81 protein-coding genes and 1 pseudogene are annotated in these 88,252 nt (G+C 41.9%); 39 read left to right on the top strand and 43 right to left on the bottom strand.

The annotated features are described in order from the left end of the window. Window positions 1–143: 143 nt before the first annotated feature. Window positions 144–581, bottom strand: coding sequence for a DUF202 domain-containing protein (locus HWQ36_RS09545; RefSeq protein ID WP_292701150.1), 438 nt, complete (start codon window positions 579–581; stop codon window positions 144–146). Window positions 582–675: 94 nt separating this feature from the next. On the opposite strand from HWQ36_RS09545, the gene HWQ36_RS09550 reads away from it, so the two are divergent. Beyond that, complete coding sequence (locus HWQ36_RS09550) at window positions 676–798, top strand: hypothetical protein (protein WP_292701358.1); 123 nt, start codon at window positions 676–678, stop codon at window positions 796–798. After that, window positions 752–1,420, top strand: coding sequence for a peptide-methionine (S)-S-oxide reductase MsrA (gene msrA / locus HWQ36_RS09555; protein ID WP_292701152.1), 669 nt, complete (start codon window positions 752–754; stop codon window positions 1,418–1,420). The genes HWQ36_RS09550 and msrA overlap by 47 nt, the downstream gene beginning before the upstream one ends. A 187-nt stretch (window positions 1,421–1,607) precedes the next feature. On the opposite strand, the gene HWQ36_RS09560 is transcribed toward msrA, so the two are convergent. The 7 genes from HWQ36_RS09560 to HWQ36_RS09590 form a co-directional block, all read right to left on the bottom strand. After that, entirely contained in the window at window positions 1,608–1,943 is a 336-nt protein-coding gene (locus HWQ36_RS09560; RefSeq protein ID WP_292701154.1) for a hypothetical protein, read from the bottom strand. Window positions 1,944–2,146: 203 nt separating this feature from the next. Beyond that, on the bottom strand, window positions 2,147–2,548 hold the full coding sequence (locus HWQ36_RS09565; RefSeq protein WP_292701157.1) for a fasciclin domain-containing protein: 402 nt from the start codon (window positions 2,546–2,548) through the stop codon (window positions 2,147–2,149). A 249-nt stretch (window positions 2,549–2,797) separates the two neighbouring features. Then, on the bottom strand, window positions 2,798–4,114 hold the full coding sequence (gene trmFO, locus HWQ36_RS09570) for an FADH(2)-oxidizing methylenetetrahydrofolate--tRNA-(uracil(54)-C(5))-methyltransferase TrmFO (protein ID WP_292701161.1): 1,317 nt from the start codon (window positions 4,112–4,114) through the stop codon (window positions 2,798–2,800). A 123-nt stretch (window positions 4,115–4,237) separates the two neighbouring features. After that, window positions 4,238–5,059: a Uma2 family endonuclease gene (locus tag HWQ36_RS09575; protein WP_292701164.1), complete on the bottom strand. Its 822-nt coding sequence runs from the start codon at window positions 5,057–5,059 to the stop codon at window positions 4,238–4,240. Between the two features lie 104 nt (window positions 5,060–5,163). Further along, window positions 5,164–5,991 carry an Rpn family recombination-promoting nuclease/putative transposase gene (locus tag HWQ36_RS09580; RefSeq protein ID WP_292701166.1) on the bottom strand — a complete coding sequence of 276 codons (828 nt, stop codon included), beginning with the start codon at window positions 5,989–5,991 and terminating at the stop codon, window positions 5,164–5,166. Window positions 5,992–6,122: 131 nt separating this feature from the next. Beyond that, the gene (gene panB, locus HWQ36_RS09585; RefSeq protein WP_292701169.1) at window positions 6,123–6,893 is read right to left on the bottom strand and encodes a 3-methyl-2-oxobutanoate hydroxymethyltransferase; all 771 of its coding nucleotides are present in this window, start codon (window positions 6,891–6,893) and stop codon (window positions 6,123–6,125) included. A gap of 101 nt (window positions 6,894–6,994) precedes the next feature. Further along, entirely contained in the window at window positions 6,995–8,107 is a 1,113-nt protein-coding gene (locus HWQ36_RS09590) for a two-component regulator propeller domain-containing protein (protein ID WP_292701172.1), read from the bottom strand. A gap of 898 nt (window positions 8,108–9,005) precedes the next feature. Here HWQ36_RS09590 and HWQ36_RS09595 point away from each other — a divergent pair. The 7 genes from HWQ36_RS09595 (at window position 9,006) to HWQ36_RS09625 (ending at window position 14,162) form a co-directional block, all read left to right on the top strand. Further along, the gene (locus HWQ36_RS09595) at window positions 9,006–10,436 is read left to right on the top strand and encodes a form I ribulose bisphosphate carboxylase large subunit (RefSeq protein WP_181930930.1); all 1,431 of its coding nucleotides are present in this window, start codon (window positions 9,006–9,008) and stop codon (window positions 10,434–10,436) included. Between the two features lie 102 nt (window positions 10,437–10,538). Then, entirely contained in the window at window positions 10,539–10,946 is a 408-nt protein-coding gene (locus HWQ36_RS09600; RefSeq protein ID WP_292701180.1) for a chaperonin family protein RbcX, read from the top strand. A 45-nt stretch (window positions 10,947–10,991) separates the two neighbouring features. Further along, on the top strand, window positions 10,992–11,330 hold the full coding sequence (locus HWQ36_RS09605; RefSeq protein WP_292701182.1) for a ribulose bisphosphate carboxylase small subunit: 339 nt from the start codon (window positions 10,992–10,994) through the stop codon (window positions 11,328–11,330). A 201-nt stretch (window positions 11,331–11,531) separates the two neighbouring features. Beyond that, on the top strand, window positions 11,532–12,134 hold the full coding sequence (locus HWQ36_RS09610) for a GDSL-type esterase/lipase family protein (RefSeq protein ID WP_292701184.1): 603 nt from the start codon (window positions 11,532–11,534) through the stop codon (window positions 12,132–12,134). Between the two features lie 60 nt (window positions 12,135–12,194). After that, window positions 12,195–12,419, top strand: coding sequence for a type II toxin-antitoxin system prevent-host-death family antitoxin (locus HWQ36_RS09615; protein WP_292701187.1), 225 nt, complete (start codon window positions 12,195–12,197; stop codon window positions 12,417–12,419). After that, complete coding sequence (locus tag HWQ36_RS09620; protein ID WP_292701190.1) at window positions 12,419–12,799, top strand: type II toxin-antitoxin system VapC family toxin; 381 nt, start codon at window positions 12,419–12,421, stop codon at window positions 12,797–12,799. The genes HWQ36_RS09615 and HWQ36_RS09620 overlap by 1 nt, the downstream gene beginning before the upstream one ends. A 91-nt stretch (window positions 12,800–12,890) precedes the next feature. After that, window positions 12,891–14,162: a ribulose bisphosphate carboxylase small subunit gene (locus HWQ36_RS09625; RefSeq protein WP_292701342.1), complete on the top strand. Its 1,272-nt coding sequence runs from the start codon at window positions 12,891–12,893 to the stop codon at window positions 14,160–14,162. Window positions 14,163–14,374: 212 nt separating this feature from the next. Here HWQ36_RS09625 and HWQ36_RS09630 read toward each other — a convergent pair whose 3' ends face one another. Continuing rightward, window positions 14,375–15,127, bottom strand: a complete 753-nt coding sequence (locus HWQ36_RS09630; protein WP_292701193.1) for a hypothetical protein — start codon at window positions 15,125–15,127, stop codon at window positions 14,375–14,377. Between the two features lie 990 nt (window positions 15,128–16,117). After that, entirely contained in the window at window positions 16,118–16,489 is a 372-nt protein-coding gene (locus HWQ36_RS09635) for a DUF2358 domain-containing protein (protein ID WP_114082919.1), read from the bottom strand. Between the two features lie 60 nt (window positions 16,490–16,549). Here HWQ36_RS09635 and HWQ36_RS09640 point away from each other — a divergent pair, with 60 nt between their 5' ends. Next, window positions 16,550–16,717 carry a hypothetical protein gene (locus tag HWQ36_RS09640; protein WP_292701199.1) on the top strand — a complete coding sequence of 56 codons (168 nt, stop codon included), beginning with the start codon at window positions 16,550–16,552 and terminating at the stop codon, window positions 16,715–16,717. Between the two features lie 57 nt (window positions 16,718–16,774). On the opposite strand, the gene HWQ36_RS09645 is transcribed toward HWQ36_RS09640, so the two are convergent. From HWQ36_RS09645 to HWQ36_RS09685, 9 genes are all read right to left on the bottom strand, one after another. Then, window positions 16,775–18,016, bottom strand: coding sequence for a pentapeptide repeat-containing protein (locus tag HWQ36_RS09645; protein WP_292701201.1), 1,242 nt, complete (start codon window positions 18,014–18,016; stop codon window positions 16,775–16,777). A 277-nt stretch (window positions 18,017–18,293) separates the two neighbouring features. Beyond that, complete coding sequence (locus HWQ36_RS09650; RefSeq protein ID WP_292701204.1) at window positions 18,294–19,001, bottom strand: actin-binding WH2 domain-containing protein; 708 nt, start codon at window positions 18,999–19,001, stop codon at window positions 18,294–18,296. A gap of 117 nt (window positions 19,002–19,118) precedes the next feature. After that, entirely contained in the window at window positions 19,119–19,826 is a 708-nt protein-coding gene (locus HWQ36_RS09655; protein ID WP_292701207.1) for an actin-binding WH2 domain-containing protein, read from the bottom strand. A 23-nt stretch (window positions 19,827–19,849) separates the two neighbouring features. Continuing rightward, window positions 19,850–21,397: an FAD-dependent oxidoreductase gene (locus tag HWQ36_RS09660; protein ID WP_292701210.1), complete on the bottom strand. Its 1,548-nt coding sequence runs from the start codon at window positions 21,395–21,397 to the stop codon at window positions 19,850–19,852. A gap of 1,494 nt (window positions 21,398–22,891) precedes the next feature. Further along, complete coding sequence (locus HWQ36_RS09665; RefSeq protein ID WP_292701212.1) at window positions 22,892–24,610, bottom strand: fasciclin domain-containing protein; 1,719 nt, start codon at window positions 24,608–24,610, stop codon at window positions 22,892–22,894. An 871-nt stretch (window positions 24,611–25,481) separates the two neighbouring features. Continuing rightward, complete coding sequence (locus HWQ36_RS09670; RefSeq protein WP_292701215.1) at window positions 25,482–28,700, bottom strand: PAS domain-containing protein; 3,219 nt, start codon at window positions 28,698–28,700, stop codon at window positions 25,482–25,484. Between the two features lie 682 nt (window positions 28,701–29,382). Continuing rightward, window positions 29,383–29,535: a hypothetical protein gene (locus HWQ36_RS09675; RefSeq protein ID WP_292701217.1), complete on the bottom strand. Its 153-nt coding sequence runs from the start codon at window positions 29,533–29,535 to the stop codon at window positions 29,383–29,385. 93 nt (window positions 29,536–29,628) lie between these two features. After that, on the bottom strand, window positions 29,629–30,708 hold the full coding sequence (locus tag HWQ36_RS09680; protein WP_292701219.1) for a hypothetical protein: 1,080 nt from the start codon (window positions 30,706–30,708) through the stop codon (window positions 29,629–29,631). A gap of 53 nt (window positions 30,709–30,761) precedes the next feature. After that, window positions 30,762–31,745 (bottom strand): hypothetical protein, encoded by a 984-nt coding sequence (locus HWQ36_RS09685; RefSeq protein ID WP_292701222.1) that lies wholly within the window; start codon window positions 31,743–31,745, stop codon window positions 30,762–30,764. Between the two features lie 466 nt (window positions 31,746–32,211). On the opposite strand from HWQ36_RS09685, the gene HWQ36_RS09690 reads away from it, so the two are divergent. The 3 genes from HWQ36_RS09690 to phoU are packed head-to-tail and all read left to right on the top strand — an operon-like array spanning window position 32,212 to window position 35,034. Continuing rightward, window positions 32,212–32,964 carry a response regulator transcription factor gene (locus HWQ36_RS09690; protein WP_292701224.1) on the top strand — a complete coding sequence of 251 codons (753 nt, stop codon included), beginning with the start codon at window positions 32,212–32,214 and terminating at the stop codon, window positions 32,962–32,964. 53 nt (window positions 32,965–33,017) lie between these two features. Continuing rightward, on the top strand, window positions 33,018–34,337 hold the full coding sequence (locus HWQ36_RS09695; RefSeq protein ID WP_292701226.1) for an ATP-binding protein: 1,320 nt from the start codon (window positions 33,018–33,020) through the stop codon (window positions 34,335–34,337). Between the two features lie 28 nt (window positions 34,338–34,365). Then, window positions 34,366–35,034 (top strand): phosphate signaling complex protein PhoU, encoded by a 669-nt coding sequence (gene phoU / locus HWQ36_RS09700; RefSeq protein WP_292701228.1) that lies wholly within the window; start codon window positions 34,366–34,368, stop codon window positions 35,032–35,034. A gap of 606 nt (window positions 35,035–35,640) precedes the next feature. Here phoU and HWQ36_RS09705 read toward each other — a convergent pair. Further along, the gene (locus tag HWQ36_RS09705) at window positions 35,641–37,080 is read right to left on the bottom strand and encodes a hypothetical protein (RefSeq protein ID WP_292701230.1); all 1,440 of its coding nucleotides are present in this window, start codon (window positions 37,078–37,080) and stop codon (window positions 35,641–35,643) included. A gap of 344 nt (window positions 37,081–37,424) precedes the next feature. Here HWQ36_RS09705 and HWQ36_RS09710 point away from each other — a divergent pair. The 4 genes and pseudogenes from HWQ36_RS09710 to HWQ36_RS09725 all read left to right on the top strand — a co-directional run. Then, window positions 37,425–37,646: pseudogene (locus tag HWQ36_RS09710) on the top strand (IS630 family transposase); the annotation flags it as partial. A gap of 176 nt (window positions 37,647–37,822) precedes the next feature. After that, window positions 37,823–39,070, top strand: coding sequence for a glycosyltransferase (locus HWQ36_RS09715; protein WP_292701232.1), 1,248 nt, complete (start codon window positions 37,823–37,825; stop codon window positions 39,068–39,070). Between the two features lie 662 nt (window positions 39,071–39,732). Beyond that, window positions 39,733–40,362, top strand: coding sequence for a Crp/Fnr family transcriptional regulator (locus HWQ36_RS09720; RefSeq protein ID WP_292701234.1), 630 nt, complete (start codon window positions 39,733–39,735; stop codon window positions 40,360–40,362). 132 nt (window positions 40,363–40,494) lie between these two features. Next, window positions 40,495–42,147 carry an iron uptake porin gene (locus HWQ36_RS09725; RefSeq protein ID WP_292701236.1) on the top strand — a complete coding sequence of 551 codons (1,653 nt, stop codon included), beginning with the start codon at window positions 40,495–40,497 and terminating at the stop codon, window positions 42,145–42,147. A gap of 82 nt (window positions 42,148–42,229) precedes the next feature. Here the strand turns inward: HWQ36_RS09725 and HWQ36_RS09730 are convergent, their stop codons facing one another. Further along, window positions 42,230–42,496: a hypothetical protein gene (locus HWQ36_RS09730; protein WP_292701238.1), complete on the bottom strand. Its 267-nt coding sequence runs from the start codon at window positions 42,494–42,496 to the stop codon at window positions 42,230–42,232. A gap of 268 nt (window positions 42,497–42,764) precedes the next feature. On the opposite strand from HWQ36_RS09730, the gene HWQ36_RS09735 reads away from it, so the two are divergent. Then, window positions 42,765–43,370, top strand: a complete 606-nt coding sequence (locus HWQ36_RS09735) for a DUF3318 domain-containing protein (RefSeq protein ID WP_292701240.1) — start codon at window positions 42,765–42,767, stop codon at window positions 43,368–43,370. A gap of 293 nt (window positions 43,371–43,663) precedes the next feature. Beyond that, complete coding sequence (locus HWQ36_RS09740) at window positions 43,664–43,855, top strand: hypothetical protein (RefSeq protein ID WP_012410565.1); 192 nt, start codon at window positions 43,664–43,666, stop codon at window positions 43,853–43,855. A gap of 211 nt (window positions 43,856–44,066) precedes the next feature. Here the strand turns inward: HWQ36_RS09740 and HWQ36_RS09745 are convergent, their stop codons facing one another. Next, window positions 44,067–44,471: a hypothetical protein gene (locus tag HWQ36_RS09745; RefSeq protein WP_292701242.1), complete on the bottom strand. Its 405-nt coding sequence runs from the start codon at window positions 44,469–44,471 to the stop codon at window positions 44,067–44,069. A gap of 426 nt (window positions 44,472–44,897) precedes the next feature. Next, window positions 44,898–46,391: a carotenoid isomerase gene (gene crtH, locus HWQ36_RS09750; protein WP_292701244.1), complete on the bottom strand. Its 1,494-nt coding sequence runs from the start codon at window positions 46,389–46,391 to the stop codon at window positions 44,898–44,900. 944 nt (window positions 46,392–47,335) lie between these two features. On the opposite strand from crtH, the gene upp reads away from it, so the two are divergent. From upp to HWQ36_RS09770, 4 genes are all read left to right on the top strand, one after another. After that, window positions 47,336–47,986, top strand: coding sequence for a uracil phosphoribosyltransferase (gene upp, locus HWQ36_RS09755; RefSeq protein WP_292701245.1), 651 nt, complete (start codon window positions 47,336–47,338; stop codon window positions 47,984–47,986). 77 nt (window positions 47,987–48,063) lie between these two features. Further along, window positions 48,064–48,414 (top strand): hypothetical protein, encoded by a 351-nt coding sequence (locus HWQ36_RS09760; protein ID WP_292701246.1) that lies wholly within the window; start codon window positions 48,064–48,066, stop codon window positions 48,412–48,414. 128 nt (window positions 48,415–48,542) lie between these two features. Further along, window positions 48,543–48,794 carry a YggT family protein gene (locus HWQ36_RS09765; RefSeq protein WP_292701248.1) on the top strand — a complete coding sequence of 84 codons (252 nt, stop codon included), beginning with the start codon at window positions 48,543–48,545 and terminating at the stop codon, window positions 48,792–48,794. A gap of 113 nt (window positions 48,795–48,907) precedes the next feature. Next, window positions 48,908–49,708, top strand: a complete 801-nt coding sequence (locus tag HWQ36_RS09770; protein ID WP_292701250.1) for an Rpn family recombination-promoting nuclease/putative transposase — start codon at window positions 48,908–48,910, stop codon at window positions 49,706–49,708. Between the two features lie 474 nt (window positions 49,709–50,182). Here HWQ36_RS09770 and HWQ36_RS09775 read toward each other — a convergent pair whose 3' ends face one another. Beyond that, window positions 50,183–50,614 (bottom strand): biotin carboxylase, encoded by a 432-nt coding sequence (locus tag HWQ36_RS09775; protein WP_292701252.1) that lies wholly within the window; start codon window positions 50,612–50,614, stop codon window positions 50,183–50,185. 191 nt (window positions 50,615–50,805) lie between these two features. Here HWQ36_RS09775 and HWQ36_RS09780 point away from each other — a divergent pair, with 191 nt between their 5' ends. After that, window positions 50,806–51,417, top strand: coding sequence for a hypothetical protein (locus HWQ36_RS09780; RefSeq protein WP_292701254.1), 612 nt, complete (start codon window positions 50,806–50,808; stop codon window positions 51,415–51,417). A gap of 243 nt (window positions 51,418–51,660) precedes the next feature. Here the strand turns inward: HWQ36_RS09780 and HWQ36_RS09785 are convergent, their stop codons facing one another. The 3 genes from HWQ36_RS09785 to HWQ36_RS09795 form a co-directional block, all read right to left on the bottom strand. Then, window positions 51,661–52,863, bottom strand: coding sequence for an alpha/beta hydrolase (locus HWQ36_RS09785; protein WP_292701256.1), 1,203 nt, complete (start codon window positions 52,861–52,863; stop codon window positions 51,661–51,663). Between the two features lie 333 nt (window positions 52,864–53,196). Beyond that, window positions 53,197–54,102 (bottom strand): shikimate dehydrogenase, encoded by a 906-nt coding sequence (locus tag HWQ36_RS09790; protein ID WP_292701258.1) that lies wholly within the window; start codon window positions 54,100–54,102, stop codon window positions 53,197–53,199. Window positions 54,103–54,192: 90 nt separating this feature from the next. Next, a complete protein-coding gene (locus HWQ36_RS09795) occupies window positions 54,193–54,345 on the bottom strand; it encodes a lmo0937 family membrane protein (protein ID WP_012410576.1) in 153 nt (50 codons plus the stop codon). A gap of 600 nt (window positions 54,346–54,945) precedes the next feature. Here HWQ36_RS09795 and HWQ36_RS09800 point away from each other — a divergent pair. Continuing rightward, complete coding sequence (locus tag HWQ36_RS09800; protein ID WP_292701260.1) at window positions 54,946–55,884, top strand: alpha/beta fold hydrolase; 939 nt, start codon at window positions 54,946–54,948, stop codon at window positions 55,882–55,884. 291 nt (window positions 55,885–56,175) lie between these two features. On the opposite strand, the gene HWQ36_RS09805 is transcribed toward HWQ36_RS09800, so the two are convergent. The 3 genes from HWQ36_RS09805 to HWQ36_RS09815 all read right to left on the bottom strand — a co-directional run bounded on the left by HWQ36_RS09805 (window position 56,176) and on the right by HWQ36_RS09815 (window position 59,287). Next, window positions 56,176–56,826, bottom strand: a complete 651-nt coding sequence (locus HWQ36_RS09805; protein WP_292701262.1) for a sigma-70 family RNA polymerase sigma factor — start codon at window positions 56,824–56,826, stop codon at window positions 56,176–56,178. Between the two features lie 218 nt (window positions 56,827–57,044). Further along, entirely contained in the window at window positions 57,045–58,424 is a 1,380-nt protein-coding gene (locus HWQ36_RS09810; RefSeq protein ID WP_292701264.1) for a DUF2330 domain-containing protein, read from the bottom strand. Between the two features lie 20 nt (window positions 58,425–58,444). Then, the gene (locus tag HWQ36_RS09815; RefSeq protein WP_292701266.1) at window positions 58,445–59,287 is read right to left on the bottom strand and encodes an RnfABCDGE type electron transport complex subunit D; all 843 of its coding nucleotides are present in this window, start codon (window positions 59,285–59,287) and stop codon (window positions 58,445–58,447) included. A gap of 210 nt (window positions 59,288–59,497) precedes the next feature. Between HWQ36_RS09815 and HWQ36_RS09820 the strand changes: the two genes are divergently transcribed. Then, on the top strand, window positions 59,498–60,193 hold the full coding sequence (locus tag HWQ36_RS09820) for a polysaccharide deacetylase family protein (protein WP_292701268.1): 696 nt from the start codon (window positions 59,498–59,500) through the stop codon (window positions 60,191–60,193). A gap of 49 nt (window positions 60,194–60,242) precedes the next feature. After that, window positions 60,243–61,007, top strand: coding sequence for an HIRAN domain-containing protein (locus HWQ36_RS09825; RefSeq protein WP_292701270.1), 765 nt, complete (start codon window positions 60,243–60,245; stop codon window positions 61,005–61,007). On the opposite strand, the gene HWQ36_RS09830 is transcribed toward HWQ36_RS09825, so the two are convergent. Then, window positions 61,004–61,981, bottom strand: coding sequence for a carbohydrate kinase (locus HWQ36_RS09830; RefSeq protein WP_292701272.1), 978 nt, complete (start codon window positions 61,979–61,981; stop codon window positions 61,004–61,006). The genes HWQ36_RS09825 and HWQ36_RS09830 overlap by 4 nt on opposite strands. 363 nt (window positions 61,982–62,344) lie before the next feature. On the opposite strand from HWQ36_RS09830, the gene HWQ36_RS09835 reads away from it, so the two are divergent. The 7 genes from HWQ36_RS09835 (at window position 62,345) to HWQ36_RS09865 (ending at window position 68,073) form a co-directional block, all read left to right on the top strand. Then, the gene (locus HWQ36_RS09835; protein WP_012410583.1) at window positions 62,345–62,608 is read left to right on the top strand and encodes a helix-turn-helix transcriptional regulator; all 264 of its coding nucleotides are present in this window, start codon (window positions 62,345–62,347) and stop codon (window positions 62,606–62,608) included. Between the two features lie 488 nt (window positions 62,609–63,096). After that, a complete protein-coding gene (locus HWQ36_RS09840) occupies window positions 63,097–63,798 on the top strand; it encodes a DUF6391 domain-containing protein (RefSeq protein WP_292701275.1) in 702 nt (233 codons plus the stop codon). Window positions 63,799–63,802: 4 nt separating this feature from the next. Next, entirely contained in the window at window positions 63,803–64,039 is a 237-nt protein-coding gene (locus HWQ36_RS09845; RefSeq protein WP_196516280.1) for a hypothetical protein, read from the top strand. A 31-nt stretch (window positions 64,040–64,070) separates the two neighbouring features. Beyond that, on the top strand, window positions 64,071–65,066 hold the full coding sequence (locus HWQ36_RS09850; RefSeq protein WP_292701282.1) for a glycosyltransferase: 996 nt from the start codon (window positions 64,071–64,073) through the stop codon (window positions 65,064–65,066). Between the two features lie 97 nt (window positions 65,067–65,163). Further along, on the top strand, window positions 65,164–66,225 hold the full coding sequence (gene rfbB, locus HWQ36_RS09855) for a dTDP-glucose 4,6-dehydratase (RefSeq protein ID WP_292701285.1): 1,062 nt from the start codon (window positions 65,164–65,166) through the stop codon (window positions 66,223–66,225). Between the two features lie 365 nt (window positions 66,226–66,590). Continuing rightward, a complete protein-coding gene (locus HWQ36_RS09860; RefSeq protein ID WP_292701288.1) occupies window positions 66,591–67,784 on the top strand; it encodes a serine/threonine-protein kinase in 1,194 nt (397 codons plus the stop codon). Window positions 67,785–67,884: 100 nt separating this feature from the next. Continuing rightward, window positions 67,885–68,073: a hypothetical protein gene (locus HWQ36_RS09865; protein ID WP_292701291.1), complete on the top strand. Its 189-nt coding sequence runs from the start codon at window positions 67,885–67,887 to the stop codon at window positions 68,071–68,073. A gap of 11 nt (window positions 68,074–68,084) precedes the next feature. Here the strand turns inward: HWQ36_RS09865 and murF are convergent, their stop codons facing one another. The 9 genes from murF to HWQ36_RS09910 form a co-directional block, all read right to left on the bottom strand. Then, window positions 68,085–69,437, bottom strand: coding sequence for a UDP-N-acetylmuramoyl-tripeptide--D-alanyl-D-alanine ligase (murF, locus tag HWQ36_RS09870; protein ID WP_292701293.1), 1,353 nt, complete (start codon window positions 69,435–69,437; stop codon window positions 68,085–68,087). 263 nt (window positions 69,438–69,700) lie between these two features. After that, window positions 69,701–70,147 (bottom strand): tellurite resistance TerB family protein, encoded by a 447-nt coding sequence (locus tag HWQ36_RS09875; RefSeq protein ID WP_292701345.1) that lies wholly within the window; start codon window positions 70,145–70,147, stop codon window positions 69,701–69,703. A 179-nt stretch (window positions 70,148–70,326) separates the two neighbouring features. Beyond that, window positions 70,327–70,464, bottom strand: a complete 138-nt coding sequence (locus HWQ36_RS09880) for a hypothetical protein (protein WP_292701296.1) — start codon at window positions 70,462–70,464, stop codon at window positions 70,327–70,329. Window positions 70,465–70,704: 240 nt separating this feature from the next. Further along, on the bottom strand, window positions 70,705–72,369 hold the full coding sequence (locus tag HWQ36_RS09885; protein WP_366828734.1) for an ATP-binding protein: 1,665 nt from the start codon (window positions 72,367–72,369) through the stop codon (window positions 70,705–70,707). A 67-nt stretch (window positions 72,370–72,436) separates the two neighbouring features. Continuing rightward, on the bottom strand, window positions 72,437–72,565 hold the full coding sequence (locus tag HWQ36_RS09890; RefSeq protein ID WP_292701299.1) for a hypothetical protein: 129 nt from the start codon (window positions 72,563–72,565) through the stop codon (window positions 72,437–72,439). 105 nt (window positions 72,566–72,670) lie between these two features. Next, the gene (locus HWQ36_RS09895) at window positions 72,671–73,591 is read right to left on the bottom strand and encodes a histone deacetylase (protein WP_292701302.1); all 921 of its coding nucleotides are present in this window, start codon (window positions 73,589–73,591) and stop codon (window positions 72,671–72,673) included. A 165-nt stretch (window positions 73,592–73,756) separates the two neighbouring features. Continuing rightward, a complete protein-coding gene (locus HWQ36_RS09900) occupies window positions 73,757–76,393 on the bottom strand; it encodes an EAL domain-containing protein (protein WP_292701305.1) in 2,637 nt (878 codons plus the stop codon). Window positions 76,394–77,071: 678 nt separating this feature from the next. Beyond that, the gene (locus HWQ36_RS09905) at window positions 77,072–78,868 is read right to left on the bottom strand and encodes a ShlB/FhaC/HecB family hemolysin secretion/activation protein (protein ID WP_292701348.1); all 1,797 of its coding nucleotides are present in this window, start codon (window positions 78,866–78,868) and stop codon (window positions 77,072–77,074) included. Between the two features lie 216 nt (window positions 78,869–79,084). Next, a complete protein-coding gene (locus tag HWQ36_RS09910) occupies window positions 79,085–80,863 on the bottom strand; it encodes an SWIM zinc finger family protein (RefSeq protein ID WP_292701351.1) in 1,779 nt (592 codons plus the stop codon). A 531-nt stretch (window positions 80,864–81,394) separates the two neighbouring features. On the opposite strand from HWQ36_RS09910, the gene lpdA reads away from it, so the two are divergent. From lpdA to HWQ36_RS09930, 4 genes are all read left to right on the top strand, one after another. Continuing rightward, window positions 81,395–82,819, top strand: coding sequence for a dihydrolipoyl dehydrogenase (lpdA, locus tag HWQ36_RS09915; RefSeq protein WP_292701308.1), 1,425 nt, complete (start codon window positions 81,395–81,397; stop codon window positions 82,817–82,819). Between the two features lie 152 nt (window positions 82,820–82,971). Beyond that, complete coding sequence (trpC, locus tag HWQ36_RS09920; RefSeq protein ID WP_292701311.1) at window positions 82,972–83,862, top strand: indole-3-glycerol phosphate synthase TrpC; 891 nt, start codon at window positions 82,972–82,974, stop codon at window positions 83,860–83,862. 226 nt (window positions 83,863–84,088) lie between these two features. Next, a complete protein-coding gene (locus HWQ36_RS09925; protein ID WP_163929097.1) occupies window positions 84,089–84,340 on the top strand; it encodes a DUF5340 domain-containing protein in 252 nt (83 codons plus the stop codon). A 344-nt stretch (window positions 84,341–84,684) separates the two neighbouring features. Then, entirely contained in the window at window positions 84,685–85,353 is a 669-nt protein-coding gene (locus tag HWQ36_RS09930) for a carbonic anhydrase (RefSeq protein ID WP_292701314.1), read from the top strand. A gap of 236 nt (window positions 85,354–85,589) precedes the next feature. Here HWQ36_RS09930 and HWQ36_RS09935 read toward each other — a convergent pair whose 3' ends face one another. Together HWQ36_RS09935 and HWQ36_RS09940 are read right to left on the bottom strand one after the other, a co-directional pair. Continuing rightward, window positions 85,590–85,748 (bottom strand): YqaE/Pmp3 family membrane protein, encoded by a 159-nt coding sequence (locus HWQ36_RS09935; protein ID WP_099065790.1) that lies wholly within the window; start codon window positions 85,746–85,748, stop codon window positions 85,590–85,592. 140 nt (window positions 85,749–85,888) lie between these two features. After that, window positions 85,889–86,236, bottom strand: a complete 348-nt coding sequence (locus HWQ36_RS09940) for a translation initiation factor (protein ID WP_179074202.1) — start codon at window positions 86,234–86,236, stop codon at window positions 85,889–85,891. 453 nt (window positions 86,237–86,689) lie between these two features. On the opposite strand from HWQ36_RS09940, the gene trpB reads away from it, so the two are divergent. Next, window positions 86,690–87,925, top strand: coding sequence for a tryptophan synthase subunit beta (gene trpB, locus HWQ36_RS09945; protein ID WP_292701336.1), 1,236 nt, complete (start codon window positions 86,690–86,692; stop codon window positions 87,923–87,925). A 108-nt stretch (window positions 87,926–88,033) separates the two neighbouring features. Here trpB and HWQ36_RS09950 read toward each other — a convergent pair. After that, window positions 88,034–88,252 (bottom strand): hypothetical protein (locus HWQ36_RS09950; protein WP_292701339.1); only part of this gene is annotated, 219 nt, incomplete at its 5' end.

The raw sequence follows: 88,252 nt of genomic DNA on the forward strand, positions 1-88,252 counted from the left end.
TGGGCGTTAGGAACTAGCGCTTCTGCCCTTGGAGGGGATGTAAGACCAAAGTCTTCAGGACGTAAAAAATCCATGAAGTCCGAGGCAATCCCCGTTGAATTGGGAAGCCTACACTGTACCGTAAGGTCAGTGTAGGTAGTTCACTAATGCAAATTTCGGGACTGTGGTTGAATAGGAAAAGGAGAGCGAGAAGGTACTTTATCGCGCCTCAAGAGCAAAGGAATGCTGAAAAATCCTAAAATAATTACGACTCCAGTCATGATCCAAACCATTAACCTATTTGGTCTATAGTCGCCTTGTTCAATTTGCCAGAAAACCTGGTTGTATCGCCATGCAGCTAACCCAATAGTCGAAATTCCAAAAATTACCAAAGCAACACCCAAATTTTCCGAGTTGGATAAGGGATTTACCGGAGGTTCTTGTTGAGTAATAGCAATATTCAACTGGCGCAAAAATATACCAAATCGCGCGATCGCAAAACCAAAGCCAATCAATGCAATTGAAGTGCGTAGCCAAGCCAGAAATGTACGTTCATTCGCTTGATGCTCCCTTTGACGGTCAATTTTTGGTATTTTATCCATGAGTACTTTTAACAACTGTTTACCCTTGAAAAGTATTCATAACGATGAATAGCATGAACTAGCGCCACAAGCTCAACACAATCCGGTGAGGATTTTGAGAAAACCCCAAGCGATCGCCAGAATCTTTACAATAGAAAATAAGGTAAAGATATATATCAGAGTCAAAATCAATGGCACTATTCGGATTTGGCAAAAAGTCAGTTATGCCCACACCTGAAGAAGCTTTGTCAGGAAGGGCACAATCTATGTCAGTACCCGCCGCTCATTATGTCAACAAGAATCCCTTACAACCTCCTTATCCTGATGGATTAGAGAAGGCAATTTTTGGCTTGGGCTGTTTTTGGGGTGCAGAACGCAAATTTTGGCAACTTAAAGGAGTTTACACCACCGCAGTGGGTTACGCTGCTGGGTTAACACCCAACCCCACCTACGAAGAGGTATGTAGTGGACGAACCGGTCACAATGAAGTGGTGCTGGTTGTGTTTGATCCCAAAGTAATTAGTTATTCAGAATTGCTCAAAGTCTTTTGGGAAAGCCACAATCCTACCCAAGGGATGCGCCAAGGTAATGATGCTGGCACTCAATACCGTTCGGGAATTTATGTATATTCCGAAAACCAAAAGCAACTAGCAGAAGCATCGCGGGAAGCTTATCAGCAAGCCCTCAACGATGCAGGTTATGGCAAAATAACCACCGAAATCTTGGATGCACCGGAATTCTATTACGCAGAAGCCTACCATCAGCAATACCTGGCTAAAAATCCTAATGGGTATTGTGGTTTAGGAGGGACAAATGTTTCTTGTCCCGTGGGTGTAGTTGAATCGCAAGTTAGCGGTTAGAAATGGAGTTGGTGGGGTAGTCAACGACGAATATCTCCCTGCCTTAAACTTTAGTTCAAGTCTGTCCCTCTCCGACTCGGAGAGGGACAGTCTACCACTTCTTCTAAGATACAAGGTTGGGTTTCACTGCCGTTAAACCCAACCTACATTGATAGATTTTATGATAAGTAATTACCCGAACTTGATTTCAGACGTTGTTGGAAAGGCTAGGGCTGTTACTGTAACGTCTTTGATAAAGAATTGCTCCCAAATTAGTGACCAAACACGTGATTGCTAGCCACAGCAAGATATAAGTAGGAGCCATCACCACGCCAATCATGAACCAAGTATATACGTGCAGAATCATTACAGAAGCAAAAAAGCTAGCAATTCCAGCAGATTGCCACACTTGATGTGATGGGCGACGTAAGGCTACCAGACCTATTGTTAAAATTGTTACAAGCAGGTTCGCTGGTACGAGAAATGCACAAATACCTATGCAGTTGCCACGAGAGAACTCTACTAAGGTGTTAAAATCGAGCATTAATTTTGTTGGGACAGATGTTAGCTTTTTAAGAACTTAATTTATTTTAAAATAACTAAATTTACATTAACAGATGAGTGATTAATCACTATTGCAAACATAACATAAATTAAAATATTAAGTTGCGTTTTGATACTACTCAATAGTTAGATAATTATAAAGATTTTGGATAACTAGGGTGGAAAACACCCACCCTAGCTGAATTAACCCGGTAAAATCACTGTATCGATAACGTGTACCACGCCATTATCAGCTTCGATATCTGCTGCTAAAACTGTGGCATTTTTAACTTCAAAACCATCTGAAGAATCAATTTTAATGGGTGAACCTTCCACAGAATTAACCGTGCCGAGTTCTGCCAAATCAGCCTGTAGCAGCTTTCCGGGAACGACATGATACTTTAAAATCCGTGTTAGCTGGGGAATATTCTGCAACAGAGTTTGGATAGTTCCCGGTGGTAATTTGGCAAAAGCATCGTCATTTGGCGCAAAGACAGTGAACGGGCCAGGACTTTTTAATGTTTCTACTAAACCAGCAGCTTGTACAGCCGCCACTAGTGTTTTGAAAGACTCAGCCGTAACAGCAATATCAACAATATCAGCCATATACATTACCTAAATTTTTGCAAAAGATTTTAAAAAATAATAAACCTATTTGAAGTTTTATTAAATAGAGAGCAGGGAAAAGAGGCAGGGGAGCAGGGGGAGATGTGGTTCGACTTCGCTCACCAACCGGGAGATGTGGTTCGACTTCGCTCACCAACCGGGAGATGGGGAACTCTTAGCAGGGAGCAAGGGAGAAGAGTTTTCCCCCCGCCCCCCGCCCCTCTGCCTCTTTTCCATGCCCAATGCCCATTAATTCTGATTAGCTTTCCAGCTTGCTAGATCGGTTAAAGAGCGATCGCGGTAACGTCCATAACGCTCTGGTTTACTTTTGATTTTCATTCCTAAATCGGGAAAAATCCCAAAATTAGGCGGCATTGGTTGGAAATGTTTCGGCGAAGCGGAACTAATAAATTCTAATAACGCACCCATCATTGTTGTTGCTGGCAAAACTAAAGGTTCTTTACCCAAAGCTAGCCGTGCTGCATTAATTCCCGCCAAGCAGCCACCCGCAGCCGCAGCAGTGTAGCCTTCAGTACCAATTAACTGTCCAGCAGCTAACAATGTTGGACGCTCTTTAAATTGCAGAGTTGGATACATTAGCTGGGGAGCATTAATAAAAGTGTTGCGGTGCATCACTCCCAACCGCACAAACTCCGCCTTTTCCAAACTGGGAATTAGCTGAAATATACGCTTTTGCTCACCCCAACGCAGATTAGTTTGGAATCCTACCATGTTCCACAGTTGACCGGCTTTGTCTTCTTGTCGCAACTGCACCACGGCATAAAGACGTTCTCCTGTGCGAGTATCTGACAATCCTACTGGCTTTAGGGGGCCGTAGCGCATGGTATCTTCCCCACGCTGTGCTAGTTCTTCAATGGGTAAACAGGCTTCAAAAAATTTCGCCGTTTCCCGTTCAAAACCCTTGAGTTCTGTTTGTTCCGCTTTGCAAAGTTCTTCTCTAAAGTGCAAATACTGCTCTTTATTCATTGGGCAGTTGAGATAAGCGGCTTCACCTTTGTCATAACGTGATGCCATAAAAGCAACGTCACGGTTAATCGATTCTCCGACAATTATTGGACTAGCGGCATCGAAAAAGCTGAGGTATTCCATCCCCGTAAAGCGTTGCAAATCTTCGGCTAAGTCGGGACTGGTTAAAGGCCCAGTTGCCAAAACCACAATTCCTTCAGGAATCGCAGACACTTCACCCCGGCGAAATTCAATTAAAGGATGATGTGCTAAAGTTTCAGTCAAGTCTTGGCCAAATTGTCCCCTGTCTACCGCTAGCGCCCCACCCGCAGGTACAGCGTGTTCATCAGCTTTGGAGATGACAATAGAACCAAGTTGACGTAATTCTTCGTGCAATAAACCCGCCGCGCGATCGCTTGCCATTGCGCCAAAGGAATTACTACACACTAATTCTGCCAAATGTTCTGTATGATGAGCAGGGCTGAAGCGTTTTGGACGCATTTCATGGAGAATTACCGGCACTCCAGCTTGGGCTATTTGCCATGCTGCCTCAGTTCCAGCTAATCCACCTCCAATTACTTGTATCGGTTGTATTTCCATAGTTAAATTTTTAATTCCCATATCATTAAGTATCCACCAGCATCAGCACTAGGACGCATCAACAAGTAGGGTATTTTAGACATAACCAGTAGCGACAGCATAACGCTCCATAAACAGCAGCAATTACAAATTATCTGTGTCAATTCCCTGTTCTTGGAGTTTAGCTAACAATTCTTGATAGCGATCGCGCTCTTTTTCTAATTCTTGTAAAGCTGCTTCTTTTGCTTGACATTCTTGCTCTGCACGTTGACATTCCTGCTCTGCACGTTGACATTCCTGCTCTGCACGTTGACATTCCTGCTCTGCACGTTGACGTTCCTGCTCTGCACGTTGACGTTCCTGCTCTGCACGTTGACGTTCTTGTTCACGTAACTGGTCAATTTCTACCGTGGTCAAAAACTTTTGTCCAGAAGGGGAAAAAATTTCCAGGGTATCAGATGTTAGTTGAAAACGGATTCCCAAACGCGGACTTACCCAGCCATTCATCTCTTCAATGACTTCAAAACTATCCTCAGAACGGAGCAAGCCATTTAAATCGTTCTTATCAGGATCATAAATATAATATTCTTCCACACCGTAACGCTGGTAAAACTGCAATTTTTTGGTCATTTCTTTGAGGGTGTTACCTGGTGAGAGAATTTCAAATACTACCTGTGGGGGTATATTATCTTCATTCCACTGTAAATAAGAACCTCGTTTTCCTTTTGGTCTGCCAAAGACTACCAGCGTATCGGGCGCTTGTTTAATATTAGGATTTCCTTTAACTGGATACCAAAATAAATCGCCGGCGATAAATACATCCTCTGGCAATGGAAATAAGATTTCTAAATTTTCTTTAATTTTGACAATCCATGCAAATTGTTCTGTATTATCCGCCATTGGCTGTCCATCGCTTTCCGGGTAGATGACTTCGATTGTGGTTTCTGGTGTGACTTGTTGTACCATTGCTGCACCTCCAAGTATGGGGTTTTTAGCTAATATTTCTAGTTTAGATAAGGTTGGATGCGTAGATGCAAAGCAGCTTGTCGCCAGACATTGCTTCTCTGAACTTATTCATTTAGAGGCGTTTCCTGTACTGCTTGCTGGACTTGTGCAATATCCAAATCTAACGCCTGTGCTATCTGTTCCACACTTAAACCCAGTGCTAGCAGTTTAGGTACAGCTTCTAATTTTGCCTCAAAACGACCTTCTTCTTTACCTTCTTTTTTACCTTCTTCTTTACCTTCTTGTTTAGCTTCTTGATAAACCCGTGTTTGCTTCAACTCACTTAACCCAAACATCGCCTCTATCTCCTTTCGACTTAAGTTAGGCAATTTATAAACCAGAATTGTCTCTATTAATTCTAGTAATTGTTTTTGTGGCAGTTGCAAATTTACCGCTTGTTTTGTATGGTTAATTAATTCTCTGGCAGTGAGAATAGTTGTATCCTCATTTTCAATTACTAATTTGATGGTAGCAATACCTATTGGTAGTGATGCAGCTTCGCCTAGTTCATCTAAGTAAATTATCCTAATGCGATTGCTGTTGAAGAATTCGTGGCAATCTTGTCGTTCACCAGTATCTATATTCCTTCTGGGATAAATCACCACTCCTCGCCAAGAATTTTTAGATTTATTTTGCCGCAAATAGAGAAATGCTTCCGAAACTAGGCGCAAATAAATATCTGAGTCTGGTTGAAATTGAACTTCAACGAAATAAATCGGATTTTCTTCGTCTTGAGTGGGAAGAAAGACACCATCTATTCTAAAGGCAGTTTGTTTGATTTCAACTGAAGAAAATTGATAGGTATTTGCAGTTTCGGGAGGATTGCCAATCAGTTCAAAGAAGATACTGGGGAATTCTTGAAATAAGCGATAAAATATACTGTCAGTTTTCACTCTGAATGTTGTAGCACAGTTTTGAACTTTAGCAATTTTATAATGTGCTGCTCTCTGATTGCATAAATTATGCCAGATGGAAAACTAGCTATTTGGCAGCTTCTTGTATTTTTTGATCATAAATTCCATGTTTATGGAAATTTCCGATCGCGCACTTCTAAAGCATAATCTTGCACAGCCTTGGTAATCGTCTCTCGCAAGTTGGTGTAAACCTTGGCAAATGGTGGATGCTTCTCGGCAAGTCCGATTACATCTGAGGTAACTAAAACCTGTCCATCACAATGAGTTCCTGCACCGATACCGATTGTCGGAATGCTAAGTTTTTGTGTAATCTGCATTGCCAAATCTGCGGGTATATGCTCTAAAACTAGAGAAAATACACCTGCTTGTTCGAGAGCGATCGCTTCAAGTAAAATTCTCTCACTGGCTTCTTGGGTTTTTCCTTGTTGTCGCAAACCCAGTTGATGTATAGATTGCGGTGTCAAACCTACATGACCCATTACCGGAATTCCGGCTTCTACCAAACGAGCAATAGTTTCTGCGATCGCTGGATAGCCACCTTCCAATTTTACCGCTTGAGCGCCCGTTTCTTTCAGTATCCGTCCAGCTGAGTGCATTGCTTGTTGGAGACTTTCTTGATACGTCAAAAATGGTAAATCTACAACTACTAATGCCCGTTTAACCCCACGGCGCACAGATTTGGCATGATATATCATCTCATCCAAAGTTATGGGCAGTGTTGTTTCATACCCTAGAACTACTGCCATAGAGTCACCCACGAGGATTAAGTCTACACCAGCTGCATCGATGAGTTGAGCGATCGCATAATCCCAGGCGGTCAACGCCACAATTGCACGTCCCTGTTGTTTCCATTGAATTAATTGCTGGGTAGTGATTGCCATTGCCAATTTTAGATTTTGGATTTTGGATTTTGGATTTTTTGTCCTTTGTCATTAGTCATTAGTCATTTGCTAAGGACAGAAAACAAAGGACAAATGACTAATCATTTAACAGCGCGACTGAAAGCAATATGAGTTTTTGCACTATCCGTTTTGGGCATTAACCAAGCCAGACCTTCACTAGTACCAATCCATAATTTATTGCTGATATCAGGTACAAGGGCAAGAACCCGACTAGAAGGAAGTCCAGCAACTTCTGCATCTAACACAGCGCCTGTATTTGGATTTAATCGTAACAAACCATTGCTAGTCCCAACCCAGACACTACCATCTTTCGCAAAACGTACCGCCGTCACATCACGCCCACGCAGGCGAGTTACAGACCGCAATACTGCACCAGTTTTTGGGTTAATGACTAGTAAATTATTCGGCATTCCCGCCCAAATTAATCCTTCTGGACTGATAGCTAAAGCTTGAACAGTCGTCCCTGGTAAATCGGCAATCCGCTTCATAATCGCAGCGCTAGCGGTATTTACCCGCACTAATCCATCAAGAGTGCCAACCCACAGTTGACCTTCAGCATCTAAAGTTAGAGTGTTGGCGCTGACACCAGGCAGATTTTTTACTGTTGTCATAATCAAACCTTGGTCAGGACTAATTAGGGCTAAACCACTATCAGTTCCAGTCCACAAATAACCCCGTTTGTCAAGTAACAGTGACAAAACCCGTTTAGAAGGCAAAAATAAATTCTGCGCGGTGATTTCATTAGTGCGGGGGTCTACTCGAACTAGTCCGCCATAACTTCCCACCCACAAACGTCCTACTTTGTCTTGGGCTAAAGCACCAATAGCAACATTCGGTAAGCTAACACGAGAAATAATCTTGCCAGTTTTAGGATCAATCCGCGATAATCCCCGCCAAGAACCTACCCAAAGATTGCCTGTAACATCTGGCAGTAAGTTACCAACGCGATAATCAGTTTCTGGCGAATTTTCTTGCACTCCGCGCTCATCAGGCAAGGATTCTACTCGCGGTGGCGGTGCAGAAGGTGGGTAAGCAGGGGTTAAATCAGATGATTTAATGTCAGGGGTTTTTTGTGCCCATCCCATACTGGGCACAGCTATCAACCCAAACAAGATAGAAGTAATCAATAAACTAGTACGCTTGCAAAACAATACCACGGTGACATTTCCTTTGGAGACAGTACCCATAGTCATTACCTAAACTGGCTTTGGGTTAATTTCAGTGTTCCCCTACCTGGTATTTTTTAAACGTCATCTGCAATTTTTCTCAAATTTTATAGGGATTGGGCATGGAAAAGAGGCAGAGGGGCGGGGGGCAGGGGGCAGGGGGAAAACTCTTCTCCCTTGCTCCCTGCTCCCTGCTCCCCATCTCCCTCATCTCCCGGTTGGTGAGCGAAGTCGAACCACATCTCCCTCATCTCCCCCAGTCCCCAGAACCTTCCCTACGGTTATTTATGACACGTTGTAAAGCATCTGTAATAAAATGTTAAATCTTTATGTAATAACAAAATTAAATATATAAGTTAAAAACTTTGAAAGAATAACTTATCGAATTCTTGATATATTGTGAAATAAGTTACAAATTACGTGGTGTGCAATTTTTATCTTTAAGCTCACCACTCTGCTAAATCTCTGTCAAGTAAATTCTTTTATGGTATCTTTTCCATCAACGGAGAAGATATAGGGAGTATAAAGGCAAGAATGTGTGCTAGTCAGCCCAATCCCCTGAATACCCCGATTTGTAGGGAAATTATCTAAATGCTACCCGCGAAAAGCGGAAGTTTTGGTGAAATTGAGAAGGTTTAGTTGGGTGCGAAGAAGAGGTAAAAAAGAATTTTGATTCGTAGCAAGAGGGAACAGTAGAAGCGCTAGGTCGTGTACCCCTAGAAGGGGATAACACTGGTGAGGAGGGCTACCACTGCTACCAAAGTGTCCGCCGCAAAAAAACTGCTAACTTTTGTCAAAGACAACCCCTAACAAAAATTGTTCCTGAATCTTCCTCTCGCTCAAGGGGGGAAACATCTGGGTGAGGGGAAGTTGCACAAAACGTGATTTGATAATTAACAAGAGTGATTTCAGGGAAGGATAAAATATGTCTTACGCTCAAACGAAGACTCAGAGCAAGTCTGGGTATCAAGCCGGGGTTAAAGATTACAGACTAACTTATTACACACCCGATTACACACCAAAAGATACCGATCTTCTAGCTGCGTTCCGCATGACACCCCAGCCTGGTGTTCCTCCCGAAGAAGCAGGTGCGGCTGTAGCGGCTGAGTCTTCTACAGGTACTTGGACAACTGTGTGGACAGACTTGCTCACCGACCTCGATCGCTACAAGGGTCGTTGTTATGACATCGAACCAGTTCCCGGTGAAGACAACCAGTACATCTGCTACGTTGCCTATCCTTTGGACTTGTTTGAAGAAGGTTCTGTAACCAACGTATTAACCTCAATTGTAGGTAACGTATTTGGTTTCAAAGCTCTGCGGGCACTACGTCTAGAAGATATCCGCTTTCCAGTAGCTTATATCAAGACCTTCCAAGGGCCTCCTCATGGTATCCAAGTTGAGCGCGATAAGTTAAACAAATACGGTCGTCCTTTGTTGGGTTGTACCATTAAGCCCAAATTGGGTCTTTCCGCTAAGAACTACGGACGCGCTGTATACGAGTGCTTACGCGGTGGTTTGGACTTCACCAAAGACGACGAAAACATCAACTCCGCACCATTCCAAAGATGGCGCGATCGCTTTTTGTTCGTTGCTGAAGCTATCAGCAAAGCCCAAGCTGAAACCGGTGAAATCAAAGGTCACTACCTCAACGTCACCGCCCCCACCTGTGAACAAATGTTGCAACGGGCTGAGTACGCTAAAGAACTCAAACAGCCCATCATCATGCACGACTACCTCACCGCAGGTTTCACCGCCAACACCACATTGGCTCGTTGGTGTCGTGATAACGGTATCTTGCTACACATTCACCGTGCTATGCACGCCGTAATTGACCGTCAAAAGAACCACGGTATCCACTTCCGTGTATTGGCTAAAGCCCTACGTTTGTCTGGTGGCGATCACATCCACACCGGTACAGTAGTTGGTAAGTTGGAAGGTGAGCGCGGCATCACAATGGGCTTCGTTGACCTGTTGCGTGAAAACTACATTGAGCAAGACAAGTCTCGTGGTATTTACTTTACCCAAGACTGGGCTTCTCTACCTGGTGTAATGGCAGTTGCTTCTGGTGGTATCCACGTATGGCACATGCCTGCGCTGGTAGAGATCTTTGGTGATGACTCCGTACTGCAATTCGGTGGTGGTACTCTGGGACACCCTTGGGGTAACGCTCCTGGTGCAACCGCTAACCGCGTCGCCTTGGAAGCCGTTGTTCAAGCTCGTAATGAAGGCCGTAACTTGGCTCGTGAAGGTAACGACATCATCCGTGAAGCTGCTAAGTGGTCTCCTGAACTAGCTGTTGCTTGCGAACTGTGGAAAGAAATCAAGTTCGAGTTTGAAGCAATGGATACCGTCTGATCCTCAAGTTAAAAGTTAAAAGGTAAAAGGTAAAAGAAAATAGTTGTTTCCTCTTTTTACTTTTTACTTTTTACTTTTTACTTTTTTAGGCTGGGGTCAAGCATGAATCTTAAGCAAATTGCGAAAGACACAGCCAAGACTCTCCAAAGTTACCTGACTTATCAGGCGCTAAAGACAGTATTGGCACAGCTAGGCGAAACGAATCCTCCATTAGAACTTTGGTTGCATAACTTTTCGTCTGGGAAAATTCAGAATGGTGAGTCATACATCGAGCAACTGTTGCAAGAAAAACCAGATTTGGCATTGCGAATCATGACTGTCAGAGAACACATTGCCGAAGAAATCACAGAATTTTTACCGGAAATGGTTTGCACTGGCATTCAGCAAGCCAACATGGAACAGCGCCGCCAGCATCTAGAACGCATAACACGAATAGACACATCTAACCCCAGTCTGCAACCAGAACAGCAAGCAACTTTAGATCAGAATTTGGATAACTTATCCAGTTAGTTTGCTCAACCTAGTAGTAAAAATCGCAACCCATAATCAAAAGCTATGCAAACTTTACCAAAAGAGCGTCGTTACGAAACCCTTTCTTATCTGCCCCCTTTGACTGACGCTCAAATTGCCAAGCAAATCCAGTACATTTTAAATCAAGGTTACATTCCAGCGATCGAGTTTAACGAAACTTCTGAGCCAACAGAATTGTATTGGACAATGTGGAAGCTGCCTTTATTCGGTGCTAAATCCACTCAAGAAGTATTGAGCGAAGTTCAAGCGTGCCGTTCTCAATTCAACACCAGCTATATCCGTGTTGTGGGTTTTGACAACATTAAACAGTGCCAAATTCTCAGCTTTCTTGTTCACAAACCCAACAAAGCCAACAGATACTAAAGCTAGCAAGCTTTAAATAATTAGTTTATCCCCATAGGAGAGGTAGAATTATCTGCCTCTCCTATTTACTAGATTTTTTTTGAAACGCAAAGGGGCGCAGAGGTTTACGCAAAGGGGCGCGGAGTTATTCTCTGCGTTACTCTGCGCTTTCCTTAGCGTTTTTTAAGAGATTAATAAATAAAATTAAAGCATCTACCAGAAATGAGAATTTGTTTTGTTGGTGACTCTTTTGTTAACGGCACTGGCGATCTAGAATGTCTTGGTTGGACAGGGAGAGTATGTGTTAATGCTAATAAAAAAGGTTTTGACATTACTTACTATAATTTAGGAATTAGGCGTGATACGAGTAGTGATATAGCAAAGCGTTGGTTACAGGAAGTATCACTGCGATTACCCAAAGAATATGATGGCAGAATTGTGTTTTCTTTTGGATTAAATGATACAACACTAGAAAATGGTAAAACTCGCGTGGATTTGGCAGATTCTATCAAAAATGCCCGTGAAATTTTAAGTGAAGCTCAAAAGTTATATCCTGTTTTGATGGTTGGCCCCGCACCATACGCAGAACAAGAAGATCCTCAAAGAAAGCAGAGAACTATAGATTTATCTAACCAATATGCTTTGATTTGTAAAGAATTAAATGTACCTTATTTAGACGTTTTTTCGATATTAGAAAAATCAAACATCTGGATTAATGAAGCAAGAGCTAATGATGGTGTTCATCCTCAAGCAGGTGGTTATGCGGAATTTGCCCAAATAGTAGAAAATTGGGAAGCTTGGTTAAATTGGTTTCCTCTGATTTAATCGAGTATTCAAAGTTAGGATAGTGGTAGCACCTAATTTTTATATCTAAAGGTGGTAACTATGCAACAAATTACTCTAGCTGAAGCATCTCAAAACTTACCTGACTTAATTGAAGCAGCACTCGGTGGTGAAGAAATTATCATTATCAAAGATAATCAACCTTTGGTTAAATTAACTCCTGTGTCGCCACTTAAACACCGTCCTAAGTATGGTAGTGCCAAGGGACTTGTGACAATATCTGATGACTTTGATGAACCACTGGAAGATTTTAAGAAATATATGTAATGAGGCAGCTACTGGACACTCATATTTTTATTTGGTTTGTGATGGGTGATCCAAGAATCAGCATTACCTTGCGATCGCAAATTGAAAATAATGAGAATCTACTGAGTATTGCTAGTGTTTGGGAAATGGCAATCAAGCACAGCATTCGTAAACTCAACTTTGGTCTGGCTTTTGACGAGTTTATCGAACAGCAAATAATTAGAAATGGTATTGAATTACTGCCAATCACCATAGATCATATTACTGTTGTTGCTACACTACCTTTACATCACCGCGATCCATTCGACCGAATTTTAATTGCACAATCGATAGTGGAAGATATACCTTTACTGAGTGCCGATAAAATTTTTGATGCTTATCCAATTGAGCGTTTGTGGTAAGTAGCGCTCCGTTTCTACCAAAAGATAAATAAACAGTTATCACCAAAAAAACTTAACATTACTTTAAGCAGTGCTAGGCAAAGATAATTTTATGGGTTATTACATCGCTCCCCGCTTTTTGGACAAACTGGCTGTCCACATCACTAAAAACTTTCTAAAGCTTCCTGGCGTGCGAGTTCCCGTGATTTTAGGTATTCACGGACGCAAAGGAGAAGGCAAAACATTTCAATGTCAATTAGTCTTCGAGAAAATGGGTATCGAGGTAACTCATGTATCTGGCGGCGAATTAGAAAGTCCAGATGCAGGAGATCCAGCGCGGTTGATTCGGCTGCGCTATCGGGAGACAGCAGAACTGATCAAAGTACGCGGCAAAATGTGTGTACTGATGATTAACGATTTAGATGCGGGGGCTGGACGCTTTGATGAAGGCACTCAATATACTGTAAATACGCAGTTGGTGAATGCCACACTGATGAATATTGCTGATAATCCCACAGATGTACAGTTGCCTGGAAGTTATGATTCCACGCCTTTACATCGTGTACCGATTATTGTCACAGGTAATGATTTCTCTACTCTCTATGCACCGTTAATTCGGGATGGACGGATGGAGAAATTCTACTGGGAACCAGACAGAGACGACAAAGTGGGAATTGTTAAGGGGATTTTTGAACCGGATGGACTCTCACAAAAGGAAGTTGAACAGTTAGTTGATACTTTTGTCAATCAGTCCATTGACTTTTTTAGCGCTTTGCGATCGCGCATTTATGACGAACAAATCCGCAACTACATTCATAAAGTAGGTTTTGAGCAAGTATCCTTGAGTGTGGTTAACAGCACTGAAGGGCCACCAGAATTCAAAAAGCCAGATTTCAGGCTGTCTCATTTAATCGAGTCTGGTAACTTCCTCGTTGGCGAACAAAAACGGGTGGAAAATTCCCATTTGGTTGATGATTACAATCGACTCAATCGAGGTAGAAATTCTCAATCTGCACCACCTGCTGCGATACCAATTAATCAGCCGTCAAAGAATGGTGCAACTCAAGAAGCAAAAACTAATGGATTCCAAAAACAGGAAGTAGCGAGTCCATATTTGAGCATAGATACACAAGCTCAAATTAGGCAACTATTGTCTCAAGGTTACAAAATCAGCATTGAACACGTAGATGAGCGCCGCTTCCGCACAGGTTCATGGCAAACTTGTGTTCATAGCCATATTGATGCAGAGTCTGATGCAATATCAAACTTAGAAGCAACTCTGGCAGAATATAGCGGTGAGTACGTGCGCTTAGTAGGTATCGATCCGAAAGCCAAGCGGCGGGTAGTGGAGACGATTATTCAGCGTCCAGATGGGAAAAATTAGGAATAGATAATTGAGAAAGATAAGAAAGAGCGATGTCTACGACGGTCACTGAGCGAAGTCGAAGTGCGGGCTACGCCTACGCTTTTGTCAATCTCAAACAACTGGAAAAAATATGCTTCCTCAATTTCAGGACTTACGCAAAAAATAGCCCAAACCTTGATTTACCAGTAGTTTTACGTAAGTCCTAAATTTGATAGCTGAATCCTTATACCTTAACTACAGGTAGCAGCTGAAGCCGAGTTAACCCTTGTTAAATCGCCAGTGAATACTGCTGTATATATATAAGGTGATGCACCAGAGCAAGTCATGGAGTTGGTATTAGTGCGGCGGGGAGTCCACCATGACTTTGCTTGCACAGTTAAATTTGTGCCATCCCATGATAGGCTTCTGACAACTAAAGAGTTTGTATTTCCATTATCCGCCTTTTTAGCAGTTAAAAATGTAGCATAGTAAACCTCGCCATTGGCTGGATTAATCCGGGCTATAACTGCGACTTTTGGCCCGCCTCCACTACCATAGCTAGACAACCAACGCCCAGTTGCAAAGCGGCGAAAATCACTACCGGTCTGACTGCCAGTGGCAGAGTAAACGCCATATAAAACATTCCCCCCACTCCAATACAATCCGTAGCCTGTACCGTCGTCATTTGTTGTTTCGTAATCAGTCCTACACCATGTTTTAATCCCATTATTAAAACGGATAGTTATAGGATTTTTGTTATTAGATGAGACTTGCTGATAACCAATGTAAAAGGCTGAACTTCCATTAACTACTCTGGGGCCATTTTTAGCTTTGATTGTCGCTTCACTATCATTACAACTGAATGTTACAGCACTACCGATAGATGAATTTACCGTTTCGGCAAAAGCTGGAGGGACTTTTTGGGTGATGACTAAATCAGCTACTAGTAATGCAGATAAAGATAAACCTGCCAAATACTTCTGCAATTTTTGAGAATAAATCATGATATAAATCTGCCGAGAAATTGTAAGGGAAAAACACCGTATTACTATAAACTCTAATGAGAGTTTAGACAAGTAAAATTGTTGAAAGTCGCAGATAGCAGCATTTTCAGCATGACAAAAAATGATGCTAGACTACAAAATGCATAACATAATATGCATTAAATTGCATGGTATTAACTGTATATAAACCTTTCTTATCGAAAGAGCATCATTGAATAGATTGATTCTGAATTCAGAATCTAGATGCTCTCTTAAAGATTAGTATTTGTTCCTTTTCCATCTCTCTGATTAGAAGCTTGAATCCATTGCTTTGAGTCGAGCCGATCTCAAGTCAGGTCTTTATAGAATATGTGATGTACGTTTTGGACGGGACATAGATATATTCCTTAAATAGCGTTCTAAAGTTAGTTTGGCTTAGTCAAGCTGTTTTCTGGTTCAGTAAAAATCGTGAATAATTTTATTTCTAATAAAACTAATACATTAATCTGGGTAATTTCTCTTAATTCAGATATTGAATCTGGTTTTTTGGGCAATTGCTTATTAGTGATGAATATCACGATATTGGCTCGATTTCCTCTTATTTTTTCGATGCAGAGCGCGGGAATAACTGATTAGAGGCTCTGCCTCAAGCGATACATTGAGGCATCAACCTATATGAATGCATTCCCATACGGAGTATGGGAACGAGCAAAACAGCAAAACTTCATCAAGCTAGGTTTTTAGGACTTGTGTATACACCGTAGCCTTCTAAACGCTATGGAACAACTCCAATACGGTTCAGTTAAGGCTAAAACTCTGCGATCGAAGTCAATTTTTTAACGAACCGCCAAGGCGCAGAGTCCGCAGAGAGAAAAAAGAAATGCTTAACCCAAGCGGATTGGGAACAACTCTACAAAACTTGTGTGTACACCTTAGTTGACAAGGAGAGGGTGCGCGACAGCACGGGTGGGGTATTTTCGGCTATTCTGTATTGGACTCAACCCAGAAGCGCTAGAAATGCTGCTTCACCACGTCTAAGGGTGAACAATTCCAATAATCGATATGGGAGACAATCAAACCATCAGAGTTGAGACCTAATTCACTCCAACCAGGAATAGAAATCCGTGGCTTCCAGGGGAGAGGAGTATTCCAACTGAGTGTCCACTCAGTTTTGATTGTGTCTCCTAAACGTTGAATATTATGTAAGTCCATCTTGGGATCTAAAAACCAAGTTTGGATAAAATTAATCATTTTTTGATAACGTTTAACACCACGAAATTTATTCAGTGGGTCTTGAAAATAAACGTCTGGAGCGTAAATGCTGTAAGTTTGATTGACTGGGAATCTTTGATAGTCTTCTTTGAGGATTTCAATGATATCCATAATAATCGCTTTATATTCGATGTCCTGGCTGATACAATAGGGTTCGGTTAAGGTTTTTTGATGAAAATTCTAGATCGCATCTTTGCGATAAATCATCACAAAGACGCGATAAATCGCCGTCTCTACAATAATCAGTCTTTCGTCTTGACGGCGATTTATCGCGTCTCTTGCTTTAACTATACGAACAAAACCCGCCTGCGCGGGTTAAAAAACCTTAATTTCCTCTAGTCTGCGGAGGCGGACTTTGTTTCTGTAACTGTAAATTTCGTTCGCTTGGGCTTTTTGTTAACGCCAATGTTGGGGTATGTTCAGATTTTCCGGTAAGATTGTTGTGCGATCGCCAAATGCCTGTTCAATCTGCTGTAATTCTAGGTTCTCACATCCGCTCAAGTTTGCCCTAAAGAGATTAGTTTCTTGGAGGTTGGCATCTTGCAGATTAGCTGTACTCAGTAACACGCCTTCTAAGTTGGCTCCAGCAAGTTTTGCGTTTTGCAGGTTACTGCCAATCAGGTTTGCATCTTGGAGGTTGCTACCCTCGAAGTTGACTTCAAAGAGGTTGGCATCACAAAGAATTGCTCCTTCCAAGTTGGCATCACAAAGAGTTGCCCCTTCCAAGTTGGCATCACAAAGAATTGTCCCTTCCAAGTTGGCATCATAAAGAATTGCCTTTGATAGATTTGCTTTTCTGAGAATTACGCCTTGCAAATTGGCTTCTGAAAGGGTTGCCTTAGAGAGATTTGCTTCATAGAAGACTGACCCACAAAGATTGGTTACTGATAGGTCTGCCTCCGAGAGATTTGCTTGTGTAAAATTCACCCATTGTAAGTTGGCTCCTACGAAAATCGCCCTAGAGAGGTTAGCTTCGGTTAAGTCTGCATTACTGAGGTCTGTATTACGTAAATCTAGTTTTTGATTTACCGGATCTTTATGTGAATCGCGTCGCCCAATGACAGTTATCGCTGTTTGAATATCTGTAGGAAGTTTTGATGATACCTGTGACTCGTCCTCATATTTTTGATTTACCGGAGCATTTTCGCGGATAAAAGCAGCGAGAATTTCCATAATTGTCCAATGGTCTTTCGGAGAATCTTTGGCAATTCGTTCTAAAGCATAAATTGCGGCAAACCGCGTTTCAATTTTTTCATTTCCTAGTTGTTCGATTGCTTTAGAAAAGCGTTCGGGAACAATTTCTTGTGGAGTTGGTTGCTTGTAATTGATACTAGTTACTATGTTGTTATCCCAAGCTAGTGTCCCAGCAAGGATTTGCGTTAACAGGCTCTGATTCTCATCCAAAGATAGTCTGGATGTATAGTAAGCATTAATAATTAATGCTAGTCCTCCAATAATTATCGCAATAGTTGTTAAAGCTTGAGTGATATATTCTATTTTTTCATTATTTGAAAATCCTTGAATATTTTCAAATAATGAAAAAATTAGAGTTAAGGAAAAAATAAATATAACTGAGATAAATACCAACAAAATCGTGAGTCCATTTGTCTTTATGAAAGACATGTTATAAGTCTTCATATTTGACTCCTTACGGAAATAAATTTAGGTTGATTTTAAGAGCATCCGTAAATATCTGATAGCGTACAAACACGGAACTACTTAACATATCCTTAAATGTACTCCATAGAAATTATCTATAAAATCTCTGATAACTTATTTTGCAAACATCCTCTGAACTGCGGGGCTTTTTTGGCTTGTTTGCGATCGCAAAGACGCGATAAATCGCCGTCAAGACAAAAGACTGATTATTGTAAAGACGGCGATTTATCGCGTTTTCCCTTAATTCCGCAATATGTTAACGCAAACCTAAAATTTCGGAAATCGCCGCTACAATATCTAGATAAAAGTTGCCTTTTACAGCGCGAAATAACTCAAATTTAGAGTCAGGGGCACCAAAAAACGGTCTGAGAAACCATCCTAACTGCATACCAACAAAGGCATATAGCAATAACCAGGATCTTAAAATAGTGGTGCGCGTTTTTTTGCCGACTTCATCTTGTTGAGAAAGTAATTGCATTCCTTCATACAGGAATTTCACACCAAAGATGCCTGTAATACCAAAAATTAATACATTCAACAGTTTGAAAAATTGATAAGAATCGGGTGTAGTGATCAGAAAAAATAGCGTAACTGGTGCCAAGCTAAATAAAAGTACGCTAATCACTGATACAGATGTGAGTAATACAACGAAATGCTGTAAAATACTGCTCCGAGAACCAAACAAAACATTAAAAAAGAACAACGTCGGGAAACAAATAATCAGTGTGATTAAATAGAATACCGGAAGTTTAATAGCACCGGATAATGCCTGTGCCCAACTGTGGGATGCACCGATAATTGCTCCATAAAGAGCAAAGAAGATAGAACTAGATACAAACAAAGAACTGATTTTATTTTGTAATCTTATTCCCATCCGAATCTCTTCCAAGAAAGACTGGCGATCGCGCAATAAATTAACCAAAACACCAAATTGTTGAATTCCGCGATTTTTCTTATCAAGCATAAATTTGTATGTTCTATATTTTGCTGAATTACTAATGACTAATTATTCATTGATGGTACATAGCAAGCAGATTTATCCGTGGGCTAAATCCAAAATCCAAAATCCAAAATTATCTGACTAATTACGGATTCCAAAAAGATAGCCAATAGCTTGAATAACGCTCAAATAGAAATTACCTTCTCTTTCGCGGAATAGCTCAAAGGTAGAACCCGGTGTGCCAAAAAACGGTCTGAGAGTCCATCCTAACTGACTACCTACGAAAGCGTAAAGAAATAGCCAAAATTGTAAAATTTTCTGGCGTGTCTTGCTACCTTCATTATCTTGTTCTAAAACTAAACTCGTGGCCTGATATAAAGACGAAACACCAATAAATCCAGTTAATGCGAATATGAATACATTTAACAGAATTAAAAATTGGTAATTATTCGTGGTAATCAAGAAAAACAGTGTAATTGGTGCAAAGCTAAATAAAAGTACGCTTGTGACTGAAACCGCAGTCAATACTAATGCTAAATGCTGTCCAAAAGTCCGCTTGGAACCAAAAATAATATTAGCAAAAAACAACGTTGGGATACAAATTAGGAGTGTGATTAAATAAAGGGCTGGGAGTTTAATGGCGGAAGACAAAGCTTGCATCCAGCTATGGTATGCACCAATGATTCCGCCATACGCGGCGAGAAATAAGGAACTGCAAACCAGCAGAGAAATGATTTTAGTTGGTAATCTCGTACCTTGGCGAACTTCCTCTAGAAAACCTGGGCGATCGCGCAGGAATCCAATCAGCACTGCAAAGTATTTGATTCCTAATGATTTCCGTTCAATCATGTTATCCTCACACAAGTAAAATTCTAAGTTTCATCTGAGTAATCACCGCCAGAACCATACTTCCAGGCATCAACCAAACGATGCCAATAATATTGTTGTTCATTTGGTTGATTCTTAATCCATGTTTCTAACATTGGATTTAGCCAAAACAAGGCAGTATATACACCTAAATTACCGTAATGCACCATCCAATCTAACAAACTTCCTAAACCTACTTGCGGAATGATCTTGGCAACTATTCCCGGATGAGATAAACCAGTTTTTAACAGTGTTTGTGTTAGTGCTGAAAACTGCACTATATCCTGTAAAAATGGCTTTAACACTGGTGTACCCAACTGTTGCATTTCCTGAAATACCGCCGAGAGGAGTTGGTTAATTTGATCTGAGGCAATTTTTTGATTTATACCAACACTCATCGCCCTTTGAAACAACCAAGTAACACTTAGACTCGGCTGATAGGGTTGCAGCAGCGCTAAAGCTTTTGCAGATAATTGTTCTGTTTCTAGCGCTTCGTAAATGCCATAAGTTAAACGCTTCAGGTGACGCACCATTGCCCAAAAACCACCAAAACTCAAGGGAGACTGACTACCACTGCTGTCTCCGGCTGGTAGAATGCGATTCCAAGGGGTTTTGAGAGGACTTTGACGATAGGTAGGAAAAAAGCCAAATAACGCCCGTTGAAATTTTAGTTTGCTCAATTCCACTCCCTGATATTCTGGTAGGAGACGCAGATATTCTTCAAATAGAGCTTCTAAACTCAAACGTTGGGGATGTGCATCCATGTAGGTAAACAAGTAAGTAGTTCTGCCATCCCTGGCTGGGAAGGCTTCCCAGAAGTACTGACATTGATTTTGCAAAGGTGTAAATGATAATAACAAGTCGCCTGAGCTATTTTCCGCAAAACCTTGGGCACAACTTCCCACAACCAAGCACAGCGCGTCTGGTTTTTTGCCTTGGCGTGCTTGTTGGGTGATGGGTGAAAGATGTCCCATCGCGTCAATTAATAACCGAGTTTTGAATTGGTTATTTACCATCACCCCATCTGGATGAACCACCGCTTCAGTAAAGGGTGTATTTTCTAACAACTTTCCACCCAATGCGAGAAATCGCGTTTTCAAGGTAGCCAGTAGATAAACTGGATCTACGCCGATATTCAAGACATCTTCTACCCAAACTTCTGTACCGCCATCAAAACTAACTCGCGCCGGGTTATATTGAGTTGCGATCGCAGTTTCTAATTCATCCTCAGTCAGCAAGTTTAATTCCACAAATACATCTAATTCTTTCCGAGAGATATTCCACTCTTGTTCCCTCCCCCGTAAAATACCCCGTTCCATCAATGCTACCCGCAGTCCTTTCACCGCCAAGGCGCAACCAATTAAAATACCTAAAGTGCCACCACAGATCAGCACATCGAAATCGACAACGCCTAAAGGCTGTTGACTTTCTTTAACTAACGTTGGCACAGGTGCGGTGTTTTCTCTCAAAGATGTGAGGATGCGATCGCCTTGACGCAACCCTCCTAAAACATCACCTGGTAATTGGGAAAGAATTTCTTCAGTTAAAGACATCGGGTTTGATTCCAGCAAAGTTACTAGTATTGATCGTATCTTTGCTGGAGCAACGCCTTATCCCAAACCGAATAATTTTGCGATCGCAGGCAATAATTTATTACCAGCTTCAACCAGCGATGCGATCGCAGGTAAGCCTGTAAATATCCCTTTCAACATGGTGATAGCTGTCTTCGCCGTCTTTTGCTTAGTCGATTCTTGGGGGTTTTTTTAACCTTAGTGGTTGTTTGAAAAGTATTTCGCTGTGACTATAAACACTTTTAGCTCCCCCCTAACCCAATACGGTTCGGATAAGGTTTTTTGATGACACGCCCTAGATCGCAAAGACGCGATAAATCGCCATCTTTACAATAATCAATCCTTTGTCTTGACGGCGATTTATCGCGTTTCTTGCCTTAACCGAACCGTATTGTCCCCTAACCTCCCTTAAAAAGATAGGAATCGGAATCAAAGTCCCCCTTTTTAAGAGAAATTTAGAGGGATCTAAAACTTTTGATACTGACAAGAAGACCTTTCAAGCATCCTCTAAATTTGACTATGCCCTTACCAAGGTATTTGTATCATTATGACAGTGAAACTGTATTAGCAAATTCCATAAGACTCTTGCTTAATAAATAGGGGGTAAAACCCCTCAAGCCTTAACTTTTTACCTCTGCTAAAGCAAAAAAATACCCAAATTAGAAAATTTAAAAACCTGCCAAAATGGCAACCACATTGTGATTACCCAAGTTAAATTGTACAAAGATAAACGACTTCAAGGGTTTTTTATCAGGGACTACCATACAAGCAAATCCATTTTGTAAAATACTATTTATTTACTAAGTGATTTACAAAAAACTATCTCTACTAAATTATTTGCAGAGTATTTTTATCAGCAGATAAATATCAATAATCAGGTTTGGCATTTGCTGCAACAGGAATATTAAATACGTATGGACGTTGTTGTTGAGATACGCATTAGCCCCTAAATAACGGGCAACGTCTGTATACATTCCTGTTCACTTCAGCAGCAAATGGCAGAGTGGGAGTTTGAAAGCTAACTGATATGCTTCCTCCCACTCTCTTTTTATTTATAGGAGTAGGGCGTGTTTTTAAAGTCTTAAATACCCCCAACCCCTTTTTTTAAGCTACGGTGTACACACAAGTTTTTGAGAGTTGCCTCACAGCGTTTAGATCCCCCCTAACCCACGCCAGTCGCTCCACTACAGCGCTTCGCGCATCCTGCGGCGGGGGAGACCCCAAGACCGCGCTGGCTCCCCTTAAAAAAGGGGGGAATAGGAGTCAAAGTCCTCCAATTTATCGGAGGATTTAGGAGGATCTATAACATTTTGGTTTTGTAGAGAGATGTGTGTACACCGTACCCTTTTTAAGGACGGACAAAAACCCCTCATCCCCCTTTTTAAGGGGGATTGAGGGGGATCTAATTTAGGGACAAAAACCTCTCAAAGTCCCCCTTTTTAAGGGGAATTTAGGGGGATCTAATTCTATGTTTACTTAGAAGTTGTAGCCAAGTCCTAATAGTAGCCCTACGTCAGTTTGATCCATAAAAGCAGCGTTTACAGAACCCGTCACCGTAAATCGAGAACCGAGAGGAACGTCTACACCACCAGTTAGCAGTAATCCAAAATCAGTATCGTTATTAACTTCAATGGCTACACCAGCACCGATAAAAGGAGATATAGAGAAGGTTTCGCTACCTACCTCACCGGCTGCGCGAGGTCTAAAATCCAAAGTCAAGGGAACCAGAAACTCTGTATTGTCCCCAAACAGCACTGATGGTCGGACTGAGATATTGCGTGTCAGACCAATTTTACTGATTACTGCAAAGTTACCATCGCTCAACGCTGTATCGTTGCCGCTCAAACCAATGTTACCAGCAACCCCTATATAGCTAGGGCCACCAAGAGTAGTTCTACCTGGTGTAACAGCAGGCGTTGTCCCATCTGCATTTCCTGTTGGTGGTTGATTTAACTGACTGATATTAACATCAGGTGGGACAAGGACTTGGTTAATTGCATGGATAACCCCATTGCTAGCTTTAACATCCGCCTGGATAACTCTGGCATTATTCACCGAGATTTGATTGCTAGCGCGATCGATCTGAATATTTACAGGTTTTTCTTCAGCAGTTTTCAATTCCCCAGCCGTGAGTTGACTAGAAGTGACTGCACCAGGAACGACATGGTATGTCAAAATCTTAATCAATGCTTGTCTGTTTTCTGGTTGCTGTAACTGCTGTAAGGTAGCAGCAGGTAAAGCAGCAAATGCTTGATCGGTGGGAGCGAAGACTGTATAAGGGCCTGGCTGTTGAAGAACATCTGTTAAGCCAGCTGTCTTTAATAAAGAAGTCAGAGTTGTTAGAGAACTACTGGATGAAGCAAGAGTCACAATATCGCTACCGGTTTGAGTTCCACCGACAACATACTGACTAGCTGGAAGATTGCTAGCAATGGGTTGCACTCGTCCCTGTTTAGCCAAAGCTTGATATAAGAGTGCCGCAGCTTCAGCACGAGTTAGAGGTTGTTGGGGATTGAGTTGTTTTACATCTGGATAATTAACAACAATATTGGATTGGGTTGCACTAGTAACACTAGCAACCGCATACTGCGGAATACTTGAAGCGTCGGTGTAGTAGGTGTTGAGGTCAGTACTGGTTCCAGTGCTGCTAGCAGTTAAGCCCAAACCACTCGTTAAAGCAACGAGCGCCTGTACCTTGGGTATTTGTTGATTTGGCGAAAACACGTTCCCAGGATAGCCTGCCAAAAATCCAGTTTCGTAGGCGTACTGAATTACAGAAGATGCCCAATAGCCAGCAGGAACATCACGAAATCCACCTGCGCTTAATTGCCGAATTCGGTTTTGGTTAGGGAAAGCTTTTTGAATCAGGGCGGCAAATTCAGCACGAGTAACGGCTTGATTTGGTCTGAAGCTGCCATCAGGAAAGCCAGCAATCACGTTATTGTCAGCTAGGGCTTGAATGAAGGGACGCGCCCAATAATCTGAGGAAACATCAGATAAGTTAACTGTTGAAGTTGGTGATGGTGTTGCAGATGGTGTTGCAGGAGATGGTGTTGCAGGGGATGGTGTGTCAGATGGAACGGTACTTTGAGATGAAGCTGGGGTAGAAATTACGATGGGAGTTATTGTAGCAGCTGTCATTCCCACAACTAGTAAAGCAACCCTTGCTGATGGCCAACGAAAAAAACTAAACATGGAAATATCCTCTTTTGAAATTCTTGGATTGACTATTGGAAAATACTGGATGCAAGGTTAAGTTAATACAAATATCCAGATGATTGCTTAGTTTACATCGCTATGGATGGGAACCACAAATACAACCGTTAACTCTGGAAAATCCAAATGTTGGACATTATGAGTAGCTGCTCTGACATCTCATCACATTTATCCAAATGTTCACCACAAATAGTATTATATTCCTATTTGATTTTTAAAGAACCGCAGATAACACTAATAATGATAAGCAGTGATTCTGTGGTAATATACTAAGTTGCAACAATAAAGATAATTAGTGCGAGTAGGCGATTTTATCACTTCTAAAATCGCAGTCAAGCAGTAAGAAAGTTGGCTTTTAATAGCCGTTTCTTTATAATTGCCGACGAGGGTCAATACCGTCAAGCTCAATGCATCACGATCTTTAACAAGATTTAAGAAATAGCAATGGGTGTTGGCGATATGATGTATTATTAGTCTTTTATCGTAATTATACAACTAACTAATGGCTGGATTCTGATAAAAAACTTTCACTCTTTAGATAGTTGTCGTTGAGAGAAAAAATTCCAATACTAGACTGAAAATTAGCGATCGCAATCCCAAATTTGGGGCATGATTGCGCCAAGATTTTTACCTCGGAATTATTCTTTTACAAAAGACAATTTTATGAAAATCAATCCAAGGATAAACTAGGATTTTTGATAGGACTCATGCAAACCTACACGCAGTAGGGCAATTGATGAATTGCTCCTACCTGAAAATAAAGGTTTTGGCTAAAGTTTTGCGTAAGTCCTGTTGGAATTTCATAGAAGTGCAACGTCTCTTCGCATTTTGAGCCAGTCAGAAGCGTTACTTATCTTTGCCCTAGCAAATCTGCAATTGAGGTTATTAATTCAGTTGGTTGTACTGGTTTGGCAAGATGTTTCTGAAAACCAGCTGCTAAAACTCGATCGCGATCGCTTTCTCCCGCATAAGCCGTAAGAGCGATCGCCGGAATTTCCCCTCCCTCTTTCTTTGGCATAGCCCTCAGCAGCCTAATCAGGCTGTAGCCATCCATCTCTGGCATTCCTAAATCACTGATTAATACATCAGGTATGGTCTTGACTATGACAGCCAGCGCCTCAGTTACCGATGCTGCAACAGTTGTTATTGCCCCATTCTGTTGTAGCAAAAAGTGCAAAAACTCCCGTGTGTCAGCATCATCATCAACAATCAATATCCGTAGTCCGGCGATCGCTAACGAGTTAAATTTTTGCCCGCCTCCCCCAGTTTCCTCATCTCCCCTACTCTCTTTCATCACAGGCAGTCTCACAGTAAAAATTGCTCCCTGTCCTTCTCCTGGACTAGCTGCTGTTATAGTTCCACCATGCAACTCTACCAGGTGGCGAACTATTGCCAATCCCAATCCCAGCCCACCAAATTTTTTGGTTGTACTGCTATCGGCTTGACGAAAATATTCAAATACGTGGGGTAAGAATTCAGGGGAAATCCCTTGTCCAGTGTCTTTAACTTGAATCAGTGCTGAGTGAGAAGTCAATTCCCCACTTGATGAGAGGCTGACTTCCACAGATCCATGAGAGGGAGTGAACTTGACAGCGTTCGAGAGTAAATTTCCTACAACTTGCTGTAAGCGATAATAATCGCCTGACACTTTACCAACATTAGGGTCAAGCTGTATTTTTATCTGGATGGATTTGCTTTCTGCTATTAACCGGACTGTTTCTAATGCAGCATCAATTACAGATGCTAGGTTAACAGTGGCAAAAGTCAGGTTCAACTTACCGCGAATAATTCGGGATACATCCAGCAACTCATCAATTAATTGAATCTGCAATTGAGTATTTCTTTCGATGGTTTCTAAGGCGCGATTGGTAGTAGCTTCATCAAATTTGCGGCTTTTGAGTAGCGATGACCAACCTAAAATGGGGTTGAGTGGCGATCGCAATTCGTGGGAGAGAATGGCGAGAAACTCATCTTTGTTTCGGTTTGCCTGTTTGAGTTCCTCTGCTTGTTGTCTAAGTGTCTTTTCTAATTGCTTCCTTGGGGTTAAGTCCAGAATAAAACAGATCCAAGATGGCGGATTTTTCTCTACCAAAGCACCACCAATTAGTATAGGAATGCGCGAACCATCTTTGCGGATGTATTCTTTTTCAAAAGGATTACATACTCCAACCGTTAAAAGTTGCTCTATCCCCTGCCGATCAAGAGCGTGATATTCCGGTGGAGTCATCTGTTTTCTGCGTACTTTACCTGCTAATAGTTCCTCTCGCGTATAACCCACCATTTCTAAAAAAGCCTCGTTCGCCTCAGTAATATAGTCAGGTGTGGCGAACATAATGCCAATAATATTGGAATCAACTAAGCGCCTTAATTGAGTTTCACGCTGGCGCAAATTATTTTCTATCTCTTTGCGCCCAGTAATATCCTGAGAAGTACCCATCATCCGAACTGGCTGATCGTCGGCATTGTAAAAAACACGACCTTTAGCAGCAATCCAATGAATGCTACCATCAGACCAAAGGCTGCGGTATTCAATGTCATACTCAACCTTTTCCTGAAAACAGCGAGCGATCGCTTCATTCAGGCCTTGACGATCTTCTGGATGTATGCAGTTGAGGAAAAGCTCATAGTCCATTTCGACTTCTGGGGCTAGTCCAAATAGCTCCTTACATTTCTCTGTCCAAACTAACTCGTTGGTGGTAATATCCCAAAACCACATACCCAGTTCCGCAGCAGTAGTGGCTAACCGAATCCGTTCTTCACTCTCGCGCAGGTTTGTTTCAATTTGCTGGCGTTCGCGTAGCGCAGCTTGCTGTTTGGTAATATCAGTACTAGCACCAACTACCCTAACTACCTGACCATTTGCATCCCGAACAGCAAACCCCTGGTCTTGCACCCATAAATAGCGGCCATCTTTGTGACGGATTCGATACTCAATGCTATAACGGTTGCCATTGGCCATATTAGCCATGAACTGGTCGTTAACTCTTTGTTGGTCATCGGGGTGGATGAGTTGTTGCCACCACTCGAAGGTAGGTTCAGCTTCTTGTTGTGTGTAGCCAAAAACCTGAGTTAAACCCTGAGTTCTTTCCACACTACTTCTGTGAATTTCCCAGTCATAGATTAGACAATTAACCGCCGCAGCTACTAGCTCAAACCTTTCGTTACTTTGCCGCAGCGAAATTTCTATGTGTCGTCGCTCTGTAATATCAAAAGCAATGCCTAAAAGATATTTTGGGAATCCCTCAACAGTTCTGCTATATACAGTGTCATAGCTACAAAACCAACGCCACTCTCCATTAGCGTGTCGAATTCGGTACTCAAAGCTGAAGACTTCGCCCTGACGGGCAGAATTAAATCTTTCAAAATAAGCAGGGAGTTGAGCCAAATCTTCAGGGTGTAGAAGTTGGGTAAATAAATCCTTTCCCATTGCCTGGATTTCTGCTGGTGTGTAGCCCCAACCTTGAGCAATTTCGTAATTAACATAAGAATTTCGCTGCTCAATGAGGTCATATATGTAAAGTATCCCCGGAAGAGTACCAGCAATTTGTTGGAACAAACGTTGACTATCCCACAGTATCTGAGATTCATTTGCATCAACTTGTTGAGTATCTTCATCAAGTTGTGCCTGCTTAAATTCTGTAATCTCCGAAAAAGTTGTGACGATCGCAAAGGGAGTGTTTACTCCCGCTTGGAACAGAGGTTGTGAAGATAATAATAGCCAGACTAGCTCACCATTTGGCTTATAAAAGCCACACACCACATTTAAACAAGGTTTACCTGTTTTCTGAGCAGCGATCGCTGGGTGAGTTTCATTAGCTAAAGGAGAGCCATCTTCATGAAGAAATTGCCACTTGGGATCTAGCAAATTTTGCCCTACCAGATGTTCTGCGGTTAATCCCAAAATGCGATCGCAAGCTGCATTGCAAGCCTGGATAGTACCATCCGCCAACTGAAGCAACATTCCCTCTTCTCCACTGGCTAAGAGCGAATAATTTGCTTTTTTACTAACTTGCCGATGCAGCAGCTTTTCATTAGCCAGCTGGTTTCGGGACTTTTCCGCGTCTGGCATTCTGTAAAGTTAAATAAATTTAAAGTTAATTTAAGATTCAGAGGCTTATACTCACATAGATTTTAGCCCTATTTCTTCCATTTTTAGGCAAAAATATTACTATCTAGTCGGCTTTCGCATTTGCCGATAAGTCTAATTTAGTTAAACTTAAATTTTTTGTGATATATTTCTGTAATCTACAATACCCGTGATGTAGATAATATTGTCGTAGATTTTAAAATTTAATATTATGTCTAGTCAAGAGCCAAAGTCTAATCAAGCATTTCAGCAAACCCAGGCTACCGGAACAAAGAAGAAGAAACTACAACCTCCCCCAGACATCAAAAAACCAAAGAAAACCGAATAAAAATATATTTCCTAATCATACAAAATACATCATAGTCCCCTCCTCGCTTGAGGGGAGTAGGGTGTTTCATAGAGAAAAACTAAAACTGGGTTTCAAAGCCTCTCTCCGCTTCGGGGAGAGGTTTGGAGAGGGGTAAAAAGCTATGCCACAAAACGAGAAATCAAGACTTATGTCTTTTTCTTTTTCTTTTTTTGTATGAAACTACCCTGTTTCCCCGAAGCGAGAACCGCTATAAAGATTTAAATTAAGTCTCTACAATTGTCATAAAATCGAAGAAGAATTCTGAATTCAGAATCAATACTTCGGCTTACCTCGACTCCGCTCGGCACGAGTCGCTCAGTAGCCATCAGTCAGGGATTCAGCTCCGCGACTGAATTGTTGTACCACCAAATTTTCTTGTTTGGTAGGGGTGGAAAAACGCCTATTATTCATCCGCCAGTCGTACAAAATATTCAACTGAATTCTGTTCGCGGAGCGTGCCGGAGGCATTATTCTGACTCCTGACTCCTGACTCCTGAATTCTGTTCGATAAAACAAGGAGCTTAAGCCCCTTGCTCTATGCAACCTCAAAAATAATCGATATTATTTATTTTTCGCTTGAGTCTTTGCCTGTTCTAAAGCTATTTCTTTAATAGCCTGATATGAATTAACATTTGAACTACCTTCAATAGCTTTAACTGCCAAATCCTGAACTTGCTTGAGAGCAGATTCAAGTTGTTTAGAAAGATTTTGAATCCGCGTCTCTTGATTATTAATAGTTTGTTCTAGAGATTGCAGTCTTTGTTCATAAAAACGCTTTTGCCCTTCCACTTCCTTAGAATATAAATCTGATTTTACTTTCGCCTGGTAGTGGGCGATGCCTTTGCCTTCTTCTATAGCTTTTTTGATAGCTGCTTCTTTATCTTTCGGGAAAGCCTCTACCTTAGCTTTTAATTCTTCAAATTGTTTCTCTCTTTCAGAAATTGCTTTCTCTCGTTCAGCCCACTGTTTCTCTGTCTCTTGTAATAATTCTTCTAGTTGTTTATATAGTGCTTTCTGCTCTTGTTCGTATTCGTCACTTTGCAGTTGTCGTTGGAGTTCTAAATTATACTTATACTCTGATGCATCGCGTTGCCGAGTTTTATTCAAGTTTTCATTTCGTTCTTTTATCGCCTGTTGCTGTTCCTCCTGTTCTTTTCCCCAAGTATTTCTTTGCTCTAGTATTTCTTGGAATAACACTTCATAACGCTGGCTATATTCTTCCTGATAAGCTTTCGTATTATCTTCATAAGCTTGGATGAGAGTATCCAAGATATCATCAGAAATTTCTAAATTGTGCAGCTGTGTTAATTGTTGGATTTCTTCTTCTAAATTTCGCCTGATTTCTTCCAACTTAGAGGCTTTTGTGGTTAGCTGTTCCGATAATTCATTAGCAGCACTGCCAAAACCTAATTGAATCTTTGCCAAGCTTTCAATTGTATTGTTCATCTTCTGTTGGACACTAGAAAGCTGATTCATAGCTGTTTTTTGTTCTAATTTAGGCTGTTCTTTAGTTCCAGATTGGTTTTCTTTAGCAACTTTTTCAAGTTCCGATTTCAGTGCTGCTTTTTCTTTAACTAACTCCTCATACGCCTGAAGAATTTCTACTTTAGTATTCTTATCAGTCGGCTTTTTCACCACCACGACAAACCTCCTCTTCAGGAATTAAAAATGGTTAAGATGCTACAGACTCGTAACTATTTAGGGTTAGAACTACCAAAAGCCCTCATAGCTAAGTCTTGTGCTTGTTTTAATGCAGTTTGCAATTGAGCAGAGATACCTTCTATTTGCTCAGACTGTTTCTTAATTGTTTCTTCCAGAGATTGAATTTTTTGTTCATAACTCTGTTTGTTAGATTCCCATTCTCTCTCAAATAAATCAGCCTCAATTTTAGCTTTTTGGCTTGTTTCTTTAATTGCTTCTTCTCTAGCTTTCTTAACGGCTTCTTCCAGTTCGTTAGGAAATGTAGTTACCTTTTGTTCATAGTCTGCAAACAAGGGTTGGCGTTCAGCAAATATCTTTTCTCGTTGTGCCCAATCTTTCTCTTTCTTTTGAGAATTCTCTTGTATTTCTCTTTGCTGTTGGCGCTTTATTGCTTCGTAGCTATCGGTATTGAGTTTACGAGTAGTTTCTAACTTATACTGAGATTCTTCTTGTTCTTGCTGACGATCCTTGGCTAATAAATCGTTATATTCTTGGAGTTTTTCTTCATACTCACCTTGCTCTTTTTGCCATTCTTTTCGCCTAATTGTAATTTCTTTTTCTAGTGCTTCCCTTTTGCTGATAGTATCTTGTTCTAGGGTTTTTAATTTTTCTTGGTGTTCTTGACTTAAAATGTCTAGAGTATCCGCTACAACTCTGATTTGTTGAAGTTCTTGTAAACGTTGAGTTTCAATTTCTATAGCTCGGTTTAATTCATCTAACTTAGAATTTTCCTGAGCTAGTTTTTCAGATAATGCATTGAGAATACTGCCAAACTCCAATTGTAAATCAGCTAAACCTTTGACAATACTATCAACGGTATATGCAGAAGCTGCTTGCAGAATTTCTTGACTTTTTGCCTTGTCTGCTTCCTCTTGTTTGGTTGCTATTTTAGATTCCAGCTTTTTTCTTTGGATAATAATTTGTTGAAATGCTTGCATTAGTTGTTGTTTGCTGTCCTTGACTCCAACTGTAGTCATCTTCCAACTCCCTTCAATAGGCAAATGATTTATTGGGTAGCAAGCCATACCAATGACTACCCTATGCAGACATCAGAGTAGCCTTTAAATCAACATTTTTAACGCAGTGGAAATACTGAAATCATCGATATAGGATACTTAAGTGGTACGAATTTTCCACAGATATGTCCTTCTATTTTTCAGGTATAGTTTTCCCTTTGAGACTTTATAGTAATTTTGTACTACAATAAATATACCTAACCTCATCTCTTCTTGTCAAGATAATGCTTTATATAATTACGCCACACAACAAAGCATTAAAAGCTGGCAGTCACAGTGATTTAGAAGGGTGATGTGATGTGTGTTACTTTTTGTAAAGAAAATCTAAAAGAATTAACCCTAGCAGAAGTGCCGTTGCACTAAGGCGAGATAATAGGTTTAATCATGCTAATTGATACAGCCACAGTCCCAGACTTTTGTGATATCAATGTATACCACTGAATCGACCAAATATTCTGCCAGAACGGACATTGGACAAACCAGCCGTATTCTAGTAGTAGAAGATGAAGAATTAATCCAGGAAATGCTAGCTGTAGCCCTGGAAGAGGAAGGTTACGGGGTGATAACTGCACGCGATGGCCGATCTGCTGTAGAATATCTCAAAAGTTTTGAAACAAACTCAGGGGAAGTTCCCTTTGATTTGATCATTCTTGATTTGATGCTGCCGCAAATCAATGGGCTAGATATATGCCGTTTGCTGCGTCATCAAGGAAACCCAGTACCGATTTTAATGCTCAGTGCTAAAGGTAGTGAAACTGACCGCGTTTTGGGGTTGGAGGTGGGAGCAGATGACTACCTAACCAAACCTTTTAGTATGCGTGAGTTAGTAGCTCGTTGTCGCGCTTTACTCCGCCGCCAACGTCTAAGTAATTTACCACAACTACCAGTATTAAAATTCAAGGATGTCAGCTTGAACCCTCAAGAATGTCGGGTGCTGGTTCGTGGGCAAGAGGTGAGTCTTTCACCTAAAGAGTTCCGCTTGCTGGAATTGTTTATGAGTTATGCCCGGAGGGTATGGTCGCGGGAACAATTATTAGATCAGGTTTGGGGGCCGGATTTCGTTGGTGATAGTAAAACCGTAGACGTTCATATTCGGTGGTTGCGCGAAAAATTAGAGCAAGACCCCAGTCATCCCGAATATATTGTGACTGTACGAGGTTTTGGCTATAGGTTTGGATAATTAGTTTAGATAGTTGTTAGTTTTTAGTAGTCACCAACAAACTAACAACTCAAATGCTTTTATTGGGATTTTTTCTGGGTTTAGCGGTAGGCATTGGGTTTTGGATTTGGCAACAGGTTCGACTTAACCGCTACCTGGGGCGCTTATTCCGACCGTTAACCTCGCATTCTGACAAGATGGGACTGCTGCTGATTCCTGGGTTATGGCAGGAAATAGCAATGGTGAAACAGCAACGGCAAGATTTGCAGCAGTCATTGCAAACTTACCAAGACTTGCTAGATTTTGCACCAGTAGGATATTTGCAGGTAGATGAGGAAAATCAGCTGCTGTGGTGTAATCGGCAGGCGCAGGAAATTTTGTATCTGCAAAGGTGGCAACCAGAAGAAATACGCTTACTACTAGAGTTAGTACGGTCTTACGAACTTGACCATTTAATTGAGCAAACTCGCGATCGCCAAAAACCACAGATGGGAGAATGGATATTTCATCCATCTTGTGATGATGCAGCAGAGATGCCAACAATAAAATCTCTGGCTTTGCGGGCATCTAGTTTGCCTTTACCCAATGGACAAGTAGGAGTATTTTTAGAAAATCGTCAACCCCTATTAGACATAAATCAAATACGCGATCGCTCTTTTTCTGATTTAGCCCACGAACTCAGAACGCCCTTGACCTCGATTCGCTTGGTTGTGGAAACTTTACAAATCCGCTTGGAACCACCTCTAAATCGCTGGGTTAACCGTTTAATGCAGGAAGTTGATCGGCTGATTAACTTAGTGCAAAGCTGGTTAGACCTGACCCAAATGGAAGCAAACCCAACCATGCAATTGCAAGCCAAAGCTGTAGAATTGCGATCGCTAATTACATCTGTTTGGGAAACACTAGAACCGCTAGCACAGCGCCAACATCTATCTCTTTCTTATTCTGGCCCAGAAAATCTCTGGATTAAAGCAGATCAAGCCCGGATTTTCCAAGTTTTTCTCAACTTGCTAGACAACAGTATTAAATACAGTCCTCCTTCTACAAATATTCGCGTTGAAGCGAAAATCTTATCAACAAAAGATAATGATGCTACTTCTCCAATTTTGGAAATAAATCTTATTGATTCTGGAGTTGGGTTTTCTGAGGCAGATTTACCCCACGTTTTTGAGCGATTTTATCGAGGAGATAAGGCGCGAACCCATTCCCCACAAGATAGTAACTCCATTGGGGCGATCGTTGGCAATGGATTAGGATTAGCGATCGTTGAGCAAATTCTAATCGCCCACGGTGGCTCAATCAAAGCAATGAACCATCCAGAAAGCGGTGGTGCGTGGATGCAACTTCAATTTCCTGAAGTTATGGCAAACTCTTTAAGCCAAGACTATAGTTAGTAATATCTTCACCTTTAAGACAACAAGTGTGAAAGCTGTCCATTATGGTTCCAATCCTCAAAGACCCGAACTCGCACGCGCCATTAGGCGCTTAGAACGGGACGTATTACGCATGGGTGCTTTGGTAGAACAATCATTTCGCCTCAGCCACCAAGCGTTATTTGCTCGTAACTTAACAGCAGCTGAGGAACTTCCTCTATTAGATAAAAAAATTGATCGCTTTTATCGGCAAATCGAATCAGACTGTACGGCGATTATGACGCTGCAAGCGCCTACAGCTCAAGATTTGCGCTGCTTGAGTGCCTTTATGCAACTGGTGCGAGATTTAGAGCGCATTGGCGATTATGCTGAGGATTTAGCTGAAATTGCGATTAAAATTTTTCCTTATGCGCCTCATCCGTGTTTATCTGAAATTGAAGCCATGTCCCTTCACGCGCAGGCGATGCTAGCAACTAGCTTGAAAGCTTTGGGAGATTTCGATGAAGGCGGTGGTCGCCGTTTAAAGCGCCTAGATGATACTGTAGATGATGCTTATGATCGCGTTTATCAAACTTTAGCCCAACAACGGGATGTCCCTGGTGTAGTCGAGCCAATTGTGCTGCTAGCACTGGCAATTCGTTGTCTGGAACGGATGGCAGATCATGCAACTAATATCGGCCAGAGGGTAGCATATATTGTCACCGGTCAACGCTCTTAATTGACGGTTCATCAGTCCACAGGCTAAAGCCACTACCTCTAGGGACTGACAAATAAAAAAACATCCCAAATTTTCTTGTGGGATGGGTATCCGCACTACGTGCCGCTACGCGAACACCCGTCCTATATTTAGGGCGGCACGATGCCATTGGTGTCAACTTAACCTGAAACCCTCGCAATGACGTTATATTAAACCTACTCAATTACCAATTAAGTCGTCGGAACCCCACCCCGCTTTTGTCTAGCGACAAAATCTCCCCTCCCCGTGAACGGGGAGGGGATTAAGGGGAGCCAGTGCGGGAACAGGGGTTTCCCCCGCCGCAGGATGCGCGTAAAGCCTTCTCTACGAGACGCTGCGCGAACGGCATAGCTTCGCTTAACGCAAAGCGTCTCCAAGAGTTGCGCTGTAGTGGAGCATCTGGCGTGTGGGGTAAAATGACCGTGGAATAAGCTTTCTGACTTAAGTTGACACCAATGGCTTTTCGGCCCACCCCACAAGATGGATAATTTATTTCTTGTCAGTCTCCTAGCTCAGAAGAATCATAAATCTATATGAGCAGGTAGAAAAACTATTTACTGTTTAATTATAAAAATAGTAGCTTTTGATTCAGTTTTGCCGCGACTTTTTTAGAGCTTGGATATCACTTGCAAGCCAAAATATAATTAGTGCTAAGGTTGGTACAACCGTTAAAAAATCGCACAGTCGGATACCTCGTAGTAGATAGTTAAAAACAGTACTGCTAGTACAGAAGACTATGCTAGTAATCACGAATCTTTTTGAATTAGAATCTATGTTTAAAGCTACGACTGCCAGCAGCACAGAGGAATACCAAGAGCAATACCAAGGAGCAGCAAACAAAAATAATATTAAGGTAATCCATCCTATATTTATACTAAAAGTAGTTGTAGAATATGTTTTTTTCAAATATGGTTTTACCAGAATAATCAAATAAGAAACTACAAATATAGAAAAGATTATAGGTTTAGATATTGAGACTACAGTTTCTTGGAAAATTACAGGAAGGTGTAGAATTTTTATACTCAGTACATTCTTAATCAAAGAATATAATGAACCGCCTACTCTTTCTTTAACGCCAGGATTGAAAAGGCTTATCCAAGCATCGACTGAAGGTAAAGCTATCAGATAAGTTGCAAAAATTATAGCTACAGAGATACAAATAGCACTAAATAAAATTTTCCAACGTTGTTGTTTAATCAAATAAACAAAAATTAAGGGCAACCAAACAATTGGTAATGTTTTAATTAGAAAACCAATCCAAGCTGTAACAATCGCAGCTAGATAATTATAGTTTTTCAGGCATATTATTAAAATAATTAAAATGGTAGAAATTAAGACATCTATATGGGCATTTGTAACCTGCTCATACAGAAGCAATGGGCTAACTAAATATGCAGTTGTTACATTAATTTTATGAGGAGAGTTTTTTAAATGTCCCCAAATTAAGTAACTATTTAATATATGGAATAAAAGACATATTAATTTAAATGCATAAATTCCTAAACTAGGAATAATTGCAACGAAAAGAGCGGAAAACATAAAAAAGAGTTGAGATATAGGCCCATAAGTAGAAGTCTGTTTCCAAACCAGAAATGGAGACAATTCTGAGGTAAATGTGCTTGCAGGATTAATAAAAGGGTTAATTCCATTTAAATACATTAAACCATAATGGATGTACAAATTGATATCAGTAGTTATGGGATAAGCTATGAAGGAAATTAATAGAAAAAACGAACTATTTCTTAATATTTTTATAAAGGTTACATCTGTTTTTTTATTCTTGTTTATTATTAGCCACAGAACATATATGATATTTAAACAAAGGTATTCTATACCTGTTCTTATTTGGTCAAAATGTTTAGGAAAATCAGGTAAATATCGACCTGTAGAATTACCTAAAGCATCAAGATAAAAAGAATAAGCTCTAATTGCTAATTCTCCACATAATATTAATGAGAAAAATATGGCTAACCCTAACAATATTTGGTTCTTTTTACTGTTAGATATGTTTGCGTTTAGCATAAGCATAAAAATTAAATCCCAACTTAAACTGATAGCTATATGTTGAGCTTGCAGGTCTGAAATACCTCAATTTACCATCAAATTTTCACTTGTATTATCATTATCCATAATGATAATTATTCGCCATTGAAGAATCTTACACGATTAAATACATCCCAATCAATAGTACTATAAAGTTACGTAGCAAAACTGAACATCTTTAATGATTACTCGCAAAACTCAAAAAAATAATATGGTAATCTTAAATCATTCGTGAGATGTATAGCAATTTTAGACCATTTCTGATAAGATACAATACTGAAAAAGCATTAAAGTTATGTTTGCGACTAAGTACAAGTTGTATCATGTGGATAGAATCAATAACAAAGTTTATTGAAAACAGCCAATATAATGGTGAAATTAAACGCGCAAATGCAGTTAATATACTGCTCTTGGTATACAACCATGAGGCAACAATGCCAACACTGGGTGTTTCGAGTTATTTCATCAGTAAATGGAAAAAATCATTTTTTCAAAGGGGAACTGAAGGTTTAAAGCTTGCTGCACATAAAGGAAGTTATGGACTTCTGAATATATAAAACGCGCAGAGATAATAGACAAGGGTTTTAAACCCACCTCCGTTCAGAAGGCAGCAGGCAGATGTCAAACTTTTCAGAACATCTAACTGTAACAATAACCAGGTTCAGTCAATAAAGTGCGCAGATGTTCAAATCTATTTCCTTTAGTCTTTACAGATAAATGTGAAATTATGAATAAAAACTCATCCAACTCGCTGTTACCAGTACCAACAGGCCCACTAAAGATTTCAGAGTTACCCCCTCATAGTGTGGGTATAAATGGTGAATCTATCCATCTATCTCTAGTAATTCCTACTTATAAAGAGCGTGACAACATCCAAAATGTGGTCAGTATATTGAGTCGGTTGCTCGATGAATCAATTCCAGGAAACTATGAACTAATTGTGGTAGACGATAATAGCCCAGACCGAACTTGGGAGATAGCACAATCCCTGACAACAGAATACCCTCAGCTGCGGGTGATGCGACGCGAACAAGAACGGGGGCTGTCTTCGGCAGTGATTCGTGGGTGGCAAGCAGCAACGGGAAGTGTGTTAGGGGTGATTGATGGAGATTTGCAGCATCCGCCAGAGGTGCTGATGCAACTGTTGCGTAATGTTGAGCAGGGGGCGGATTTGGCAGTAGCTAGTCGTCATGTCGATGGAGGCGGTGTTAGTAGCTGGAGTGTTATCAGGCGTTTATTGTCTCGTGGCGCTCAATTATTAGGCTTGGTTATTTTACCGGGAGTATTGGGCAGAGTTTCCGATCCCATGAGTGGTTATTTTATGGTGCGCCGAAGTGCGATCGCTAATGCAACACTCAATCCGGTAGGATACAAAATTCTCTTAGAAGTAATCGGACGGGGACAGGTAGATGAAGTTGCCGAAGTTGGATATGTATTTTGTGAGCGCAAAGAGGGTGAAAGCAAAGTTACATGGAAACAATACATAGATTACATTCACCACTTAGTAAGGTTACGGCTATCGGGAGGTAATAAAAAACAAAAACTCACTCAACAAACGGGTTTCCCCATTGGTCGATTTCTCCGCTTTGGCTTAGTAGGACTGAGTGGGGTATTTGTGGATATGACAATTCTTTATTTACTCAGCGATCCCACTACCTTGGCTTGGCCCCTGACACGTAGTAAAATTATCGCTGGTGAAATTGCGATTTTAAATAATTTCTTCTGGAATGACGCTTGGACATTTGCTGATATCAGCGCCAGACAGCAAGAATGGCATCAACGCCTGAAGCGGTTTTTGAAGTTCAACGCTATTTGCCTTGCTGGATTGGTATTGAATGTACTGGTATTAAATTTGGTATTCAATTTTCTTATTCATAACCGTTATATTGCCAACTTTATTGCGATCGCAGTTGCTACTATCTGGAATTTCTGGATTAATTTGAAACTTAGCTGGCGCGTCACCGAAGTAAAATAATCACAACGAGATTTTGATTTTTGCCTTTAGAACGAACTTAAATCTCAGCATAGCCTCAACTCAAGCGTATTAGCTTATAGGCATTGACAAGAAATAAATTATCGATCTTGTGGGGTGGGCATCCTGCCCGCCCTGAATATGGGACGGGTATTCGCGTAGCGGCACTTAGTGCAGACAACTATCCTACAAGAAAATTGGGAATGTTTTTTTATTTGTCAGTCCCATAAAAGGGGGAAATCAGAAATCTCTTTCCCTCCCCAGTACATACCTACGGTGTACACACAAGTCTTAAATGCCTAGCTCGATCAGGCTTTGCTTGTTCCCGCACGGAGTATGGAAACGAGAGAAACCCACCTTTTTGGTTGAAAACTTGCTCAATAAAAATAAGTTAACTAAATATTTTACTAAAAGCTTACCTGTTCTTAAACTTGCACAATTAAAGTAACAGATAAACAAACGAAAAGAATTAGGATCTACTTAACTCATAGATACCTAAAGCTAGAAGTTGTTATCAATAAAAAAGATTTTGGGCTAGTCTGTAGCTCTCATTGGGAAGAATACACCTATTAAATACACAGATAGATTTTGATTAATACAAATTATTAGAGTTTCTTAAGCATTTTAAATATCAAGATTCCCTGATAATTATGTAGTTACGGTTAATGATATATTCCACAACTCCTACTTCAAACTCTTCTGCTGTATTAAATAACTCTGCTTTAAGCGGACAATTACCCCAGCAGATATTTACCCGTAGGGAAGTAATTCCACTTCAAAATGACGTACTTTGGCGTATTGAATACGGTGCAGTTCGTACCTTAACGTGGGGTGAAGACGGAACATTCATCACTCTCGGTTATTGGGGATTAGGGGATCTGATTGGCTATCCTTTATCTAGAGTCAAGCCCTACCAAATTGAATGTCTCACAGGCGTAGAAGTAAGCATTGTACCGCCTCATTTATGGCATCAGGATATTAATGCTTTGTTGTCCCATATTCAACAGGCAGAGGATCTATTAAGTATTGTGCATCGAAAACCAATTTCGCTACGCTTATGGCAATTTTTGGTGTGGTTAAGTGAAAAATTTGGACGTGATGTAGATAAGGGCAAGCTAATTGATTTAAATGTTACCCATCAAGATATTGCTGAAGTATTAAATACCACGCGAGTAACAGTTACCCGGCTCTTACAGCAATTGGAGGAAGAAGGAACAGTTTTACGTCACAAACGCCGCATTATTTTGCGTTTACCAAATAAACTAATTAAAAATTATGGTTCAGCAGTATGTTAGCTGAATTGCTTGTAAAATTCACAGAATGTAATGTATAATCGTGTCTGTGATTATGTGTAGAATCCCCGAAAGTAAAGTGTTATAAGCGTTTTACAGTGGTCGGGTTATTTAGGTGTGAGTGAGAGTAAAAACATGGCAAAACGATTCTGGAATCTTTTTAAGGTTAGTCCATTTGTTGTAGCAGCAACATTTTTGGTTGCTAATAGCGCTCTAGCTGCTGAAGTAAACGAACAAGTAACAAATGTTGGCCAGTTATCTGAAGCTCAAGACTCTAATGAGATGAGTCAGGTAACATCAGTTTCGCAATTTTCAGATGTGCAACCCACAGATTGGGCATTCCAAGCTTTACAATCCTTAGTTGAGCGCTACGGCTGTATTGCAGGTTATCCCAACAGTACCTATCGTGGGAACCGTGCTTTGACCCGTTATGAATTTGCCGCAGGTTTGAATGCCTGTTTAGATCGGGTTAACGAACTGATTGCCACAGCTACTGCCGATTTGGTCAGCAAACAAGATTTAGCTACTTTACAGCGCTTACAAGAAGAATATTCTGCTGAACTAGCAACTCTGCGCGGTCGTGTGGATGGATTAGAAGCCCGCACTTCTGAACTTGAAGCCAATCAGTTCTCCACTACCACCAAATTGGTTGGGGAAGCAATTTTCAACGTGTCTGATGTTTTTGGTGGAAATAGGGCTGATACGGATGCCAACCCTAATAATAATCCCGACTTAAACAGCAACACTGTTTTCTCTGACCGGGTGCGTTTGAACTTGTACAGCAGTTTCACTGGTAAAGACCAACTGCAAATCCGGTTGACTGCTGGAAATATCGTCAATAATAGTGGTGTGACCGGTACTAACATGACCCGCTTGGGCTATGATGTGGGTACTGCGGACAACAGCGTTAGCATAGATAAAATCAACTATGCTTTCAACTTTACTGACGCAGTGCGTGTCAAAATTGACGCTAGTGGAGGTGAGTTATGGGAGAACGTCAACGCCTTCAACCCCGACTTTAGCAGTTCTGGTAAGGGCGCTCTCTCTCGTTATGGACGTTTCAGCCCCATCTACCGTCAAGGTCAAAATGGTGCTGGCTTGACTGTTACTTTCAATCCTAACGAAGCTATTAGCTTGACTGGTGCTTATTTAGCACCTTCAACTGGTAATGGTGTTTTTGGTGCTAATAATCCCGGCCTTAGCAACGGTCTGTTTGATGGTGATAATACCATCTTCGGTCAATTGACTTTCAAACCCACCAAAGCCTTCAATATTGGTCTGACCTACGCCCGTAGTTACTTCGCAGGCAATGCTGCCAACAGCCTCTTCCAAGGTACAGGTAGCGCCTTTGCCAATAATCCCTTTGGGACTGGTACTCGGACTGAATCTAACAACTACGGTGTAGAAGCGACATTCCAACTTGGCTCTAAGTTGGCTATTAGTGGTTGGGGAGGTTACACAACTGCTGATGCTAGAAGTGGTGCTAATATTGGTAGAGATGCAGACCTTTGGTACTGGGCTGGAGCGCTAGCTCTGAAAGATTTCGGTGGAGAAGGCAACGTCTTAGGTGTTATCTTTGGTCAACCACCTAAAGTTACTGGTGGCAGCATCAAAACAGTTAATAACTTAGACACCGATACCTCTTATCACTTAGAGGGGCTTTACAAGTTCAAGGTTTCCGATAATATTCAGGTCACGCCTGGCTTGTTGGTAATCTTCAATCCTGAACACAACGACGCTAACGATACCATCTATGTAGGTACTCTGCGTACTACCTTCACCTTCTAAAATTGGCGATCGCAAATAAAGCTCAGAATTAGATAAATAAAAGCCCGCCTTGAGGTGGGCTTTTGTTCAGGAAAAAAATCAGCTATGTAGGATTATAATCTGGCTGATTGGATATATCTTTATCTTTAGGGGGGCGATCGCTACTCCAAGCCCACCACACAGTACCACAGTGGCAATAATAGAACTCTTGCCACTTGCGACGACGGTCTTCTGTAAGTACAGGCGATCGCCGATTTAGCCAAACTTTTTCAGCTTCTCGGCTAGTTGAGTGACAATTAGGACAGCAAAATTCATAAGCGTGTATTGCCTGATTCGTCCATTCAGGCGGGAGGATAGCAAAAGCGTCCATGTGGTTACAGTAATATCAATGGTTATCCAAAACTTTGAGGTTTTGAACTTGGGGGCAAACGGATACTATAAAATCCCGCCACACTATCGAACTGCTTAATCAATATTCTTATGGCTTTGTCTGAACTATTTATAAATAGCCATTTACAGATATTTTCATTAATAGAATAACCATTTAGAAAGACTGGGATAGCATCTCACAAATCAAAGGTTAACACAAATGGTAACTAAAATAATTACTATGCACATTATGGCTAATAATTAAATTTATGGAGCCAAATGTTGAAATTCGCCGTTTATTAGATGTAATGCCTGCTTCTGGTCGGATGACGACAAAAATCGTTAGCAAACCGGAACAGGCAAAAGTGATTGATGCGTCCTTTCCCCAACCCTGGAATCAGACGCGACCGATATATATTAATTTCGATTTGTGGCATCGCCTAGCAAAGCCGCAACGAGACTTACTGATGTTACAGATGGTTAGCTGGTTGACGGGGGTGAAGTGGTTTAAACCCGATATTTATCAAGGCGTGGTGCTGGTGGGGATGTTAGGCGGCTTATTAGAAGCATCGCAGTCAGATGTGGTAGGTGTAGCCATAGCTGGGGGATTAAGTGCGATCGCTGCTTTTCGGATCTGGCGCACTAATAAATCTCAAGAGTCAGAGTTAAATGCCGATGCAGCAGCAATTCGCATCGCACAACGGCGCGGTTATTCAGAATCTGAAGCAGCGCAGCACCTGTTATCTGCCATTGAAGGGGTAGCAAAAATTGAAGGGGGTTCTGGTTTAAATTTTACTGAGTTGATTCGTTGCCAAAATCTCAGAGTGATCGCAGGTTTATCACCAGTGGGTATACCAGAAAGCTATGATAAGTAGAATAAATGTCTCTGCTACCCATTTGTAGCAATATATGGGTTTTTGACCGCGATCGCTCCCACAACATCTAAAATTAGATGAGATTTTGGTCTTATCTAAGCTTAATTTATACTTTTTTATCAAGTGCTTACCTAGTACCGCTTCGCGTAATTCGTAATTCGTAATTCGTAATTCGTAATTACCGTTGCGTAAGGGTTTTAGACATTTCAAATGGTCTGTTTATTTCCGCCGTACTGTACTAGTGTGGTAAAACTTAACTTAAATTCTGTCAGTTACTAACGGAGTTGATAGGAATGGGTACTTTAATTGTTATTGGCTTGATAGGGGTTTACGGAGGTGGCGTTTGGAAGTTTTGGAATGGGTTTGGACGGACTAATTTTAATCCAACTTTGACCAATCGCATTGGTTTATCTTTGCTATGGCCAGCTTTGTTTATTACGAATCAATCCTATCGTCGAAACTTTAGAAAAGCGTTGAAGGGTTAGAGTTCACTATTAAGTCTAACGTTATCTAAATCTGACGGTGGCATATATCCAATATAAATCTAACCCACCAACCCCCTTTCCCTAGAGTGGGGAAAGGGGGTTGTATTTGCTCATCCTGAAAAAATAGGAATTAGGGGAGGAATAATTTCGTAGTGTTTACAAGTGAAACCTGTTAACAATTGGAAAGTATCTTCGCTGATGAATTTGCGAATTATTTGCCATTGGTGAGTAGATGGATTGCTGCACCTACAGCTGCACCATCAACAGCATTCCCAAGAGTATCTCTACTATCGCCAGTCACTACGCCAGTCACTGCGCTAGCACCTGCACCGACTCCGACATCTTGACCAATGTTCCGGTGACGGCGATTGCGAGTCTTTCTCAGACCATTTGCCCCATTGACGGCTGCACCGGTGACACCACCTTTGACAGCATTGCCTAATACACTACCATTTCCCCTAACGGCTCCGGTGACGACGTTGGTGACAGCACCAATACCTGCATCTCTTAGTACTTGGTCATCAGCAGCAGCCGGTTTAGCAGGAACCAAAGTTACACCAGCTAAACTTGCAGCCATGAGGCTGGGTAGAAGTGTGCGTTTTAGGATTTTATTCATTGTGTTACCTTCTCAAAACATCAAACAATCAATTGGCTAAAAACCAAAGTTACTAGTGGAGGATAAAATCAGATTTTTTATCTTAACAACACAGCAACTATTTATTGTTCGAGAACATATATATAGTCGCATTTATCAAGTCATAACTGCATCTACTGAAAGCATGAATATATACTAAGCCCTGAGAGGGTCTTGCTAATTTATTAGCTGATACTAGAGATTACACATTGACAAAATTAATCAAAGATGTATTTCAGATTTTTTGGATGTAAAGTTTTATTTTTCCATTACTAGCAAGTGATTTTTGACGAGCAGCCGCATAGGGTTTACCCTATCTATCTAAAGGTAGTTGCCAAAATAATCAAACTAATTCGTCGGGGTTAATATTTAATTCTCTCAGTTTAGTAGCCAAGTGTTGCGATCGCACTAAAATCCTAAATCTACAGCAATCCGGTGGGCGCAAGCAAACCCAGAGAAAGCTACTGCATTCAATCCCTGACCAGGAAAGGTACTATCCCCAACACAATAAAGTCCTGGAATGGCTGTGCGATTAAAGGGCATCTTCAATAACCCCCGCAACTTACGCCGAGGAATTGGCCCATAAGTGCCATCCTGACGACCCAAAAAGCGGCGATGGGTGCGGGGTGTGCCTACCTCTAGATAATCTAACCCGGCATCTAAACCTGGAAAAATCTTCTCTAGGCGATCAATAATTCGCCCAGCCGCCTCTTCTTTCTTCGCTTCGTACTCACTCGGAGAAAGTTCTTGCCAATCATCAATCCAATGAGGCGTGAAGGCATGAATGATGTGATATCCACTTGGTGCTAAATCTGGGTCAAGCAATGTGGGAATCGAAACAAAAATTGTCCCTTCTGCTGCTGTCATCTTTTCCCAACCTTCCAGCAAAATATGGTGGCACTCTGTCCCCGCAGGTAAAACTGACTCTTTTACCCCTATATGTAAACTCAAGAAGCTTGGAGATTTTTGATAATTTTGTTGCCAATTTTTCTCATTAAGTGGCATTTCTTCTGCTGGTAGTAGTTGCTCGAACGTATCCCAGCGTGTGGCATTAGAAACTATGCGTTTACCCCGATATACTTTACCATTAGCCAGTTGCACACCTACCGCTTTTCCCTTTTCTGTGAGGATTTTCGTGACTCTAGCTTGGTACTGAATCTTACCCCCAGCTTTCTCTAGACCTTCTACCAGTTTTTGGGCAATTTGTCCCACTCCACCTTTTGGATAGTTAACTCCGCCATAATGCCTGTCAGAAAAGACCATCCCAGCATTAATCATTGGTGTCATGTCTGACGGAACCACCGACCAGCAATAACATTCCATATCGATAAATTTCAATAGTTCGGAATCTTTGATGTAGCGTCTGGCAAAATCCCCGGCATTTTGGGGCAGATACTTAACTAAACCGAGACACGCCAAAGGACGCTGGAAAAATACCCGCAGTAAATACCGAGGTTCTTCCAGCGACAGTAAATCCATGCTGTTAAGACACTTAAATACTTTTTGGCATTCGTCATAAAAGCGACGAATCCCTTTTTCTTCATGGGGAAAATGAGCAATAAGATTTTGCAAAAATTTTTCATAAACCCGGTCAACCTTCAGGTCTAAGCCTTGGGGTAGATGATAGTGAATCTGTACTGGATCTGCGATCGCATTTTGGCTAACATTCACAGCTGCCAAAGCGCGGGTGAGTAAGTTTGTAGTGCCGTTTTGTCCCAGCCCAAAAATCATCGATGCGCCAACATCAAATCGATAGCCTTGGCGTTCAAAATAACCAGCGCTGCCACCTGGAATCAAATAACGTTCCAGCACCAGCACTTTCGCTCCCTTCGCCGCTAGTTGGGTCGCTGTTACTAACCCGCCAATACCAGATCCAATCACGATCGCATCAATATCTTCCATTTTTGTCCTTTGTCATTTGTCCCTTGTCATTTGTCCCTTGTTCTTTGCCTAGAGTCAATCAATATTTAACGCGGTGTGCAACTTTCTCTCAAACCTAACCCCCAACCCCAACCCTTGTAGCGTTGGGGAGCAAGACTTAAAGCCTCTCCCCGAAGCGGAGAGAGGAATGGAAGCGGGGTTTTAAGAATAAGTTGCACATCGCATTATTTACCAATGACCAATACTTCGACTTACCTCGACTTCGCTCGGCACAAGTCGCTCAGTACAAGTGACCAATGACCAATACTTCGACTACGCTCAGTACAAGTGACCAATCAAAAAAAAGAGGGACGAGCCTGCTACTGCTGACTAATCCCGTCTGCCGATCCTTAAAAGAGAGGAGAACACTGGATAATAATATAGCCTTGATTGAGAATAGATGTCAACTACTAATGAAAAACTTTATCAATAAATTTGAGAGGATTAATTTTAGCTGTCAACGAAGAGGAAAAAGGGCAGGAAGCTTTCTAGCAAGGGGGAGAACCTCATTAATAAGTTTAGGGTCTTGAAATCAGGACGTATAAACCCCGTGCGTTGCGTCTGGTAGACGCGTAGCGGCTTCTCGGAGAGTAATATAGCGGTTCTCGTTTGTATGCAATACACTTTGACCTCTCTCCAAACCTCTCTCCTAAAAGGAGAGAGGCTTTGAATCTTACTCCCCTTCCCTACAAGGGAAGGGGCTGGGGGTTAGGTCTGTATTGGACTCAACTGAGAAGCGCTATAAATGTTTGTGTTTTGAGCATAAATAAATTTAGAGGATTGAAACCCTTGATTGCTGGGGAATTCCAGACTTTTTCCCCCCTGCCCCCTGCCCCCTGCTCCCCTGCCTTTTGGTCAGCCGGATGCAGGAAAGAGTATTATGGTGTTTCAGTTCTTGTACAATAAAAAGTCGCCTATTTCTGGCTATGACGCTACAATTGCGCGTTTATGTTCCACCCCATCCCCTGATCAAACACTGGCTGGCAGTCGCCCGTGATGCAGGCACGCCTTCAGTATTATTTCGCAGCGCCATGACTGAGTTGGGAAGATGGCTGACTTATGAAGCTGCGCGAGACTGGTTGCCGACCCAAGAAACAGCAGTGCAGACTCCTTTGGATACCTGTCAAGCAACTGTGATCGATCCGCAAATACCAGTAGCAGTAGTACCGATTCTGCGGGCTGGACTAGGATTACTTGAAGGAGCGCAGACTTTATTACCTTTGGCATCGATTTACCATCTTGGCTTGGCGCGAGATGAAGAAACACTGCAACCTCATTGTTATCTGAACAAGTTGCCAGAAAAATTTGCCCCTCAAACACGAGTGTTAATTACCGATCCCATGTTGGCAACAGGAGGGTCGATTATGGCTACAATGGCAGAATTAACACAACGGGGCGCTGACCCGTCCCTGACCCGGATTGTTTGCGTAGTGGCGGCTCCACCAGCTTTGCAAAAATTGAGTGAAGCTTATCCAGGTTTAATAGTTTACACCGCTACTATTGACGAAAAACTGGACAGTAAGGGGTTTATTGTACCGGGATTAGGAGATGCAGGCGATCGCACATTTGGGACTTAAGCTAGTATGCAGCTAGGGCGGATGAAGATAGCATAACTACTGTAAAAGTTGCAAGGTTTGTTGAAGGCGGTAAAGATATGAGTCAACGAGATGGTTTTAGCAGTGGTTTTTTAGCAGGGGCCTTTGTCGGTGGCGTATTTGGCGGTGTTATCGGCGCACTAATTGCTTCTCGACGCAATTCCGAATTGGTAGCAGACGACGAGGTAGAACTGACAGATAGCCAAGTCGAAGCTAGGAAAATAGCAGCAAAGCGCCGTCAGATGAAAGCCTCAGAGAGTGACAGCATCGGCATAGAAACGGCTAGGCGATCGCTAGAAGATAAAATTGCCCAGCTAAATGCCACAATTGATGATGTGCGAAAGCAACTCGGAAATGTTAGCGATTCACCCCAAGCAACCAATGACCGCGCCCTGACTAAAGATTCGTGAGGTTTGTTCAGGCGTGGTGAAAGTGTCAAGTGTGGTAAATGTGAAATACGCAAACACTTTTGACTTTGGACTAAATTAAAATTAAAAGATAGACCGCGTTTGACACTTAGTAGGAAACCAACAAATCCATGTACCTTCTGATTAACACTCTGGCCAGTTTCATCCAGATTTATACCGTTTTGCTAATTATTCGGGTTTTATTGACCTGGTTCCCCAATATCAACTGGTACAACCAACCCTTTACCACTTTGAGCCAGATAACCGATCCTTATCTTAATCTGTTCCGCTCAATCATTCCCCCTTTAGGCGGTATGGATTTTTCCGCAATGCTAGCGATCATACTGCTTCAAGTAGTAGGTGGTGGTCTGCAATCCATCTGATAACACAGAATTTGCAGTTTGCTCCATGTTTAACTAATGAATTTTAGGTCTGGGCTAACCAGCTCAGACTTATATAAAGTCAAGGCTAATAAGGATAATCATGGATGCGATAATTGAAAACTGACGCTATATTCTACGATATATTTCAAGAATTTCCTAGTATTTTATTTGATCTTATTGGTCAATCTAATACTAATACCAATGCTTATAAGTTTATTGCACCAGAAATTAAACAACGTTCTTTTCGTTTAGATGGAGTATTTTCTCCTCTAGAAGGATTTGGTAATGAACCGCTTTATTTTGTAGAAGTTCAATTTTACAAAGATGAAGAATTTTATGACCGTCTATTTACAAGTATTTTCCTTTACTTTTCTCAATATAAACCAGTCACTTCTGAGTGGTATGCAATAGTTATTTATGATAAGCACAGTAATGAAATATCCTGTCCTTTGCGTTATCACGCCTTGTTAGAGCCTCATTTACGCTGCTTTTATTTGGATGAACTTGAGGTAGTAGCCGAAGAATCTCTGGGTGTAGGAATTGTACGATTGGTTGTAGAAACTAACAATAAAGCCCCAGAACTTGCTAAACAGTTAATTGACAAAGCTAGATTGGAATTAGCCGATGTTCTCACCCAAAGAAAAGTTTTAGAATTTATAGAAGAGATTATTGTTTACAAGTTTCCCAATTCTAACAGAGAGGAGATAGAAACTATGCTGAATTTAAATTTGCTAAAACAAACCAGAGTTTATCAAGAAGCAAAAGAAGAAGCAAAAGAAGAAGTAAAACAAGAAGCAAAAGAAGAAGTAAAGCTAGAGCTAGTAACTAAATTAGTACAAAAAGGGCTAAGTATTCAGGAAATAGCAGAATTATTAGAATTAGACGTTGAAATCATCAGGAAATCTCTTAATTAGAGAACTTCTCCTAAGAGGATGTTTGAAAAGTCTTTTTCTCGGTAGCAAATACTTTGAGATCCCCCTAAATCCACGCCACTTGCTTCACTACAGCGCAACTCTTGGAGACGCTTTGCGTTAAGCGAATCTATGCCGTACCACTTCGTGGAAGCAAGCTAGCAAGAGCGTCTCTAAGAGTTGGCTTTACGCGCATCCTGCGGCGGGGGAGACCCCTGTTCCCGCAGTGGCTCCCCTTAAAGAAGGGGGACTTTGACTCTTCCCCCTTTCTTAAGGGGGGCTAGGGGGGATCAATAAGTGCCTAAAATCACAGCCAACCACTTTTCAAACAACCTCTAAAGTAGTATTTTACTAATGGAAGGAGCATCGCTACACACTACATTCTGTGAAGGGACTATTTTTATTTGTCCACTATTCATCCCGACACTGAATCTTTGGATAAAGTGCGGAACTTATAGAGGGAAAAGTTAAAGTTTATTACCTACGCACTTGACCACTAAAACCAGCAGCCTTAAACTGCTTCAGCTTCAACGGAGTAGGTTGATTTGCAGGTACAGTAATTCTCAGTTCAAAATCGCTAATACCTGTTGGTACTTCAGGAATAGAACCTAAGCGAGTCCGGTTTTGCATCACTGAGTCATTGTTGGCATCGTAGATACGTCCAAAAATATCTGCGTCGTAGACTGTTTTATTAGTGCTATTTTCTGCTTTGCCAATGACCATAAAACAATTAGCAGCCGCACTACCACTACTGATAACAGCCCCTTGTGCAAGTTCTGGTGGACAATCTTTATAAGAAACATCAAATAATCTAATCTGTGTCAACGCTATAGCAGGGGGAGTAATCACCCACGATAGAAAGGCGATGAGACAGGAAATAAAAACGACCGTGAGTGACCGCAACCGCATACAATACCCCGTGACTTAATCCAAAAATATGTAACTTATAACCTCAGCTTACCTGAATTTAACTACAACGAGATTGAAGACTTTAGAAGAGGTAGAATTCATGGGATATCCGCAGAGGAATCGTCAAAACTCCCCTACCCACTCTAGAAAGGTAATAATTAGGGAAATAAACCCTCAATTGCGATTAACTTATGACTCCAGATGAGATTGAAGCATCTATGCTCGCAGCCTTTAATGATTGTGATGCAGCAAGCTGTCCTCTCACTGACACGCAGAAAAAGATATTACTGCAAGTGGTCGAGCAAATTCAGGGAAATTCTACCTCTAGGGCATCAGATATTGCTAATCCTTTAGACGAACTTACACCAGAGGAGTTAGAAGCATTTTTACAGTTTGTTAAGGATGAAGAACAACGCAACCGCACTTGGAAAGTACAATTGCTCAACGACTGGCTGCGAGAAAATGACTCTGGAACAGTACAATTTATCCGAGAACGCTATGGTTTACAGTGGTTGAATCGTGTTGAGTCATGCCATTTTGATAAGTATTCTTATTTTGAGGATGCACTAAAGTTAAGAGTAGGCGATCGCATTGAAGTTTCCAATGCACTATGGGAATGGGTGCAAAAAGATGGGCCTTGTAAGCGCGAATGGTTTCCTTGTATGGTGATTAAGGTCGAGGAAATTAGCAACGGTGATGATTCCTCTACTAACTGCGTCGTCCGCTTCTTTAACGGCGCTGAGTATGAAATTCAAGGAATCTACGAATGGAATCGCTATAACTGGCGTTGGCCGCAGAAATAGTGAGAGTTTGGAGAAACGCGATTAATCGCGTCTGTACAGGAGTTGGGAATAAATCTAATTGAGCCTTTATGCTCTGATTGCTGCTATATCAATACGGTTCGGTTAAGCCAAGAGATGCGATAAATCGCCGTCAAGACGAAGGATTGATTATTGTAGAGACGGCGATTTATCGCGTCTTTGTGATTTAGAATTTTCATCAAAAAACCCTAACCGAACCCTATTGGCTGCTGTATGTTGATGAAATTATTGCTTAAACAACGCCCAAGCCAAAAACCTCTCGGTATGATACAACGCTAATTGATTGCTCACACCATTGAAAACTGCATCAAAAGCGTGTTCTGCCCAAGGAATTTGTAAAAAAACCGCAGTATTACCAGAGTTATGTAAACTTTCGTACATCTGTCTGCCAAATCGCGCTTCCACCAAATGGTCACGACTGCCGTAAATTAATAAAGTTGGTGGTAAAGGGTGCGTTAAATAATTTATCGGTGAAGCAATTTGATACTGATTAGGCAATTCTTGTAATGAACCACCGAGAAATGCTTTTAAAACAGCGCGGGTGTTGATAGGATCGGGAATTGGTGGCGTTTTGTATCCCTCAGTCAAGTTAACAGGCCCGTAATAGTTAATTACAGCCCGAATGGGCGGTGCATCTGGTTGATAAACCGCTAGCATTGCTAGATGCGCTCCCGCAGAACGTCCTATAATTACCATGCGTTCTGGATCGGCTTCATAAGTTGCTGCATTTTTGCGAATAAAATTTAAGGCTGTACGCACGTCATCTAACTGAGTTGGAAACTGATATTTAGGTGCGTGTCGATAGTCGATGGAAAATACCGTATATCCCTGATGAGCGATATATTGATTAAACTCAGAATTGGCATGAGGGTTTCCATATTGCCAAGCTCCACCATAAATTATTACCACTGCTGGATATTTCCCTACCTGTGGGGGTTGGTAAACTTCCATTTTTAAAGGCACTCCCGCAGGAGAAGCAAAAAGAATATCTTTTTGATAACGGGTTTTACCTAATGCAATACCCCGAAAGAAATTAACTAAATCAAAGGGATGGGTTTGCATTTTAGCCCTTACTTGGACTGGAATTTGCTCTAGATAGTCTGTTCCCAAACCTTGCTTCATTGCTTTATCCATCTGCATTTGAGTTAATGGGATATTCGTTAGCACCCATGCACAAAGTAGCAATCCTATTGAACTGAAAATGGAAGATAAACGCCGTATTTTATAGCGACGGATGCAGAAAAAAGAAAGCAATAAAGAGAGTGAATTTAATAACAATAACCAAGGACTGACTTCTGGCGCTCCCACTGCTAGGGTGAGTAAAGACATATTTGGAGCCGGAAGAATAATCCAAGAACTAAGAAATAGACTTGCAAAACTTAGTAATAATACAAACCATGAAAAAACTATTTTGGGTTTGGGAAACATAAATCAAAATGCTATCAATAAAGACAATCTCAGTAAGTCGGTACTAATATTTTCAGCTATGTTAAGAAATTTGGCGTTGCATATTTGCGGGATAGGCAACATGAGCGTCCCTTGTATTTCCGGGCGGGCAGGATGCCCACCCCACAAGAATCATCCCTTAATTCAGCAACGCCAAAAATTTAAATGTAGGGTGTGTTGTCGCCAAGCGCCGCACCGCCAGTAATCTAAGGTGCGTTAACCTACGGCATAACACACCCTACAGCTAATTTATATTTCTTCATCTATATTGAATTTTCTCGCCGACTTACTTAGCTCAAGGTAATTATTTTTCTATCAACTTAAACCCAAATGCTTTTGCAAAGCTTGGCGCATCACTTCTACAGGTATATTTTCCTGCTGTAACCAAATTTTTAATGCTGCTACCCCTTGTTGGACTAGCATTTCTAAGCCATCGATCGCAATTGCACCTTGTTTTTGAGCTTGCTCTAGAAATTGCGTCGGTTTAGGTATATATATTAAATCGTAAGCGATCGCACCTGTTGGTAAATTCGCTATTTCCTCTCCACTCAAAGGCGACTCATCAACCTTGGGATACATCCCTATGGGGGTTGTGTTTACCAGTAGATTAGCTTGGGGAATTAGCTTTGAAAGTTCCTCCCATTGATGAACTTGCAAATTTTCAGCTATGGGTGAATTGCTCCAACTATCGCGGAATTCTTGTAATCTCTGCACATTCCGCCCAACAACATGAATTTTCGCAAAACCTAGTTGGTGACAACCTACTACAACTGCCCTAGCTGCGCCACCATTGCCTAAAATTACTGCTACCTTCTGACTCCAATCTTGCTTATAGGTTGTCTGCAATGGGGCGATAAATCCTTCTATATCTGTGTTTGTCCCCACCCATTGATTATTTTGGCGGCTAACTGTATTGACTGCCCCTATAGTTTGAGCAAGAGGGGTAATTTCTGAGAGCAGGGGCATGATTGCCTGTTTGTGGGGGATTGTAACATTAAAGCCGACAACACCAATAGCGGCAAAGCCTGCGATCGCTACTTCTAAATTCTCTGGTGCGATGGGAAAGGGAAGATAAACATAATCTAATCCTAAATTCGCGATGTCTACGACGAGTTGCGCTAACGCAGCATTATGCATTGCTGGCGACAGCGAATGTTCCACCGGATGTCCAATTACCCCTAGCAGTTTGGTTTTACCCGTAATCAATTTGTCATTTGCCATTTGTCAATAAATCAGTAGTGATTTTTCCCTGCTCAATTCTTCTAAAGCAAGGATTCCAGTTTTTATTATCACTACATATTTACCCAATTCTCACACATCACGGGCTTTGAAAAAATTGTAAATGGCAAGTGCAATAGCTATAAGTAATACTGCATGAATTAAATTTCCAGCAATATGAAGTACTAATCCTAATGCCCAAAAAGCAACCAGTACAACAACAATACCCCAAAGTATACCTAACATATATTTACTTTTAGTAAGGTGATTTTTATTTGTTCAGATATTATATCGTCTAACTTGAGTTTTATCCTATTTGCCTTAAGATAGATTCGGAAATTTAAATCATCTTTCTTAAGAAGTAATTTGAAAGCATTTATTATTTTTGAATAGCTAGATTTATATACTTATGCCATACAGGAGCAGCACTTTCAAAATTCAAACTTCAAAATTACAATCCCCTTGAACAAGAATTCAGAAGTCAGAATTCACCAATCTTTTAGTGGGGGATTCAGACCCGCCACTTTCTTGTTGACCACCAAATTGAAAATTTGGTTGGGGTCTTAAACCCGTTTATTCAGACGCTCTCTACGAGACGCTAAAAGCGAACGAATACTCGCTCTAAGCGAAGCCATGCCGTTGGCGCAGCCTCTCGAAGAGAAGGCTTTACGCTACGCTATCCGCCAGTCGCACAAAATTCATACTGAATTCTGACTCCTGAATTCTGTTTAATAAATAATTTTAGAGGCTTGTATCCTTTTCTTCTCAGGTCAAGGCTCAAGGGTCAAAAGCTAACCCTCTGCTCTACACTACAATTATTAAAGCTACTTAACAATTCTTTGAATCATGCAGGCAACTACAGCCCCCTCTACAACCACAATTCCTGGTAAATATTGGCAGTGGCGCGGGCACAACGTTTACTATGTGCGTGCGGGAAACAAGCAATCGCAACGTCCGCCGTTGCTTTTGGTACATGGATTTGGTGCTTCCACAGACCACTGGCGCAAGAATATCACAGGATTGTGTCAAGATTTTGAAGTATTTGCGATCGATCTTTTGGGATTTGGGCGATCGGCAAAACCAAAATTGCAGTACAGTGGCGACTTGTGGCGCGACCAACTCCATGATTTTATTAGTGAAGTAATTGGTCAAAAAGCAGTATTAGCGGGTAATTCTCTTGGTGGTTACGCTGGCTTGTGTGTTGCAGCACAACGTCCTGACAGTGCGGCTGGTTTAGTCTTACTCAATAGTGCTGGGCCTTTTAGCGAAAGCCAGCCGACATCTGAGCCTGAAGCTTTACAATCAGAAATTCAGGCTCCAAAACAAACGGCTACTTTGCAAAAACTTCTTGGTGATGGCACTAAGTGGATTTTTCAACAACCTTTAGCCCAGTTTTTGTTATTTCAGTACGTGCGTCAACGTTGGGTAATTCGCCAAACTCTAGAAAAAGTTTATCTTGATAAGAGTGCTATTACAGACCAATTAATAGAAGAAATTTCTCGCCCTGCTTACGATCCTGGTGCGTTGGATGTGTTTGTTTCAGTCTTTAGCACTCCTCAAGGGGAAAAAGTTGATGTGCTACTAAAGCAATTAACTTGTCCTCTATTAATGTTGTGGGGAGAAGCTGACCCTTGGATGAATGCTAGAGAACGTTCCCAAAAATTTCGTCAATATTATCCTGAACTCACAGAACACTTCTTAACAGCCGGTCATTGTCCCCATGATGAAGTACCCGATAGAGTAAATCAACTTTTTGGCGATTGGGTTTTGTCTATCAACAATTAATATTAACCTCTCACTGTCTTGAACTTTATATAGCGGTTTTCGTTTGGATGCAATACAGTTTGACCTCTCTCCAAACCTCTCTCCTAAGAGGAGAGAGGCTTTGAATCTTGCTCCCCAACGCTAGTAGGGAAGGGGCTGGGGGTTAGGTCTGTATTGCACTCAACTGAGAACCGCTATAAAGGTCTGTCCCTCTCCGACTTGGAGAAGGATAGATTTTGGATAGTCAAACCAGGGAGAGGTCTTTTTATATTTGGGAAAGTTTGCAACGAAATGGCTGCTTTTCTTCTTTGTTTAAAACAATCCCTCCGATTCAGCGAATTTACGCAGACGCGATATACACTGGCGCTGATAAAAACTGCTTAATGTCGGAATTGACAAGTCAAACTCCTCAGATAATTCTTTCCAGCTAACTTCCGGGGGTAGGCGTTTAAGAATTAACACCTGACAATTTACATCTGGTCGCCCTTTAATACAAGTACGGCGCAGTTCTCCGTCAGAATCTGTCTTAGCCCATGTCTCCAATTCTTCTAGAATAGGAGGTGCCTGGGGGCTAGCTGGGAGGTTATCTACAGGATCAATTGTTTCACTTGTTCCACCCGATGTAGACTGACGAACCCGAAGAGGCATTGTTGTGGCTTGTTCTCGGTTCTGGTTAATGTAAAAGTCTTGTAGTCTCCGTTTTAGGTAAGCATTTAGCCAGGTGATGATGCTCCCATAGTTGGGGTCATAGATTTGACCAGTCAAGCCATCACAAACATTGCGGCAGAAATACAACCAAGTTTGTTGTAGTGCATCTTGATAGTAGGGAGTATTTTCCCTCCAGAGTCTATTTGCTGTCAAGCGAATAATTTGCGTGAGCAGCTTCTGACGCTGAGGACTTCCAAGTGGGTGTCCACAGGCTTCGGTAACTAAGCGGCGTAGCTGTTCATCGAATTGAACCATGACAATCTTGAGGCAGAAAGCAAGAATATCTTAGTATTGCGTATAACAACGCCACAAAAAATTACCTTTCGTCAAGATATTGGGAACTGGGGATTGGGCATGGGGCATTGGGCATTGGGCATTGGGCATTGGGCATTGGGCATTGGGCATGGGGAATTGGGCTTCGCGGTTCCTGAGCGTAGTCGAAGGGCAGTACAAGTGCCCCATGCCCACTTTCCTCAATATAATCCGAGCCAAGAAAATAAATTTTCCCACCAGGAATATGTCAGATTGCCAACGCTCAGTTTCATTTTGTTGCGAATGTCTTGAATCTTCCAGTTAGTGAGTTTAGCCAGAGTTTGCGCCTCTTGTTCAAAACGCTTGGGCAAAGACTGCTTATATTTTCTACCCGCCTGACATTTTAGTTCTCCTTGGAACGGATGTTGCAAAACATAACGCCCTTGGAAAAATTCACTGTTAGCAGTTTGTTGGAATATCAAGTCTTCAGGAAATTTGTCGCGGGTGTAGCGGACATGCAATCGGGAGATGAAGACGCTATTTCTCGGAAAGGGACGACGAAAGCTTGGAGATACTGGCACATTACTTTCAGAATTATCATCTAGCCAAAATACGCCTGCTTGCTTAAGCTCATCTGGGGTTAGAGGATCGGCAGAACAGGGATCGCAACTACCCATATTCCAAGCGTATTCTAAAAAACCAACTTTCTTGTCTTCTTTGGTGTAGGCAGTTTGAAACATTGATTTGTAGAAGTCACCAAATTCATCTTTGACAAACAAGGGAACGTTTGTGTCGGAGGGGATTTTCACTGTCCGATAGTTAGTGATTTCTGCCTGTCCTTGGGGTGAGAGGATGTAGACAATCAAATCCTGCTCTGTCGTGGCATTAATCATGCCTAAACGAATTGGCAGCATGAACTTGGGTGACTTATAGGAAATTTGTAGCGGACGAAGGAACTGGTAGCCAGATTTCTCGAATTTATCTAAGTTGACTTTGGCAACAAAGAATTTCATTGAGGAGCGGATGTAGGGTTTTAGTAACTGTTTCGCACCTCTGGGGATTTTGTAGCCATTGCGTTTGAGCCAAGTTTCTAGTCCGCCAGATTCTTTAGCACTAAGGATCAGGATGTCGTATTCGCCGACGTTGAAACGTGCTTCGACTGTTACACCCAAACTAGCATCGCCCCTTGCTCTCCTCGCCTCACTTATCGCTCCTGCTGGCGCTGGTGCTGCATCCATCTCAGCGCTATTATTTATTGCCAGACAAGGATCTGGATCAAAATATTCTACCAATCGCGGCGCACTAAAGGCATCTAAGCGTTCAATAATCTTGGTTTCAGTGACGCGGACTTGTTCTTTTTGCAGCACCGTTGGTACTGGTACTACCATTGCAAAATCTTTGACTTCGCCTTGAAAATCGTTTGCCATTGTTAGGACGGTGCGATCGCTATCTCGCGCTATCACCACCTGAGAAGCTTTGTTATACAGTTTTGTATCAGCTTTAGCTACATAAAATCCACAAAATGCCCAAGCTGCTGGTGCAAAGCACAAAACAGCTACAATTGCCAACAATAATGGCGTTAAAAGTCGAAAAAACTTCATTATTTTATACCTCTATTTTTTTAGTAATGAGACGCGATTAATCGCGTCTCTACTCCTGCTTCCCCTACTCCCTCATCCCCCTCTTGCCAAACAAACCTTGGCGCTAACCAGAAAACATCTATTAGGATGGTCAATGGCGCAAGGGCAAACAGCGCCCAGAAAACTGCTGTGGAAATAAAGAAATAATTCCGCAGGATAAAAGTTAATCCGGCGATGCAGATTGCCCAAACTACACGCCCAATTCGAGAATTGGGGATCGATCGCGGATCTGTAATCATAAATAGGGCGAACAGCAGCAAAGACCCGCTCATCAATCGATGCCAGTAAACATCCCAAGTCCAACCCAGCCAGAGATTGCGAATCGCCTCTAGCAAGGAGTAGGAACCTAAAAAAGCTGCTGTGGTGTCCCAGCGACCAACGCGCTGTAAAATCATGCCGCCAGTGCCGGCAAATAATAGCCCATACCACCACTCTTCACCCCACTGTCCCGGCGAAACCCAAGCATCGGGGGTCAAAATCAAGGCAGATATGATGCCAAAATTGGTGGGGTTAAAGAAATGCTTATCGCCGACTTGGAAGATAAATTTGCTTGCGATCGCAATTGCTGCGGCTATTGCCATTGTCGTCCAATGATCAGCCCGCAATAGCAGTCCCAGTCCTAGAGAGGTAATTAAAGCACTGCGGAGATTTGCCATTTGTTCTTTGCCAGTAACTAATGACAATATCCATTGGGTTGCGAGACTTGTGGCGATCGCTACCCCAATGAACTCTGGTCGCAGCGTCCAATCTCTTGTACCGATTCCCAATACTAAGAACAAGCCGAGAAATAGAATTTGATAATCTCGTATATCTTTGAGCAACATTAATCCTTCAATTCCGGGATTACCCGTAGATTTCTCATCAATCTAGACGAGTGTTAGCTCAAATAGTAATGCTGTTACAGATTTTGTTACAAAGACTGACTTACCAGATGTAAATTACCATTTAAGAACTTATTGTTGATTGCCAGAAGTGCAGATATCGCAGTTTCGCAAGCAAATCTATCAAAAATTGTCAGCAGCAGATAAACGCAAATGCAGCTAGCTCCTCTGTTCCCAATTTTCTATCGCATTCTCCAACCGAGTTTTCCCAATTGCCTTTGGGGTGGAAATCCCCATACTAAAGCGATCGCACTCACCTTTGATGATGGGCCCCATCCTCAATACACACCCGAAGTTTTGGCAGTATTGGATCGCTACAACATTACAGCCAGTTTTTTTTGGTTGGGTGTTTGCGTTAACCGTTCACCAGCGATCGCCAAAGCTGTTAGCGATCGCGGCCACTGGATCGGATTGCATGGCTACGATCATCGCTCTTTTCCCATGCTTTCCCTCAATGAATTGAAGGACAGTTTAGAAAAAACCCAAGTTGCCATCTACAATGCCTGCAACCTACAACCTGAACAAGTGCGGGATGTCCGTCCCCCCAATGGTTTATTTACACCTGCTACTTTAAAAATTTTTTCTCAGTGGAATTACCGTTCAGTTATGTGGAGCGTTGTACCAGAAGATTGGGTACGACCAGGTATAACCACTGTAGTACAGCGAATTATGCAGCAGGTCAAAAATGGTTCACTAATTGTCTTGCATGATGGTGCTTGTGGTGGACAAGATGTTGCTGCCACAATTCAAATTCTCATTCCGCAACTGCTACAACAAGGTTATGAGTTTGTGACTGTTGATACTCTGTGGCAGCAAACTAAGACTAACCATTCATTGTTAGACATTTAAGGATAGATAAAGTTAATAATTAGCTCTAAATCAGGCTTTTTCATAAATTATGAAAACACTTTTTTTAGCTTGGCAAGATCCTAAAAGTCGGGCTTGGCTTCCCATTGGTCGCTTAACATTTGACGGTAAAAAATATCAATTTGTGTATACGCATGGTGCTGTAAAAGCTCAAGTTCAGCACAGGTTTCAGCTATTGTATTCTTTCCCAGACTTGAACAAGGTATACACATCGGTTGAACTTTTCCCTTTATTTTCTAATCGGTTAATGCGACGCTCTCGCCCTGATTACAAAAATTATATTGAATATTTAAATATTCCTGAAGGTGAAGACGATCCAGTTACCATCCTTTCTCAGAGTGGTGGACGCAAGGTAACGGATAATTTTGAAGTTTTTCCCTGTCCAGAACCAGATGAAAATAGTTTATACCATATCCATTTTTTTGCACACGGAGTGCGACACTTTCCCGCTTGTGCAATAGAACGGATTAGTCAATTACAAATGGGTGAACTTTTATATTTAGCTAACGAATTTCAAAATCCCCATGATCCGCGTGCATTGCTTTTATGTACTGAGGATCATCACATCGTAGGTTATTGTCCTCGGTATATTGTGGATGATGTTTTTAAACTCAAGAGCAAAAATCCTGAACTTGTAAAAGTACATGTTGAGCGCGTTAATCCAGCACCGACTCCTCTCCAACTACGTTTATTGTGCAATATGACCGCAGAATGGCATAATAATTTTCGTCCATTTTCTAGCCCGGAGTATCAGCCTTTAGTAGCTGATATTCCTGCTAGTTATGCTAGTTCCTAGAGTTGATGTGAGGCTAGAAAAGCTTCAACTTCAACAGTTGTTGGTTGAGAAGCGATCGCACCTGGTTTAATAGTAGTCAGTGCCCCAACAGCACTGGCATAAGTGACGATGCGTTTTGCGGTTTCAGCATCCCGCAAGCTGTGGATGCCGTACTGACTCAACTGGTGGATGAATCCTGCCAAAAAGCTATCCCCTGCACCAGTGGTATCAACTACCGGGATGGAAAAGGCAGGTAATTTGCCTTCGTTTTCGCCCAGACAGTATGTACAACCGTTTTCGCCATCTGTTACGAGTACTCCTTCAATTGAAGCCAAGCGGTAAGTAATGGCTCCCGGATCTGCGGTTTCAAATAACCATTCAGCTTCTTCTTTGGAGAGTTTGAGAAAATCGACTCGCTTAAATAATTCTGGAATTTTTTGATGAGCGATGTTTGGCTCGTCCCAAAATACAGGCCGCCAATTGACATCTAAGACAATCTTCAGATCGTAATGTTCTGCTAACTCTAGGGCGCGGTAAATTGCCTGTTCACTTTCAGGATAGGCTAATTCCAAAGTACCCAAAACCAGAAAATCTGCCTCTTGAAACAGCGCATCTGGTAATTGTTTGGCTTGCAGGCGAGTATCGGCAAATTCTGCGGTGTCATACTGACCAAATCCGGCGAAGGTGCGATCGCCAGCCAGATCCCGTGTAACATAAACTTGCCGCGTTGGTGCTGTGGGATGGCGTTGTATCCCCGTCGTCTCTACACCTACATCTTGTAATAGCTTGACCAGTGCATTTCCTGCTTCATCTTCACCAACGGCTCCGATAAATCCTGCTGTCGTCCCCAGCTTCACTAAAGCACAGGCTACGTTAGCCGGTGCCCCTCCTGGGTAGGGAGTCCAGGATTTCACTTCTTCCAGCTTTAACCCTAATTGATCGGCTAAACAATCAAACAAAATTTCACCGAGGCACAAAACACGGGAATTGCTCATTTCATTTTAGATTTTAGATTTCGATTTTGGATTAGGAATTTACAGTATAAAATCTACAACAATTTTTGCTAATTTGTCGCCAGTCCTTCATAGAATTAAATAGCAATTTTTACTACTCCATAACATCTATATGCTTCTAATCATCGCCAAAATTATCTAAACATTTATACTAAGTTATAGACAAAAAGAAGTGTTGTATAATACTTATATATTGTCGTGATTTATATTATTGCCAACTTGAAATCCAAAGAAAATATTGACAATAGTATTACTGCTAACACTTGAAACCCCTACTAACAAAAGAATCTTCTAGAATTAGAAAGAGCGATTAAGTACATATACCAAAGGAGGATAGAAATAGTCATGGCTGGTGGCAAGTCTGAGACCCCCGTTAGTCTGTCAGACAGAGAACTGCAAATTATCGACCTAGTGGCCGCTGGCTTAACTAACCAAGAGATTGCAGGAAAACTGGAGATTAGCAAACGTACAGTTGATAACCATATCAGTAATATTCTGACCAAGACCGAGACCGAAAATCGAGTAGCTCTTGTCCGTTGGGCCTTACAGTGGGGCAAAGTCTGTTTAAATGATGTCAATTGCTGTCTTCTGCCTAACCAGATCGAATAAACAATTTACTAGTAGCAACGTAATTGCTCTGGTCTGGTAAAATTGCAAGCCAATTTTGAGGTTAACTAATTGTTTCCCTCCTCACGCCTAAGTTTTCAGTGTGAACACTCTACCAAAAGTTCCGAGTCCTTCACTCAGCCGGAGTTTATGTTAGTGGAGCCAGCTGACCCTCGGACTCGGAAACTATAACAAAGAATTCCTTTCCAAATTGACTGGGGATTGGCCAAACAGGGCATGAAGAAGAGACAAGGGAGACAAGGAAGAGGGGGGAGACAAGGGAGAGACTTGTTTAATAATTCCTCCTTGTCCCCTTGTCCCCCTTGTCCCCCTGCTCCCTCATCTCCCCCCGCCCCTCTGCCTCCCCCATGCCCAATGCCCCATGCCCAAACTCAACAATTAACCACAAAAATTAGCAACAATTCAGTGGTGCAAGCGTTACATTTGAGAGAAATCTATATTGCTCCATCGGCTTGGAGAGTGGTGTTCCAATGAATACTTCTGCTTCTTTTCAAGGTGGCTCGTCTCCCTTTGAATTTTTTAACTTTGATCTTACGACACCTGTATCTGAGAAAGTTCCGAACCCAGAATACCGTCCCCTAGACTTTCCGCAACCCACACAAGATGCTGACCTACTCAGGCAGCTATCATTTATTCCAGGGTTGAAAGAAATTTTGATGATTCGGCAGGTTCACGCCTTAGAACACGCTACTGTTTGGGTTCTTAGCGAATCAAAAAGTGGCCATCCTGCTCAAGGAGAAGCTAGTAACGTTCAACTAGATAACGAACTATTAGGCGGTTTATCTACTGAGCATGGATTTTACCTTTATGGTGAAGTAAATATTAGTGATTTGCGGCGTGCGGTAACACTTGCTCGACATCGCCTTACCAATGGAGAATGGGATTTAGCTGTACATCCCCGTTGCGGCACAAATTTATCAGTAGCAATGCTCTTAACAGCTGGACTAGCAGTTGGTGTACATCTGTTACTACCATTTCGACCAATCGAGCAACTTATTGGTTTGGGGTTAGCAGCGACGACAGCAGCTGAACTCGCACCTGATTTAGGTTCTATGGCCCAGCGTTACCTAACAACAGCCATTCCTTTTAACCTAGCAATTGAAAATATTACCCGTACACGCGACGTTTGGGGGCGTGAGGCACATTTTGTTAAAGTGGGCTGGCAAGAGTAATCTTATGGAATCAAAACCACGCACCTTCAAAGAAACCGCTAAAGAAACAACTCTACTGTTTGCAGGGGGCGCTGGCGCTGGACTAATCATCTTTGCCCTGTTCGGCGGCTTATGGCACGTCACTCACTTTTGGTGGGTGATGGCAGCAACTACAATGTTCTGCGGTTTATTAGCCGTAGTATTCCGTCAAAACTTCCAGAAGATGTTAGATGCTTTGATGGATAATGCTCCCTGGATGTAAGAACATAAGGTTAAATATCTCCTTAAAAATTATGAGAAAACTTTACTTCTTACTCCCCGGTACAGATGGCAAATTTGCTTGTGGTGGTCTTTGGGCTGAATTAAAAGCACTTAATCTGGTTCAGCAGTTCTGTAGTGCAGATGTTGTAACTTACCGTCAACAGGAAAAAGGTAAGCTTTTTCTTGATGATTTGCTAAAAGATAAAAATTTAAGTGATGTAGTTTTTGTCATTAGTTGGGGATTTGATGTAGCTCAACTCGTGGCTAAACTTAACCAGTACAATGTTGTTTACCATGCACATAGTGCAGGTTATCCATTTACCCTACCCGCAAGTATTCCGATCATCACTGTTAGCCGCTATACAATGGGATATTGGGGTGAAAAATCGCCTAATTCTCTCATTTATTATTTGCCGAATCAAATTTCTGATGAGTTTAAAAATTTAGGTCTGGAACGGGATATTGATGTTTTAGTCCAGGCTCGAAAATCTTCTGAGTATTTAATTAAAGAATTGATTCCAGCGTTGCAAAAACGTTGTAAAGTATTGGTTGTTGATTCATACATAGAGGATTTACCTGGACTATTTAACCGAGCTAAGGTTTACCTCTATGATTCGGCTGAGTACTGGGCACAACAGGGGGTTAGTGAAGGATTTGGTCTACAACCAATGGAAGCTCTTGCTTGTGGTTGTCAAGTATTTTCTAGTGTTAACGGGGGACTGGCAGATTACTTAGATCCTGGATTTAATTGCTATAAAATTGCTGGATATTCTCAAGAATATGATGTGCAACGTATTCTGAAAGTGATTGATTCTTCAGCAGCTTTTAGTTTATCTAAAGATTTTTTCACTGAGCATCGGACTGAAAATATTATTAAGCGTTTCCAAGTTATTCTGGATGAGTTAAATGAGTTTTTTGATCATAAGATTCAACAGCCATCTAATATTAAGAGTTTGACGAAAATACGGATGGCGAAATTACTCGCTCAGAGGATATATGGGAAGCTGAGGAAGAAATATTTTAAGTAATATAAACGAACCGCAGAGGCGCTGAGAAGCCAGTGCGTTGGGCGGGTTCCCCGACTTGTAGCAACTGGCGCAACACAGAGAGAAGAGAGGGAATGGAATGAGTCGGCGGTTATTAGTTACTGGGGGTGCGGGGTTTATTGGGGCGAATTTTGTCCATCACTGGTGTCAGGTTTATCCAGATGATCGGGTGGTGGTGTTGGATGCGCTTACCTACGCGGGGAATCGTCTGAATTTGGCGTTGGTTGAGGGAAGAGAGAGTTTTCGGTTTGTGCAGGGGGATATTTGCGATCGCACCATCATAGACGAGTTATTATCAACGGAAAATATAGATACTATCGCCCATTTTGCTGCTGAATCTCATGTTGACCGTTCAATTCTTGGGCCGGCGGCTTTTGTGCAAACTAATGTGGTGGGAACTTTCACGCTGCTGGAAGCTTTTCGCCAATATTGGGAGGCTAAAGCACAGCCATCTGATTATCGTTTCCTACATGTTTCGACTGATGAAGTCTACGGTAGTTTGGGCGCAGATGATGCAGCTTTTTCTGAAACTACACCTTACGCTCCTAATAGTCCCTATTCAGCTTCAAAAGCTGGTAGCGATCACTTAGTGCGTGCTTATTATCACACTTATAAACTTCCGACAATTATCACAAATTGCTCTAATAATTACGGGCCTTATCAATTTCCCGAAAAGCTAATTCCCCTGATGTGTATCAACACTTTGATAGGTAAATCATTACCTGTTTATGGCGATGGTAAAAATGTGCGTGATTGGCTTTATGTGGGCGATCATTGTCGTGCTTTGGATGTGGTAATCAATCATGGTCAACCAGGGGAAACCTACAATATTGGTGGCAACAATGAGGTGGAAAATCTCAACCTGGTGCAGCTTTTGTGTCAAATGATGGATGAATTAGCACCTGATTTACCAGTGCATCCAGCAAAGGAGTTGATTACTTTTGTCAAGGATAGACAGGGACATGACAGGAGATATGCAATTAATGCGAACAAGATTAAAACTCAGCTTGGTTGGACACCTTCAGTAACAATTGTTGAGGGTTTACGTTTAACTGTTGAATGGTATCTCAATCATCGTGATTGGTGGGAACCTCTGCTGTCTGCGGAATATCAAGTTTACTATCGCAAAAATTATCTGTAGAATGACCTAAAATTGGGCTAACTCTCACGAGTAACGCTCTCAAATTTTTATGAGGAACTAACTCGACTTAAAATTTTTCCTGGTGTTGGTATTCTTGCTGGTACTAGCTTCTGGCTCATATTGCTGTCTCCCCTGCTGCCTTACTTATTCTCACGGCTTTAGGTACTCCTTTTTCAATAAATTCAGGACTTACGCAAACAATAGCCGAAAAGAAAAACTTTCTTGTTAGGGCAATTCATGAATTGCCCTACAGCGTTTGGTTTTGCATAAATCCTAAAATTATCTCGTTCCCACAATTTCTCTAGATAATGACTATCCTTGAATATAAGGGAATTAGATCAGCGTAAACTGCCAGCAGGTGTAAGATGCTGCAACCAGAACAGATATTACAAGATCGTTATCAAATCCAACGTCAACTTGGTGACAATGGGATTCGTCAAACTTGGCAAGCATTGGATTTACAAGCCTCTGATGGCGAAAATTCGACCGTTGTGGTCAAACTTTTAGCCTTTGGCGGTACTGTACAGTGGGATGATTTAAAACTTTTTGAGAGGGAAGCGCAAATTCTTAAACAGTTAAGTCATCCCCGTATTCCTAGATATATAGATTATTTTTGTATCGACGATCGCACACTCTGGTTTGCCTTAATACAAGAATATATCCCTGGTGAGTCGCTTAAAGAAAAACTTGCTGTTGGCAAAAGGTTTACTGAAAAGCGAGCCAGAAAAATCGCCGGTGAGATTTTAAATATTCTCATGTATCTACATGAGTTAAATCCAGGGGTGTTACATAGAGATATTAAACCGAGTAATTTAATCTGGGGCGAAGATAATCGGATTTATTTAGTTGATTTTGGCGCAGTTCAGGATAAAGCGGCAAGGGAAGGCGTTACTTTCACCGTTGTGGGTACTTATGGTTATGCCCCAATGGAACAATTTGGTGGCCGAGCAGTTCCAGCTTCCGACCTCTATGCACTGGGTGCGACTCTGATTCATTTGCTCACTGGGACTTGCCCCTCTGATTTACCTCAGCAGGATTTGCGACTGCAATTTACAGACCGAGTTCATCTCAGTCCTAGTTTTGCCAGTTGGCTACAAAAGTTAATAGAACCCGCTCCCGAACAACGATTTCCTGATGCCCGCCAAGCGCTGAATGCTCTAAAATCTGGTCTGGTTGTGAAATCTGCAAACAGAAATCAGCTTTTACCGCTAACAGAAATAATCAACAATTCTGGATGCGGCATAAGTAATCAGAATGAAATAGTCCCAGAGGAAATTCTCGGTTGGAACTGGGGCGCATTTCTTATGCCTTGGTTGTGGATGTGGCCGAATCAGGTATGGTATGGGCTATTCTGTTTTGTACCACACGGTTGGTGGTTAATGGCGATCGCACTCGGTGCAAAAGGCAATGAATGGGCTTGGAAAAGTAGGCATTGGCGCAGTATTGAACAATTCAAAGCCCATCAAAGAGGCTGGGCGATCGCTGGTATTCTCATTGGAGCGCCTATTAGTATTATGCTGTGGGTTCGAGCGATCGCTTTGCTCAAATCTGCAATGTAAGCTAAGTCTTTTGGGTAAATATCAAGTTAAGAAAAATAGAGTCTTGTCAAGAGGGGCCCACTAATTGGCTCAACTCAACACAAGGGTGCTGAGTTGAGTCATGAGTAAACCACGGAAAAAACAAGGGAATCCAGACTTTCGCCATCGTGTAACGGCACCAGCGCCTGATAGCAAGGAGATTGAATCACGATTATTTGAACTACTTAGTCCAGGCACATTTGCGAATCTCAAAGATGTAAAAGATAAAGAACGTAGCTTACCCTCACAGTATGAGACGTTGGGTTTCTAGTGGTAGATTCATTAATAAAATTCTGCACGTAACTGATTGACAACCCGATCTAATCCCACGGAATGAGCGGCTTTGAATAATAAACGATCGCCTGTTTGCACAAATGTCTTCAACCTAGCCACTAACTCGGCATGAGTTGCAAAGCATTCCGATGGGATACCTTCGGCACTAATAGCCATGGCTTCGGCATCTTCTCCATCCACCAAGACCAACAAACCGTCTAAATTCAACTTTCGTACTGTTTCTCCCACTCGCTGGTGCAATTGCTGCGATCGCTCTCCTAATTCTTTCATTGCCCCCAATACGGCAATTTTCCGCTTTCCGGGTGTGTCTGCCAATAATTGCAACGCTGCAATCATTGCTTCTGGTGCAGCATTATAAGTTTCATCTAAGATTATCACATCATTGGGCAAGGTAAATCGCTGCGATCGTCCCTTGGGCATATCTACCTCCACACCTGCTTTCAGGCTTGCCCAATCGATTCCCAACACCTTTGCCACTGCTAAAGCTGCTAAGAAATTAGTCGCATTGTGACGACCAGGTAGAGGTAGAGGCAGTTGGATTCCTGCAACTTCCACCTGGTCGTTATCAATTAACTGCCCTTGGATATCCCCACCAGAAAAGCCGTAAGTTAAAACTTCTCCTTGCCAAACTTTCGCCGCAGTAGTCATTAATAAAGGATTGTCGTGGTTGAGAATTGCCACACTATCAGCAGACATTTCAGCTAATAACTCACATTTTGCTTCAGCGATCGCTTCTTCGGAACCCAGTAATTCAATATGTGCCGTCCCTACATTGGTAATTACTCCAATTGTTGGACGCGCTATTTGTGTCAGTTCGGCAATTTGTCCCCTACCCCGCATCGCCATTTCAATCACAGCGTAATCGTTTTCTGTGCCAAGTTCTAGGAGAGTTTTCGGAACACCAATTTCGTTGTTGTAATTTCCATAAGTTTTGTGAACTCGTCCCTTTGTTCCTAAAACTGCGGCGATCAATTCTTTGGTTGTAGTTTTACCCACAGAACCTGTTACGCCAATTACAGGAATATTAAAGCGATCGCGCCACCATCTGGCGATTTTCTGATATGCCTGGAGGGTGTCTTTTACCTGTAATACCGGAAAACCGGGATTTTCGTATTCAAAATCTACAATTGCAACTATTGCACCCTTTGCGATCGCAGTTGGCACAAATTCATGTCCATCAAACTTATCGCCTCGCAAAGCGACAAATACTTCATCCGGCTTTAGGGTACGGCTATCTGTTTGTATACCGCAACTTACTTGTGTTAAAGCAGTTTCAGATAAGTTTATCGGACTGGCCAAAAGAACTTCAACCAGTTGGGTTAGAGTGGCAGAACAACGCATAAGTAATTTACAATTTAAAGTTCAAAATTATAAAATCGAATTATGACACAATACTAGATTGAACAACAAGATTTGCGATTTCTCGAAAAAGTCCTAAATTTCAGCCTATTCACAATAACACCAAAAATAGTGCCAAAGAAGCTTAAGTCCTTTGGCACGCCTTTTTTAGAAGCTATTTATAGAAATACTCAGTAAGCATAAAACTCAGTCACAAAGCGTGCTGAGAGTGTCAAATAGTTTAATTAAGCAGATGTTTTATTGTCCTATCCCCGGTTTTTAATTAAGATTACTTCCATTATTTGTACTGCTATCTCACGAGAAACACCTAAAGCTTGATATAGATCATTTAAGAAGCTTTTTTCTTCTTCAGCTACAACACCTTCAGCTAAGACTAAATCAGTGGCTACTGCAAAGGCTGCTTCCCGCAAGTCTTGAGATAGAGAATCCTTGGCTGCATCAAATAAAGCATTAAAACCATCCCCCTGGAGAATGCCCAATATTTGGTCAAACAGCCTGTTCATCATCTCATGAGGATAACCTGTAAAAAGTTTCATCCGAGACAGCACAAAAGTGATAGAATTTGCTTGCTCAACAGAAAGATAACCGTCTGAAGCTGTTGCCGCCAAGACAATAACAGCAAAAGCTTCGGCTGAATTGAGTGCTGTTTGGGTTTGGTTTTCTGTACCCAACACAGCGTCGAATAGACCCATCTGTAGTAACTCCTTGGTTAGAGTCTCAATAGCGGTACAGTTACCTGTATGTTTGGTAGATTTACAGATAAGGCTGTAACGCTGTGAGACTTTCATGCTTTAGTATTCCCAAGATTTATCCACAGCGAACACTTGCACCCAAGGGCTTTTGGCAAGAACTACAATTGCCATTTGTAAACTTAGCGTTCTTCTGCCTTTTCTATTGTTTCAATTACCGCTAAACCTATACCAGAAGCTGCTATTAACAGTACTGCTGATAACAAATAGGCATTAGTCAGCATCCGTAGGGCTTCACCGAAAAAAATGTAGGTGGTCATTGCTTCACCTTTTGAAATTTGTGCTGCTAGTACTTTTTATTTCTCCACACCCTGATAGGTGAATTTCGTTGAAAAACTGCTAGCAATTGCATCTTAACAAAACTTTAGCTCTTTCAGAACCCCATTAAAACTTTTTATTTCTGAAGATTTGATGAACTTGACAAAAAAGTGCATTAAGCATGGGGCATCAGAGGCAGAGCGAAAGACTTACTACAACTTCTCCTCTACTCCCCTAACATCTCAACTCGGCATTGGTTCAGATTGATGAACTGGTATTGCAATCACAAATTTTGTACCATCTCCTAGCGTGGAATCACACCATATCTTGCCATGATGTTTTTCTGTGACTATTTGGTAGCTGATGGATAAGCCCAAACCTGTTCCTTTGCCGATAGCTTTGGTGGTGAAGAAAGGATCAAAAATGCGTGTTCGCACTGTTTCAGTTATCCCCGATCCATTGTCGGCGATCGCAATCTGCACCCAATTATCAGCCGTCACGTGAGTTGAAATCCAAATTTTACTGGGCTGTTTTTGTCCATCGGCTTTTATCTGTTGTCGGTCAGATTCCTGCAAAGCATCGATCGCATTTATCAATAAGTTCATCAATACCTGATTAAGTTGTCCTGGATAGCACTCAACCAAAGGTAATTGACTATAGTCTTTAGCTACTTCAATTACTGGAGACTCTGGTGTTGCCTTAAGGCGATGTTGCAGAATCAGCAGTGTATTCTCAATACCCTCATGAAGATCAACAGCTTTGAATTCAGATTCATCCAGGCGGGAGAAGTTACGGAGAGATAAAACAATTTCCCGAATCCGCTCAGTGCCAATTTTCATCGATTGCAGCACTTTGATCAGGTCTTCATTCAGAAAGTCGAGTTCCACATCATCCAAAGTTGCTTGGAGCGTTTGGGGCGGATTCGGGTAGTGTGCCCGATAGCAGTAAATCAATTTCAGCAGGTCTTGAGTGTAGCTATCAATATGGGTAATATTACCATGAATAAAATTGACAGGATTGTTAATTTCGTGGGCAATTCCAGCAACCAGTTGCCCCAAACTCGACATCTTTTCAGTTTGAACTAGTTGCAGTTGAGTTTTTTGAAGCTGAGTTAAAGCTTGCCGAAGTTCTGTTGAACGTTGCTCTTTTTCAGTCAGCAGTGTTTTGACGCTTTCGATCAGATTATTGAATGCAGTCGCGAGGATGCCTGTTTCATCCTTGGTAATCACGGGAATTTTCAGGTCAAAGTTAGAATTCTGGGTGACTTGCTGCGCCACCTCTGTCACCAATTGCAGTGGTTTGGCAATACTGCTCGAAATTTTCCATCCTAGAATTAATGCCAAAATCACACAACCTAAACTGGTGATAACGATCACAATCATTGTCGGTCGAGCTTGGGCGATCGCCTGATCATACAGCGATGACCACTCTAGAATGACAGCACCATCGACCTGATTTTGTTCACCCTTCAGTGGAATGACAATGAGTTTAATTCCTTGGGGATAATCAACACTGTTTTCCAAAAAGGTTCTGGTCTTGCCATCCTGTATTGTTTGCTGAATTTCGTTGCCTTGGTCATGCTCAAAAATGGTGCCGACATTTTCACGAACGGCATCTGCCAAAATCAGTTTTTGCCGATTGACTACCACAATGTCACGCTTTTGCAGATCGTGCAGCAAATTGGTGTAGTGTTGCAGTTCGTCTGAACGTTCAATAAAAATAGGTTTTTTATCGTAATAAGCATTATGGGCGATTGAAGTAGCAATCACTTGGGCAACGTGTTCAGCTTCTGAGATCGCTAGAGTTTCAGCAATTTTCTGGCTTTGGGCGATCGCAACTGCACCAACAACACTCGTTAATAAGGAAACACCAACAAAGCTTCCTACCAGTTTGTGAGAAATTTTCATAACGATAGGTCAGCCATAACCGCGTCAGTATCTAGTGTTCCCAAATCCTCACAGAGAGTTGAGGCTATTATCCTTGGTAACTGCGATCGCAAGTATCTAAACCTCGTCTACCTTGAGAACCGTAGTTTTGTAGGTTGGGTGCAGCGATAGCGTAACCCAACATAAAATTTGGTGATAATGTTGGGTTGCGTTTCACTCCACCCAACCTACATAAATATATATATCTTTTAAAAAACTCTAGGTTTCAACATAGATGAGGTTTATATCAGGTATTTTGTGAAATGGGATAAACAACAAAAGCTTAAAGTAAACAGGGTTCAATCGTCGCTACAACTGATTGAGAAAGAGTATCAAAATCGTAACCACCTTCTAAGCCAAACAGAATTTTACGAGTTAGCCCTAGACAATAATTAGTAAATAAAGCATAGTCTTCTGGCTGCAAATTGATACTTGCTAGAGGATCTGCGGCATTGCCATCATAACCAGCACTCACAATCAGTAAATCCGCTTGAAAGTTGGCTAAAAACGGTATGACTTGTTTTTCAAATAGTGGCTGATATACTGCAATATCACTACCAGGAGGTACTGGTAAATTTAATACATTATTATGAAAACCGCGTTCTGTGGCTCTCCCGGTACCGGGATAGCATGGATATTGATGTAGGGAACAGTAGGCGATGCGTGCTTGGGTTTCGACGATCGCCTGAGTACCATTACCATGATGCACATCCCAATCGAGGATGGCGACGCGGTTAATTCCGGGTTGTTCGAGGGCAAAGAAAGCAGCGATCGCAGCATTAGAAAATAGGCAAAAGCCCATCCCAGTATTACTTTCTGCATGATGTCCTGGGGGACGTGCTAATACAAAAGCTGGATTAGCCGACTTTAATACAGCCTCGACACCATCCAACCATGCACTGACTGCCAGCAATGCCACATCATAACTACGTGGGGAAACTGGCGTATCTCCATCCAAAGGGCCGCCACCACTAGAAGCGATTTGCCAAAGTTTTTTGATGTAGGCTGGGCTATGAGCTTTAACCAACATAGACATCAGTGATGGCTGTTCTGATGTTGGTGTGGGCGATCGCCAGTCAATTTTATCTGCGAATGTAGCTGCTTTTAGGGCATTAGCGATCGCACTTAAACGTTCTGGTTTTTCGGGATGGTATTTTCCAGTTTTGTGATCTAAAAATTCGTCGGAATAAATGACTGGCAGCATAGGACAATAAATAATTCGTAATTCGTAATTCGTAATTCGTAATTATGTCTTGTGACCGAATTTTAACCCCGACACAAAACAAGCTGTTTATAGAAACGGGGGTATCAACCCTTATTCAATTATGAATTACGAATTATGATGAATGCTATTGTATCGTTACTGGTACTAGAGAGTTGGTCGTTTACTTTCGAGGATTTCTGTTGCTTTCTGTTCAGAAAGTGGGCGGTAGAATAAATAACCCTGTATCTCATCACAGTTAATAGATTTCAAGAACTCCAATTGCTCTTCTGTTTCCACCCCTTCGGCTGTCAACTTCAATCCCAAGCTTTGTCCCAAGGTAACTATGGCCTTGATAATATGAGTTACTTTAGAATCCGGCTGCAAATCTTTCATGAAAGACTGATCTATTTTGAGATTATGGAGTGGCAAAAGCTGTAGGCGCGAGAGCGAAGAATGACCCGTACCAAAGTCATCAATGGAGATGTGAACACCCATCTGCTTTAGCTCCTCTAACACCGTTCTGGTAAAACCTAAGTCCTCAATGGCTGTGGTTTCCATAATTTCTAATTCTAAAAAGTGGGCTTTCAGACCCGTTTCCTCTAAAACTGTGGTTATAATCTCCACCAATTTGGGTTGGCGGAACTGCTTCAGAGAAAGATTAACAGCCATAGTTATAGGTGGCAATCCTGAATCTTGCCAGGTTTTATTTTGTATACAGGCTGTCCGTAGCACCCATTCGCCGATGGCGATAATTAATCCGCTTTCTTCGGCGAGAGGAATGAAAACACTGGGTGCAACCAATCCCATTTCTGGGTGCTGCCAACGCAACAGAGCCTCCATACCAGTAATTTCTCCTGTGGCAATGTTCACACGAGGCTGATAGTACACCGTAAATTCTTCACGTTCTAGGGCATAGCGCAAACTCTTTTCTAAAGTCAGAAGTTCAGGATTCTTGGCGCTCAGAGAAACACTATAAAATTGATAGTTATTTCGCCCTTTGTCTTTGGCGTAGTATAAAGCGGCATCTGCGTGCTGGATTAGTGTTTCGGCATCAGGACTGTTGTTATCAAGCAATGCAATACCGAGGCTGGCAGTCACATAAAGTTCATGCCCTTGGAGATGAAAAGGATCTTCTAAGGTTTGTAAAATTCTGTACGCCACTTGCGTTACTTCTTCAATATCAGTGACTCGCGGCAGTAGGATAGTAAATTCATCGCCTCCCCAACGGGCTATGGTGTCTCCCCCTCTGAGTAAATCTTGTAATCTTTGAGCGACGCTTTTTAACAATTGGTCTCCCAAAGTATGCCCCAGAGTGTCGTTAATAACCTTGAAGCGATCCAGATCGAGGAAGATCACAGCTAAACTTTCGTCATTCCGAGTGGCGTTGGGCAGAGTTTTACTAAGCAGTTCGTTAAATAGTAGGCGATTGGGCAACCCTGTCAACATATCATGGAGAGCTTGATAGCGAATCTTTTCTTCTACTTGCTGACGCTGCCGCGCACCAATGATACTAGCCGCCATTGTCAAAAGGGTAGATTCTTCGTGCTTTGACCAATGACGCTCAAAGGTGCAGTCTGCCAAGCCAAGATATCCCCAGCACTCATTCTCCAACCGGAGAGGCACTAAAAGAAGGGATTGGATGCCATCTCTAATCAGGAATTCTTGTTCGGCGATCGGAAATTTTTGGGTGAGTCCGCTAATTGACTGGCCGCTACAGAGAACAGTATACCAACGGTCTAATCCAGAACCTTGATAAAGCTGATTCTGCCAATGCTGGTGGGTAGATTCAATCAAAGATTGCGTCCATTCAAACCGCAAACTGACTGCTTTTTCCCCTGTAGCAGGATGGGGATGGTTCTGAAAAAGATAAGCCCGATCTGCCTTGGCAGCTTCGCCCAGTACAGCTAAAGCCCGCTCAATACCAGTTTCGTAATTCATTTCCCCCAGCAAATAATTAGCGGCTTCTGCAACTGCTTGCAGCAAGCGATCGCGCTGACGCAATTCGGCTGTAGCTTGTTTTTGCTCTGTAATATCCCTAATAATAAAAGTTCTAATTAAATCACTTTGAGGAAGGTAGAGAACGGATTGTTCAAAAACTTCTGTATCTACTTCCACCTCCCGCACAAAAGAATTATTTTCTAAATTCTTAACTGTACTCAAGAGTCCTGCTAATATTGGGTGTTCTGTCCCAACTTCCCTGAGTTTGGGAAACTTGAGAGCAGCAGCAGGATTGATATAAGTCACTATTCCCTCGAAATCCATCTCAATAATTGGATTGGGGATGAGTTCAGGGAAGGATGCTAGGCGAGCTAAGGCAGACTCACTAGCTGCTTCTAAGCTGGGATCGATCGCTAGGGTTTGAAAAGGATTGGCAGGACTGGCTTGTTCTGATAGGAAACCAGATAAGTCTTCAACATCAAAAGATTCAGAATATGCTTCTTCGGAAATGTTAGAAATAGCATAATATTTAGCCTGAGCTTGATTACTGCCAAAGGAAATGGTATCTCCATTTCTAAGATTATGAGAAATGGATTTAGTACCATTTATAAATAAGCCATTAGTACTTCCTTTACCCTTAAAGTTGCCATCAATAATCTGGAAGCCATATTGGTCAGTCTCTGGAACAGTTACTCGCAACAAAATTGCGTGTTGCATTGATACTGACCGGGAAACCAAGACAATGGTGTTTGCAGGATGCCGCCCCAGAGAATAAGTAGTCTCTCGCAGGGGGACAGTTCTCCGCCCTTGCAGGTCTTTGATGACCAACAGATGGCGTATTTTTTCCCGCTCATTTCCTAGCATGGCTGTTCCTCAAATTCTCATATATTTTTGTCTTAGTCTGAAAAATACAACTCCTAGAAGTGCGCTCTGAAAGTCTTAACTTCTAGGAAAACTTGCTTCATAAAAATTGTCACCACCTCCGTAGGCGTAGCCCGCCGCAGGCATCGCAAAATTGGTGTGAGTTGCAAACGAACCATTCTATTTATGATTGACCTCTTGAATAATATGGCTTATTGTTTAATCAGTTTTTGCGGTATAAGTTTTAGCTGTTTTCTAGACTTATTTGGACTTCCAAAAAATAAATTATCCAGTAGGGTATATTATGGCAAGTAACGTACCACCTACAGATAACAGTTGCGTTACGTTGTCGCAATGACACACCCTACAACCACGATGGTTGGTTGGAAATTTTTTTAACTGGAAGTCCCAAAGATCAGTTATAAGCTTTGTCCCTTCGTCTATTTAGCCAAACCTTGTCTTTCTTAGGATACCCAGAATAAAATCAAACACTGAATAGAATACATAGTATATTTACGGATTTTTATTCTGAGTGGTGGGGAAACTCCGAATTATATAAATAACCGTCTGATTTTTATTTTTTAGTGGCAAAAACCCCCCGTTGGTGTTCGCGTAGCGTCTCGTTAGAGAAGCCTATTGTAGATGAGGCAAGGAGAATAAACTGTTTCTAACACCTAAATTTTAAAAAGGATTATAGAGTAAACTAAAATACAGACCTTTTTCTTGTAATGTTCTTTCATTTGATTCAACTGATATTAAAGGAACGCCCCAATCAAGACGAACAGTGAAGCGATCGCCTTGTGACCAACGCAACCCCAGACCAACAGCAGCTAAAGTATTAGGGTTGGGATTCTCTCTATCCGAACTATTCCAGCCAACACCAAAATCCACAAAGGGAACAACCTGTAACGTGCTATCTATCTTAGGTAAGCGCAGAATTGGTACTTGAACTTCCGCAGAGACAAAAGTGCCATTATCCGTCAGCAGGTAATCTTGACGATAGCCCCGAATACTATCTTGTCCACCTAAGCCAAATTGCTCTAAAGGCAGAAGTGTTCTAGATGCAAGTTGCGTATTTAAACGAAATAACATTAAGGTTTCAGGAGCTAAAAGGCGTACCCACTGCGCTTGCCCTTGCCAAGCAAAAAAACGGCTATCGGGAGCATCTTGATTAATCGTGGGACTCAAGATATCTATACCCAAACTAAATTGAGAGCGGAGGGCGATGACTTGACGGCTGTTACGACTCGTCCATTCTTGAAAAAATCGGAATGCAGATACCTTGGTGCGTCCCTGTTCATCAGCCCCAGGCGAAAGTACAGAGCCGGGAAGCCCTTCTCTCTGTAGAAATGACGAAATATCACTTTCCCGTCGCGAGGCTGTCAACCCAAGGGCAAATTCTTGTGTCGGAGTTTGAACTATTGGCTGGCGGAATGTCAGTTCGTAATAGCGAGAATCTGAGTGGATATCTAAAACGTTGAAAGGAGGTTCAATGACATTGCTTGATGTGATGCCATAGTTGAAGGTAAGTGTCCCATTGCGGGGATTGAGTGGTAATGTATAGTTCGCGTCCAAGGAGTTGCTACCATCGGTATTAGTGTAAGCGACACCTAAAGCGTCTCCCAATCCCAATAAGTTGGCTTCATTTAATTGTAATCGGCGGCGAAAACTGCCAACACTAGGCGATCGCCCATTATCAAGAATTATCTGGCTACTAAAGGTTTTTGCCTCATTCACCTTGACTTCTAAAAGACTCGAACCATTCCGCGAGCCTGCTGAGAGTTCAGCAGACACGTTTTTAATCAAAGGATTCAGTTGCAAAAGTTGCAGTGCTTCTAGTAGACGCTGCCGATTCAGAGGCGCTGATGTCGCTATTGCTAGGCGGCTGCGGATATAATTCGGATTCAACCGCCGAGTTCCAGTTACTTGAATATCTTCTAATTTCCCTTCAACCACCTGAATTTTTACAACACCAGATTTGATTGTTTGGGGTGGGATGTATGCACCAGAGGTAATATAACCATTTCTAACGTATAGATCGGTAATTTTAGAACGTGCTTGATAAACTTGGGTCAGCGAGATCGGTCGTTTGATAAATTCAGCAGTGGCGAGGGCTAACTCTTCGGGACTGAAAACTGTGCTACCAAGAACTTCAAACCGTTCAACAACAATAGTTTGAGGAAAGTTGCCAAGGGGTGGTTCATCAGGTGGGGGAGTTGGGACAGAGGGGGGAAATAGTTCTGCTGGTGGGGGAAGTTGCTGAGGCAGTTCAGGTGACGGAAGTGGCGAAGGTACAGGTGGTTGTAAATCTTGTGGTGGTGGGAGTTGTTGTTGTGAAAGGATGAAAGTACTAGTTGGTAATTGTGTAGTATCAACAGCCTGAGCTTTCAGTGGATTAGAAGATATGCTGCTGAGTAATACAAGCATACTCAGTGGTAAGTGGGACGCTATAGGATTCTGAGGATATTTGTTAATCATCACACTGGACTATTTTTTGTCAGTAACTATGGGATTATACGGAAACTCTCTCAGATGTGAATCTTACTTCATCTTTTGCCGTTAAAGTTGATATCTTGGGCAAATCTCAATTTAAAAGCTTTCAATTTGATTAGTTGGTTGTCATCAAAGCCTTCTAGAAACGCAAAGTTTCGCGTCTCTACAACCCATCAAATGAAAACTTAAAAATAATAGTTTTTACTCCATATCCCTTTGCTGAAACATTCCCATCAATTTACGTTTACGAGCGTGGGTTTGCATCAAGTTTTCCCGATAGCTTAACCATTCAGCTTTTTTCCCAGATTCCAAGTAGGCGGCGCGGACTTTTTTTAACCATTCAACTGCATAGTAGTAATATTCTGCCTTCCCTCCATCCATAATCTTTTCGGCCCGGCGACGCGCATTAGCAATCACCCAAGTAGGATTGTGAGGGATAGCGGCATTCATGACGCGATGAATCAATTCTGAATAATAAGAACTGAGTTCACTAGCGATCGCAATTGCATCATCAATTAGCCCCTCATGCAAGAATATATCTACCTTGGCTGATTCTGTTCCCCAACTACTATAAGAAGTACGAATAATTCTCAGCAGGTCTGTTTTGACAGTTTCCCAGTTTTCCCCAGCCAATTCTGCCATCCTTTCGTAGTCAACAAAAGAAGGCTTGACTTGAAAAGCCGCCTTAATTGCTAATAAAGTAGCTTCACTATTACCCAACTCAACAGCTAAATCACTTGTCCAAATTCCTAATTCGTACTGACAATTACCTGGTAAATTTAACCCACTCTGGGCTATATCTAGTGCTTGCTGTAATGCCCCCTGTTCGCTTAGTGCTTTCGCTAGGGCAAAAGCCTCTTCCATTGAGTTCATCTGGGTTTGAGCAGCATCAATTGCTTCTTCCACTCTGCCCAAACGCCCTAACATTGTGAGATACTGCTGGGTTTGTCCTTCTGCTTCTGCTAAATAGAGGTATTCTTGGTAACGTTCTTGACGTTCAAGAATTTTTAGCCGAATTAGTGCCAAATCATCTGCATAGTCTGGCACGTCTTCTTCCCAAGCTCCCCTTTCGGTAATATTACCTTGGAGAACTTGCACTAGGGGCGGATAATCCCAACCTTGGCGTAAAGCTTCCATAACTAGGCCAAAATCAGCATTCCACTCATCTTGCCAAGCTTCCAAATTTATTTGAATATCAACTTTTTCTTCTGGAGTAAGTTCAGCAGTCAGAATTGCTTCACACCAAGCCTCATTTAATTCCCCAAGAATTTCATCATTTTCAGCGCCGTAGTCTGCGATGTCGTCCCAATTTTTCACACAAGTAAAGGTAATCGCTTCTAAAATAGCGATCGCATTTTCACCTTCTCCTCGTTCACTAAAAGCTACCGCAGTTTGCACCACACTTACCAATTCTTCGGCAATTGGGTCTTCTTCACACCCTTCCTCAAAGAAGCGCACAGCATCCCGGATAATTTGCCGGACTTGCCGCCGAAAAGGAGCCGGATCAATAGTCCGGCGGCGCACAGGTCTTATGATTGTTTCCTCGGCAATAGGATTCGTCATCCAACCTACATGACGGTCAATTGCGTCAATTAGTGGTGGATATTCTTTTACCAACTCTTGCAGCAGCCTTTGAGTTTGGATATGATCCAAGCGATCGAGTAGTTGTTCTAGGGTGGGGCGCTGCTCAATACTTTCTGAATCACGCGCACAGACAAGCATAGTCGCAACAATATGTTTGCACCACCCGTCAAAATTGTAGGCACAGGTGCAGTTTGCTGAGGTTAACCCACTGCTATCGAAACTCAGATTGACATGATAATGTCTTGCTTCAGTACCTGCAACTTCCGCCTGAAGCAGATGACCACGTTGGGTAACAGCATGAACAGCACCAGCCTCATAATATGCCTCGCCGCGTTGGAAAGATTTGGCATTCGCATGACGGCGGATAGTAAATTCAGTAATTTGGGGAATAGACATCGAGCGATCGCCTGTGTAAATCCTCTGGATGAATCCTAAATCCAGCTTAGGTGTTAGGCGATCGTGCTGTAAAGTCATTCATTGGGCATTGATAAAGAGGCAGGGGGCAGGGAGGCAGGGGGCAGGGGGCAGGGGGGCAGGGGGAAACTCTTCTCCCTTGCTCACTGCTCCCTTGCTCCCTTCTCCCTCATCTCCCTCATCCCCTCATCCCCCCATCTCACTTTTAGAGTATAAAAAAAAATAAGTATCTAGATTTGACTATAATTACTTAAAACGTCCATCTTTTCGCCCGAAGTCAGTGAATCATAATTAAAGTTAGCAACACCCGAACGTTAAATCAGTAAATAGTTATCAGGTAGATGGTAGGGGATTTAAATCAGTTCGCAGTTTCCAGTGTTCACTGATAACTAGATGCTGGGGGTTTAAACCCAGCAACAAAACTGACAACTGATAACTGATAACTGTTAAAGGGGTTGCGCTGATTGTCGGTCAAGTTGAGAATAAATAGGCGAAGCAGACGGGGAACCTAACGTGAGTCAAGGATTTGATTACGATTTAGTCATTATCGGCGCTGGTGTAGGCGGACATGGCGCAGCCTTACACGCCGTAAGTTGTGGTTTAAAAACAGCGATTATTGAAGCTGCTGATATGGGAGGAACCTGTGTTAATCGGGGTTGTATTCCTTCTAAAGCGCTGCTGGCGGCATCTGGACGGGTGCGGGAGTTACGCAATGCCCACCACCTCAAATCGCTGGGAATTCAAATTGGTAGTGTGGAATTCGATCGCCAAGCGATCGCTAATCATGCTAATAGTCTCGTCTCGAAAATTCAAGGGGACTTAACCAACAGTCTCAAACGTCTAGGAGTCGATATTATCAGGGGTTGGGGAAAAATCGCTGGGGCACAAAAAGTTGCTGTCACTGGAGATGGTGGTGAAAAAATCATCACAGCCAAAGACATCATCCTTTCCCCTGGTTCAATTCCTTTTGTACCTCCAGGGATTGAAGTAGACGGCAAAACTGTCTTCACCAGCGACCAAGGAGTGAAGTTAGAGTCCTTACCCGACTGGATAGCGATTATTGGCAGTGGTTACATCGGCTTGGAATTTTCTGATATTTACTCAGCTTTGGGTTGTGAAATCACCTTGATTGAAGCCCTAGATCAGTTAATGCCAGGATTTGACCGCGACATTGCCAAACTTGCCGAACGGGTGCTGATTACTCCCCGCGATATTGAAACCAAAGTAGGGATATACGCCAAAAAAGTCACCCCTGGTTCACCAGTGGTAATTGAGTTAGCAGATTTCAAAACCAAAGAAGATGTAGATGTCATCGAAGTAGATGCTTGCTTGGTAGCTACAGGACGCATCCCGGCGACCAAAAATCTCGGTTTGGAGTCTGTGGGTATAGAACTCGATCGGCGGAATTTTATCCCAGTTGACGATCGCATGGCAGTGTTATCAGCTGGTGAAGTAGTGCCAAATGTCTGGGCAATTGGCGATGCTAATGGGAAGATGATGTTAGCACATGCGGCTTCTGCTCAGGGCATCATCGCGGTAGAAAATATAATTGGGAGGGAAAGAATAGTAGACTATCGCAGCATCCCCGCAGCAGCTTTTACCCACCCAGAAGTCAGCTATGTAGGTTTAACAGAAACCGCCGCGAAGGAGTTGGGACAAACCGAAGGGTTTGAAATCGCCACAAGTCGGAGTTACTTCAAAGGGAATTCCAAAGCGTTGGCAGAAAATGAAGCCGACGGTATAGCCAAAGTGATATATCGCAAAGACACAGGAGAAGTCTTAGGCGTTCACATTTTCGGACTGCACGCCTCAGACTTAATTCATGAAGCGTCAGCCGCGATCGCCAACCGTCAATCCGTCCAAAGCCTCGCACATCTAGTTCACGCCCACCCGACACTCTCGGAAGTCCTAGACGAAGCTTATAAACGAGCCATTTAGTCATTTGTCCTCTGTCATTTGTCCTTTGTCAATAAACAAGGACAAATGACCAATGACCAATAATTCGACTTACCTCGGCTTCGCTCGGCACAAGTCGCTCAGTACAAGTGACAAATGACCAATGACAAATGACAAATGACAAATGACTAATTATGCAAATCCGTCGTCGTTCCCCTAACCCAGCTATTGACGTGTCTATATTGCGTTATCAGGCTGCTGTACCTGATTCAGCGCCAAACAACATTTTGGAAGAAATTGTCTGGCAGAAAGAAGTAGAATATGACCTGATGCGGGAAAAGGTTCCTTTGCAAGAATTGCGAAAGCAGGTACTCACTGCGCTTCCAACCCGTGATTTTGTCGCTGCTTTGCGCCAAGGCAAGACTAAACCAGCATTGATTGCCGAAGTTAAAAAAGCTTCACCAAGTAAAGGCGTTTTCCGAGAAGATTTTGACCCAGTAGCGATCGCCCAATCTTATCAGCAAGGTAGTGCTAGTTGTCTTTCGGTGCTAACCGATGTCAAGTTCTTTCAAGGTAGTTTTGAAAACTTAGCCAAGATTCGGGCTGCTGTAGATTTGCCCCTATTATGCAAAGAGTTTATCATTTATGCTTACCAGATATACTTAGCGCGGATTCATGGTGCAGATGCGATTTTATTGATTGCGGCTATCCTGGGCGATCAAGATTTGAAATACTTCCTTAAAATTGCTAACAACCTGAAAATGGCAGCCTTGATTGAAGTCCATAGCTTGGCAGAACTTGACCGTGTGTTAGCCTTGGATGGAGTCTCCTTAGTAGGAATCAACAATCGCAATTTGGAAGATTTCTCTGTTGATCTGCAAACTACTTGCCAACTTTTGGCTGCAAGAGGTAGCCAATTGCAGGAGAAAAACATCCTTGTTGTCAGCGAGTCAGGACTACACAACCCAGATGATTTAAGTTTAGTGCTTACGGCAGGTGCATCTGCCGTACTCATTGGAGAATCTTTGGTAAAACAACCCGATCCCGGCGCTGCGATCGCCAGTATATTACCAAAGAATTTCTAAAATAAACACCTCCCCTGTACCTCTTATTGCAGGGCAACTAATGGGGCACACTATGCGTAGACACGCAGCACTTTGCTGTCAAATATTATCAATATCTTTGCCAAATCTTCATCGCTAATCAAATCAAAGCCATAAGCAACTAGTTATTTAGTATGTAACAATTCATTTACAAGAGATAAAATTTGACTAAGAGAAAATTCCAAATATGAAATCAAAATATAACTTCATGGAGCAAATTCCTCTACCTTCACCTATTCACTACGAACTTATACTTCAACTTTTAGAAAGACAAACTATGTTAGCAGTAAATGATAATCCAGATTTACGACATCAGGTAAATCAACTAATTATTACTCTCCGTAAAGCTGCGGTACAACAAAAACGACTAGAAGAAATTTGCGAATTTTCCTCTGTGACTGTCGATCATCGTTGGTCAATCAACCATCATAACGGTAGCAAAGTTGTTGCCCCCGATTGAAGCTGATAACTTAATATCTCAACCTCAAATTTGGCATCTTTGTTAAGATAATTTACTATTATCATAAAATAAATGTCTCTGTGTATTAAATGTCCAGATCCCCGACTTCTCGAAGAAGTCGGGGATCTAATTTTTCACGAATGATTTAGGATTGCTATATATACTTATTTTCTCTCTAAATCCTAACTCGCTTGTTTACAATTTATACAATCATTAGATTAATACTATAGAAAAAGACTGTCATCTTTCTCAAATTTTTAGATTGCAACAAGTTCATACTGATTTAGCGGAAACTGTAATTCAGCTAAAATATTTATGAGATTCTCTCTCCAATTTGACGAAAGATGAAATATAACAGCATTGATGAACTCTTCAGAAATAATCAGGCTTGGGTTGCGGAGAAATTAGCGATAGATCCAACTTACTTTCAAGAATTATCTAAGGGACAAACACCACCTTTTCTATACATCGGGTGTTCTGATAGTCGTTTACCCTTAACAAACCTGACTCGTACAGAACCAGGAGAATTATTTGTTCATCGTAATATTGCAAATCAAGTTTCTCTAACGGATATTAACTTTTTAGCTGTTTTAGAATACGCAATTTTACATCTTAAGGTGGAACATATTATCGTTTGTGGTCACTACGACTGTGGAGGAATTAAAGCAGCTTTAGAAGGGAGAACCATCGGAATTCTTGATAACTGGGTAAATCCAATTCGGGAACTGTATTTACAAAAACAAGAAGAAATTGATGCTTTGCCAACCAGAGAAGAACGTCTGAATCGTTTGGCAGAAATCAATGTGGTGGCGCAAGTGAAAAATCTGTACCAGACTTCTATCATGCGTCAGGCACTTTATGAGCGAAAAGCGCCTATGGTTCATGGCTGGGTACTAGATATACGCACAGGCTTAATCAAAGATTTGAATATCTCAACTGTGCAATGGCAATTACACATCTGCCCCTTGCTTCTAGAATTTAGACTCTATGCAATGTTAAAAAATGACAGCTAATTCGGGATTGACTGTCACAGAGATTAATACTTTATGAGAAGAATTCAGAACTCAGGAGGCATTATTCTGACTCCTGTTTTATAGACACGATAAATCATGTCTTTAGAGTTTTTTAATTCAAAAAAATATGGTATCTGTGATATATCCGTGCAGACATCAAACTCAAAAATTTTGTAGAGGCAATTAATTAATTGCCTCTGTCGAGATGGTTACACCCAAGCTACTCGTACAAAGAATTATTTCTTAGCAATTATCCATACTGCATGAATAATTCCAGGAATGTAACCGAAAAGCGTCAATACTATATTGATCCAAAAATCTATACCAAAACCTACTTGTAAAAAAACTCCCAAAGGCGGCAAGAAAATGGCACACAGAATCCGAACTAAATCCATTTAGACCTCCTGTTTATCTCACCAAAAAAGCTTGTTAGCGAAGTAATTCACCACTGTTCAAGCATATTTGTACTTCTCAAAGATAACATTCCATTTCTCAATCTAGGTAACAGTTAACATGTGGTAAACCGCACTCAATATTAGCCACCGCTAATTTTGGCTTTATAACCTAGCTTGGTCAAAATCTCGGCAATTTTCTGCTTGTGTTCGCCCTGAATTTCAATTTCGTTATCTTTAAGTGTCCCACCTGTCCCACACTGGGTTTTCAACTGCTTTACCAAATCTGCCAAGGTTTCTGGTTTAGCTTGAAAACCGCTAATCACTGTGACAGTTTTGCCTTTGCGTCCTTTACGGGAAGCTTGTACTTTAAGATTTTGTTGTTGTGGGGGCAGTTCTGGAATTGGTCTTTCTGTGGCGGCGGAGTTGTCGTTACCAAATTCGCGGTAAACGAAGCTTTTGTCAGAAGATTTAGAATTGGAAGAAGACATAAAATAAATGTTTAAGAAAGATTTCAAAGGCAGTGGAAACTTCTACGCGACCATTCTGCTGGGATATCAATTTCAGTAGGTCGGCGCAGTTAAAGCTAACTGGCAAAGGCTGTCATTTGTCATTTGTCACTTGTACTGAGCGTAGTCGAAGTATTGGTTATTAGTAAGGGCTTTAAGTCTCTTTACGTTTTGTAATATAGTACTTGGGTTTTTTCGCGCCAACTTATTTATAGGCTAACATTACAAATCCATTGCGAGGGGTTGGACATTGGGCATTAGGTATAAAGAAGAGACAAGGGAGACAAGGAAGAGGGGGGAGACTTGTTCAATAATTCCCCCTTCCTTGTCCCCCTGCTCCCCTGCTCCCCGGCTTCTTTCCCCAGTCCCTAATCCCCAGATATGCTCCAGACTTTTCTATAATAATTAAGTCATTCCCCTCATGGAAAACAGCCTGTGACTACCACTCCCCTCTCTCCAAGTTCAACTGCTCAGATTCCTGATGCACTAGGTCGCTTTGGACGCTTCGGCGGTAAGTATGTACCTGAAACGCTGATGCCTGCCCTGGCTGAATTAGAAACAGCTTATCAGCAATACCGCAATGACCCTGGTTTTCAAGCAGAATTACAGCAGTTGTTACGAGACTATGTGGGACGCGCCACACCATTGTATTTCGCTGAACGCCTGACTGCTCATTATGCCCGTCCCGATCGCACAGGGCCGCAAATTTACTTAAAGCGCGAAGATTTAAATCATACTGGCGCTCACAAAATCAATAATGCCCTTGGTCAGGTCTTGTTAGCGAAACGCATGGGTAAGCAACGGATTATTGCCGAAACTGGTGCTGGACAACATGGAGTTGCTACAGCCACAGTTTGCGCTCGTTTTGGGCTGGAATGCGTAATTTATATGGGCGTTCATGATATGGAACGCCAATCTTTAAATGTTTTCAGAATGCGGTTGATGGGGGCTGAAGTGCGTCCGGTGGAAGCGGGAACTGGAACCCTGAAAGATGCCACTTCTGAAGCAATCCGCGATTGGGTAACAAATGTGGAAACAACTCATTACATCCTGGGTTCAGTAGCAGGGCCCCATCCCTACCCGATGATGGTACGTGATTTCCATGCAGTCATTGGCCAAGAAACTCGCGCCCAAGCAATGGAAAAGTGGGGCACACTACCTGATATTCTCTTGGCTTGTGTGGGTGGTGGTTCCAATGCAATGGGACTATTCTATGAGTTTATGAATGAGTCTTCTATACGGTTCATTGGGATTGAGGCAGCAGGAGAAGGTGTTAATACCGAAAAACACGCAGCAACCTTGACAAAAGGACGGGTTGGTGTACTGCACGGAGCAATGAGCTATCTATTACAAGATGAGGATGGGCAAATCATTGAGGCGCACTCAATTAGTGCAGGGTTAGATTATCCCGGTGTGGGGCCAGAACATAGCTATTTGAAAGATACTGGTCGCGCTGAATACTATAGTGTGACGGATGCAGAGGCAATGGCTGCATTCCAGCAATTATCGAAATTGGAAGGGATTATCCCAGCATTGGAAACAGCCCATGCGATCGCATATCTCGAAACCTTATGTCCCCAACTAAGCGGCAGTCCCCGAATTGTAATTAACTGTTCTGGACGCGGTGACAAAGATGTACAAACGGTAGCTAAGTTATTAGATCCAGCGTAAATCTACTAAGACAATCCGCAAATCGATAAATTGTTAGCGATCGTCATGGCTAGGTATCTGTGCTGCATCAGCGTCTGGAAAACATTGAAAGATTGCTACAGAGGTATTTTATCGGCTACTGAGATCGAAGCTTACGACCAGATGCAAAAGTAACAAAAAAGCGAGAACAGTGGCGTGCAAAATATATTGCACGGGTGTTACGTGTTGAAGGATTTCTAACTCCTCCACCAAAGCTAGTCGCACAGAGGCTTTAGTGGAGAAATTTATGCTATTTAAACCACGTCTATCTTGAAACCTGTAGTTCAACTCTAATGAATAAGGATTTGC

The sequence above is a fragment of the Nostoc sp. NMS2 genome, from assembly GCF_017115105.1.
Taxonomy (GTDB): Bacteria; Cyanobacteriota; Cyanobacteriia; order Cyanobacteriales; family Nostocaceae; genus Nostoc.

Bases quoted from the DNA above. Each gene is read 5' to 3' on its own strand.
- HWQ36_RS09545 (WP_292701150.1), bottom strand. From the start codon at position 581: ATGGATAAAATACCAAAAATTGACCGTCAAAGGGAGCATCAAGCGAAT.
- msrA (WP_292701152.1), top strand. From the start codon at position 752: ATGGCACTATTCGGATTTGGCAAAAAGTCAGTTATGCCCACACCTGAA.
- HWQ36_RS09560 (WP_292701154.1), bottom strand. From the start codon at position 1,943: ATGCTCGATTTTAACACCTTAGTAGAGTTCTCTCGTGGCAACTGCATA.
- HWQ36_RS09565 (WP_292701157.1), bottom strand. From the start codon at position 2,548: ATGGCTGATATTGTTGATATTGCTGTTACGGCTGAGTCTTTCAAAACA.
- trmFO (WP_292701161.1), bottom strand. From the start codon at position 4,114: ATGGAAATACAACCGATACAAGTAATTGGAGGTGGATTAGCTGGAACT.
- HWQ36_RS09575 (WP_292701164.1), bottom strand. From the start codon at position 5,059: ATGGTACAACAAGTCACACCAGAAACCACAATCGAAGTCATCTACCCG.
- panB (WP_292701169.1), bottom strand. From the start codon at position 6,893: ATGGCAATCACTACCCAGCAATTAATTCAATGGAAACAACAGGGACGT.
- HWQ36_RS09590 (WP_292701172.1), bottom strand. From the start codon at position 8,107: ATGACTATGGGTACTGTCTCCAAAGGAAATGTCACCGTGGTATTGTTT.
- HWQ36_RS09595 (WP_181930930.1), top strand. From the start codon at position 9,006: ATGTCTTACGCTCAAACGAAGACTCAGAGCAAGTCTGGGTATCAAGCC.
- HWQ36_RS09600 (WP_292701180.1), top strand. From the start codon at position 10,539: ATGAATCTTAAGCAAATTGCGAAAGACACAGCCAAGACTCTCCAAAGT.
- HWQ36_RS09605 (WP_292701182.1), top strand. From the start codon at position 10,992: ATGCAAACTTTACCAAAAGAGCGTCGTTACGAAACCCTTTCTTATCTG.
- HWQ36_RS09610 (WP_292701184.1), top strand. From the start codon at position 11,532: ATGAGAATTTGTTTTGTTGGTGACTCTTTTGTTAACGGCACTGGCGAT.
- HWQ36_RS09615 (WP_292701187.1), top strand. From the start codon at position 12,195: ATGCAACAAATTACTCTAGCTGAAGCATCTCAAAACTTACCTGACTTA.
- HWQ36_RS09620 (WP_292701190.1), top strand. From the start codon at position 12,419: ATGAGGCAGCTACTGGACACTCATATTTTTATTTGGTTTGTGATGGGT.
- HWQ36_RS09625 (WP_292701342.1), top strand. From the start codon at position 12,891: ATGGGTTATTACATCGCTCCCCGCTTTTTGGACAAACTGGCTGTCCAC.
- HWQ36_RS09630 (WP_292701193.1), bottom strand. From the start codon at position 15,127: ATGATTTATTCTCAAAAATTGCAGAAGTATTTGGCAGGTTTATCTTTA.
- HWQ36_RS09635 (WP_114082919.1), bottom strand. From the start codon at position 16,489: ATGGATATCATTGAAATCCTCAAAGAAGACTATCAAAGATTCCCAGTC.
- HWQ36_RS09640 (WP_292701199.1), top strand. From the start codon at position 16,550: ATGAAAATTCTAGATCGCATCTTTGCGATAAATCATCACAAAGACGCG.
- HWQ36_RS09645 (WP_292701201.1), bottom strand. From the start codon at position 18,016: ATGAAGACTTATAACATGTCTTTCATAAAGACAAATGGACTCACGATT.
- HWQ36_RS09650 (WP_292701204.1), bottom strand. From the start codon at position 19,001: ATGCTTGATAAGAAAAATCGCGGAATTCAACAATTTGGTGTTTTGGTT.
- HWQ36_RS09655 (WP_292701207.1), bottom strand. From the start codon at position 19,826: ATGATTGAACGGAAATCATTAGGAATCAAATACTTTGCAGTGCTGATT.
- HWQ36_RS09660 (WP_292701210.1), bottom strand. From the start codon at position 21,397: ATGTCTTTAACTGAAGAAATTCTTTCCCAATTACCAGGTGATGTTTTA.
- HWQ36_RS09665 (WP_292701212.1), bottom strand. From the start codon at position 24,610: ATGTTTAGTTTTTTTCGTTGGCCATCAGCAAGGGTTGCTTTACTAGTT.
- HWQ36_RS09670 (WP_292701215.1), bottom strand. From the start codon at position 28,700: ATGCCAGACGCGGAAAAGTCCCGAAACCAGCTGGCTAATGAAAAGCTG.
- HWQ36_RS09675 (WP_292701217.1), bottom strand. From the start codon at position 29,535: ATGCCTCCGGCACGCTCCGCGAACAGAATTCAGTTGAATATTTTGTAC.
- HWQ36_RS09685 (WP_292701222.1), bottom strand. From the start codon at position 31,745: ATGACTACAGTTGGAGTCAAGGACAGCAAACAACAACTAATGCAAGCA.
- HWQ36_RS09690 (WP_292701224.1), top strand. From the start codon at position 32,212: ATGTATACCACTGAATCGACCAAATATTCTGCCAGAACGGACATTGGA.
- HWQ36_RS09695 (WP_292701226.1), top strand. From the start codon at position 33,018: ATGCTTTTATTGGGATTTTTTCTGGGTTTAGCGGTAGGCATTGGGTTT.
- HWQ36_RS09705 (WP_292701230.1), bottom strand. From the start codon at position 37,080: ATGCTTATGCTAAACGCAAACATATCTAACAGTAAAAAGAACCAAATA.
- HWQ36_RS09715 (WP_292701232.1), top strand. From the start codon at position 37,823: ATGAATAAAAACTCATCCAACTCGCTGTTACCAGTACCAACAGGCCCA.
- HWQ36_RS09720 (WP_292701234.1), top strand. From the start codon at position 39,733: ATGATATATTCCACAACTCCTACTTCAAACTCTTCTGCTGTATTAAAT.
- HWQ36_RS09725 (WP_292701236.1), top strand. From the start codon at position 40,495: ATGGCAAAACGATTCTGGAATCTTTTTAAGGTTAGTCCATTTGTTGTA.
- HWQ36_RS09730 (WP_292701238.1), bottom strand. From the start codon at position 42,496: ATGGACGCTTTTGCTATCCTCCCGCCTGAATGGACGAATCAGGCAATA.
- HWQ36_RS09735 (WP_292701240.1), top strand. From the start codon at position 42,765: ATGGAGCCAAATGTTGAAATTCGCCGTTTATTAGATGTAATGCCTGCT.
- HWQ36_RS09740 (WP_012410565.1), top strand. From the start codon at position 43,664: ATGGGTACTTTAATTGTTATTGGCTTGATAGGGGTTTACGGAGGTGGC.
- HWQ36_RS09745 (WP_292701242.1), bottom strand. From the start codon at position 44,471: ATGAATAAAATCCTAAAACGCACACTTCTACCCAGCCTCATGGCTGCA.
- crtH (WP_292701244.1), bottom strand. From the start codon at position 46,391: ATGGAAGATATTGATGCGATCGTGATTGGATCTGGTATTGGCGGGTTA.
- upp (WP_292701245.1), top strand. From the start codon at position 47,336: ATGACGCTACAATTGCGCGTTTATGTTCCACCCCATCCCCTGATCAAA.
- HWQ36_RS09760 (WP_292701246.1), top strand. From the start codon at position 48,064: ATGAGTCAACGAGATGGTTTTAGCAGTGGTTTTTTAGCAGGGGCCTTT.
- HWQ36_RS09765 (WP_292701248.1), top strand. From the start codon at position 48,543: ATGTACCTTCTGATTAACACTCTGGCCAGTTTCATCCAGATTTATACC.
- HWQ36_RS09775 (WP_292701252.1), bottom strand. From the start codon at position 50,614: ATGCGGTTGCGGTCACTCACGGTCGTTTTTATTTCCTGTCTCATCGCC.
- HWQ36_RS09780 (WP_292701254.1), top strand. From the start codon at position 50,806: ATGACTCCAGATGAGATTGAAGCATCTATGCTCGCAGCCTTTAATGAT.
- HWQ36_RS09785 (WP_292701256.1), bottom strand. From the start codon at position 52,863: ATGTTTCCCAAACCCAAAATAGTTTTTTCATGGTTTGTATTATTACTA.
- HWQ36_RS09790 (WP_292701258.1), bottom strand. From the start codon at position 54,102: ATGGCAAATGACAAATTGATTACGGGTAAAACCAAACTGCTAGGGGTA.
- HWQ36_RS09795 (WP_012410576.1), bottom strand. From the start codon at position 54,345: ATGTTAGGTATACTTTGGGGTATTGTTGTTGTACTGGTTGCTTTTTGG.
- HWQ36_RS09800 (WP_292701260.1), top strand. From the start codon at position 54,946: ATGCAGGCAACTACAGCCCCCTCTACAACCACAATTCCTGGTAAATAT.
- HWQ36_RS09805 (WP_292701262.1), bottom strand. From the start codon at position 56,826: ATGGTTCAATTCGATGAACAGCTACGCCGCTTAGTTACCGAAGCCTGT.
- HWQ36_RS09810 (WP_292701264.1), bottom strand. From the start codon at position 58,424: ATGAAGTTTTTTCGACTTTTAACGCCATTATTGTTGGCAATTGTAGCT.
- HWQ36_RS09815 (WP_292701266.1), bottom strand. From the start codon at position 59,287: ATGTTGCTCAAAGATATACGAGATTATCAAATTCTATTTCTCGGCTTG.
- HWQ36_RS09820 (WP_292701268.1), top strand. From the start codon at position 59,498: ATGCAGCTAGCTCCTCTGTTCCCAATTTTCTATCGCATTCTCCAACCG.
- HWQ36_RS09825 (WP_292701270.1), top strand. From the start codon at position 60,243: ATGAAAACACTTTTTTTAGCTTGGCAAGATCCTAAAAGTCGGGCTTGG.
- HWQ36_RS09830 (WP_292701272.1), bottom strand. From the start codon at position 61,981: ATGAGCAATTCCCGTGTTTTGTGCCTCGGTGAAATTTTGTTTGATTGT.
- HWQ36_RS09835 (WP_012410583.1), top strand. From the start codon at position 62,345: ATGGCTGGTGGCAAGTCTGAGACCCCCGTTAGTCTGTCAGACAGAGAA.
- HWQ36_RS09840 (WP_292701275.1), top strand. From the start codon at position 63,097: ATGAATACTTCTGCTTCTTTTCAAGGTGGCTCGTCTCCCTTTGAATTT.
- HWQ36_RS09845 (WP_196516280.1), top strand. From the start codon at position 63,803: ATGGAATCAAAACCACGCACCTTCAAAGAAACCGCTAAAGAAACAACT.
- HWQ36_RS09850 (WP_292701282.1), top strand. From the start codon at position 64,071: ATGAGAAAACTTTACTTCTTACTCCCCGGTACAGATGGCAAATTTGCT.
- rfbB (WP_292701285.1), top strand. From the start codon at position 65,164: ATGAGTCGGCGGTTATTAGTTACTGGGGGTGCGGGGTTTATTGGGGCG.
- HWQ36_RS09860 (WP_292701288.1), top strand. From the start codon at position 66,591: ATGCTGCAACCAGAACAGATATTACAAGATCGTTATCAAATCCAACGT.
- HWQ36_RS09865 (WP_292701291.1), top strand. From the start codon at position 67,885: ATGAGTAAACCACGGAAAAAACAAGGGAATCCAGACTTTCGCCATCGT.
- murF (WP_292701293.1), bottom strand. From the start codon at position 69,437: ATGCGTTGTTCTGCCACTCTAACCCAACTGGTTGAAGTTCTTTTGGCC.
- HWQ36_RS09875 (WP_292701345.1), bottom strand. From the start codon at position 70,147: ATGGGTCTATTCGACGCTGTGTTGGGTACAGAAAACCAAACCCAAACA.
- HWQ36_RS09880 (WP_292701296.1), bottom strand. From the start codon at position 70,464: ATGACCACCTACATTTTTTTCGGTGAAGCCCTACGGATGCTGACTAAT.
- HWQ36_RS09885 (WP_366828734.1), bottom strand. From the start codon at position 72,369: ATGAAAATTTCTCACAAACTGGTAGGAAGCTTTGTTGGTGTTTCCTTA.
- HWQ36_RS09895 (WP_292701302.1), bottom strand. From the start codon at position 73,591: ATGCTGCCAGTCATTTATTCCGACGAATTTTTAGATCACAAAACTGGA.
- HWQ36_RS09900 (WP_292701305.1), bottom strand. From the start codon at position 76,393: ATGCTAGGAAATGAGCGGGAAAAAATACGCCATCTGTTGGTCATCAAA.
- HWQ36_RS09905 (WP_292701348.1), bottom strand. From the start codon at position 78,868: ATGATTAACAAATATCCTCAGAATCCTATAGCGTCCCACTTACCACTG.
- HWQ36_RS09910 (WP_292701351.1), bottom strand. From the start codon at position 80,863: ATGTCTATTCCCCAAATTACTGAATTTACTATCCGCCGTCATGCGAAT.
- trpC (WP_292701311.1), top strand. From the start codon at position 82,972: ATGCAAATCCGTCGTCGTTCCCCTAACCCAGCTATTGACGTGTCTATA.
- HWQ36_RS09925 (WP_163929097.1), top strand. From the start codon at position 84,089: ATGGAGCAAATTCCTCTACCTTCACCTATTCACTACGAACTTATACTT.
- HWQ36_RS09930 (WP_292701314.1), top strand. From the start codon at position 84,685: ATGAAATATAACAGCATTGATGAACTCTTCAGAAATAATCAGGCTTGG.
- HWQ36_RS09935 (WP_099065790.1), bottom strand. From the start codon at position 85,748: ATGGATTTAGTTCGGATTCTGTGTGCCATTTTCTTGCCGCCTTTGGGA.
- HWQ36_RS09940 (WP_179074202.1), bottom strand. From the start codon at position 86,236: ATGTCTTCTTCCAATTCTAAATCTTCTGACAAAAGCTTCGTTTACCGC.